This window comes from Kitasatospora sp. NPDC056800, from assembly GCF_042789775.1.
Taxonomy (GTDB): Bacteria; Actinomycetota; Actinomycetes; order Streptomycetales; family Streptomycetaceae; genus Kitasatospora.
Genome location: NZ_JBHUAL010000005.1, coordinates 1 through 97,828, shown reverse-complemented (window position 1 = coordinate 97,828; position 97,828 = coordinate 1). Strand labels below are relative to the sequence as shown.

At 67.5% G+C, this 97,828-nt stretch carries 90 protein-coding genes and 3 pseudogenes; 38 read left to right on the top strand and 55 right to left on the bottom strand.

Annotated elements, in window-relative coordinates; all coding sequences use genetic code 11:
• Window positions 1–83: 83 nt before the first annotated feature.
• The gene (locus ACFRQN_RS02545) at window positions 84–1,058 is read right to left on the bottom strand and encodes a 4-hydroxy-3-methylbut-2-enyl diphosphate reductase (protein WP_049651726.1); all 975 of its coding nucleotides are present in this window, start codon (window positions 1,056–1,058) and stop codon (window positions 84–86) included.
• Window positions 1,059–1,178: 120 nt separating this feature from the next.
• Between ACFRQN_RS02545 and ACFRQN_RS02540 the strand changes: the two genes are divergently transcribed.
• The 4 genes from ACFRQN_RS02540 (at window position 1,179) to ACFRQN_RS02525 (ending at window position 4,872) form a co-directional block, all read left to right on the top strand.
• The gene (locus ACFRQN_RS02540) at window positions 1,179–2,555 is read left to right on the top strand and encodes an APC family permease (RefSeq protein WP_380737666.1); all 1,377 of its coding nucleotides are present in this window, start codon (window positions 1,179–1,181) and stop codon (window positions 2,553–2,555) included.
• 99 nt (window positions 2,556–2,654) lie between these two features.
• Window positions 2,655–3,869 carry an exodeoxyribonuclease VII large subunit gene (gene xseA, locus ACFRQN_RS02535; protein ID WP_049651724.1) on the top strand — a complete coding sequence of 405 codons (1,215 nt, stop codon included), beginning with the start codon at window positions 2,655–2,657 and terminating at the stop codon, window positions 3,867–3,869.
• 32 nt (window positions 3,870–3,901) lie between these two features.
• On the top strand, window positions 3,902–4,159 hold the full coding sequence (locus ACFRQN_RS02530; protein WP_049651723.1) for an exodeoxyribonuclease VII small subunit: 258 nt from the start codon (window positions 3,902–3,904) through the stop codon (window positions 4,157–4,159).
• Between the two features lie 110 nt (window positions 4,160–4,269).
• Window positions 4,270–4,872, top strand: a complete 603-nt coding sequence (locus ACFRQN_RS02525) for a malonic semialdehyde reductase (RefSeq protein WP_380737664.1) — start codon at window positions 4,270–4,272, stop codon at window positions 4,870–4,872.
• Window positions 4,873–4,977: 105 nt separating this feature from the next.
• On the opposite strand, the gene ACFRQN_RS02520 is transcribed toward ACFRQN_RS02525, so the two are convergent.
• Entirely contained in the window at window positions 4,978–5,514 is a 537-nt protein-coding gene (locus ACFRQN_RS02520) for a DUF4245 domain-containing protein (protein ID WP_369808295.1), read from the bottom strand.
• A 215-nt stretch (window positions 5,515–5,729) separates the two neighbouring features.
• Between ACFRQN_RS02520 and glpX the strand changes: the two genes are divergently transcribed.
• The gene (gene glpX / locus ACFRQN_RS02515; protein ID WP_049651720.1) at window positions 5,730–6,770 is read left to right on the top strand and encodes a class II fructose-bisphosphatase; all 1,041 of its coding nucleotides are present in this window, start codon (window positions 5,730–5,732) and stop codon (window positions 6,768–6,770) included.
• A 131-nt stretch (window positions 6,771–6,901) separates the two neighbouring features.
• On the opposite strand, the gene ACFRQN_RS02510 is transcribed toward glpX, so the two are convergent.
• Both ACFRQN_RS02510 and ACFRQN_RS02505 read right to left on the bottom strand, forming a co-directional pair.
• Window positions 6,902–7,279, bottom strand: coding sequence for a WhiB family transcriptional regulator (locus ACFRQN_RS02510; RefSeq protein WP_049651731.1), 378 nt, complete (start codon window positions 7,277–7,279; stop codon window positions 6,902–6,904).
• Window positions 7,280–7,595: 316 nt separating this feature from the next.
• Window positions 7,596–8,366: a DUF1707 domain-containing protein gene (locus ACFRQN_RS02505; protein WP_380737662.1), complete on the bottom strand. Its 771-nt coding sequence runs from the start codon at window positions 8,364–8,366 to the stop codon at window positions 7,596–7,598.
• Between the two features lie 146 nt (window positions 8,367–8,512).
• On the opposite strand from ACFRQN_RS02505, the gene ACFRQN_RS02500 reads away from it, so the two are divergent.
• The gene (locus ACFRQN_RS02500; protein ID WP_049651719.1) at window positions 8,513–10,180 is read left to right on the top strand and encodes a fumarate hydratase; all 1,668 of its coding nucleotides are present in this window, start codon (window positions 8,513–8,515) and stop codon (window positions 10,178–10,180) included.
• Between the two features lie 104 nt (window positions 10,181–10,284).
• Here ACFRQN_RS02500 and ACFRQN_RS02495 read toward each other — a convergent pair whose 3' ends face one another.
• Window positions 10,285–11,043: a GntR family transcriptional regulator gene (locus ACFRQN_RS02495; protein ID WP_049651716.1), complete on the bottom strand. Its 759-nt coding sequence runs from the start codon at window positions 11,041–11,043 to the stop codon at window positions 10,285–10,287.
• Between the two features lie 137 nt (window positions 11,044–11,180).
• Here ACFRQN_RS02495 and ACFRQN_RS02490 point away from each other — a divergent pair, with 137 nt between their 5' ends.
• Window positions 11,181–11,384 carry a hypothetical protein gene (locus ACFRQN_RS02490; protein WP_049651715.1) on the top strand — a complete coding sequence of 68 codons (204 nt, stop codon included), beginning with the start codon at window positions 11,181–11,183 and terminating at the stop codon, window positions 11,382–11,384.
• 253 nt (window positions 11,385–11,637) lie between these two features.
• On the opposite strand, the gene ACFRQN_RS02485 is transcribed toward ACFRQN_RS02490, so the two are convergent.
• Window positions 11,638–11,922 carry a hypothetical protein gene (locus ACFRQN_RS02485; protein ID WP_117489375.1) on the bottom strand — a complete coding sequence of 95 codons (285 nt, stop codon included), beginning with the start codon at window positions 11,920–11,922 and terminating at the stop codon, window positions 11,638–11,640.
• Window positions 11,923–12,136: 214 nt separating this feature from the next.
• Between ACFRQN_RS02485 and ACFRQN_RS02480 the strand changes: the two genes are divergently transcribed.
• The 3 genes from ACFRQN_RS02480 to ACFRQN_RS02470 all read left to right on the top strand — a co-directional run bounded on the left by ACFRQN_RS02480 (window position 12,137) and on the right by ACFRQN_RS02470 (window position 18,330).
• Window positions 12,137–15,091, top strand: a complete 2,955-nt coding sequence (locus tag ACFRQN_RS02480; protein ID WP_380737659.1) for a BTAD domain-containing putative transcriptional regulator — start codon at window positions 12,137–12,139, stop codon at window positions 15,089–15,091.
• 573 nt (window positions 15,092–15,664) lie between these two features.
• Complete coding sequence (locus tag ACFRQN_RS02475; protein ID WP_380737674.1) at window positions 15,665–16,336, top strand: class I SAM-dependent methyltransferase; 672 nt, start codon at window positions 15,665–15,667, stop codon at window positions 16,334–16,336.
• Window positions 16,337–16,419: 83 nt separating this feature from the next.
• Window positions 16,420–18,330, top strand: coding sequence for an ATP-binding SpoIIE family protein phosphatase (locus ACFRQN_RS02470; RefSeq protein WP_117489373.1), 1,911 nt, complete (start codon window positions 16,420–16,422; stop codon window positions 18,328–18,330).
• 51 nt (window positions 18,331–18,381) lie between these two features.
• Here ACFRQN_RS02470 and ACFRQN_RS02465 read toward each other — a convergent pair whose 3' ends face one another.
• Entirely contained in the window at window positions 18,382–20,565 is a 2,184-nt protein-coding gene (locus ACFRQN_RS02465) for an MMPL family transporter (protein WP_380737657.1), read from the bottom strand.
• Window positions 20,566–20,689: 124 nt separating this feature from the next.
• Here ACFRQN_RS02465 and ACFRQN_RS02460 point away from each other — a divergent pair, with 124 nt between their 5' ends.
• The gene (locus ACFRQN_RS02460) at window positions 20,690–21,349 is read left to right on the top strand and encodes a TetR/AcrR family transcriptional regulator (protein ID WP_380737655.1); all 660 of its coding nucleotides are present in this window, start codon (window positions 20,690–20,692) and stop codon (window positions 21,347–21,349) included.
• A gap of 13 nt (window positions 21,350–21,362) precedes the next feature.
• On the opposite strand, the gene ACFRQN_RS02455 is transcribed toward ACFRQN_RS02460, so the two are convergent.
• Window positions 21,363–22,313 (bottom strand): LysR substrate-binding domain-containing protein, encoded by a 951-nt coding sequence (locus ACFRQN_RS02455; RefSeq protein WP_380737653.1) that lies wholly within the window; start codon window positions 22,311–22,313, stop codon window positions 21,363–21,365.
• A gap of 191 nt (window positions 22,314–22,504) precedes the next feature.
• Here ACFRQN_RS02455 and ACFRQN_RS02450 point away from each other — a divergent pair.
• Window positions 22,505–22,639 (top strand): annotated as a pseudogene (locus tag ACFRQN_RS02450) (redoxin domain-containing protein); the annotation flags it as partial.
• Between the two features lie 38 nt (window positions 22,640–22,677).
• Window positions 22,678–24,258, top strand: a complete 1,581-nt coding sequence (locus tag ACFRQN_RS02445) for a recombinase family protein (protein ID WP_380737651.1) — start codon at window positions 22,678–22,680, stop codon at window positions 24,256–24,258.
• A 757-nt stretch (window positions 24,259–25,015) separates the two neighbouring features.
• Here ACFRQN_RS02445 and ACFRQN_RS02440 read toward each other — a convergent pair.
• The 4 genes from ACFRQN_RS02440 to ACFRQN_RS02425 form a co-directional block, all read right to left on the bottom strand.
• Entirely contained in the window at window positions 25,016–25,468 is a 453-nt protein-coding gene (locus ACFRQN_RS02440) for a hypothetical protein (RefSeq protein ID WP_380737672.1), read from the bottom strand.
• A gap of 35 nt (window positions 25,469–25,503) precedes the next feature.
• Window positions 25,504–26,097, bottom strand: coding sequence for a hypothetical protein (locus ACFRQN_RS02435; protein WP_380737649.1), 594 nt, complete (start codon window positions 26,095–26,097; stop codon window positions 25,504–25,506).
• Window positions 26,098–26,216: 119 nt separating this feature from the next.
• A complete protein-coding gene (locus tag ACFRQN_RS02430; RefSeq protein ID WP_380737647.1) occupies window positions 26,217–26,582 on the bottom strand; it encodes a hypothetical protein in 366 nt (121 codons plus the stop codon).
• A complete protein-coding gene (locus ACFRQN_RS02425; protein ID WP_380737645.1) occupies window positions 26,579–26,848 on the bottom strand; it encodes a hypothetical protein in 270 nt (89 codons plus the stop codon). The genes ACFRQN_RS02430 and ACFRQN_RS02425 overlap by 4 nt, the downstream gene beginning before the upstream one ends.
• Window positions 26,849–27,603: 755 nt before the next feature.
• Between ACFRQN_RS02425 and ACFRQN_RS02420 the strand changes: the two genes are divergently transcribed.
• On the top strand, window positions 27,604–27,966 hold the full coding sequence (locus tag ACFRQN_RS02420; protein ID WP_380737670.1) for an HNH endonuclease: 363 nt from the start codon (window positions 27,604–27,606) through the stop codon (window positions 27,964–27,966).
• A 6-nt stretch (window positions 27,967–27,972) separates the two neighbouring features.
• On the opposite strand, the gene ACFRQN_RS02415 is transcribed toward ACFRQN_RS02420, so the two are convergent.
• On the bottom strand, window positions 27,973–28,200 hold the full coding sequence (locus tag ACFRQN_RS02415; protein ID WP_380737643.1) for a hypothetical protein: 228 nt from the start codon (window positions 28,198–28,200) through the stop codon (window positions 27,973–27,975).
• A 1,301-nt stretch (window positions 28,201–29,501) separates the two neighbouring features.
• Between ACFRQN_RS02415 and ACFRQN_RS02410 the strand changes: the two genes are divergently transcribed.
• Window positions 29,502–29,921, top strand: a complete 420-nt coding sequence (locus tag ACFRQN_RS02410) for a phage terminase small subunit P27 family (RefSeq protein WP_380737641.1) — start codon at window positions 29,502–29,504, stop codon at window positions 29,919–29,921.
• Between the two features lie 192 nt (window positions 29,922–30,113).
• Here ACFRQN_RS02410 and ACFRQN_RS02405 read toward each other — a convergent pair whose 3' ends face one another.
• Entirely contained in the window at window positions 30,114–30,341 is a 228-nt protein-coding gene (locus ACFRQN_RS02405) for a DUF397 domain-containing protein (protein WP_380737639.1), read from the bottom strand.
• A 19-nt stretch (window positions 30,342–30,360) separates the two neighbouring features.
• Entirely contained in the window at window positions 30,361–31,230 is an 870-nt protein-coding gene (locus ACFRQN_RS02400) for a helix-turn-helix domain-containing protein (RefSeq protein WP_380737637.1), read from the bottom strand.
• Window positions 31,231–31,485: 255 nt separating this feature from the next.
• Here ACFRQN_RS02400 and ACFRQN_RS02395 point away from each other — a divergent pair, with 255 nt between their 5' ends.
• The 14 genes from ACFRQN_RS02395 (at window position 31,486) to ACFRQN_RS02330 (ending at window position 48,576) form a co-directional block, all read left to right on the top strand.
• Window positions 31,486–32,007 carry an ATP-binding protein gene (locus ACFRQN_RS02395; protein ID WP_380737635.1) on the top strand — a complete coding sequence of 174 codons (522 nt, stop codon included), beginning with the start codon at window positions 31,486–31,488 and terminating at the stop codon, window positions 32,005–32,007.
• 399 nt (window positions 32,008–32,406) lie between these two features.
• Window positions 32,407–32,817, top strand: coding sequence for a hypothetical protein (locus tag ACFRQN_RS02390; protein WP_380737633.1), 411 nt, complete (start codon window positions 32,407–32,409; stop codon window positions 32,815–32,817).
• A gap of 260 nt (window positions 32,818–33,077) precedes the next feature.
• Window positions 33,078–34,733, top strand: coding sequence for a terminase large subunit (locus tag ACFRQN_RS02385; protein WP_380737631.1), 1,656 nt, complete (start codon window positions 33,078–33,080; stop codon window positions 34,731–34,733).
• Window positions 34,699–36,186 carry a phage portal protein gene (locus ACFRQN_RS02380; protein WP_380737629.1) on the top strand — a complete coding sequence of 496 codons (1,488 nt, stop codon included), beginning with the start codon at window positions 34,699–34,701 and terminating at the stop codon, window positions 36,184–36,186. The genes ACFRQN_RS02385 and ACFRQN_RS02380 overlap by 35 nt, the downstream gene beginning before the upstream one ends.
• Complete coding sequence (locus ACFRQN_RS02375; RefSeq protein ID WP_380737627.1) at window positions 36,167–36,808, top strand: HK97 family phage prohead protease; 642 nt, start codon at window positions 36,167–36,169, stop codon at window positions 36,806–36,808. The genes ACFRQN_RS02380 and ACFRQN_RS02375 overlap by 20 nt, the downstream gene beginning before the upstream one ends.
• Complete coding sequence (locus tag ACFRQN_RS02370) at window positions 36,805–38,019, top strand: phage major capsid protein (protein WP_380737625.1); 1,215 nt, start codon at window positions 36,805–36,807, stop codon at window positions 38,017–38,019. The genes ACFRQN_RS02375 and ACFRQN_RS02370 overlap by 4 nt, the downstream gene beginning before the upstream one ends.
• Window positions 38,020–38,287: 268 nt before the next feature.
• Window positions 38,288–39,019, top strand: coding sequence for a hypothetical protein (locus tag ACFRQN_RS02365; protein ID WP_380737623.1), 732 nt, complete (start codon window positions 38,288–38,290; stop codon window positions 39,017–39,019).
• Window positions 39,007–39,438: a hypothetical protein gene (locus tag ACFRQN_RS02360; RefSeq protein ID WP_380737621.1), complete on the top strand. Its 432-nt coding sequence runs from the start codon at window positions 39,007–39,009 to the stop codon at window positions 39,436–39,438. Before ACFRQN_RS02365 ends, ACFRQN_RS02360 begins: the two co-directional genes overlap by 13 nt.
• 207 nt (window positions 39,439–39,645) lie before the next feature.
• The gene (locus tag ACFRQN_RS02355) at window positions 39,646–40,632 is read left to right on the top strand and encodes a phage tail tube protein (protein ID WP_380737619.1); all 987 of its coding nucleotides are present in this window, start codon (window positions 39,646–39,648) and stop codon (window positions 40,630–40,632) included.
• Entirely contained in the window at window positions 40,633–41,052 is a 420-nt protein-coding gene (locus ACFRQN_RS02350; protein ID WP_380737617.1) for a hypothetical protein, read from the top strand.
• Window positions 41,053–41,101: 49 nt separating this feature from the next.
• Window positions 41,102–41,362 (top strand): hypothetical protein, encoded by a 261-nt coding sequence (locus tag ACFRQN_RS02345; protein WP_380737615.1) that lies wholly within the window; start codon window positions 41,102–41,104, stop codon window positions 41,360–41,362.
• Window positions 41,363–41,562: 200 nt separating this feature from the next.
• Entirely contained in the window at window positions 41,563–44,322 is a 2,760-nt protein-coding gene (locus ACFRQN_RS02340) for a phage tail tape measure protein (protein WP_380737613.1), read from the top strand.
• Window positions 44,319–47,453, top strand: coding sequence for a hypothetical protein (locus ACFRQN_RS02335; protein ID WP_380737611.1), 3,135 nt, complete (start codon window positions 44,319–44,321; stop codon window positions 47,451–47,453). Before ACFRQN_RS02340 ends, ACFRQN_RS02335 begins: the two co-directional genes overlap by 4 nt.
• Window positions 47,454–47,847: 394 nt before the next feature.
• A complete protein-coding gene (locus tag ACFRQN_RS02330) occupies window positions 47,848–48,576 on the top strand; it encodes a peptidoglycan-binding protein (RefSeq protein WP_380737609.1) in 729 nt (242 codons plus the stop codon).
• Window positions 48,577–48,958: 382 nt separating this feature from the next.
• Here the strand turns inward: ACFRQN_RS02330 and ACFRQN_RS02325 are convergent, their stop codons facing one another.
• From ACFRQN_RS02325 to ACFRQN_RS02310, 4 genes are all read right to left on the bottom strand, one after another.
• Window positions 48,959–49,417: a histone-like nucleoid-structuring protein Lsr2 gene (locus ACFRQN_RS02325; RefSeq protein ID WP_380737607.1), complete on the bottom strand. Its 459-nt coding sequence runs from the start codon at window positions 49,415–49,417 to the stop codon at window positions 48,959–48,961.
• 42 nt (window positions 49,418–49,459) lie between these two features.
• The gene (locus ACFRQN_RS02320) at window positions 49,460–49,930 is read right to left on the bottom strand and encodes a hypothetical protein (protein ID WP_380737605.1); all 471 of its coding nucleotides are present in this window, start codon (window positions 49,928–49,930) and stop codon (window positions 49,460–49,462) included.
• Between the two features lie 502 nt (window positions 49,931–50,432).
• A complete protein-coding gene (locus tag ACFRQN_RS02315; protein WP_380737603.1) occupies window positions 50,433–51,689 on the bottom strand; it encodes a DNA cytosine methyltransferase in 1,257 nt (418 codons plus the stop codon).
• A gap of 88 nt (window positions 51,690–51,777) precedes the next feature.
• Window positions 51,778–53,070 carry a DUF3987 domain-containing protein gene (locus tag ACFRQN_RS02310; protein ID WP_380737600.1) on the bottom strand — a complete coding sequence of 431 codons (1,293 nt, stop codon included), beginning with the start codon at window positions 53,068–53,070 and terminating at the stop codon, window positions 51,778–51,780.
• Window positions 53,071–53,364: 294 nt separating this feature from the next.
• On the opposite strand from ACFRQN_RS02310, the gene ACFRQN_RS02305 reads away from it, so the two are divergent.
• The gene (locus ACFRQN_RS02305; RefSeq protein ID WP_380737599.1) at window positions 53,365–53,823 is read left to right on the top strand and encodes a hypothetical protein; all 459 of its coding nucleotides are present in this window, start codon (window positions 53,365–53,367) and stop codon (window positions 53,821–53,823) included.
• 1,091 nt (window positions 53,824–54,914) lie between these two features.
• Here the strand turns inward: ACFRQN_RS02305 and ACFRQN_RS02300 are convergent.
• The 16 genes and pseudogenes from ACFRQN_RS02300 to ACFRQN_RS02225 form a co-directional block, all read right to left on the bottom strand.
• Window positions 54,915–55,718 (bottom strand): hypothetical protein, encoded by an 804-nt coding sequence (locus ACFRQN_RS02300; protein WP_380737597.1) that lies wholly within the window; start codon window positions 55,716–55,718, stop codon window positions 54,915–54,917.
• A gap of 192 nt (window positions 55,719–55,910) precedes the next feature.
• Complete coding sequence (locus tag ACFRQN_RS02295; RefSeq protein WP_380737595.1) at window positions 55,911–56,090, bottom strand: hypothetical protein; 180 nt, start codon at window positions 56,088–56,090, stop codon at window positions 55,911–55,913.
• On the bottom strand, window positions 56,077–56,343 hold the full coding sequence (locus ACFRQN_RS02290; RefSeq protein WP_380737593.1) for a hypothetical protein: 267 nt from the start codon (window positions 56,341–56,343) through the stop codon (window positions 56,077–56,079). The genes ACFRQN_RS02295 and ACFRQN_RS02290 overlap by 14 nt, the downstream gene beginning before the upstream one ends.
• Complete coding sequence (locus ACFRQN_RS02285; protein WP_380737591.1) at window positions 56,343–56,981, bottom strand: toprim domain-containing protein; 639 nt, start codon at window positions 56,979–56,981, stop codon at window positions 56,343–56,345. Before ACFRQN_RS02285 ends, ACFRQN_RS02290 begins: the two co-directional genes overlap by 1 nt.
• A gap of 49 nt (window positions 56,982–57,030) precedes the next feature.
• A pseudogene (locus ACFRQN_RS02280) lies at window positions 57,031–57,225 on the bottom strand (CHC2 zinc finger domain-containing protein); the annotation flags it as partial.
• A 22-nt stretch (window positions 57,226–57,247) separates the two neighbouring features.
• Window positions 57,248–57,436, bottom strand: coding sequence for a hypothetical protein (locus tag ACFRQN_RS02275; protein ID WP_380737590.1), 189 nt, complete (start codon window positions 57,434–57,436; stop codon window positions 57,248–57,250).
• Window positions 57,437–57,574: 138 nt separating this feature from the next.
• The gene (locus tag ACFRQN_RS02270) at window positions 57,575–57,958 is read right to left on the bottom strand and encodes a hypothetical protein (protein WP_380737588.1); all 384 of its coding nucleotides are present in this window, start codon (window positions 57,956–57,958) and stop codon (window positions 57,575–57,577) included.
• Window positions 57,958–58,167: a hypothetical protein gene (locus ACFRQN_RS02265; RefSeq protein WP_380737586.1), complete on the bottom strand. Its 210-nt coding sequence runs from the start codon at window positions 58,165–58,167 to the stop codon at window positions 57,958–57,960. The genes ACFRQN_RS02270 and ACFRQN_RS02265 overlap by 1 nt, the downstream gene beginning before the upstream one ends.
• The gene (locus ACFRQN_RS02260) at window positions 58,160–58,921 is read right to left on the bottom strand and encodes a DnaB-like helicase C-terminal domain-containing protein (RefSeq protein WP_380737668.1); all 762 of its coding nucleotides are present in this window, start codon (window positions 58,919–58,921) and stop codon (window positions 58,160–58,162) included. The genes ACFRQN_RS02265 and ACFRQN_RS02260 overlap by 8 nt, the downstream gene beginning before the upstream one ends.
• A gap of 94 nt (window positions 58,922–59,015) precedes the next feature.
• The gene (locus ACFRQN_RS02255; RefSeq protein ID WP_380737584.1) at window positions 59,016–59,564 is read right to left on the bottom strand and encodes a hypothetical protein; all 549 of its coding nucleotides are present in this window, start codon (window positions 59,562–59,564) and stop codon (window positions 59,016–59,018) included.
• A pseudogene (locus ACFRQN_RS02250) lies at window positions 59,531–60,235 on the bottom strand (PD-(D/E)XK nuclease family protein); the annotation flags it as partial. The gene ACFRQN_RS02255 and the pseudogene ACFRQN_RS02250, both read right to left, overlap by 34 nt.
• An 87-nt stretch (window positions 60,236–60,322) precedes the next feature.
• Window positions 60,323–60,562, bottom strand: a complete 240-nt coding sequence (locus ACFRQN_RS02245; protein WP_380737582.1) for a hypothetical protein — start codon at window positions 60,560–60,562, stop codon at window positions 60,323–60,325.
• 268 nt (window positions 60,563–60,830) lie between these two features.
• On the bottom strand, window positions 60,831–61,235 hold the full coding sequence (locus ACFRQN_RS02240) for a hypothetical protein (protein WP_380737580.1): 405 nt from the start codon (window positions 61,233–61,235) through the stop codon (window positions 60,831–60,833).
• Between the two features lie 434 nt (window positions 61,236–61,669).
• On the bottom strand, window positions 61,670–62,227 hold the full coding sequence (locus ACFRQN_RS02235; RefSeq protein WP_380737578.1) for a hypothetical protein: 558 nt from the start codon (window positions 62,225–62,227) through the stop codon (window positions 61,670–61,672).
• A 468-nt stretch (window positions 62,228–62,695) separates the two neighbouring features.
• Window positions 62,696–62,962: a hypothetical protein gene (locus ACFRQN_RS02230; RefSeq protein WP_380737576.1), complete on the bottom strand. Its 267-nt coding sequence runs from the start codon at window positions 62,960–62,962 to the stop codon at window positions 62,696–62,698.
• 4 nt (window positions 62,963–62,966) lie between these two features.
• The gene (locus ACFRQN_RS02225; protein WP_380737574.1) at window positions 62,967–63,164 is read right to left on the bottom strand and encodes a hypothetical protein; all 198 of its coding nucleotides are present in this window, start codon (window positions 63,162–63,164) and stop codon (window positions 62,967–62,969) included.
• A gap of 207 nt (window positions 63,165–63,371) precedes the next feature.
• Between ACFRQN_RS02225 and ACFRQN_RS02220 the strand changes: the two genes are divergently transcribed.
• The gene (locus ACFRQN_RS02220; protein WP_380737572.1) at window positions 63,372–63,923 is read left to right on the top strand and encodes a peroxiredoxin; all 552 of its coding nucleotides are present in this window, start codon (window positions 63,372–63,374) and stop codon (window positions 63,921–63,923) included.
• A gap of 3 nt (window positions 63,924–63,926) precedes the next feature.
• On the top strand, window positions 63,927–64,469 hold the full coding sequence (locus ACFRQN_RS02215) for an alkyl hydroperoxide reductase (protein WP_049659817.1): 543 nt from the start codon (window positions 63,927–63,929) through the stop codon (window positions 64,467–64,469).
• Between the two features lie 98 nt (window positions 64,470–64,567).
• Here the strand turns inward: ACFRQN_RS02215 and ACFRQN_RS02210 are convergent, their stop codons facing one another.
• The 4 genes from ACFRQN_RS02210 to ACFRQN_RS02195 form a co-directional block, all read right to left on the bottom strand.
• Window positions 64,568–66,121 (bottom strand): AI-2E family transporter, encoded by a 1,554-nt coding sequence (locus ACFRQN_RS02210; RefSeq protein WP_074001324.1) that lies wholly within the window; start codon window positions 66,119–66,121, stop codon window positions 64,568–64,570.
• 493 nt (window positions 66,122–66,614) lie between these two features.
• A complete protein-coding gene (locus ACFRQN_RS02205) occupies window positions 66,615–67,373 on the bottom strand; it encodes a transglycosylase SLT domain-containing protein (RefSeq protein WP_181970664.1) in 759 nt (252 codons plus the stop codon).
• A 431-nt stretch (window positions 67,374–67,804) separates the two neighbouring features.
• On the bottom strand, window positions 67,805–69,139 hold the full coding sequence (locus ACFRQN_RS02200; protein WP_049657856.1) for a PhoH family protein: 1,335 nt from the start codon (window positions 69,137–69,139) through the stop codon (window positions 67,805–67,807).
• A gap of 353 nt (window positions 69,140–69,492) precedes the next feature.
• On the bottom strand, window positions 69,493–70,287 hold the full coding sequence (locus ACFRQN_RS02195; protein WP_181970663.1) for an isoprenyl transferase: 795 nt from the start codon (window positions 70,285–70,287) through the stop codon (window positions 69,493–69,495).
• A gap of 421 nt (window positions 70,288–70,708) precedes the next feature.
• On the opposite strand from ACFRQN_RS02195, the gene ACFRQN_RS02190 reads away from it, so the two are divergent.
• The gene (locus tag ACFRQN_RS02190; RefSeq protein WP_380737570.1) at window positions 70,709–72,322 is read left to right on the top strand and encodes a chitinase; all 1,614 of its coding nucleotides are present in this window, start codon (window positions 70,709–70,711) and stop codon (window positions 72,320–72,322) included.
• 242 nt (window positions 72,323–72,564) lie between these two features.
• Here ACFRQN_RS02190 and ACFRQN_RS02185 read toward each other — a convergent pair whose 3' ends face one another.
• Window positions 72,565–73,284, bottom strand: coding sequence for a prepilin peptidase (locus ACFRQN_RS02185; RefSeq protein WP_380737568.1), 720 nt, complete (start codon window positions 73,282–73,284; stop codon window positions 72,565–72,567).
• 258 nt (window positions 73,285–73,542) lie between these two features.
• Between ACFRQN_RS02185 and ACFRQN_RS02180 the strand changes: the two genes are divergently transcribed.
• Entirely contained in the window at window positions 73,543–74,757 is a 1,215-nt protein-coding gene (locus ACFRQN_RS02180; protein WP_074001322.1) for a pyridoxal phosphate-dependent aminotransferase, read from the top strand.
• Between the two features lie 191 nt (window positions 74,758–74,948).
• Here ACFRQN_RS02180 and ACFRQN_RS02175 read toward each other — a convergent pair whose 3' ends face one another.
• Window positions 74,949–76,775 (bottom strand): phosphoenolpyruvate carboxykinase (GTP), encoded by a 1,827-nt coding sequence (locus ACFRQN_RS02175; RefSeq protein WP_049659026.1) that lies wholly within the window; start codon window positions 76,773–76,775, stop codon window positions 74,949–74,951.
• A 284-nt stretch (window positions 76,776–77,059) separates the two neighbouring features.
• Here ACFRQN_RS02175 and ACFRQN_RS02170 point away from each other — a divergent pair, with 284 nt between their 5' ends.
• Window positions 77,060–77,734 carry a hemolysin III family protein gene (locus tag ACFRQN_RS02170; RefSeq protein ID WP_049659028.1) on the top strand — a complete coding sequence of 225 codons (675 nt, stop codon included), beginning with the start codon at window positions 77,060–77,062 and terminating at the stop codon, window positions 77,732–77,734.
• 90 nt (window positions 77,735–77,824) lie between these two features.
• Here the strand turns inward: ACFRQN_RS02170 and ACFRQN_RS02165 are convergent, their stop codons facing one another.
• From ACFRQN_RS02165 to ACFRQN_RS02155, 3 genes are all read right to left on the bottom strand, one after another.
• The gene (locus ACFRQN_RS02165; RefSeq protein ID WP_074001321.1) at window positions 77,825–78,466 is read right to left on the bottom strand and encodes a hypothetical protein; all 642 of its coding nucleotides are present in this window, start codon (window positions 78,464–78,466) and stop codon (window positions 77,825–77,827) included.
• Between the two features lie 283 nt (window positions 78,467–78,749).
• Window positions 78,750–79,670, bottom strand: a complete 921-nt coding sequence (locus ACFRQN_RS02160; protein WP_380737566.1) for a hypothetical protein — start codon at window positions 79,668–79,670, stop codon at window positions 78,750–78,752.
• Between the two features lie 8 nt (window positions 79,671–79,678).
• A complete protein-coding gene (locus tag ACFRQN_RS02155; protein WP_380737564.1) occupies window positions 79,679–80,413 on the bottom strand; it encodes a papain-like cysteine protease family protein in 735 nt (244 codons plus the stop codon).
• Window positions 80,414–80,698: 285 nt separating this feature from the next.
• Between ACFRQN_RS02155 and ACFRQN_RS02150 the strand changes: the two genes are divergently transcribed.
• A complete protein-coding gene (locus tag ACFRQN_RS02150; RefSeq protein ID WP_049658495.1) occupies window positions 80,699–81,631 on the top strand; it encodes a hypothetical protein in 933 nt (310 codons plus the stop codon).
• A 12-nt stretch (window positions 81,632–81,643) separates the two neighbouring features.
• On the opposite strand, the gene ACFRQN_RS02145 is transcribed toward ACFRQN_RS02150, so the two are convergent.
• Both ACFRQN_RS02145 and ACFRQN_RS02140 read right to left on the bottom strand, forming a co-directional pair.
• The gene (locus tag ACFRQN_RS02145; RefSeq protein ID WP_380737563.1) at window positions 81,644–82,276 is read right to left on the bottom strand and encodes a hypothetical protein; all 633 of its coding nucleotides are present in this window, start codon (window positions 82,274–82,276) and stop codon (window positions 81,644–81,646) included.
• Window positions 82,273–84,024: an alpha/beta hydrolase gene (locus ACFRQN_RS02140; RefSeq protein ID WP_380737561.1), complete on the bottom strand. Its 1,752-nt coding sequence runs from the start codon at window positions 84,022–84,024 to the stop codon at window positions 82,273–82,275. The genes ACFRQN_RS02145 and ACFRQN_RS02140 overlap by 4 nt, the downstream gene beginning before the upstream one ends.
• 107 nt (window positions 84,025–84,131) lie before the next feature.
• Between ACFRQN_RS02140 and ACFRQN_RS02135 the strand changes: the two genes are divergently transcribed.
• Window positions 84,132–84,461, top strand: a complete 330-nt coding sequence (locus tag ACFRQN_RS02135) for a hypothetical protein (RefSeq protein WP_380737559.1) — start codon at window positions 84,132–84,134, stop codon at window positions 84,459–84,461.
• A 5-nt stretch (window positions 84,462–84,466) separates the two neighbouring features.
• Here ACFRQN_RS02135 and ACFRQN_RS02130 read toward each other — a convergent pair whose 3' ends face one another.
• The 9 genes from ACFRQN_RS02130 to lanKC all read right to left on the bottom strand — a co-directional run bounded on the left by ACFRQN_RS02130 (window position 84,467) and on the right by lanKC (window position 96,918).
• Window positions 84,467–85,327 carry a GNAT family N-acetyltransferase gene (locus tag ACFRQN_RS02130; protein ID WP_380737557.1) on the bottom strand — a complete coding sequence of 287 codons (861 nt, stop codon included), beginning with the start codon at window positions 85,325–85,327 and terminating at the stop codon, window positions 84,467–84,469.
• A gap of 110 nt (window positions 85,328–85,437) precedes the next feature.
• Complete coding sequence (locus tag ACFRQN_RS02125; protein ID WP_380737555.1) at window positions 85,438–87,480, bottom strand: thioredoxin domain-containing protein; 2,043 nt, start codon at window positions 87,478–87,480, stop codon at window positions 85,438–85,440.
• Window positions 87,481–87,520: 40 nt separating this feature from the next.
• Window positions 87,521–88,348, bottom strand: a complete 828-nt coding sequence (locus ACFRQN_RS02120) for an ABC transporter ATP-binding protein (RefSeq protein ID WP_380737553.1) — start codon at window positions 88,346–88,348, stop codon at window positions 87,521–87,523.
• Between the two features lie 35 nt (window positions 88,349–88,383).
• On the bottom strand, window positions 88,384–90,513 hold the full coding sequence (locus ACFRQN_RS02115) for a prolyl oligopeptidase family serine peptidase (protein ID WP_380737551.1): 2,130 nt from the start codon (window positions 90,511–90,513) through the stop codon (window positions 88,384–88,386).
• Window positions 90,506–91,780: an MFS transporter gene (locus ACFRQN_RS02110; protein ID WP_380737549.1), complete on the bottom strand. Its 1,275-nt coding sequence runs from the start codon at window positions 91,778–91,780 to the stop codon at window positions 90,506–90,508. The genes ACFRQN_RS02115 and ACFRQN_RS02110 overlap by 8 nt, the downstream gene beginning before the upstream one ends.
• Window positions 91,777–93,726, bottom strand: a complete 1,950-nt coding sequence (locus ACFRQN_RS02105; protein WP_147409157.1) for an FtsX-like permease family protein — start codon at window positions 93,724–93,726, stop codon at window positions 91,777–91,779. Before ACFRQN_RS02105 ends, ACFRQN_RS02110 begins: the two co-directional genes overlap by 4 nt.
• Window positions 93,727–94,117: 391 nt before the next feature.
• Window positions 94,118–94,207 carry a class III lanthipeptide gene (locus ACFRQN_RS02100; protein ID WP_198959315.1) on the bottom strand — a complete coding sequence of 30 codons (90 nt, stop codon included), beginning with the start codon at window positions 94,205–94,207 and terminating at the stop codon, window positions 94,118–94,120.
• Between the two features lie 51 nt (window positions 94,208–94,258).
• On the bottom strand, window positions 94,259–94,348 hold the full coding sequence (locus tag ACFRQN_RS02095; RefSeq protein WP_220450056.1) for a class III lanthipeptide: 90 nt from the start codon (window positions 94,346–94,348) through the stop codon (window positions 94,259–94,261).
• Window positions 94,349–94,350: 2 nt separating this feature from the next.
• Complete coding sequence (lanKC, locus tag ACFRQN_RS02090; RefSeq protein WP_380737547.1) at window positions 94,351–96,918, bottom strand: class III lanthionine synthetase LanKC; 2,568 nt, start codon at window positions 96,916–96,918, stop codon at window positions 94,351–94,353.
• 214 nt (window positions 96,919–97,132) lie between these two features.
• Between lanKC and ACFRQN_RS02085 the strand changes: the two genes are divergently transcribed.
• Window positions 97,133–97,780, top strand: coding sequence for a response regulator transcription factor (locus ACFRQN_RS02085; protein ID WP_049659617.1), 648 nt, complete (start codon window positions 97,133–97,135; stop codon window positions 97,778–97,780).
• Window positions 97,781–97,828 lie beyond the last annotated feature (48 nt).

The following is a 97,828-nucleotide window of genomic DNA, read 5'->3' as shown; positions in this document are numbered from 1 at the left end:
TGTGGGGGTTGTGTTTTTTTCATTCCCCCCCCCGCGCGCGCGCCCCCCCCCCCGGGGGGGGGGGCGGGCCCTTCCGGGTGGGGTCAGAGCTTGCCAGCCGCCTCGGCGCGCAGGTCACGGCGCAGTTCCTTGGGCAGCGAGAAGGTCAGGTGCTCCTCGGCGGTCTTGACCGTCTCGACCGTGTCGTAACCGCGCGTGGCCAGGAACTCCAGCACGCCGTCGACCAGGATCTCCGGCACCGAGGCGCCGCTGGTCAGGCCGACCGTGGTGACGCCCTCCAGCCACTCCTCGCGGATCTCCTCGGCGAAGTCCACCAGGTGGGCGGCCTTGGCGCCGTACTCCAGGCCGACCTCGACCAGGCGGACGGAGTTGGAGGAGTTCTTGGAGCCGACCACGATCAGCAGGTCGGTCTCCGGGGCCAGCTGCTTGACCGCGACCTGGCGGTTCTGGGTGGCGTAGCAGATGTCGTCGCTGGGCGGGCTGACCAGCCCCGGGAAGCGCTTCTTCAGCTCGCCGACGGTGGCCATGGTCTCGTCCACGGACAGGGTGGTCTGGGACAGCCAGACGACCTTGGACTCGTCCCGGACCTGCACGTTGGCGACGTCCTCGGCACCGTCCACCAGGTGGATCCGGTCCGGGGCCTCGCCCATGGTGCCGATGACCTCCTCGTGGCCCTCGTGGCCCACCAGCAGGATGTCGAAGCCCTCGTCGGCGAAGCGCACGGCCTCCTTGTGCACCTTGGTGACCAGCGGGCAGGTCGCGTCGATGGTGGCCAGCCGGCCGGCCCGCGCCTCGTCGTGGACGGCCGGGGCGACGCCGTGCGCCGAGAAGACGACGATCGAGCCCTCGGGCACCTCCTCCGTCTCGTCGACGAAGATCGCGCCCTTCTTCTCCAGGGTCTGCACCACGTACTTGTTGTGGACGATCTGCTTGCGGACGTAGATGGGCGCCCCGTACTGCTCCAGGGCCTTCTCCACGGCGATCACGGCGCGGTCGACTCCCGCGCAGTAGCCCCGGGGGGCGGCGAGCAGGACACGGCGCTGCGCGGTCTTGGACATGGCTCCATCGTACGGGCGGCCGCGAGCGGCGCCCGCCCGCCGGGCCCCCGGCGCGAAGCCGCGCCGACGGCGGACACATTCCGTGCAGACCCGGTCAACAGCGCTCAAAATATGGTGTCTATGAGCTCTGTGAGCGAGCAGGTGACGCCGAGCGGCCTGCGCCGCAGCCTGGGCGTCCGCGATCTGATGGTCTACGGACTGCTGTTCATCGCCCCGATGGCCCCGGTCGGCGTCTTCGGCGTGCTGGACGCCAAGAGCCACGGCGCCGTCGCCACGGTGTACCTGGCCGCGACGGTGGCGATGGGCTTCACCGCCTTCTCGTACGCCCAGATGGTGCGCGCGGTGCCGCAGACCGGCTCGGTGTTCGCCTACGCCCGGGCCGGGCTGGGCGAGGGGCCGGGCTTCATCGCCGGGTGGATGGCGATGCTCGACTACCTCCTGATCCCCGCCGTGGCCTACCTGTTCTCCGGGATCGCGCTGAACTCCCTGGTCCCGGACGTCTCGCGCTGGGTCTGGACGGCGCTCGCGGTGGTGGTGACCACCGCGCTCAACCTGGTCGGGGTGCGGACGGCGGCGGTGGTCGGCCTCGCGGTGCTCGCGATGGAGATCGCGGTGCTGGCGGTGTTCGTGGCCGCGGCCGTGGTGGCGCTGGCCCAGGGCGGGGCCCAGCGCGGCTGGGACACCCCGTTCACCGCCGTCGGGGCCTTCTCGATGACCGCGGTGGTCTCCGCGGTGTCCGTCGCGGTGCTCTCCTACCTGGGCTTCGACGCCATCGCCACCTTCGTGGAGGAGGCGGTCGGCGCCTCGGCGGCGGTGGCCCGGGCGGTGCTCTGGTGCCTGGCGCTGGCCGGGGTGCTGTTCGTCGCCCAGACCTACCTGGCGGCGCTGCTGGAGCCGCTGGGCCCGCAGCAGCTGGCCGCCGACCCGGCGGCGCAGGGCTCGGCCTTCTACGACACCGTGGAGAGCGGCGTCGGGCACTGGCTGCACGTGCTGGTGGCGGCCAGCAAGGCGATCGGCGCGGCCTTCGCGGCCCTGGCCGGGCAGGCCGCGGCCGGGCGGCTGGTCTTCGCAATGGGCCGGGAGGGCCGACTGCCGCGACTGCTCGGCTCCGTCGACCCGGGCAGCGCGGTGCCGCGCCGGGCACTGCTGGCGGCCGCGGTGATCACGATGGCGGCGGCGGTCTGGGCGGCCGACCGGGACGACGGGCTGGACCAGCTCACCTCGGTGGTCAACGTGGGCGCGCTGACCGCCTTCGCGCTGCTGCACGCCTCGGTGATCGGCTGGTACGCGGTGCGGCACGGCTCGCGGCGGTGGCTGCGGCACGTGGTCGTCCCGGCGCTGGGGATCGCGGTGATCGGGGCGGTGGTGTACGAGGCCTCGACCACCGCGCAGATCGTCGGGCTGGTCTGGCTGGCGGTCGGCCTGGTGGTGCTCGCCGTCCAGGGCGCCGCCCGCGGCGGGGCCGACGGGCGCCGGCCGCCCCGGCTTCCCCGGTGACCGCCGTCGGGCCGCGCGGGGCCGGGCGCGGCCTCGGCCGGGCCGGCCCGCGACGACGCGGTCTCGGCCGTGTCGGCCCGCGCCGCTAGCCTCGTACGCATGGCCAACACCAGCTCCCCCGAAGCGCCGCTCCCGGTCGGCAAGGTCTCCGCGCTGATCGGCGGCTGGGTCGACCGGCTCGGCGCGGTCTGGGTGGAGGGGCAGATCACCCAGCTCAGCCGGCGCCCCGGCGCGGGCGTGGTGTTCCTGACCCTGCGCGACCCGCAGGCCGACGTGTCGCTCACGGTGACCTGCTTCCGCTCGGTGTTCGACCAGGTCGCGGAGGTGGTGCAGGAGGGCGCGCGGGTCGTCGTGCACGCCAAGCCGGAGTGGTACGCGGCGCGCGGGCAGCTGTCGCTGCGTGCCTCGGAGATCCGCCCGGTGGGCCTCGGCGAGCTGCTGGCCCGGCTGGAGCAGCTGAAGCGGCGGCTCGCCGGGGAGGGCCTGTTCGCGGCCGAGCGCAAGCGGCCGCTGCCGTTCCTGCCGCAGTGCGTCGGGCTGGTCACCGGGCGCGACTCGGCCGCCGAGCGCGACGTGCTGGAGAACGCCCGGCGGCGCTGGCCGGCCGTCCGCTTCGAGGTGCGCAACGTCCCGGTGCAGGGGGTCAGCGCGGTGGAGCGGGTGAGCGCGGCGGTGCGGGAGCTGGACGAGCACCCCGAGGTGGACGTGATCATCGTGGCCCGCGGCGGCGGCAGCGTGGAGGACCTGCTGCCGTTCTCGGACGAGGGGCTGGTGCGGCTGGTCGCGGCCGCCCGTACGCCGGTGGTGAGCGCGATCGGGCACGAGCCCGACCAGCCGCTGCTGGACTTCGTGGCCGACCTGCGCGCCTCCACCCCGACCGATGCGGCCAAACGGGTGGTTCCGGACGTCGGCGAGGAACTGGCCAAGGTCCGTCAGCTGCGCGACCGCGCCCGCCGGCACGTGCTGTCCCGGGTCGACCGCGAGCAGCACGGACTGGACGGGGTGCGCAGCCGCCCGGCGCTGGCCGCCCCGCACCGGATGCTGGACGGGCGCGGGCAGGAGGTGGACGGCCTGCTGGAGCGGGCCCGGCGCACCCTGCGGCACCGGCTGGACCACGCGCAGAGCGACCTCGGCCACACCCTGGCCCGGGTGGTGGCGCTCTCCCCGGCGGCCACCCTGGAGCGCGGCTACGCGGTGCTCCAGCGGGCGGACGGCACGGTGGTGACCGACCCGGCGCAGGTCGCGCCCGGCGAGGGGCTGCATGCCCGGGTGGCGGGCGGCGGCTTCGACGTCACGGCGGCCGACGCGGGCTGACGCTGTCACCCGCACCCCCTACGCTGGCACGCATGGCAGAGCAGCAGGAGCAGCAGGACGCGGCGGCGCCGAACCCGGACGACGCGCTGGGCTACGAGCACGCCCGGGACGCGCTGCTGGACGTCGTCCGGCAGCTGGAGAACGGCGGGACGTCGCTGGAGGAGTCGCTGGCCCTGTGGGAGCGCGGCGAGCAGCTGGCGAAGGTGTGCCAGCGCTGGCTGGACGGCGCCCGGGCCCGGCTGGACGCCGCCCTGGCCGCCGAGGAGGGCGCGGGCCCGGGCGGGGAGTGAGGCAGGTCACATTCGCTTGGGGAATCGTTGAAACTTCACCTATGTTGGATGAAGTGACCGGCTGCGGCCGATCATACCGACGAACCCCCTTTCGCATGAGGTGCAGAAGCATGACCACCGACGCCCTGGTACTCGACGCCGCCGCCCAGGACCTGCTGTTCCGCGAGGCCCGCACCGCGAACACCTTCACCGACGAGCCGGTCACCGAGGAGCAGGTCCAGGCCATCTACGAGCTGGTCAAGTACGGCCCGACCGCCTTCAACCAGCAGCCGCTGCGCGTCGTCCTGGTCCGCTCGGCCGAGGGCCGCGAGCGCCTCGTCCAGCACCTCGCGGACGGCAACAAGGCCAAGACCGCCGCCGCCCCGCTGGTCGCCGTCCTCGCCGCGGACAACGAGTTCCACGAGGAGCTGCCGACCCAGTTCCCGCACTTCCCGCAGGCCAAGGACGTCTTCTTCTCGGAGCGCAGCGTCCGTGAGCAGTCCGCCAAGCTGAACGGCGCCCTGCAGGCCGCGTACTTCATCATCGGCGTGCGCGCCGCCGGCCTGGCCGCCGGCCCGATGACCGGCTATGACGCCGAGGGCATCAACAAGGAGTTCTTCGGCGACGGCGAGCACTCGGTGCTGGCCGTGGTCAACATCGGCAAGCCGGGCGACGACGCCTGGTTCCCGCGTTCGCCGCGCCTGGCCTACGACGAGGTCGTCACCACCGTCTGATCCGCCCCGCGCGCAAGGGCCCCGCACCGGTTCGTCCGGTGCGGGGCCCTTCGGCGTCGTCCAGGGTGCTCCGGCGCGTGCCGGGCGGGGTGGAACGGGGGCGGGCTACTTGAGCGCCTGCGCCAGTTCGGTCAGCTCCTCGTAGGAGGCGGTGCCGGTGAGCAGGGTGGTCCCGGGGCCGGTCTGCACGGTCAGCGCGCGGGCCTTCTCGCCCTGCACGCGCTCCCAGGCGCGGCCGGCCACCTCGGCGGTGCCGTCCGGCTTGGCGCCCGTCACGTAGGCGGCCAGCAGGGAGTCGCGCGGCACGTCGCTCTGCTCGACCGCCGCGTACTGGCCGGAGGGGGTCACGAAGCCCAGGTGCCAGGCGTTGCCCCTGCCGTTGTTCTGGTCGGCCGGCTTGTAGCTGACCGAGGTGGCCCGCCACTTGTCGGACAGCCCCTCCGGGGAGAGCACCGGGTACGGCGCCGCACGCCTGGCGGTGGAGGTCTCCACCTTGTACGCGACCTCGTGCACCGGGTCGCCGTTGGCGTCGTGCGGGAGGAACAGGTACCCGATCCAGACGACGAAACCGACCACCAGCATCGACAGGACCATGTCCCGTACGGTCTGCCGACCCCTCATGCCCTTGTTGTCTGCTGCCACCCCCACATGGTGACTCATCCACATCCCGGGGCGGTCACCAGGGGTATTCACGTCCGGGTGAAACGGGATGAACAGGCGTTTTCCGCCACAGAGCAGCGACCCGCGCCACAGACAGTCATCTCGTGGGCAGATACGATCGCAATACCCTCACCACGGCGTTCGACCTGGCAGTAGTCGGGCGCTCACTGGTCGTCGCGTACAGAGAGGTAACGACGATGTCCACGCAGTACCCGCACCAGCTTCCCAGTGCCCTGGAGGTCGCGCCCGAGGCTCCGGACCGGAACCTCGCGCTCGAACTCGTCCGGGTCACCGAGGCGGCCGCGATGGCCGCCGGCCGGTGGGTCGGCCGGGGTGACAAGAACGGCGCGGACGGCGCCGCCGTGAAGGCGATGCGCACCCTCGTCTCGACCGTCTCGATGAACGGCGTCGTCGTCATCGGCGAGGGCGAGAAGGACGAAGCCCCGATGCTCTACAACGGCGAACGGGTCGGCGACGGCACCGGCGCCGAGTGCGACGTCGCGGTCGACCCGGTGGACGGCACCACGCTGACCGCCAAGGGCATGAACAACGCGGTGGCCGTGCTGGCCGTCGCCGACCGCGGCACCATGTTCGACCCCAGCGCCGTGTTCTACATGGACAAGCTGGTGGCCGGACCGGAGGCGGCCGAGTTCGTCGACATCACCGCCCCGGCGGCGGTCAACATCCGCCGGGTCGCCAAGGCCAAGGGCAGCGCCGTCGAGGACGTCACCGTCGTGGTGCTCGACCGCCCGCGCCACGACGGCCTGGTCCGGGAGATCCGCGAGGCGGGCGCCCGGATCAAGTTCATCTCGGACGGCGACGTGGCCGGCGCCATCATGGCCGCCCGCGAGGGCACCGGCGTCGACCTGCTGATGGGCGTCGGCGGCACCCCGGAGGGCATCATCGCGGCCTGCGCGATGAAGTGCATGGGCGGCGTGATCCAGGGCCGGCTGTGGCCCAAGGACGACGCCGAGCGGCAGAAGGCCCTGGACGCCGGCCACGACCTGGACCGGGTGCTCACCACGGACGACCTGGTCAGCGGCGAGAACGTGTTCTTCGTCGCCACCGGCATCACCGACGGCGAGCTGCTGCGCGGCGTGCACTACCGCTCGGAGACCGCCACCACCAGCTCGCTGGTGATGCGCTCCAAGAGCGGCACCATCCGCGAGATCAACTCCACCCACAAGCTCTCGAAGCTGCGGGCGTACAGCGCGATCGACTTCGACCGCGCCAACTGAGCCCGGTAGGCGGTAGCCCGACGGACCGGGCTACCGCCTGCCGGGCCCCACGGCGACGCGCTTCGCGGCCCCGGCGGAATCCCCCTCCCCCGGGGCCGCGGCGCACCGTCCTCCCGCTCTCGGGCCCGCCCTCACCCGGCTATCCGGCGCCGACCGGCCGCCGTCACCCGGGCCGCCTCGCGCAGCTCCGCGTCCCGGCGGCGGCGCCGGGCCAGCACCACCCGCCGCTCGGCGGCCGTCAGCCCGCCCCAGACCCCGTACGGCTCCGGCTGGGCCAGCGCGTGCTCGCGGCACTCCAGCAGCACCGGGCAGCGGGCGCAGACCTGCTTGGCCTGCTCCTCGCGCGACAGCCGGGCCGCCGTCGGCTCCTTGGAGGGCGCGAAGAACAGCCCCACCTCGTCCCGCCGACACGCGGCACCGGTGTGCCAGGGATTGTCCTCGCCCGCGGGGGAACCCGCCGGGCCACCCGGGGGCTGCGGCTGCGGCCGGACGCCGGGGCGGCGCTCCAGGACCTGCGCGGCGGCGACTGGCGAGGTGGTGCGGGACTCGATCGGATGCAGCACGGCCGTACTCCTGACGAGGCTCTCGGACACGGGGACCCCTCGCTCCCCCGCCGGCTGCGAGCCCCCGCTGTCCAACCCCGGCACGGCCGCTCGGCCGCCTCCGGTGCGCAGCCGTCCAAGAAGCGATGTGCGGAAGGAACTACCCCGCTCGGCCGCGATTCATGCACACTGCACGCAATCGACTACGCAGAGCACTGGCCGCAACGCCGAGTGCCCGGCCGGTAGTTGGCTCCCGGCCGGGCACTGTGCAGGTCAACGGCGGTCAGTCGGTGCCGAGTTGACGGCGCACCCACTCCTTCAGCTTCTTGCCGCGGCGCGGCTTGGCCTCGCAACCGCCGAACAGCGCAAGGCCCTTGACCCGGACAACCGGAGCGTACGGGTCCGCCGCGGTCTGCTCGCGGACGTCGAAACCGCCGAAGATGCCGATGCCGGACCCCTGGAGGCTCACGTTCTCCGGGACCCGGATCTGGACCCCGCCGAAGATCGCCGTCACCGTGATCTCCACCTCGGGGGACTCGAACACGGCGTCGCTCAGGTCGATGTCCACGCCACCGAACGCGGTGAAGGCGCTCAGGTGCGAGCCCACCCGCCAGCGGCCCTTGCGGGACGCGCCGCCGAAGATCGCCACCACCGTCGGGGCCTCCTGGCGCGCCGGCTGCTGCGGCGGCGGCCCCTGCGGGGCGCTCAACGGCTGCTTCTCGAAGGACAGCGGGCGGGCCGGCAGGTCCCGGGTCAGCGGCGCGAGGTCGCCGAAGGTCTTCGAGGCGTACGCGGCCTCGATCCGCTCGGCGTGCTCGTCCGCGTCCAGGCGCCCCTCGGCGTAGGCGTCGCGCAGCAGCTCCGCGACCTTCTCGCGGTCGGCGTCGGAGACGCGCAGCTCCGCCTCCGCGGCCGGCGCGTGCGGCCGCGCCGCGGCCCCGGCCTCGGGCCTGAGTTCGGGTCTGCTCTCTGACTTGGGTTCGGGTTTGGTCATCGGTACGGGCACCGGCACCGGCGGCTGCCCCGAATCGTCGTGCGACGGCGAGTTGTCCACGGGGTCAGCCTAGTCGCTCGCACTCCTGCGCGAGTGAGCCCGGTCACGCAAGGCTGCCCTGTCCGCATGCCGACTTCCGGCGGGTCCTACCCTGGATGGTGCTTCGCCGACGCAGCCGCACCACTGGACCCCTAAGGACCGCCCCGATGGCTCCCACGCCAGACTTCGAGTACAGCGACCTGCTCCCCCTGGGCGCTGACCCGACCCCGTACCGCAAGCTCACCTCCGAGGGCGTCTCCACCTTCGAGGCCGGCGGTCGCACCTTCCTCCAGGTCGAGCCCGAGGCGCTGCGGCTGCTGACGGCCGAGGCGATGCACGACATCTCGCACTACCTGCGCCCCGCCCACCTCGCCCAGCTGCGCCGCATCCTGGACGACCCGGAGGCCAGCCCCAACGACCGCTTCGTCGCGCTCGACCTGCTGAAGAACGTCAACATCTCGGCCGGCGGCATCCTCCCGATGTGCCAGGACACCGGCACCGCGATCGTCATGGGCAAGCGCGGCCAGAACGTGCTGACCTCCGGCGGCGACGACTCCGCCATCGCGCGCGGCGTGTACGACGCCTACACCAAGCTCAACCTGCGGTACTCCCAGATGGCCCCGGTGACCATGTGGGACGAGAAGAACACCGGCAACAACCTGCCGGCCCAGATCGAGCTGTACGCCACCGACGGCGACGCGTACAAGTTCCTGTTCATGGCCAAGGGCGGCGGCTCCGCCAACAAGTCGTACCTGTACCAGGAGACCAAGGCCATCCTGAACGAGGCGAGCATGCTCTCGTTCCTGGAGCAGAAGATCCGCTCGCTGGGCACCGCGGCCTGCCCGCCGTACCACCTGGCCATCGTGATCGGCGGCACCAGCGCCGAGTTCGCGCTGAAGACCGCCAAGTACGCCTCGGCGCACTACCTGGACAACCTGCCGACCTCGGGCGACGCCAAGACCGGCCACGGCTTCCGCGACCTGGAGCTGGAGGCCAAGGTCACCGAGCTGACCCAGAAGATCGGCATCGGCGCCCAGTTCGGCGGCAAGTACTTCTGCCACGACGTGCGCGTGGTCCGCCTGCCCCGCCACGGCGCCTCGCTGCCGGTCGCGATGGCGGTCTCCTGCTCCGCCGACCGCCAGGCGCTCGGCAAGATCACCGCCGAGGGCGTCTTCCTGGAGCAGCTGGAGACCGACCCGGCGAAGTACCTGCCGGACACCACCGACGAGCACCTGGACGACGACGTGGTGCGCGTCGACCTCGACCAGCCGATGTCCGCGATCCGCGCCGAACTCTCCAAGTACCCGGTGAAGACCCGGCTCTCGCTCACCGGCACCCTGGTGGTCGCCCGCGACATCGCCCACGCCAAGATCAAGGAGCGCCTGGACGCCGGCCAGGGCATGCCCAAGTACCTCCAGGACCACCCGGTCTACTACGCGGGCCCGGCCAAGACCCCCGAGGGCTACGCCTCCGGCTCCTTCGGCCCCACCACGGCCGGCCGGATGGACTCCTACGTCGACCAGTTCCAGGCGGCCGGCGGCTCGATGGTCATGCTCGCCAAGGGCAACCGCAGCAAGCAGGTCACCGACGCCTGCGCCCAGCACGGCGGCTTCTACCTCGGCTCGATCGGCGGCCCGGCCGCCCGCCTCGCCCAGGACTGCATCAAGAAGGTCGAGGTGCTGGAGTACGCCGAGCTCGGCATGGAGGCGGTCTGGCGCATCGAGGTCGAGGACTTCCCGGCCTTCATCGTCGTCGACGACAAGGGCAACGACTTCTTCCGCGAGACCACCGAGGGCCCGCTGATCACCAGCCTGCGCGTCCGCTCCAAGGAGTAACCCCGCGCGCGGCAGCACCCCGCACGCCCCCGAACCGCCCCGGCCGCCCCGCGCCCGGGGCGGTGGCGTTCCCGGCGCCGCCCCCGCGCTCCTGCCGGCGGCGCTCAGGCGTCGAAGTCGTACTCCAGGACGTAGGAGGCGGCGTCCAGGATCATCTCGTTGAGCTCGACGACCTGGCCCTCGTCGGCGAAGGCGGTGCGGCAGATCAGGATGACCGGGGTGCCGGCGGACAGCTCCAGGCGGGCGGACTCGTCGGCGCCGGGCATCCGGGAGCGGACCTCCTCGCGGAAGTGCACGGGCTTGGCGCCGATCTCGGCGAGCCGGGCGTAGGTGCCGCCGGGGCCGGTGTCCTCGCGGGTGATGGCGGTGCCGGAGACCAGCACGGCGGGCAGGTAGGAGGTCGAGAGCAGCACCGGCTTGCCGTCCAGGACGAAGCGGCGGTGCCGCACGCACATCGGAGCGCCCGGGTCGACCCCGAGCACCCGGGCCACGTGCTCGGGCGCGCCCCGCTCGGTGACGGACACCTGGTCGACCACCAGGCTGCGGTTGTCGATGTCCGCCGACCATATCGACCGGCCGGACCCCCACTGCCCCTGCGCCAGCCGCTGGATGCCGCGCCGGCGCAGCGGCCGGAAGTCCCGGACGAACACCCCGGCGCCGCGCCGGGCCTCGGCGATGCCCTCGCTCTGCAGCACGCCCAGCGCCTGGCGGGCGGTCATCCGGGCCACACCGTACTCGTCCATGAGGTCGTTCTCGCCGGGCAGGCGGTCGCCCGCGCGGTACCGGCCGGTGTCGATGGCCTCCTTCAGCGCTTCGGCGATCCGCTGGTACTTGGGCTGCTTGTCGCCATTGCTGCCGGTCATCGCCGCTCCCTCTGCCTGGGACAAATCGTAGGCGTGCCCGCGGTCGCCGGTAAGGAGATACGACCGTTGACATCTCTAGAGATATTAGCTTCTCTAGAGATGCTGGCCAGTCGCCGACCAGAGCGAGGAGCAGCACGGTGAGCACCCGACAGCGCAACGCCCCGGCCTACCGGCCCCACGTGGGTGAACTCGTCCTCGACCGGAGGACCGGACGCACCGGCATCTACATGGACACCATCGGCGGCGAGCACTACCTGCGCCCCGAGGGCGGCGGCCGGGAATGGGCCGCGGAACCGCACCACGTCGCCCCCGCGCCCGAGACCCGCGATTCGGCTGATTGAGATCGGCATCGGGAATTGCGGAAAAATCCACGCAAACCACAACAATCAGGACCAGGCAATCCCCCTGGTGAATCCGGAATTCCGGAACGCGCGGCGCCCGACGCCGGGCACGTTACGGATAACGCCGGTCACCATGCGTGCACCATGGGCGGGAATCGGCCACCGCGATGCACCCGCACACGAATTGGCGCGCGCATAACCAACAGCGCCCCCGCGCCCGGACGGGGGCACGGGGGCGCACGGTCGGAACGGCTTACGGGTGGCCGCCGACGAGGGTCTCCGGCTCGTACGGGCCGCCCGGCTTGCCACCGGCCCGGTGGTCGGGCTCCTCGATGTACTGGCCCTCGTCACCGAAGGCGGCGTTCTCGAACGCGTCCTTCTCCGCGTCGGTCGGCGCCGTGTACTCGGTCGGGTTCGAGGACGCGGTCACCGCGCCCTCCACAGCCTTGCCCGCCTCCACAGCGGCGGCCGGGGCCTCGGTCTTCGCCGCGTTCTCGGGCGTGGACGGCGCCGGGGTCTCGCTCTGGTCGTTGGCCATTGGGAGGCCGCCTTTCGGTCATCAATTGTCTTCAGCCCGACCTCTGTGGCACGGGCGCGCGGACAGTATCGTAGGGTTGATTAAATGTCCGATAAACATCGTGCGGCTTGCGGCACCGTCCGGCAGAGTCGGGCGTCCGCCTAAGCTGAACCACCGCGGCGGACCGCCGAGCGCCCTTTCACGGAATCGACACCACAGGCCATCGGGGGACTTCATGGAGTTTCTGGAGACGCCGCAGAACCCTGCGCTGCGCTTCCAAGTCCTCGGTCCGGTCCAGGCCTGGCTCGACGGGAAACCCCTGTCCCTCGGATCCCCCCAGCAACAAGCCGTTCTGACCACGCTCCTGCTGCACTCCGGACGCCCGGTCACCACCCAGGACCTCGTGAACGCGCTCTGGGGCGAGCGGCCCCCGGCCCAGGCGGTGGCGGCGCTGCGCACGTACGTCTCCCGCCTGCGCTCCGTCATCGAGCCCCGGCGCGAGGTGCGCCGGCCCGCCGAGCTGCTGGTCTCGGTCGCCGACGGCTACGCGCTGCGCATCCCGGGCGAGGCCCTCGACCTGACGGTCTTCGAGCGGCTCGCCGGCGAGGCCGCGGCCGCCCGGACCACCGGCGACAAGCGCGAGGCACACCGTCTCCTGGTGCGGGCGCTGGACCTGTTCAGCGGCCGTCCGCTCACCGGCATCCCGGGCCCCTACGCCGACGCCCAGCGGCTCCGGCTGGCCGAACGCCAGGTGGCCGCCGCGGAGGAGCTGTGCGCCGCCGCGCTCGACATCGGCCTGCACGCCGAGATCGTCGGCGAGCTCAACAACCTGACGGCCGAGCACCCGCTGCGCGAGCGGCTGCGCGAACTGCTGATGCTGGCGCTGTACCGCTGCGGCCGCCAGGCCGAGGCGCTCGGTGTCTACACCGACACCCGCAAGCTGCTGATCGAGGAGCTCGGAGTCGAACCCGGCGCGGGGCTGTCCGCGATGCACACCCGCATCCTCGCCGCCGATCCCGACCTGGCCCCTCCCGCGGTGTCCGCTCCGGCCGCCCGCGAGGAGGGTCCGGCCGCGCCTCCGGCCCAACTCCCGGCGGACGTCTCGGACTTCAGCGGTCGCACCGAGCTGGTGGGCGACCTCTCGACGGTCCTGATGAACGCCACCGGCCAGGCCGTGGTGGTGACCTCGCTGGCCGGGATCGGCGGGGTCGGCAAGACCACCCTCGCCGTGCACGTCGCCCACCGCGTCCGCGCCGAGTTCCCGGACGGGCAGCTGTACGTCGACCTGCGCGGAGCCGGTGCCTCGCCCGCCGACCCGGTGGGCGTCCTGGGCGACTTCCTGCACGCGCTCGGCGTCACCGAGAGCCCCGACTCGCTGGAGCAGCGCGCCGCCCTCTACCGCTCGCTGCTCGCCAGCCGGCGGATGCTGATCCTGCTGGACAACGCGCGCGACGCCGACCAGATCCGACCGCTCATCCCCGGGGTCTCCGGCTGCGCGGTGCTCGCCACCAGCCGGTCCCGGCTGGCCGGCATCCCCGGCGCCCAGCTGTTCGACGTCGAGGAGCTGACCCCGCAGGAGGCGCTGGCGCTGTTCTCGGCCATCGTCGGGGAGCAGCGGGTCGCCGCCGAGCCGGAGGCGGCCATGGCGGTCGTCACCGCCTGCGGCTTCCTGCCGCTGGCGGTCCGCATCGCCGCCGCCCGGCTGGCCAGCCGGCCGCGGTGGAGCGTCTCCGACCTGGCCAGTCGGTTAGCCGACCAGCGCCGTCGCCTGGACGAGCTCCAGCTCGGCAACCTCGCCGTCGAGACCACCATCGGGCTCGGGTACGGACAGCTGTCCGTACCCGAGGCCCGCGCCTTTCGGCTGCTCGCCCTGATCGACTCCCCCGACATCCCGCTGGCGTCCGCCGCCGCGCTGCTCGGGGTGGACGAGTACACCGCCGAGGACCTCGCCGAGGCGCTGGTCGAGGCGAACATGCTGGAGTGCTTCACGCCCGGCCGCTACCGGTACCACGACCTGCTCCGGCTCTACGCCCAGCGGCAGAACGAGCGGATCGGCGACACCGAGGAGCAGGAGCGCGCCGTCCGACGGCTGCTCGACCTGCTGATCCCGACCCTCCGCACCGCGACCCAGCTCATCGAGCCGGACGATCCGCTGCCCGAGCTGCTCACCACCCCCGTCTCGGCCGGGATCGGCCTGCCGACCAGCGGCTCCGCCCAGGACTGGCTCCGGACCGAGGGCGCCCTGCTGCTCAGCGCCGCGGCCGCGGCGGCGGACGGCCCCCGCGCCTCACGGCACGCGGCGATGGACCTGATGATCCTGTTGTACGGTCTCGGCCCGGACCCCACCCACGGCCCTCAGGGGCGGCAGATCCTGGAGACCATCGGCGGCGAGGCGGAGCGCTGCGGCGACCGCGCCGCGCTCGCCCGGGTCCACGTCGCCCTCGGCACCCTGCAGTCCGTCACCAGCGACTTCCAGGGGTCCGAGCAGTCCTTCCGCCGGAGCCTGGAGCACCAGGCCCCGGACGAGCCGACCTTCCTGCTGCTGGCCACCGCCAACATGCTGGGCGTGATCCTGAACCTCGGCAACCGGCCGGCCGAGGCCCTGCAGTTCCTCGAACAGGCCCGTGCCACCAGCCGGGCCGTGGCCGCGCCGATCCTGGAGGCCCGGGTCGTCAGCAACATGGCCCGGGTGCAGCACCGGCTCGGCATGACCGAGACGGCGATCCGGTCGGCCGGCGAGGGCGTCGCCGCCGCGCGGCAGTCCAACAGCGGCCCGCTGCTCGCCCAGACCCTCTACCAGCTGGGCGTGGTGCTCGCCGGCGGCGAGGCCGTCCCGCACCTGCGGGAGGCGCACCGGCTCTACCGGTCGCAGCAGAACCCCCTCTGGGAGGGCTTCACCCTGGCCCGCTTGGCCTCCGCCCTGCTCGTCGCCGACCAGCACGCCGAGGCGGCCTCGGCCGCCGGCGAGTCACTGGCGCTCGGGCAGGAGATGGACTCCGCCTACTGCCAGGGCCTGGCGAACGCCGCACTGGGCGAGGCCCTGTTGGCGCTCGCCCAGCCGGCTCGTGGACTCGCCTGCCTCCAAGAGGCCCATGCGATCTTCACACGGCTCGGTGTGCCTGAGGCCTCCCCCGTGGCGGACCTCATCTCCCAGCAGCACACCGAGCCCTTCTCTCCCCCCGCGCCGTAAGGCTTCCGCTCCCCCACGGACAACCTCCCCCGTTCCGCGCGTCGGCGCCCCCGCAGCCCCCCGGCTGCGGGAGCGCCCTCAACGCTTCCCCGGCGCTGGACTCCACTGTGCACCGCGCCGATTGACGTTCGATAAACGTCCGATAGTCAGCCCGCGGATGGACAAAACCGCAGGTCATCGACCTTCCCCGGGCGCATCGTCCGGCGTGCGGGGCCGCGCGCACAACCCCGTCCGCACCCTCGTGCTTCCGCAACCCGGGCCACAACGGCCCAAGCACGGCGAGTTGGCCGGAAACGGACCCCATGGCGCAGTGATCACGCATATTCTCAGATGCCAGTACGCACACGAGTGTCGGCCGGAAACGCGTCGGGGTGCAGTCCGTCCGTGTGGTGCGGAGAGCGTGACGTACCGCCACCGGCAGCGGCCCCCGGGGCCGCGGAGGAGCCACCGGAGGCCACGGGTGGAAGGGTGCCTCGCAACGTGACGACCGGACAGATATCCGACCCGTTCCCCGTCGGCGAGGACGCCGGCGACGACGAGCCCGAGGTACGGCGGCGGCGGGCGGCCCGGGCGCTGCAGGCGGTCGCCTTCGACACCATCGGCGCCGGGTACGGCGAGGCCTTCCCGGCCAAGGACGGCCAGCTGGCCTGCGGCCGTCGGCTGGTCGCCGAGCTCGAACCGGGCGCCCGGGTGCTGGACGTCGGCTGCGGCACCGGTGACCCGACCGTCCGCCAGCTGGCCGCGGCCGGTCTGCGGGTGACCGGCGCGGACCTCTCCGACGGGATGCTGACGCTGGCCCGGCGGACCGTCTTCCCGGGCGGGTTTGCGCCAGTGTTCCATCGGATCGACCTGTACGATCTGGCCACCGAGCGGGCGGACCGGGTCTGGAACGCCCCCGACCTGGGGTCGGAGGGCCGGGGCCGCTTCGCCGCGATCACCGCGTTCTTCTCGCTGATCCTGCTGCCGCAGGACGAGATCCCGACCGTGCTGGGGCAGCTGCGCGAACTCCTGCGGCCGGCCGGACTGCTGGCGCTCGGTATGGTCGAGGCGGACCTGGATCACGTTCCGCTTCCGTTCCTTGGCAGAGAGCTGCGGATCAGTGGGTATCTGAGGGAGGATCTGGAGCGGGTTCTGGTCTCGGCCGGCTTCGCCGTCGAGGAGTGCTCGGGGCATCCGTACGCACCGGCCAGTACCTCGCTGCCGCCGGAGGAACAGCTGTTCCTGTGCTGTCGACGCGTCGGCTGATCGAACCGGGACAGGACCGGCCGCACCCGTGGCCGACGCAACAGAACAGCTCACCGACCACACCGAATCCAGGACAGGCAGCCGTGCGCGACCAGCTCAAGACCGAGGCGGAGCAGCCGCCCGCCGTCCCGGGCCAGCGCCGCCAGGTCCCGGCCGCGACAGCGGGCCCGACACCGCCGGCCCCGGGCCTGACGGCGGCCCCGGTCCCGGCCCCGGCAGCGGCCCCGGCCGCCGCGCGACGGACGGGCGCACGACCGGAGCGCACCGAGATGGCGGACCGCCTGGCGTACCTCGACTCGGCGACCCGGCGGATCAACAGCGCCCTCGACCTCGCCGCGACACTGCGCAACATCGGCCGGGTGCTGGTCCCGACGCTCGCCGACGCCGCCGTCATCCACCTGCGCGACCCGCTGCCCAACGTCGAACGCGAACCCGGGTTCCCGGAGGAGCTGCGGATACACCACAGCACCGGCACCCGGATCGGCCGCCGCGGCCGCCCGAGCGGCATGGACGACCGGCGCCGCTCCCGCTACGGCGCCCGCTCGACCGCCGACGGCGGCCCGGCCACCCCGGTGACCCGCGGCGGGGCGCTCGCCCACGCCCTGCTGAGCCGCCGCCCCGCCGACCCCGCCGTCCTCGGCACCCCCTCCGCCGAGCGCGCCGAGACGCTGCTGCGCGAGCTGTACGGCACCCGCGGGGTGGCCCGGCTGGCCGCCGGCACCTCCGTCCTCGCCCTGCCGCTGCGCGGCCGCAAGGCCGTGCTCGGGCTGCTGATACTGATCCGCCGCCCTCCCGAACGCACCGGCCGCCCGGTCTTCGACGCCGCGGACACCGCGACCGCGGCGCACCTCGCCACCCAGGCCGGGCTGGCCGTGGACACCGCGCTGCGCTACGCCCGCGAGTGGGAGATCGCCAACGAGCTCCAGCGCAGCATGCTGCCGCTGCGCCTGCCGCAGTCGCACGGCGTCCGGATCGCCCAGCGCTACCTGCCCGGCGAGCGCGGCGCGCAGGTCGGCGGGGACTGGTACGACGCCGTCCCGCTGCCCGGCAACCGGGTCGCCCTGATCGTCGGCGACGTGATGGGCCACTCGCTCACCTCGGCCGCCATCATGGGCCAGCTGCGCACCAGCGCCCAGACCCTGGCCGCCCTCGACCTGCCGCCGCACGAGGTGCTCTACCACCTGGACGAGCAGGCCCAGCGGCTCGGCCGCGAACAGCACCTGGCCACCTGCGTCTACGCGGTGTACGACCCGATCGCCAACCGGGTGGTGATGGCCAACGCCGGGCACGTCCCGCCGGTGCTGGTCCGCCCGGACGGCACCGCCGAGCTGGTCGAGCTGGACTCCGGGGCGCCGATCGGCGTCGGCGGGGTGGACTTCAACTCCGTCGAACTGCCCGCGCCGCCCGGCTCGGCGCTGCTGCTGTTCACCGACGGCCTGGTGGAGACCCGCACCCGCCCGATCAGCGACGGCCTGGAGGTGCTGCGCGCCCGGATCGCCGCCGCCCGCTGGCAGTCCCCCGAGCAGCTGTGCCAGGAGGCGCTGCGGATCCTGCCGCCCGGCGACCGGGGCGACGACATCGCGCTGCTCGGCGCCTGCTTCGACGGCATCCCGGCCGGGGACGTCGCGCACTGGTACCTCCAGCCGCGCAACGAGACGCCGGGCCGGGCCCGCCGGCTGGCCGCGCACACGCTGCGCCGCTGGGGGCTGGACGAGCTCAGCGAGGCGACCGAGCTGATGGTCAGCGAGCTGGTGACCAACGCCGTCCAGCACGCGACCCGGCCGGTCACCCTGAGCCTGGTGCGCACCACCCGGCTGCGCTGCGAGGTCGGCGACGACAGCCCGCTGCTGCCGCGCCCGCGCCGCACCGGGCCGGAGGACGAACGCGGGCGCGGGCTGCAGATAGTCGCCCGGTGCGCGGACCGCTGGGGCGCGACCAGGCTGGGCACCGGCAAGGTGGTCTGGTTCGAGCAGCGGCTGCCCGTCCAGACCTGACGGCGCCCGGCGGGAACGGGTCCCGCCGGACGCCCGGACTGCCCCCGGGTCTCAGACCCGGGCGGGCTCCCGCGCCGGCCCCTTCTCCAGCTCGGCGATCAGCTGCTCGCCCTCCATGTCGACCTTCGGCACGACCTTCTCCAGCCGCTTCGGGAACCACCAGGCGGCCCGGCCGAACAGCGCCATCGCGGCCGGCACCAGCGCCATCCGCACCACGAAGGCGTCCACCAGCACGCCCACCGCGAGGGCGAAGCCGATCGGCTGGACGATCGGGTCGTGGCCGAAGACGAACGAGCCGAACACCGCCACCATGATCAGCGCGGCCGCCGTGACCACCCGGGCCCCGTTCTTCACCCCGCCGACGACCGCCTCGCGCGGCGCCGCCCCGTGGACGTGCTGCTCCTTCATCCCGGAGACCAGGAACAGCTCGTAGTCCATCGCCAGTCCGAACAGCACGCCGATCAGCAGGATCGGCACGAAGCTCACCACCGGCCCGACCTTGGGCACGTCGATCAGCCCGTCCAGCCAGCCCCACTGGTAGACCGCGACCACCGCGCCGAGCGAGGCGGTGATGCTGAGCAGGAAGCCGGCCACCGCCTTGAGCGGGACGAGCACCGAGCGGAACGCCAGCGCCAGCAGCACCAGCGCGATCCCGACGATCACCGCGAGGAACGGCGGCAGCGCCTGGCCGAGCTTGGTGGAGACGTCGATGTTGGCGGCCGTGGTGCCGGTGACGGCGATGTCCGCGCCGGTCGCCGCCCTGAGCTCCGCCTTCTGGCCGCGGATCTCGTTGACCAGCGCCTTGGTGTCCTCGTGGTCCGGGCCGGTCCGCGGGATGACGGTCACCAGCGCGGTGCCGCTCGCCTGGTCGACGGTCGGCGGCAGCAGCGTCGCCACGCCGTCGAGGGTCTGGAGCTTCGCGGCCACGCCCTGCACCGCCTGCTCGGGCCGCGGCGCGCCGTGGGCGTCCACCACGACCACCAGCGGCGCGTTGAAGCCCGGCCCGAAGCCCTCGCCCACCAGGTCGTACGCCTTGCGCGCGTCCGTCCCGGCGGCCTGCGAACCGCCGCTCGGCAGGCCGAGGTTCAGGCTCGCGGCGGGCACCGCCAGGGCGCCCAGTCCGGCCAGCCCGACCAGCAGGACGGGCAGCGGGCGGCGGACCACGAAGCGGCCCCAGCGCTCTCCCAGGGTGGTGCGGCCGTTGGTGGCCAGGGCCCGCTTCCAGACCGGCAGCCGGTCGATGGCCCGGCCGGTGAAGCCCAGCACGGCGGGCAGCAGCGTGATCGCGACCAGGACGGCCACCACGACGGCCGCGGAGGCGGCCAGGCCCATCACGGTGAGGAAGGGGACGCCCGCGACGGAGAGCCCGGCGAGCGCGACGACCACGGTCAGACCGGCGAAGACGACGGCGCTGCCGGCGGTCGCGGTGGCCCGGGCGGCGGACTCCTCCGGCACCAGGCCCTCGTCCAGGTGGCGGCGGTACCGGAAGAGGATGAACAGCGCGTAGTCGATGCCGACCGCGAGGCCGACCATCAGGGCCAGCACCGGCGCGGTGGTGATGATCTCGAAGGAGCCGGTGAGCGCCAGCAGGCCGGCCATCGTCACGCCGACGCCGACCAGCGCGGTCAGCAGCGGCAGCCCGGCGGCGACCAGCGTGCCGAGGGTGACCACCAGGACCACCCCGGCCACCGCCAGGCCGATCGCCTCGCTGGCGCCCTCGATCTGGGCCATGGTGTTGTAGGCGTCGCCGCCGAAGGCCACCTCCAGGCCGGCCGCGCGGGCCGGCTCGGCGGCGGCCTTCACGGCCTCGCGCTGCCCGTCGGTGACGTCGGCGAGCTTGTGGTCGAAGGAGACCAGGGCGATCGCGACCTTCCCGTCCGGCGAGAGCGCGCCGGTGGCGTACGGGTCGGGCACCGCGGCCACGCCCGGCACCTGGGCCATCCGGGCGACGGCCTCGCCGACCGCCCGGCCCGCCTCGGGCGTCCCGATGCCGCCGGGGGCGCCGGCGGCGAAGACGACCTGCGCGGAGCCGTGGCCCTGCGCCGGGAAGGTGTCCTTGATCCGGTCCAGGGTGGCCTGCGCCTCGGTGCCCGGGACCTTGAACTCGTCGGTGGTCTTGCCGGCGAAGGCGCCCGCGGCCCCGCCGACGGCGATGAGCAGGGCGATCCAGACGGCGACGACGGCCCGCCGTCGCCGGAAGCAGAAGCGGCCCAGTCGGTACAGGTACGTGGCCATCGGCGGTCCCTCGGGTCGGTCAGGGCAGGTCGCGTCCCACCGTAGACCGAACTTTGTCAGGTGACAAAGTTGACCGACAAGATCGTGCGACGCAGTTGCCCGACCATGGCGCTACCCTGGCGGGATGGCACACGTCCCCGCCTCCGAACGCCGACCGCAACTGGTCCAGGCCGCCATCGACCTGATGACCAGGGAGGGGATCGCGGCCGGCAGCACCCGCGCGATCGCGGCCGAGCTGGGCGTGGCGCAGGCGACGGTGCACTACACCTTCGGCACCAAGAAGGACCTCTACCGGGCGATCGTCGAGCGGCTGACCTCCGACTTCGTCGGCGAGGTGCGCGCCGCCTCCCCGGGCGACGGCGCGTTCGGCGAGCAGGTCCGCACCCTGGTGCAGGCGCTCTGGGAGGCCGCCACCGGCGAGCACGGGCACTGCGTGCTGCTGAGCGAGTTCGGGGCGCTGGCGCTGCGCGACCCGGACATGCGGGAGATCATGCTGGAGATGCAGCACGACATCGAGGGCACCGCCGTCGAGATGCTCGACGCCCTCGCGGCCGCCCACGGCCTGACCCTGGCACTGCCCGCCCGCCGGATCGCCGTCCACTTCCTCGGCGGCTTCGACGGCCTGACGGCCCGCCACCTGACCCTGCGCAACCCCGGCGACCGGCCCGCCCCGGACACCCTGGAGGCGCTGGAGCTGCTGGTCGCCACGACGGTCGGGCTCTGCCTGGGCACCCCGGCCGCCCGCCCCGAGCCGGGCTGGCACGGGGACCAGGACGGGCTCTGAGCCGGGACTGGCCCTAGGACACGATCCGGACCGGCAGCTCGACCAGCACCTCGCGCAGCGCGGCCGCGAAGCGCTCGTACTCGGCGCTGCGGGCCGAGCCCGGCCGGACGGCCAGCCCGATCCGGCGGCCGGGCGCCGGGGCGGCGAAGCGGACGGCGGCCAGCCGGTCGGTGCGCCCGGCCTCGACGTCCAGCGCGGTGGCGGGCAGCAGGGTCACCCCGAGGCCGCCGGCGACCAGCTGGACCAGGGTGGACAGGCCGGCCGCCCGGGTGGTCGAGCCCGCCGGGTCGGCGCCGACCTCGCGGCAGATGTCGAGCGCCTGGTCGCGCAGGCAGTGGCCCTCCTCCAGCAGCAGGACCTCCAGGTCGAGCAGCACGTCGCGCGGCACGTCGATCCGACCGGCGAGCGGGTGGGCGGGCGGGGTGAGCAGGACGAAGTCCTCGTCGAACAGCGGGATGTCCCTGGTCGGCGAGGTCCCGCCGGCCGGCAGCGCGAGCAGCAGGACGTCCAGCCGCCCGGCGGCCAGGCCCTCCAGCAGCGAGGGGGTGCGCTCCTCGTGGACGTGCGGCTCCAGGTCCGGGAAGCGGTCGCGGACCAGCCGCAGCACGGTGGGCAGCAGGTACGGCGCGACGGTCGGGATGACGCCCAGGTGCAGCGGCCCGGTGAACGGGCGGCGGGCGGCCTCGACCTCCTCGGTGAGGGCCTGCAGCGAGGCGAGCACCCGGCGGGCGTGCTGGTGCACGCGCTCCCCCAATGGGGTGACAATCACCTTGCGCGTCGTACGCTCGACCAGTTGCGCGCCCAGCGACTCCTCCAGCGCCGCGACCGCCCCGGACAGCGCGGGCTGGCTGGTCCCGGTGGCGGCGGCGGCCTCCCGGAAGTGCCGGTGCTCGGCCACCGCGACGAAGGCCCGCAGCTGGGCGACGGTCGGGGTGCGCGGGCTGCGGACTGTGGCGCTCGCCACAGTCGGGTCGGCCTTCGTGCCGCCGTTCCTGCGGGAACCCGGCCGCGACGTGGGGGATTCGTTACTGATAACAATCTCCGATCAGACACATCCAGTGTAGCTATTTCCCTGATCAGTCCACGATGTGGAACTGTGAGCGGTGTCCGGATTCCGGACAAAGCTCCCCTCATCTCACTTCAGGAGAAGCGAACGTGCTCACGATCGGTGACAAGTTCCCCGAGTTCGACCTCAAGGCCTGTGTCGACCTGGATGCCGCGAGCGCCTTCGCCGACATCAACCACAAGTCCTACGAGGGCAAGTGGAAGGTCGTCTTCTTCTGGCCGAAGACGACTGGAACACCCACCGTCTGAGAAGGGTAGTTGCAATGGCTCTCACCTGGACCGATACACTGTCTGTCCACCAGTCCACCAGGGGAGAGGCGGGGGGCGGCGTGCTGAACGTTGCTGGCTACACGCGGTTGTCGGACGACGGAGAGCTAGGGGACGGCCGGGACGGACGCCAAGGCGTCTTGAGGCAGGGAGAGGACATCACCGGGCTTAGCCGCGCCCGTGAGTGGCACCTGACGAAGATTTACGAAGACAACGACACTTCCGCCTACAAGCGACGTGTAAAGCGTAAGGCGTTTGAGCAGCTTCTGACGGATCTTCAATCCGGCGCTCTTGATGGCATAGTGGCGTACAACATTGACCGTGTGGCACGTCAGCCGCGTGACCTTGAGCGGCTTATTGACATTTATGAGACTAGCCGCCGAAAACTGGTCTTCGCCACATGCACTCAAGACTTTGATCTCTCGGACCCCGATGGCCGATTTAACGCCCGGCTCTATGTCTCGGTGGCGAACAAGTATTCTGCGGACATTTCCCGTCGGGCCGCGCGAAAGAATCTCGATTCTGCCCGCAAGGGAAAAGTTCATGCCGGCCGCCGTGCTTTCGGATGGAAAGATGACGGCAAAACGCTTGATGAATTTGAATCGGGCCTTCTGAGGCAGGCCCGTGAAGATATCCGAAACGGAAAACTCATTGGCACGATCCGTGCGGAGTGGATTGCCGCCGGAGTGAAGCCGTCTGAGACGGCCCGATCCGGAGATAAGCAACGCCCGATCTCTCACTCAACAGTCGAGCACCGAATTATAAATCCCCGAATCTGCGGCTACCGGGTGTATATCCCGCAAGCCGAGCGGGAGAAGTCCGGTAAGCGCTTTTGGGCCCCTGATCACATTATGCTTGATGATAAGGGGAACAAGGTTACGGGGGATTGGGAAACTGACTGCTCAGTTGAAGAGTGGGAAGAAATCGTAGAAATCCTTAAAAGCCGAAAGGCGAAAAAGGCTTCTGGCGCACCACACGACACCGCAGCCAAACGACTTCTTTCCGGCGTCTGTCGGTGCCCTCACTGCGGTACGGGGATGCGGCCCAACCCATATACCCCCGGTACCACCGCCGCCGAAAAGTACGGTTTCCGCTATCAATGCCGTACCGTCGATGGGGGATGCGGCAAGGTTTCACGCGTTGGTCCCCCGATTGATGAACTGGTTGAAAGTGCTTTTCTTAAGCAAGTTGAGCGCCAGGTCGGAGATGCGCAGGCAAAGCACACCGCAGAAGATGCGGAAATCTCCAAGGCGCAAGCCGCGCTCAACCGGATTGAGGAAGACAAGGCCGTCTATCGCGAATCGCGAGACACTGGCGAAATGTCGGCAAAGGAATTCGTCCTAGCCATCAAGTCCCTTGAGGCCCAGGAAGCAAAGCATCTTGCAAAGCTTCGGGAACTTCGGGCGCAAGTAAAACTGAAAACTGCCAGCCTGCCGGCTGTTCTAAAGCAGTGGAGCAGGTTCACGATGGACCAAAAGCGCGCTCACCTACTGGAAGTGGTTGAAGCCGTCATTGTCCATCCTGCCGGCCGGGGGAAGCGATTTGATCCGGCCCTGATCGAAATCATCTGGCGCTAGAGTCGCCCCCGCGAAAGCGGGGGCTTTCTCGCTTAGCGACTAGTCCCCATGATCGCATCAAGCGCTCTCGCCATTCCTCGGAGGGTTCCGGGGCCTTTGCCAATTCACGTGCCAACCATTCCTCTCTTGTTATGATGGCAGTCTCTCCTTGATTTATTAGTGCCTCCTTTGCCTCTCTTGCGGGTAATCGCATCACCCGGCTTTGCCGGCCTGGTCACCCCGCGCCGTTGCGACGTGCTTCCTGTATGCTGGCCACGTTCCGGTTTCCGCCAGGACACAGAGGGCCCCCGAGACGCACGTACCGGGGGCCCTCTGCCTTGCCTTGGGCTAGTCGTCGTCCTGGCGCTCCTGGCCCTTGAGGCTGGCGAGCCAGGCCCGTTCCTCTCGCCGGCGGACTAGCCGCCGCCACCTACGGCGGTCCGGTGTCCGGGCGTTCATGTCGTGACTCGGGCAGCACGGCCAGGGCGCCCCTGCCTGGCTCCACCCCCGGGGCCGAAGCATGACGCCCGCACGGCGCCGGCGGGCCCTCACGGGACTGCGGGTGAGCTTCAAAACAGCGGCTCCATTTCCATTACCCGGGCAGGCTCCTTGAGCCGGTATTCCCAGTCTTTGAACGGGCAGTTGCGCTTGGGGCGGGTCTCGATTTCCAGCCCGTACCGTTCCCGGACTTCCCGCAGACGCCTAGTGCCGTTATTGCTGCCTCCGATGGCTGAACAGATTTCTGTAGTGCTTACCCATTCCTTGGACCGGAGTAGTTCTAGGATGCGCTCCTGAGGGCCGGGGTATTTGCGGGTAGTCGCCAATCCACCTCCTCTGTTTCGTGGAATATGTGGGTGGGAATGCCGGCCTTTATGGCCTTGGTGACGCAATCCATGGTGCCCCGGCTATTTGGGCGCATAAAGGCCAGGCAGAGATCGACACCCGATGCGACCATGGCAGAGTTTCGCATCGGCCCGGCTTGTAGCCCGTTCACGGTCCAGTTTGCAGCGAACGTTTCAGAGGCAACTTGGTCATGCCAGGTGCGGATTGAATGCAATCTGACCCAATCTCGGGCCCACAAGTCGGCCCCCGTTGCACAACCACCCTCGACTACGGTAAATCTGCCAATAGGGTAGTCCTGACTGTAGGCCATTCTCCGAAATTCACGCCAGAGGCTTTCGAGGATGTTGTAAATGGTCTGGTAGTTCTCCCACCGCCGTGAGCCAGTCACCAGTATTCGCACGTCCGGCTTTACGGGCAGATCGATTACCACAGTGCTTCCTGTTCCATGTCGGGATGGTTGGCGGCGGTTTCTCGGTCAATGGCCATAATGGCGCCACGGAAGCGGGCACCGATCCTGACTAGGGTCACGTTTGACGCGTCAGTAAAGAGCATGTCCATATGGGTAAGCTGCCGGCCGGGGGTCTTCACTTTCGAAAACCTGCCGAGTAGCGACGGGTCAAACATTGCCTTGTCTGGGGGCCGTTCGCCTTCTCCGGCCTCAAGGGGTTCTAGTAGGTCGTCGCACGCCCCCCAGAGGGCCGCCAGGTTGACTATTCCGGTAGGACAATGAACAGGGCCGACACGTCCCGTCTGGTCTTTCCCGGACGCTGGTATTCCTTCGAGCTGGGGGGCGAAATGTAGAGCATCCCCGCTGTGATAGGTGAACATCCCCCGGCCACGGCCGTCCGGCGCGTCCATTGGCGCACGCGATTTCGGAACAACGTCCTTTCGCGCCGATGCCTCGATTGCCTTTGCCGCTTCATGGCTAACCCAAACCTCTCTGCGCGTTGTAGGGCCGGATTCCAGTTCTGCCCAGTCCTGGCCGATGGTGTAGCAGTCGGTTGCCGTGAATTCCACGCGTCCGGGCATAAAAATAGCCCTCACATACGGAGGGCTAGACCTGGCGGGCAAAAAGCATAGGGCATTGTGCAGGGCGCGCGCGATATCCTCAGAATCGCCTACGGCGGTAAAACCGGTCACGCGTAATAGTGGGAATCATATCCGTCCTGTAGTTCCCTGCCGGCCCTCCGGAGAAACGCGGCTACTTCCTCCTTGGTGCGCTCCGGCTCATCGTTCCATTCCGGAACGTCCCCGTATTCCTTCGGTACAAGGCTGTTCAGGTGGTCCACGTAGGGCGCCCACTGTGCGAAACCCTCCTGTGCGATATTGGGACCGCCGTTCGGGTCACCGACCCCCGTAAAGCCGTTATCGAGTGCGGCATTAATGGCGCCTAGCGTGCAGTGACACCCTTCGGTGTCCTTATAGACGCCCTTGGCAAGGCCGTCCCTTTCAATGATCTCAGCAGCCTTCTCGAAGATGTTCGGGTAAAGGCGCAACGTCATGCAATCTTCCTTTCGTCCATGATGGCATAAACCGGGCGGTTCCCCTTGCGCTCCTTGAGCGCCCATTCGTAACCCTGGCTGGACTCCTCCTGAGAAAGGGCAAGGGCCGCCTTGAAAACCGCCGCTTCGATATCCCCGCCGTCGTAGGCAACCCGCACAATGGCCCGGAGGGCAAGGGAGTGAAGTCGGGGCATGTGCCGGTACGGCTTAAGGGCCATCTTGGCGCGCCGAACGGCAACTTCCTGCATAAAGTCCAACTCAGACATTATTTCCCCTCCTGGCCTGTTTTTGGGCGCAAAAAAGCCCCGCCGAAACGGGGCCCTTTCACGGTAAAGCCTTACCGGGCGCCTATGCGCACTTCGATTCCTCTAGGCGCCATAAAGGCGCCTTCTGCACGGCAACGCCGGCAAACCTCCACTACCTAGTTACGTTGGCCTCCGGTCCCTGCCGGGGTTCTTCTCGAACAGTGGAGCGAACTTAGCATACGGACCCATCCGTATGTCAACGGTTTGTGTCAGGCGCCTTCCCGCCGTCGTCAACCCCCTTGCTGCGTAGGGCCGTTGGGGGCCTCCTCCTGGTGGCGCCTGCCCATGCGGCCCGTATGGCGGGGCCGGCAACCAGACAGGCGTCTAGGCCGTACGGGGCGGGGTCGGGGTCGCTGTCCTCTGCCTGCCCCCACCACAACCAGGGGGGCGGCTTCCTGCCTCTCATGCGCGCCAGGCTAGGGCCTCCGGCCCGGTCGTTGGGCCAGAATCCGACCCTTGGCCCCGAAAGGGCCAAGTAAGGTCGGCGTGTGACCCACGTCACATCAGTGACGTGCCAAGTATTCGGGCCAGGACAGGTCTTCTATTAGTGAGAGGGAAGGGAGAGCCGCTTAGGCGGCTCTCCTGTAAAGGGCCGCCTAAGCGGCCCGTCCCTAGCTACGGGCCCTTCCGGGGCCCGCCTAAGGCTCATATAGCGGGGCCCTTGGCGGGCCCCGCATAATGGGCCCCTCTCGAAAGGGGCCCCATTGCCTAAGATAATGTGCAGGCGGTGTTTCCGCCTGCATAATCTAGGGAGCGCATATTGCGTTAAGTGCGCTCCCATTATGGCGCGCCCATCAAAGGGGCGCGCATATAAGACCAAGGATCGACATTCACGGGGATACGATAATGAATGGCTGACTAACGTTAAGGCCGCTATCGCAAAGCGGCCATACTGCCTGTGGTGCATGACCAAGGGCGACAAGGACAACCCCCTTACAGGGGACCACATCATCCCGGTAAGCCGTGGCGGTACCAATGAGCCACGGAACATCCGTGTCCTGTGCCGGCGGTGCAACTCACGCCGGGGCAACCGTACAAACGCCAAGGGGCCCCTTGCGGGGCCCCCGGTCCGCCCTTAGGGCGGACTACCGGCTAGCCTTGATCCTTGCCGCTTCTGCTGCGGCTCGGGTCTCCTCTGCGGCCTCTGCGGCCTCAATCAGCCTGGCCGCCTTGATACGGGCTTCCTCGGGCGACAGCATCGCCCACAACGGCCGGTCCCTGTCCTTGGCTTCGGCAATCCAGCCATCCACCTGCACATGCGTTCCGATTGTGCGGATAACGCCAATGCCCATCTGCCATTCCTGCTTGGCCATAACCACTTCTCCCCTACTGCGGTAGGCATCTCCGGGTTGGTGAAACCACCGTAGCATACGGCTATTGCCGTATGTCAACCCCGACTTTCAGGCGTGCATCTGGCGCTTAAGTAAGGAGCCCGGCAATAGCAAGAGGGCCCCTTACGGGGCCTGCCTACTCTTCGTGGTGATGGTCAATCCGGCATTCGCTACACAGCGGGATATTGCAGAGGCGACAGGAGGTAACGGCCTCAATGGCCGCGTGGTGCCTGTACCTACCGAACCCGGTGCACTGCCGAGGCTCGGCCCTCTGTTGGGGGGCCGGCATGGGACTTACGGACGTTGCTGTGAGCCACGGGTCATCAGTCATTGCGCTGCCTCTCTGTGGCCTCTGCGGCGGCAATAAGACGGGCCGCCAGGTCCCTTGCACCAAGGGCCGTAAGCTCCACACGCAACGGCCTATCTCGATCCTCTCGGCTTTTTACCAAGCCGGGAACCACGACCGTGTCAAGACTGCCTGTGGCACTGATACCGGCCTCGGGCTGACCGAGGCTAGCCAGATACTCGCGCTTGTTCGCCATGGCTGCACACTAGCCGACCGTACATCACCTATGCATAGCTTTCGCATAATCACTCACCATGCATATGTGTCGCATAATCATGCATGCATCATTCATGCATAGTATGCAGCCCCGAATATGCAGGAAGGGGGTAGGGGGGTGTAAAACTCTATCCCTTCCTTAGGAACCCCCCCGTTCCTTCCCCCCGTGCCTCGCGTGCGGAGAAACCAAAATTGGGCACTGCATAGAACTGCTGCAAAGTGCGCATATTCATACATTCCGCGGTGCATATTCATGCCTGCATATTCATGCGTTTATGCATGGCTGCGGAATATGCATGGGCCCTTTCGGGCTTGTTGCGGTCGGGCCCGTTATGGCTTCCTCCTTTTCAACATCTTAATAAGGTGGTACGGCCAGCCCAATAGCGAAACCAGCCACACCCCAATAATTACTGCGACGACAAGAGGGCGGGGGGAGATATCGAATACCGGATCTTGCGATTCTTCCACATCCTTAACCGTTTCCCTCAAAGTGAAGCCAATGCTTCGCGCCGATAGGACGGCCATACCGAGGCAAAGCCAAACGATGATGCTGAGGACATAGATCATCTGCGTTCGCGTCACGACCAGATGCTAGCCCGTTCGACCTTTCGCATTCCGGGAAACTTGAAAAGTACTACAGGCGTTTGACAGAGAGAGGCGGTGAATGGTATTGGGCGGTGTTGGTTCGGGACGGGCGCCTAAGCCTGCCTCTGTTAAACGCTTGACCGGTAACCCCGGCAATCGGCCTATTCCTGATGCGCCGGTTGCTTCCGGCGACTTTCCTTCCCCGCCGGATTGGCTTGATGATATCGCCCTGGCGGAATGGAATAGGCTTGCTCCCATTCTTGACGGGATGGGGATTATCACCCCGGCGGACCGGGTTGCGATTGCCGCATATTGCCAGGCGTATTCGCTTTATGTGAATGCGACTCGGGATTTGTCGGCCAACGGCTTTAGTGCTGAGGGCCGGCAAGGTTCCGTTGTGAAAAATCCGGCGCTGCAAGCGCAAATTGCGGCGCAAGATCAGATGGCCAAGTGGGGCGGGAAGCTGGGTCTTACCCCGGCTGACCGTGCCCGCCTGGCCGTCGCCCCCGGCGACGATGCCGGCCCGGATGCTGACGTCCTCCGGCTTCTCAGTTAAGCGGAGACTCATAAGGTCCGGGAACGCCGAGAGGGCCCCCGAAAGGGGCCCTCTCGGTAGTCGACGGCCAGGGCGTCAACGTCGTTACGGTAGCGGCCCTGTTAGACCTCTGGGGAGCCGCCAGGCGGCGGACATGGAACAACCCCCGGCGCGTCCGCCGGGGGCTTCCTTGGGGCCCTCAAGGCCCCCATGTCAGGCAGTCAGGTAGTCCAACTCCCCATCCTTCGCGCCCGACAGCATGGCCGCGATTTCGGCCCGCGTGAATAGCAGGGCCGGCCCCTCCGGATCGCGGCTGTTACGCATTGCAACATCACCGCTCGCGAGCTTTGCGAACTCGACGCAGTTACCGTTGTTGCCCGACGCCTTAGTCTTGCGCCACGTCCCGGCAACGTCCGTGGCCGCGTTCTTAATGTGCCGCATTTCCTCTTCCTGCTCTCTGTTACAGATTGTTGGCGTGATCCAAGATTAGAGCTATTGAATCATTGCGCGGCAGAGCGGCATTCTCCATTAGCGACTTGAATTGCTTGGAGTAATCCTGCACCTTGTCTTGACGTTCCACCCACCGGGTATCTGTCAGGCCTTCAATGTAAACGATATCGGGCTCCCAGGTTTCCCGGAACGAGAGAATCATATACGGGCCGAACAGGCCACCGTGTGCGGGTGATCCTTCCGGAAGAACCTGAATAGACAGGTTCGGCAGGGCTTCCGAAAGCTCAATTAGGTACAACAATTGGGCTTTCATTACTGCCGGTCCGCCAATGTTGTGACGGAAAGCGGACTCTGAAATGATTACCGAGAGCCTGAGCGGATTGTCCTTTGTGAGGACCTGTTGACGCTTCGCCTTGATCGCTAGGCGGTCTTCAAATTCTGCATCACTGAGCCACGGCGTTGCAGCTCGATTGGCCTCCGAGTGTTCCCGGATTTGTAGCAGGCCGGGAATCAATCCGGTTTCCAGGTTGAACGCTTCATGCGCATCGCCCTCATACCCGCAGTAGTCAGCATAGTCAGCACTGACGATGTTCCGAACGTCCGCTTCCCAACCTTCAACGTTGCTGCGTTGCCTCAGGTCTTCGAGATATACCCGGTGGTTTTTCTCCGGGTTGTAGTAGTCAAGCATGCGGGCGAAATCTGCGTCGCTAATCCCAATCTTGCCGCTTTCAATCCGGCTCAGCTTGCTTACAGTGAAACCGAATTTCTCAAGTACGGCGTTCCATTCGGATTCCTTACCGGGTAGAGCCAACCGAAGCGTTCGCAACGCCGACCCCAGCCGCACCTGTCGCGCCGTAGGTTGCTCCGCCCTCCGGGCCATCCTGTCCCCACTCCTCTGTGACTCTGTGCGGCATGCCGGCCGCCATGCCGTCGGCACTACCAGTTTGCCCCACTTACTGTCAGCCGGATAGCGACTTTTTCACCCAATCTAGGGCATACTCCCAAACTTTCTGCGTGCAAGCTTGCACGCAGAGGTTATGGCGTGCAAGCTTGCACGCACAGCGCCTAGACCCCCATCCCCGGCGGCCCTGGCGTTTGGCGTCCATGCCGGCAACGCGTTGGGGGTGTCCTAGCTATGCCCGAAATCGACGGTATCTCGGCCCTGCAAGACGGTAAAGCTTCCCGTACCTGGAAGATCTTTTTCCGGGTCGATTGCGAGATGGATTACACGTTCACCCCGGCCCCCGACGAAGAACTCAAGGTGGTCAAACAGGCCCGTCACTGGGTTCGGGAGTACGCGCAGGAATGGGGTATCCCCAAGTCCGTTCGCGAGGATGCCGAACTTCTCACCAGTGAACTCGTAACCAATGTTTCCCGCTACGGAAACGGCGGGAACAGGCTCGGGGTTGACTTCCTGGGCAGTGATCTCCTGGTTGAGATCAGTTGCCGTACGGGTGTGTTCGTCATTTGTGTGTGGGATGCGGCGTTTCACGTCATGCCCAAGAAACGCCCCTTGACCATTGACGCGGAAACCCTGGAACAGACAGGCAGGGGAATGCATCTCATCGAGGCATTGGCCCATCGTCACGGCATTTACGTTGAGGACAATTTCCGAAAGGGAGTGTGGGTCGGATGGGACCTGTTGGCTATCAGATAACGTTCTACGATCAGGCCGGCTTACCGCGTGGAACCTTCGGAACCAAAACCCCCGAAAGGGCAATTGATATTGCCTGGCGGGTGATTGATTCCAATGCCGGCCTTGACGATTCCGAACGTCGCGCGCTTCACGTCTGGTCGCGTCTGTCCAAAATCAGGCGAACCAGGAGCATGGCCCGCCGTCTTGAGGCCGGCGAGGATGTGACCATGCGGATTCGCGCCGGAGGCGGAAGGGTGACCTTCCGAATCTCCCCGAATTTTCTACCGACTTCCGCATAGGCGGAATCAAGCTGAGGTCCCCGCTAGTCCCCCCGCGTGCGGGTAGACCTCCGATGGGCCCCTGGCAAGTGGGGAAGCGGCCAGGGGCCCACTCGTTCCTAAGGCGGTGTCAATGTCCCCCATGGACGGACTCCAGCAATGCATGGAGTGCACAAATCTGGTTCCCATTGATGAACTTCTGTTTCTTGTCCTCGGGGATGAAATCGAAATCGTCTGTCGGGACCAATGGCTCTGTTGGTGGCGTGCGGACAAGAATTCCGAGCGTCCCGCTCCGAAGGCTTCACGACCTTTGGAAGAGATTAACATGAAGTCAAGCCCATTTGCCTGTGGCGCTTGCTGGCTTGTTCTTGATTTTGAGTCCGTAGATATAGCATCCCCGCGCAACATTCTTTACGCGGCCATGTTTGAGCCGGTAGTTGTCCGGTGTAAAGACCGAACCACCTGCCACATGCGTAGATATCACCCACGCTGGTCGGAACTGTACGTCGAAATCGATAAAGAGCAAGACCATTGGGATGATGATGATGACTGATCCCGACAAGCTCAAGGACATGACTGTCATGCCCAATGGCTCCCTCAGGTGCTACAAGTTCATGAACCTGAAAGCCCTGTTGGATGACGCCCGGCAGCCCGGTACTTCCTCGGGGTACGGACACACCTACAGTCGTCGTAGCGGGATCGCTTCGGCCATGCGGGAGCACTTAGACAAGTGTGATTGCTGTACGCCGCTGTAGCGGCGCCAGGGCCCCTCCGGGGGCCCTTTGCTTTGCCCGACACGCGAGAGGGGGTTGATTGCCCTATGACCTAGCACCGTACGCGCCAACCAATCCCCCGCCCGGTTGGTGGCGTTACGATCCGGACCGCGCTAAGCGGTCCGTTGATTTTGTTGAAAAGATCCTAGTCCACACAAAGGGCCGAACGGCCCGACAACCCTTCCTCCTTTCGCCGTGGCAAAAGGCCGGCATCTTTGAGCCGCTATTCGGCACCATCCGGTATGACGACCAGCTAGACGAGTGGGTTCGTCAGTATCGAATGGGCTGGATTGAGCTAGGGCGCAAGAACGGTAAAAGTGAGATAGCAAGCGCTATTGCGCTACTAGGCCTTGTCGGGGACAGCGAGGAAAGCGCAGAGGTCTACTCCGTTGCGGCTGACAGGGATCAGGCCGCATTGGTCTTCAATACGGCCAAACGGATGGTGGAGCTTAGCCCCATTCTTTCCCGGCGCCTAGAGATTATCGATTCGCGTAAACGGATTGTCGATCGCAAGTCCAACTCCGTTTATGCGGTTCTTCCGGGTGATGCTGCCGGCGCCCTTGGCGTCAACGCCTCGATGGTCCTTATGGACGAGGTACTGACGCAGAGGGATAGGCACCTATTCGACGCCATGCGTCAGAGCTTCGGTACCCGCACACAGCCTTTGATGTTGTGCATTACCACAGCGGCCTATACCTCAGCACGCTTCGCGCTAGAGGAACACGATTACTCGGAGCGGGTTGAAAAAGACCGGACTCTAGATCCTGCCCGTTTCGTCTATCTCCGCAATCTCCCGAAAAATGCGGACTGGAGTGATGAGGGAAGTCCCGGTGATCCCGCTAATGGCGTAAAGCCCTCCGGCTGGTATTGGGCCAATCCAGCCCTTGGCGACTTCCTCAACATCTCGACTCTGCGTGATGAGTTCCGGGATGCAAAGGAGAAGCCGTCAGCCGAAAATGCGTTCCGAGTCTTCCGCCTAAATCAATGGGTTGCTCAAGCCACCCGGTGGATTGGGATGGACGCCTGGACGGCCACAGCGGGCCCTAGGATCGATCGGGAGGCCTTCCGGGGCCGCCCGTGCCTTGCTGGCCTTGATCTGGCTTCTACGGCCGATTTCACGGCGTGGGTGTTGCTGTTCCCTGGAACGGCCGATGATCCCGGCGCCCCGGGTTACACCGTTGTCCCCCGATTCTGGATTCCGCGCGCAAACCTAGAGCGGCGGGCAGAACAGCGAGACGACTTCCTAGTCTGGGAAGCCCGGGGCGCCCTTACCGTCACCGATGGTGAGACTGTCGATTATGAGCGCGTCTACTCCGATATCTCGGAGGATGCCGAAATGTACAACATCAAGCATGTTGGTTATGACCCGTGGAACGCTCTACAGATTGTGCAGCGTCTTGAAGACGGCGGCCTATCCGTAGTCAAAATCCCCCAGTCAGCTACACGGCTAAATGAGCCGTGCAAGATGCTGGAAAGTCTCATCGCTGAAAAAACGTTTCGTCACGGTGGCAACCCGGTGCTTGCATGGATGGCAAATAATGTCGAATTGGAGTTTAAGGCTGACGGTTTGATGAAGCCGAAGCGCGTTAGGGACTCCGACAAGATCGACGGCATTGCCGCCACGCTAAACGCCTTGGCTGTTTCACTCATCCCGACCGAGGATGAACCGGACGTGGAATTTATCGCATTCAACTAGCCGCCTCGGGCGGAGAAGGGAGAACCATCAAGAAGCCCGAAATTCTTACCCGCCTCCGGGCCTATACCGTTCTCCAGACCATCGGAGGCGTTCTCATCACAGGTGCCGCTTGCGCGGCCTCCTGGGCCGCCGGAGCGCTCGTTGCCGGAATCCTCTGTCTAGGTGCCGGCCTGGCTGGCGAGAGGGGCCGCTAATGGCCCTCTGGCGGCTATTTGAACGCCGATCCTCGGGGCCCACACTTACCGCCCCTACGGGCTGGAACGGTGAGCCTTTCCGAGATATCGGCGCCAAAACCTACAGTGGAAAGGCTGTAAGCCAAAAGGGAAGCCTAGCGTTCCCTGCCGTCTTCTACTGCGTAAGCCTTATTGCCGACAGTATCGCAGCGCTTCCGGTAGGCACCTTTCTTTCCGGAAAGGATGCAAACAGACCCGTCCCTGATCCGCCTTGGCTTGTCAATCCAAACCCGTACATGACTAGATACGACTTTTGGCATCGAATATCGACGTCTCTACTTATGGACGGCAATGCCTTTATAGCCACGATCCGTGACGACGGCGGTACGGTTACCGCCCTTTATCCGCTTAACCCCCGGTCGGTGGTCATTGTCCAGACACAGGACGGACGGGACGTTGTCTTTCAGCACAACGGTACGACGTACGACCGGTCACAGATACTTTGGATTCCGTACTTCACTATTGCCGGCGAACCGCGCGGCCTCTCTCCCCTCGATATCGCCCGGCAGGCTATCGGACTTGGGCTGACGGCAGAAGAATACGGGGCCAGGTTCTTTGGTCAGGGTGCCAGTATGACCGGCATCATTCAGCATCCGGGTAGCCCTACCCGGGATCAAGCGCTAATGCTGCGGGACATGTTCCGTAAGAACCATTCCGGTATTGCCAACTCTCACAGTCTCGGCATCCTGACCGGTGGGGCCACCTGGCAGAGCGTATCAATTACGCCGGAACAGAGCCAGTTTCTTGAAACGCGCCGTTTCCAAAAGTCTGAGATTGCCCTTATCTATCGGGTGCCAGCCAATCAGGTTGACCCAACAGTCACATCTAGTTGGGGCTCCGGTGTCGAGGAACAAAACAAGTGGTTTATTGACCAGACGCTAAGTCCGTGGCTGGCTCGCATTGAGCAAGCCATATCGACTTTCCTTTTGCCCGGAAACCGGTACATCAAGTTCAACCTTAATGCCAGGCTCCGCGCCAAGACGGCGGAACGCTATCAGGCTTACGCCGTGGGCGTGCAAAACGGCTTCCTTAACGCCGACCGGATTGCACAGCTAGAGGATTGGGAGCCGATCCCGGATGGCCTTGGCGCGCAGTACTACCGTCCGGCAAACCTGACACCGATTACGGCAGAGACCGTTAAGACCTCTCCGCCTCCGGCGGTATCCCCGCCGGCTACCCAACCTACAGGAAAGGAGGCGAATGCCGACACTCCCGGATAGGGAAACGCGAACAACCTCCGGTGACTTTGAGATTCGGTCATCCGAGGATAACGGCGTAACCACGATGGTCGGTTACGCGGCCAAGTTCAATACCCGTAGCCAGGACCTTGGTGGGTTTGTAGAGACTATCGCCCCCGGGGCGTTCACCCGGGCCATCGAGGAAGCGCACGACGTACGTGCGCTCATTAACCACGACGCAAGCCTAATCATCGGTCGCACGGTTGCTGGCACTCTCCGGCTTTCCCAGGATGATACCGGTCTTCGTTATGAGGTAGACCTACCGGACACTACAGCGGGCCGGGACCTGGCCGAGTCTCTACGTCGGGGCGATATCTCACAGTCGAGTTTTGGTTTCCGTGTTCTCGATGCCGATTGGTCACTGGATACCGATGGTCGAGACCTCCGGACTATCCGGGACCTGGCCCTTTTCGACGTTTCACCGGTCACGTACCCGGCGTATTTGGATACGAATTCCGGCCTTGCCCAGCGCGACCTAGAGCGGGCCCGTGCCAGGCGACTTGCCGACTATCGCGACTTTCGGTCCCGCCAACGCGAGATTCAACACGCCATTGATGCCGACCGGCTCACCATTCTTTCGCTTACCGTAAAGGGGATTTCTTGAGTTTTGTTGCTCTCGCTCAGCGCGCCATTGACGCCCGCGCCCGTCTTTTCGAGGAATACAAGAGCGTCCTTGATGACGCGACGCTGACTGATGCGGACCGGCGTGCCCGCCTTGAGAAGCTGGATACCGCCCTTGAGGAGCGGGGCGCCGAGATTGCCGACTACACGGCCAAGGCGACGGCCGAGGCGGAGACTAAGCGGGCCGCCGAGAAGTGGGGAGTCCTTACCCCCAATGCGCCGACTGGTGAGCCGTCCACGGACGTGCGCTCTCTGCTTATCGACGTTGCCCGGGGTGACCTCCGGGATGCCCTTATTGTGCCGGAGACTCGCGCTCCGGGTGCCAATGTGCAGCCTCAGGCCGGCAAGACCACCGACCCGGCTTTCGCCGGTAATACTACGGCGATTCAGTTTATTGCCCAGGTTCTCGAATCGCTCCGTGAGCGTTCCCCGTTTATGTCGCTGGTGTCTACTTTCAACACCGCCACGGGTGAGGTTATCCGCTACCCGGTAAAGAACGCTCGGCCTCTGCCGACTGACATTGCCGTCCTTGCTGAGGGCGACAAGATCCCGTTCACTAAGGGCGGCTTTACCACCAAGGACCTTGGCGCCAAGAAGTACGGCGTTGGCACTCAGCTTTCTACTGAGCTTATCAACGACAGTGAGGTAGACATTACCGGCATTGTCGCCACCGACACCGGGGAGGCCCTGGCGGACCGACTTACCGCCGATATGCTGGCCAAGTTGCAGGCCGCCGTACCGGCTGGCAAGAAGGTCACTCAGGGCACCGGCCTTGGCCCGGTTACCTATGACAACCTCATTGACGTACAGCACAAGATCCGCACCGGTTATCGCCGAAATGCCGCCTGGCTTTTCGGTGATCTCCAGCTTGCGGAACTTCGCAAGATTAAGGACACCCAGGGTAATCCGATTTGGAACCCTTCTTATGTGGCCGGTGTCCCGGATCTTCTTCTGGGCAAGCCTTATGCGGTTGACGCCACTATTGCCGCCAAGGCGGGTACTGCCAATACCGATCTGATTTGGTACGGAGATTTCAGTCAGTTCAAGGTCCGCCAGGTTAAGGGCATCAACGTTTCCCGTTCCGATGAGTACGCGTGGGATTCCGACATGGTTTCTTGGAAGCTGACTTGGCGCGGTGATGGTGACCTTATGGACCTTGAGTCTGTCGCCGTTCTGCGATCGGCCGCTAGCTAAGGGGCGTTAATGAATATCGCCCTTACCGGCCAGCTAATCGGCATTGTGGGTGGGGTTCTCAACCCCACCCCGGGGACCGTTCTTGATGTGCCGGACGATGTTGCGGCCCGGCATATCGAGTTGGGCAACGCCGTGCCGGCGGACGCCCCATTTGATGAGGCCGCAACCTCCGAGACTGACACCGGGACCGAGCCGCCCCGCCCCCGGCGAGGGCGGCCCCCCAAGGCCCCCGTGAATTAATTAATTAATTAACTGACCAGGGAGGTACATGCGTCTACGTGTGGGCCGCACGGCCGCGCTCCGGGTGGACTTTGGGGACGACGACGACGGCGGCCAGGCCGCCGCCGTCCGCCTCCTCATCTACTCGGGCCATGAGGCCGGATACGGCAGCCCCGATCCCGTGGCAGATCTGCCGGCGGTCGGAGACGGCCGTCTATTTCATGCCGACTGGACACCTACCGCCCTAGGCCCCTACACGGGCATTTGGGCGGCCTCTGCCGGCGCCTACCGGCGCTTCTACTTCGAGGTTACGGAAGCGCCGATCGTGGCCGTTACCGAGATACGGGCTTTCGATGAATCCTTGGCCGATATCGTCCGCTTTCCAACGCCAACCCTAGTCGGCGTCCGGGACGCCGTAGAGCAGGAATTTGAACGCATCACGGACCGCTCTTTCGTTATCCGGGCCCGCCGGGGGTTCTTCATAGACCCCGCGCGCGAGGAAAATGACACCCGCCGGATTCTCGACAATCCGGACGGCAGCGTGACCATCGAGTACGGCCTATATCCCCCGCCGCCGGACGTTCGACGGGCCGCACTACTACGAATACGGGATGTTCTCCTGTCGGACAACTCCGCTATTCCAGATCGGGCCGTATCGTTTCAGGTTAGTGAGATGGGCACTTATCAACTGGCTACCGCCGGACGGGCCGGATACGAAACCGGCGTGCCGGAAGTTGATGCCACCCTGGCCCGGTACACGATGGATTGGTGGCTGATATGACCGTCCATGCATTGGCCGTCAAGCGCGGCTTGATCGACCATCTCATGGTGGCTCCGGGCCTCTCCGCTTTTCAGGTTTCATGGTCTTTTCCCCGGAACCCTGGCCGCTATTGGGTCATGGTCGGAAAGATTGATTGGCAGGATAGCCATTGGGTTACCAACCGGCAGACGGAAACCGTGTACGACATTCACACGGTTGTCTCTGTGGCGGTTCCCGGGGCGGATGCCGAAAAGGTCGAATCGTCGGCCCTACAGGCTGCGGAGGCTATCCGGCTTTCGCTGGTGTCTGATCCCTCCGTAGGCGGCATCGCCATTTCCAGTGTCTTTGTTCCGGATCGTCTCATCTCCTGGCCTACGCCTGACGGACATGAAGCACAGTGGGAAGGCACCGTGAGGATTACCGCCAGGGACAGCCGCTAAGGCTCCTTTGGGGGCCTGAGAAGCACTAGGAGGGAAACCCGTGCGCGTTATCTATACCGGCCCCCTGGGGGCCGTTCTCATCCCGTCGCTAGGCCTTGAGGCCGAAAGCGGCGGCCCGCCGGTCGACGTGCCGGCATCGATCGGAAATGAACTAGTCGCCAGGGGCGATTGGGTCAAGGCCACTACTGCGAAGAACAGCGAGGATTAATGGCATCAGTTTTTGACTCCTATATCGGTGTCGTCGATGAGGTAACCTACGGCACTGCGGTGCCGGTGACCCGTTTTTACGAACTGTCCAAGGAATCCGTTTCCGGCAAATATGAGCGCATTGAGTCCGGCGCTATGACAGTTGGTCAGCGCGTTATGCGCGCGGACCGATTCGCCCCTAACGCCAAGGGTGCAGACGGTTCCGTGGAACTTGAAGTACTCGACAAGAGTTTCGCCTTCTGGCTCAAGCACATGCTTGGCAACGTGGCTTCTGGCACAAAGGATGCGGACGGTTTCACCACCTATACGGGCACTATTGCCGACCTGTCCGGCAAGAGTTTCACCATGGAAATTGGCCGCGCCGACGCTGCCGGCGGCCTTAACCAGTTCGTCTATCCTGGCGGCAAGGTTTCCGGTTGGGAACTTTCCAATCAGGTTGACGGCGTTCTATCTCTCTCTGTCGATGCGGTATTCGCCAAGGAAACTGTTCGGACCGGTTCCCCAGTAACCCCGACCTATCCGGCCGGAGCAAAGCTTTTCACCTATCTCGGCGGAACCGTCTCCGTCGATAATGCAACGCTTGCCGTATCGGATGTATCGGTAAAGGGCGATAATGGGCTCAAGGACGACAGGTGGGCGATTGGCGTTGGTCGTCGCGAACCGCGCGAACAGTCCGCGCGAAAGCTGGAATTCTCCTTTAAGGGCGATTTCGACAGCATGACGGCATACAACAAGGCCTCTGCGGCCCTGGCCTCCGGCGCACTCGGAAATATCGTTCTGACGTGGGTTGGAGTCGCCCCCGATCCTGCCAAGCCGACCATCGTTCCGAGCATTACGGTAACCATGCCCAACGGTCGATTTGACTCCGCTACTCCGAACATTGAGGCCGGCAAGCTTCCCGACCTTGCCATTTCCGGTGTTGCTCTCAACGGGACGGGCAATGATGCCATCACTGTTGCCTATAAGACGCTTGATACGGCGGCCTAGTTGGCGGGCCGCAACAATACCGCTTTCCGCCTTGAGGGCTTTACCGCCTTCCGTGATGAACTGAGGGCGGCGGCCTCCGACCTTCCCCGCGTTGTTGAGCAGACGGATAGGGCCCTGGCGGAGCACACCATTGAGTCGGCCCGGAAAATGGCGGCCAGCCAGGGCAAGATGCCGGCCAAGGCCGCCGAATCATTGCGGGCCGAGAAGGGCCGCCGGGGCATCAAGATCCGCTACGGCGGGGATCGCTGGCCCTACGCCATGGGCGCCGAATTTGGTTCCTTCGCCTATCACCAGTTTCGCGGCTTCCGTTCAAACGGCTACTTCGTCTTCCAAGCCAAGTTCGTTGTTGAGCGCTACGAGCAGGCCGACACCTACTATCGCGCGCTAAGCAACGCCCTTTCCGAAGCCTTCCCCCGTTAGGAGATTAATGCATATTTCTTTCGACCCTAAGTCCCTCACCCTCGGGGACATGGTTCTTTTCAAGGACAAGACCGGCATTTCTGTGCAGGATGCTTTCAAGCCCGTCCCGGTGCTTGACGACGACGGCCAGGCCGTCAAGGACGACAAGGGCCGACCGGTCCGCCGGACCGACCTTGACCCGCTTTCACTGGTCACCCTGGTTTGGCTCATCGGCCGTAAGAACGATCCCGATTTCACCTTTGAGGCGGCCCTAGATGTGCCCGCCGTTGAGCTTGAGGTCAGCCTGCCGGAGGCCGACCCAAAAGAGTAAATGAGCTGCAACAATATGCGGCTTTCTGCCACTTCTACGGCATGACTTACCAGGAACTAATGGAAATGCCCTTGGATGCCTACACGGCATACACCGAGTATATGAAGGGGGCGACTACAGGACGGAGATAATTGGGTCGTGACCGTAGCCAGGAACTAGCAATTGTTGTTACGGGAGACGCGTCCGGCGCCGTCCGCGCAATGACGCAGGTGGCGGATGCAACCGGCCGTGCCGTTGATGCCGTTATCGAGAGTGCCACTCAGGGCACTACCGATCTGACGCAGACGGTAACCGGTCGTCTCCGAGATTCCCGGGGGCGTTTCGTATCTGCCGGAGAGGCCCTAGGAGATGCTGCCGGCGATGCTATTGCCGAGTCGACCGAGCAGGCAACGGAGGCCCTAGGACAGGGCATAGAGGGACGCCTGAGGGACGCCCGGGGCCGCTTTACTGCGGCCGGTGAAACGGTCGGTGAGGCGGGCGGCCAGGCTGTCACGGACGCCGTAGAGAATGCCGCGCAGACCGTAGGGGAGGGCCTTGGCGGAGGCCTAAGAGACGCGCGGGGTCGGTTTGCTGCGGCCGGTCGGGACGTGGGTGAGGAGGGCGGCCAGGCCGTCGCGGACGGCGTGGAAGCCGGGGCCCAAGACCTGGCCGCCGGCGTCGAAGGTGAAATGCGGGACGCGCGGGGCCGGTTTGTTTCCCAGGGAAAGGCCGCTGGCGAGGAAGGCGGCCAGAGCCTTTCTCAGGGTCTCCTTTCCAAGGGCGCCATCATGGTTGCCGGCGTTGCCGCCATTGCCCTTAAGGCCGGTGAAGCCCTGGCCGATGGCCTCAGCAAGGCCATGGACCAGGAAAAGGGCATTAGCAAGCTCCAAGCCCAGTTGGGGACCACGCCTCAGATGGCCCAGGAGTTCGGCAACATTGCCGGGCGCCTGTACGGCCAGGCCTACGGCGAATCAGTCGGTGACGCGACCAACGCCGTTAAGGAGGTTTGGCAATCCGGGCTACTGCCGGCAGATGCCACCAGCGCGGAGATTGAGAAAATTAGCGGCAGCGCCATGGCGCTTGCAGAAACGTTTGACCAGGATGTCAAGGGGACTGCGAATGCCGCCGCGCAGATGGTTAGAACGGGTCTGGCGAAGAACGGCCAGGAAGCCCTAGATATTCTGACCAAGGGGTTTCAGCAGGGAAACGATAAAGCCGATGACCTCCTTGACACAATGGTGGAGTACGGCACCCAGTTTCGAAATGTCGGCATTGATGGCTCTCAGGCCATGGGCCTTATTTCTCAGGGCCTTAAGGCGGGTGCGCGTGATGCCGATGTTGTCGCGGACACTATCAAGGAATTCAGCATTGAGGCCGTCGCGGGGTCGGACAAGATCCGGGGCGGCTATGAAAAGGTAGGCCTTAATGCCGACCGAATGTTTGCCGCTATCGGCAAGGGTGGCGCAAGTGCTAATGATGCCCTGGCTCAGACTTTTGATGCCCTCCGCAAAATCGAAGATCCGATTAAGCGGAATGCCGTTGCTACGGAGCTTTTCGGAACTAAAGCTGAGGATATGGGGGCCGCGCTTTATGCCCTTGATCCGCGTACCGCAACACAGGCTATGGGCGATTTTGCCGGCGCGGCCGGCAAGCTCGGTGACACGCTTCACGACAACTCGTCTACGCGCATTGAGCAATTCAAGCGGGGGCTAGAGCAAGGCTTTGTCAACTTTATCGGCGGGTCGGTTCTACCCGTTTTGGAGCGTTTCGGCAACGTCATTGTCAGCACTTTTGGCCCGGTATTCAGTGCGGCTATTGACACCGTACGCCTTTTTTTTGGCACTTTCACCGGCGAGGGTGCCAGTACTGACCTCTCGTCCGGGTGGATAAACAAGGTCATCGAGGCCGGGGCAACTGCCCGAAACATATACGACAATGTCACGTCCTCTGTCCGTTCTTTCATATCCACGCTCACCGCAGAGGGCGGCCCGGTATCGGGCACCATAGAGGTAATGCGCGGAGCGTTCGACCGCTTTTCCGCCGTCATACGAGATCAGGTCATCCCTTGGGCCGAGGCTCTTTGGCCGAAGATCGCTCCCGTTATCGAGAATTTGAAGAATACCGTCTATGTCGGCTTCGAATACATCCATGCAGTTTTCGCAACAACCATTGCGGTTATCGAGGCGATTTGGTCGCGCTGGGGTGACAACATACTTCGTGTGGCCACCGCTTTTGTTGGCCAGGTAATGGGCGTTATAGGCGGATTCCTCGATATTGTCCGTGGCCTTTGGGAAATGGCCATCGGCCTTTTGACCGGAGATTGGGACCGATTCTGGAAGGGCGTAACCGATATAGCCGCCGGAATCGGTCGGGTAGTCGTTTCAACCGTAAAGGGAACGTGGGATATGGTCTACGGCGCCTTTAAGGGGCCAATTGACAGTATGACTAATACGTTCGATTCTGCCATGAATTGGCTGAAAAATGGGTGGCAAAATGTCAAGGACTGGTTTTCCCGAAACCTGTCGTTCGACTTTGGCGGAATGTGGGACGGAATATTCAACGCCTTCAAGGCGGCCGTAAACAAGGTGATCCGGGGCTGGAATGGCCTTGAGTTCACCATTGGTGGCGGAAGCGTTTTCGGTGTCGATATTCCGTCGTTTACTCTGGGCACTCCGAAAATCCCGCTTCTTGCTGCCGGTGGAAACGTGCTCGGCTCAGGTGCGGCCATTATCGGTGAGGCGGGGCCAGAACTTCTACAGTTGCCGACCGGTGCCCGGGTGACGCCTCTCACGGGGTCACAGCGGGGCCTTTCCGGCGCCTCTGAGCCTCAGGCGCCCACCGTGATTGTGAACGTCTCTGTGGCTGGCTCTGTGGCCACGGAACGCGACTTGGCGCGGTCGATTGCGGCCAGCGTCCGTGACGAGATTATCCGCATTGGCAACAGGAACGGAGGCAGGACCGGTTTCGGTCTGCAAGCATGACAAGTCGTCTGAGTTTTGAAACAGAAATCGCCTTCGAGTCAACGATTAACGAAACGCCGGCATGGAAGCCGGTAACCCGGTGGGTTAAGGGATGGGAGAGTAAGCGCGGGCGGTCGTTCGCGCTTGACAACTTCGAGACTGGACAGGCAACTGTAACCCTGGATAACGCGGATGACCGGTTCTCTCCGGCCCCGTTCCTGAAGATATCCAATCCGACCAACAACCTGTTCCCCAGCGAGAAGCCCGGGGATAAGGAAAGCATCCCCGGGGCGCCCTATTTTCCGGTGTCTCTGCTCAAGACGTATGGCAGTGTTGCCGTAACCGTGAGCGCGTTTCCAGATCTCACGTCCGGTTGCGCCAGGGTCGCGATGCCGGCCCTGGCGGCATGGACCGATATTCTGTCCTTCCCGGAAGTTCCGGTGATTGACGGCACGGAACAGCAATTTGCCATTCAGCTACAGCAGGCCGATTGGTCACAGCCCGAATTTACCATCGGCCTGTTCGTGCAATACATGAATAGCCAAAACGTATCCATCGGCTATGCCCACGGCACCACCCCCGTAAAGATCACCTACAACTCGACTCAGTCTCTCATTTTTAAGAACGTGGCACCGGTCGGCGCCGTCAAGGCTTCTTATCGTCTGGTGTCTCGGGCCGCCAATCCGGCAGGGGCAATCCTCATCACTTCGGCCCATGCGTATAATGCGGCGCCCTACATTGGCGAACCGGATTGGTATTTCAGTCAGGAAAAGACCACCATTGTTCCTAACCGGCGGCTACGGATTCACTCGGTCATAGGTAACAACGTGTTCCCTCGATGGGCGACTAGCCCCATGGTCGATGGGTGGTGGCAGCAAGGCTTTGATGGGACGGGTAGTCAGGGATCGCTTACCAAAATTCCCCCTGCCGAAAAGTGGGAGTTTCCGCGTGGACCTTCCGGGGAAACATGGTGGGATTTGGGTTTTCGGACCACATCCCGGGGCGAACCCTCCCCGGGGATTGGCACTCAGGTAGTGCGCTTTTCCTATCGCAAGTCTCGGGCTGATGCTGTTCCCGGTACCTCCTTGAAGATCGGCGCAAATTCGATCTACACCCAAACCGCCCCGGTACCATTCGCGAATTATGCTTTCTCCGGGTGGGTCAAGTGGACTGACGAGAACGGGCACACTGTGCCGGCGTCCGGAACCCCCTTGGTGCTGACGGCATGGGCCGTCGATCAAGTTAATCCATCAAACACGTGGACTCTGGGAACGCTCACTCTGACGCCTACGGCGGAGTTTGCTCGGTTCGCTTTGAGTGGCACGATGCCTTGGGGCATGGTCGCGCCGCAAATGAAGTTGACGTTTAACGCCCGTCAGGATTCCGACCGGTCAACGATCGCCGGAGATTTTGGGATCGATATCTCGGGACTCCAGTGCGCGCGGACTGATAGCGGATACAAGGCTGTGCCGTTTCGCTTTGGCGATGGGGCCGAACCCGTTTACTCGGGATTCATTGACAGCATCCGGGCAGACAACAATTGGACGTTCGGTGCCAACGATGTACGCATGGAATGCTCGGATGACCTGAGAATCTTTTCCGACACGTCATGGAATACGCCCTATCAAGCGGTGATCGGCAGAAACCAAAATGTCATCGCACATTTTCCCCTCACTGACCCCGTTGAGTCATACCCGCTGGTCGGTGAAGCAAGCGGGTACATTGATCCTAGCTCTCAGGCTATTTGGTTTCCGTATCGACAGATCACCTATGCCATTCCCGGATTCGTGAATGGCACTCAGAACGGAACGTGCATGTCCTTTGGCCCGGACAGTAGCGGCTATGGCACGGTCATTGACATTACGGACCCTGCCCTACGGGATTTGGGAACGCAGAACAAGGACCGAGCCAAGGGGCGTATTGACAAGGGATACGGTACGGACTTTTGGGTCAAACTTTCATCCGCTACCATCGTGCGTCCGACAAGCGGAATTTTGCACTACACCGTTTTGTCTCTAGGCAATACGGTGCAGATTGGTGTAGCCCTCTCGCCAACCAATGATTGCCTTTTCGCCAACACGGGTACCGAAGGGTCAACGTACCTTCTCATGCCCATGGGCTATCTTCTCGATAATCAGCCGCATTTCCTGTCCGTCTCGGTCGGCCCTGCCGACAATGCCACCGGAAAGCGTGCGGTAACCCTCAATGCCGACAACTGGGCATATAGGAAAACCTACGTCAGTCAGCAGTCTGGCTACCCGTGGACGGAGCGGAGCACCATTGCCGGCCACTACAACGACGGCACGCGCTTCCAATATCAGTTCACTGGCCAACTTTCCTGTCTGACCATCTACGACACCGGTGCGGAGGATGTGACAGCTAAATGGACAGTCGGGAGGAACAATCCGAACCAGCTTGGAACCGCGCGGACAACATTCCTGACGGGAATGGTTCACCCTCGATATGACGTGGCGAATTGGCGATGGGGTGCCGGCCAAAGTCCGGCAAATTTCGGTCCACTTGATTTCAGCGGAATCAACGCCCTGTCGGCCGTACAGGACGTGACTCAAGACTGTCAAAGCGCGTTCTTTGCGACGCGTGAGGGGCGAATTGGGTATTTGGAGAAGGGGACAGTTGACGCTTTGATGGACTACGGTTCGAGCGTCCCCGGAAATGAGATGACGTTTTATGCCAATCGGGGGGAGGGTCCGGAACCTGGCTATACGCTGGACTACGACCTGTCCCGGGTATACAACGTCGTCACATTCTCTCGCAAGGGAGGAATCTCTAAAACGTCTGCCAGTGCGGCATCCGTGCAGCAGTTTGGGCGTCGCACCTACAGGCGTGAACTCAAGGTGATTGACGATTCCTGGGTGATCAGTTGCTCACGCCAGTTCCTCAAGCGTTGGGCTAATCCGATTCCGCGCCTTAGTGCACTTCAATGGAATCTCGCCAGCAACGATACTGTTGCCGCCAAAATCCTGTCCCTCGACTTGATCGGGCGGGTAGTCATCAGAGAGGACGATCCCGCGTTTCCCGGTGGCATGGTTTATCGCAATGCCTATCGGGTGGAAAGTATTTCTCATCGTGTGGCCGTGAATGGTGAGTCTGTGGAATGGCTTACCACCATGGACACGACGGCCGTCAAGTAAAGGGGGGTTGTGGAGTATTGGAGTACGGCTATCAGTCTTGCCGGCCTGGCGGTCGGTTTAGGTGTTGCGTTCGTCCGGTTCCGGTCTGAGACGGATAACGAGTCGGCCCGGCTGTGGCGCGAAAATGCCGAGGCAGAGAAGGCGCGGGCGGATCGGTTAGAGGGGACCATCCGGGACCTGACGGCCCGGGTTGAACGTCTGGAGACGGAAAACGCGCTTCTCCGTTCCCTGGTGAGCGGGGCCCTACGCGGGCCCGTACAGCCCGTAGAGACGCGCAAGGCTCCGGCTGTCCAGTCGGAGGACAACGGCCCCGCCTAGGGGCCCTACAGGCACGCAAGCCCCCGGCATGTCGCCGGGGGCTTTCCCATGACCGAACAAAAGAGGAGAGGGACTTATGAGTCTTGACAGCATGCTGGCCGAGTGCCGTAAGTGGATTAGCCAGGGCTACAAGGAGGGCCGCAATAACGACACCACGTTTGGCCGATGGTACGGCCTCAACAATGAGCCGTGGTGCGACATGTGGATTAGCTATTGCGCGTCCGCCTCTGGCAATGCCGACGTGATCGGCCGGTTCGCTTATTGCCCGTCGCACGTCAATTGGTTTAAGCAGCGCGGACAGTGGTCCGAATATCCGCGCGTCGGCGCCATTGTTTTCTATGACTGGGATGGCGATGGTGTCGCCGATCACGTCGGCATTGTGGAGTCTTTTACCGACACCACGATTACCGCCCTTGAGGGCAATACGTCGTCCGGCAATGCCGGCTCCCAGAGCAACGGTGACGGTTGTTATCGGCGTGTCCGGCCGCGCAAGGTTCGCCAGGTTCTTGGTTATGGCTATCCGGCTTACTCGGGTAATTCCACTCCGGCGCCCAAGCCTCCGACTCCGCCCGCCGGCGTCCCGGCTTGGCCTGGCCGGTATCTCAAGCTCACCCGCCCGTATATGACCGGTGAGGATGTGCGGACTTTTCAGGCGCGCCTTAAGGCCCGTACTTGGCAGATTGACGCCGATGGGGCTTTTGGTCCGGCGTCCGATTCCATCACCCGCCAGTTTCAGGCACGACACGGCCTAGAGGTAGATGGTGTGGTTGGCCCGAATACGTGGGCGGAGGCCTGGCGGGGATAAACAGAAAGGCCACCGGCGATTATCGATTATCACGACCAGAGAGGATCAGTTTGATTAGCTTCATCTCCCGTAATGCCGTCCGGCTTTATGCCGTTGCCGCCGCGCTCCTGGCGCTTGGCGCGCATTACCTTCCGTCCCTGCCGGTTGGTCTTGTCCTGGCCGCCGTGGCGGCCGTCCTGGGCCTCTCCGTGGACTCCGTGACTGTGCCTGTTGGCCGGCACCGGGCTGCGGTGCGGGAGGCCCTGCACACGCCTCCGCCCCTGCCGGACGGCCCGGCGGCCGGAGGCACCCCGGGGAGTAATTAATTAATTAACTAATTGCGCGCGAGCGCGCAGAAAGGGCCCCCGCCAAGGCGGGGGCCCTTCTGTCGTTTCCGGGCTGATCAGGAGATGTCGTCTACGCTGATTTGGTGGGCCAGGGCGTATGCGTTCTTGACGTCGCCCGGAACCCGTCCCCGGTCCGGCACGTCCAGCTTTTCAGCCTTCGCCCAAGCCCGAACGGCACTGGCGGTGTGAACGCTACCGGCGCCACCACGCTTACGGCCCCGACCGGGCCGGTTGCCCTGGCCGCTCTTGCGGCCCGCCACGGTGGCGGCGGCAATCTGCGTCTGTCCCGGAATCTGCGTCGGGTCGGGTTCGTCCTCAACGATGGTGCCGGCAGCGATGTACGGCGCCAGAAACGCCCGGAGCGCGTTGGCGCCAAGCTTGCCCTCTCGGGCAAGGTCAATCTTGAAGTTGACGCCGTCAAGGCCGAACTGCACCGTATCGGCCTGATCCTCCGTGAGGATTTCCTTCGTGCGGTCGTCCCGAATGGTACGGGTTTCCTGCTTGATGATTGCCATGTGTTCTCCTCCTGGTGACTGACTCTGACTCTTTAGCCTTGATTAGGCGTCAAGGGCGTAAAGGTCTTCCATGAAGCTGTCAACCATGCTGTTCCAGAAGTCGAACGCCGGCGTGTCCTCCTCCTGGGCGTTCAGCATGGCGAGCCAGTTGGCCTCAGCCGCCGCAAGGTCAACAACGCCGTACTTTTTGCAGAGGGCAACTTCCGCCTTTTCGCGCTTGGCCTTGGCGGCGGCGGCCTCCTGGGCGGCCTTGGCGTCCGCCTCTGCCTTGGCCGCACGCTCCTCCGGGGACAGGCCGTCGTCCTCCTGGCCGTCGCCCTCCGCCTCCGTGTCGTCCTGCTCGACCAGTTCGTCAATCTCCTCCTGCACGTCTTCCGCGCAGTTCGGGCAGAGGGTCATGCCGTCCGGCAGACCCTCCGACAGGTCGAGTTCCTCGGTGCCGGCGAACCGCTTCGCAATGGCGAGCTTGACGCGCACGCACCCGCCAGCGGGGATTTCGTCGGCGTGCGCCACGCTCGGACGGCTCTTTTCAAAGAAGGCCACTAGACTCCCTTTCCGTGTCCCGTTTCCTAGGGACTGTATCCGTTGCGGGTTTATCCCGTCAACCCGGTTTTGTGTTATCCATTCGCCCAAGCCAACTTCAACGAACGGACTACACGGTTCGCAAATCTGTGCGATGCCTCCGGGCTCCCGATTGGGAGTCCAGGGGAAGCCCAAAACGGCCAATCTGCCGGCCTCCGGGCAGTGCCAGGCGTTGCCCGCACTGTGTATCTTGCCTCGGTCGTCCTGTCTGAGCAGTAGCCCAGATCGGCAAATCCGATTTATGACCATAACCCTTGATCCGTTTCCGCCAGGAAGGGTCTTTGGGTAGGACCGTGATCGCTCCCCCGACGCCGTGCGGGTTCGTCGCGTCTCGGTCTTACGAGAAGGACACTAGCATACGGTGCATGTCGTATGTCAAGCGTTGCTGATGCCGGCAATGCGAAAAGGGGCCCCGCCTAAGCGGGGCCCCTGGTCACTCTTGCCACTCGGCTAGAGGATGGAACTTGCCGGCTACTGACCAGCCAACGATTTCCCCTGTCGCTACCGCCCGGATCGGCTTACCGCCCTCCGGGCGGGCAGGTCCGCGCATCAGGGTTGTCCATGTCGCCTCTAGTCGATCCTCGGGCGGTACAGGCAGAGCGAGCGCGGCGGCCAAGACGTGTACACCGAAGCGCGGCGGGACAGCGTTGCCTACCTGCTGCGACTGGTCACCACCACGCCAGGGGTAGTCATTGGGGAAGGTTTGCAGTACACCCGCTTCGGAGATGGTCAAGCGGCCTGGCTCATGCATGTTGCCGTTAGGGTACCGAACCGTATTGCGCGAGACTTTTCCGGTGACAGTAAACGCGGGCTGTCGATGCGTACGAACGCCCCTTGCCTGAGGATTGCCGCCGCTTCCATAATTCGACACAATCTCGAATGGCGACACTCGTTCTTCCGGTCCACGCTCCGGCCCTAGAACGTGCTCCATGGGAACCCAAGGGGCCATGTGCCTAGTGTCTAGCGTGTGGTCGTCGGGACCGCCCTCAATCGGCTTGTGCGGATTGAATGAATGGTGCGTCGGGGCCGGAACGGGAGGCGTGCCGTATTTGGCAAGTCGCGCAATCAACACTGCACGTTGGCGGCTTTGGGGCACGCCGTAGGTTTCGGTCCGCAGCGTCTTTACCTCCGCAACCGCATACCTGACTCGGGTTCCATTCCTTCCGGGCAAGCCCTTTTCCAAGGCGATTTTATAGGCCTCCCAAATGGGCGCCACCTGGGGGACTTGCTCCAACACAATCACATCGAACGGTCGACCGTTCCGCCTGTCACTGTCGAGTGCCTTTATCGCATAGCGGAGCGGTTCCAAAACCAGCGCAGTCCGGGGGTCGCCGGCCGCACTGTTCAATTGCCCGTCAATCTCTTTTTCGCTTGCGCCATTGACCAAGGCGTCTATGAGGCCTTGTACGGTCTTCAAGGACTTTCGACCCGCACCGTTGCCGGCTATTGAATATGTCTGGCAGGGGGGTCCGCCTGCAAGAATGTTGAGGTCCCCTGGAAGTTCCTCGAATCGGCTTCTACGTACAGCGCTAACGTCAGCGTGCCAGGTTTTGAGACCTGCACTATAGCGCGTGGCGCACGCGTCACCATCCCACTCGATTCCGAGTGAGCGCACACCCAAAAGGTGTGCGGCAACATCGATTCCCCCGGGGCCGGCAAACAAGTCCAAAATGTAAGGATTCTCGATCATACCCCTCCGTGTCTCAGCTTTCGCCGGATTGCGCATGTTGTTGATTAAGGAAAAGGCGGCCCCGCATTCACGCGGGGCCGCCGTCTCCCTACAGGGCGCCGTCGCCGTTCACTGCGTCGGGCAGATAGTAGATTGTGGCCGGCCGCCCGGCGCCCTCCTTGTGCCCCTTCTTTTGAGATGCGCCAAGCGATTCAAGAAGGGCCTTGATTTCAGCGGAGGGGGTATTGGGGCCAAGCCTCTCCCTGATCTGCATAAGCGTGAGTCCCTGGTTAACCTTCCCCAAGGTCCGAAGGGTGGCCCCCAGGAGGGACGCTTTACTGTTGCCGCTTGTTGAAACTTGCTGCCCGATACCCTGAGTGGACACCACGTATTCGATGCTGGCAAGGGTGTATTCGCAGATTGCGTTTGCGGCCTCAAGGTCCTTGACGCCGATTTCTTTTCGGCCGTCTGCCAGCGCATAGAGTGCGGCAAGTCGGAGCGTATAGGGGCGCCGGCGTGCCGTGAACTCTTCCATCATTTCGCTGTCATCTTCAATGTCTGCGCCAGCCTTGACGTACAGCACATCAGCCCAGTAATCATCCGCCTCCGCAGTGCGGTAGATGATCATATCCTTTCGGGCCTTGAGAAGGTTTTCCCTCAGCTTCCCTACTTCGCGTTCCAGCTTTTCGCGGTCCAGGAGGCCGCGCCCGCCGCGCGGCAAGTCCTTGGACTGTGTGACGTTGAAGATTTGAAAGCGGTTGTAGGTACCGCCGCCCAACTCCCCTTCCGAGAATCGATCCCGGAATTCCTTGGGGGTGATGTGCGCCAGGATGGCGATATGCGGCCTAGTGGCCACCAAGGGGTCTTTCTTGACCTTTGATGAAAGGTCGTCTCCATCCCACGCCTGGCGAATGGTTGCGGCAAGCGAGCCGATGGCTGCGGAATTTGCCATAACCTTGCCGTATTCACTGGAGAACACCCATCGGCTTTCGTGGCCGATGTACGGGGCCGCCGAAATGAGTTCTCCGCCTTCCTCGGCTTCCTCGGTGGCATCACGAACTTCGGCGATAAGTCCAGGGCCGGAGGTCAAGTCGCGAATCGTGTTGGTCTTGAACCAAGCCGCATTGAGAATGTCAAGTGCCGCCTTGGCGGAATTTGTTGCCGTACCCTTTTTGCCGGTGTTCGATCGGCCGATAAGGAGGCAGAAGATCAGGACCGGGTGGTCTTCAAGGTCGGTAATCCAGACGCGGGGTCGGGGGCCCAGGAAGGCACTTACTCCCGTCATGAGTGATCCGAGGATGCCGATGGGGTCACCCTCGCTACTGGGTTCCAGAAGCCGAACGATCCGGCCAAGGGTGCCGTGATAAACCTTCGGGTCCGGTGTGGGGGCCTTGAGCTGCACGTCGTGTTCTCTCCTGTTTCCGCCAGGGCCCCGGGGGCGGTCGCCCCGGGGGAATAATTAATTAATTAAATAACCTCCCCACCCGCCGGCGGATTAGTTAATTAATTAATTACTTCACTCTAGCGTCTGACGCGCCCTCAGGCAAACGCCCTGGTCATATGCGGCGATTTCCGACATATTGGACACCACCACTAACTGATCATGTCGAATGGGCGTGCGATAGTCGCAAGCCCATCACATACGCACACTTCCGTATGCTATGCTCCGGCTACATCCTTCGACAGGAGAAGCACTATGCGCAAGGAACTGTCCCTTAAGACCGGTGCAACGGTTGACCTACTGGCGCGCCTTGAAGAGGCCGCCGACTCGTTGCGCATGTTCATGGAGCCGGACAACGATATGGTTGACGTTGCCTCCGAGCACCGGGCGGCTAGCCGCGCTTTCCTTAACGCCAACGTCTATGTTCAGATTCTCGAAGCACTGGAAACCGCCAAGGCCGGCACGGTCGTTGACTACGGCCCTATCACGTTCAAAGCAACGGCACAGAAAGATACGTGGGATGTCACTGGCATGCCGGATGGCACGTGGACGCTCTCCAAGCGCTTCTTTCGGTCCGACGCTTCCACGGTGGCCCCGCCGGAGGGCAAGGGCCTGTTGCATCTGTACGAAAGCGGCGGGTCCTATGTGACCTCAGCAGTCGGAAAGACTCAGGCTAAGGCCTGGCTGGAGAAGTACCGGAGTGAATCGAAGTAGCCTGGACCGCAAGGCCCCCGCCCCAACGGGCGGGGGCCTTTTTTCATTCCGCCGGGGGCGGGGGCGGAGGCGGGGCCGGCAGGTTCGGTTCAACGGCCTGATGTACGGCATCAAGACTGTTGAAACACTCGCTCACCGGAATTGAGTAGCTGATGTTACAGATGTTGCACCGGTAGAAAATTGCCTGTTCCTCAACGATGGCCATTAGGACTGCTCCTTTTCGTTCTTCCAATAGCTGTATGCCAGGGCGAGAGTTCCACCTAGCAGAGTGAGGCCTATTACGGCCTGAATGGCGGTGGAGACGGCCACGTGAAAGATTGCGCTTATGATTGCAATCTCAATGAAGAGTAGGCCGCCTACACAGAAGATGGCTCCGGTAAGGGCTAGGCCTGTCAGTAGCCAGATAATCCAGGGCTTTGGGGTTTCGTTCATTCGCTACTCCGTGTATCGCGCTTGGTTGTTGGATATGGCTTGCCGGCTTCCGGGGCCGGTGTGCTCCTGGCCGCGCTTAAGGCGGTTGGTGTTCATGGAGTCGCGCAACTTCTCAACGGCCCGACTGTGGCGCTTGGACCACGTGGCCAGGGACGCGCCGGAGGCCTCTGCGGCCTCTGTCGGCCCGTAGGCCCATCCGTCGCACAGAACGGCCCTGGCGGCCTCTGGGAGCCTTTCCCATGCGGCCCTGGCGTCTAGTACGGCGTCCACGTGGCCCATGCCGTCACGGCCCTTCTGGGCGCCCCGTGACCAGTCGGGCAGTAGGGCGCCGGAGCGCACTTGCTGGCCCCATTCATCGGCCGGCAGGAACATTGAGCCTAGGATTACTTCTACCTCCGTTGCGGAGTAGAGATATTCGGCGCTGCCGTGCAGGGCCCGACCGCGTTCCTTTCCGCAATACTCGGTTGCGAATCGCCGGAGGCTCACAGCGACCGAGCCGTTTACGTTGTCGGCCTTGGCGAAGGAAGCCGACTTCTCGACCAGCTTTAGGGACAGTTCGCCGTAAAGGTCGTCTGCGTCAATTCCGGGCCAGTCTCGGGCAAAGGACCGGCTGACGCTTCGAGCCAGGGGCAGGAACTCTGTGGGGTCAAACGTGATGGTCAACTAGCCTTCCGAAGGGTTCCGCCGGAGTAGAGAACCCCGTCGTAGGTGAAACTGCCGTCTCCGGCAATCATGTGAATCTCAGGGTCAACGCGCCGGCCATTGACACGAAGAACACCAAAGGCCATTTGCCAGTTTGCGTATCCGGTGGAAAGGTAAGAAACCTTCCTCAGGTCGGATATGTGGCCGAGTTCCATTCCGATTCGTGGACGCATTCGTCCACCCCAGCCGTGTGAGGTTTGGACGATGCCGGCACGGTGCGTGTGGCCACAGGCCACATTGATTCCGTACTTGACGGCCGCCGAATAGGCCGTGGCCCCTGCCGTCTGGCTAAGGGTGATTTCCTTGTTGTCTCCATGAGTGGTCACCCACCCATGGGCAACCCGGTGGATACTGTCGCGCTGCTCAATCCCGAACGCGTCAAAGTCCAGGAGTCGCGAGTATTCCCATTCGGGCATGTCCGCGACGGCCGGAGCGTACTTCCACAGGTAGTCGGAAATCCGCCGATCGTGGTTTCCCAGGTGCATGCCCTTGTACCCGGAGTAGTTGGAGAACCAGAGATCAAGGATGCGCCTGCCGGCTTCCCGCTCCGCCCGCACACCTCCGGCAAACTCGGCAATGGTCCCCTTGGACCATCGGGACGGGGCGTCAAGGTTGAGGAAATCCCCGGTGTGAACTACGCCGGCAAAGTCTCCCTCTCGAATCAGGTTGCCGATGTTGGCTACGGCCGGGCCATGATGTTCCGGAACGTGCGTATCCGGGATGAGTAGGACCGTGTGTGGACTGTCGCTAATCTGCTTCAAGCGGGAATTCCTCCTTAACGGCCTGGCCATCTGCGATCTGCCAGACCTCAACGTTTTCTCGGCCGTACCGGGCGTAGAGCTGTGAAACCGACCGGCGCATTTCCGGCTTTGTGTCGTAGATCCGTGGACCACAGATTCGCTTGGGGCGGTTGGCCCCGGGAACGTCTACACGGGCAACCCACACATCAAGGCTCATGCCGCTTCCTCACCGAGGAGCGCGACCAGGGCGACGGCCTCATAACTGGTGATCTGATCGTCATCGAGTTCTAGGCCGTCGTGACGGATTTCGGCACGAAAGCCGCCCGCATCGGACTTGTAGAAATAGACCTGATAGCTTCCAATGGAAACCGTTTCGCCGTTAGAGTATGCCATTGACGTCCCTCCCTGTTGACTTCTTTACGGCCTCGATGTAGACCCGTTCGGCAAACTTGATTGCCTTTGCCGGATTGAGAAAGAACCCGATATGGTGGGTCATGACTCCGGCGGTGTTGAATTCCGATGCGGTGATGTATACGGCGTCGGGATCGTAGGTGGACTCTGCCACCGTGATTACGTCCAACCCCGAGGATTCGTCACACGTGAAGTCTTCTGCCGGCGTGCCGGCGGGTGTCTGTCGCTTTCGCATTAAACTCCTACTAGTTCCCTCAGTGCCTCATAGCCGTTCTCCATGACGAAAGAATTCACGTCGTGGCCCTTTGGCATGAGGATGATTCGCGCTCCTGGCAACTTCTCCGCAAGCGGTGTCGCGAACTTGTCCAATCCGGTTCCGTCGTCGTCATTGTCCGCAAAAATGTAGATGGTTTGGTATCCCCGGAATAGGCGGGTAAAAGCGGGTTTCCAGCTAGTTGCGCCCGGGGCGCCTACGGTCGGGATGCCTGCCAGGTGTGCCGTCATGGTGTCTATCTCGCCCTCAGCTATCGCAATGAACGGCTGCGGCCGGAACATGTCGGCGGTATTGAACAGTCGGTGTTCATTTCCCGGGGGATTCAGGTACCGGTTTTTGTGGACGGCCTTACAGTCGTGATCTGCCAGGCACCGGAATTTGACGCCTACAACACCGTACGGGGCGGCATAGGGAATGGCGAGCATCCCGGCATAGGACTCATGTCCCGGCAACGGGTCGCCGACGGCGCCGAGTCGAAAGAATCGAGCGCTGTCCGTCGCCCGGCTGCCAAACCGTTTCTCCAAGAACCTGGCGGCGCCGGCGTCCTTGCTTAGCGTCTTTTCGTACCGGGCGGTACTCTGCTCCAAGAACTCTTTCACAGAATTCGACGGCACTACCGAAATCGCGTATCCCCTCTCTCCACATGACTAGCGCAAACGAGTCGCCTCCGAAATCGCAGGTGTGACACTTGAAAACGTTGGCCTCAAAGCTGACGCTTGCCGATGCGGATCGGTCCGGATGGAAGGGACACCGGACGCCCTGCCACCGGCGCCCGGTGTCCCCTACCTCTGCCCCGTAGTGGGCCAGTAGTGCCCCTATGGGCGGCTTGTCTGCGGCTTCCATCGGCCTAGCCTCCTAGGGCCTGTTAGGCGGCTTCTGGCTGGCTTGCGCTGCGGTACTCGGTCGGGGTGTCGTCGTCGCCCTGGTGGCGGCCGAGCATGGCCAGGGCGTGACGCTCCCACTCGTCGTAGGCGTCCTGAGCGGACGTGTTGCCGGCGTGCTTGGCCGCCCGCTTGGTGCGCCGGTTGGTGTTGCCGTTGTATCGAGGGGACATGTTTACTCCTCCGTGTACTCAAAAGAAATGTTGCCGTGGATCAGGATTAGGGGGTCTACCCCGATCCCAGTGTTTTCCCGAACTTCCTGGATAAAGTGTTCCAGTACGGAAAGTGGGGTTTCGTCTCCCTGCCCATAGCTAGTCTTCTGGATTTCGATCTTGCGAATGACACGTGCCATTTTCACACTCCTCTAGTCGCTTCATGATCCGGATTCCTTGCTCATTGGACATGACGAATACGCCGTAGCGCATGTGCTTGCCCTTGAGTTTCAGCATTACTGCCGACCAGCGAGCCCCCGCACGCTTACGCTGTTCCTCGGCATCCGCAACAAATCTGCCAAGCTGAGCAACGGCTACGTTCTTGACCTGAATAACCCAGTAGGGAATTTCGTCGATATCGCCTAGGTCATTGGCGCCATTGATGCCGCCAAAGCGTTTGGCTTTCGGATAAACCGGGGAGAGAACTTCAACCGCTTCTATCTCTCCCCGGTATCCTTTACTCTTGCTCGCCCTGCCGTTCATCAGTCGTCAAACTCGGAATCGTCGGCGCCGGCGGCCAGGACGGCAAGAACCGCCCGGAGGATCTGGGCCGAAACGGCCCGATCGATAGCCGCCGCCGTCTCGGCATCGAGATTCCACGTCTCGGTTCCGTCAGCGTGCTTGATAATCTTCGGAACCTCCTCACCGTTAATCACGATGCTGCCGCCCTCGATGCCCATGCTGTCAATCAATTCTCATCCTCTCCATATCCGCTTGAAGCGGAATAAACCAGTTACCGCTAGGATCGGCCTTGCCGCCACGGTTTTTGACAATTGAGACGTTGATCATCAGGTCCCCAAAATCAAGGGAACCCGACCGGTGAAGCGTCAAGATGACTTCCGGAATCTTGCTGATCTTCCCCAGGAGTGCAGACATTGGCGCGGGGGTGATTCCGTCGTCATACGTTCCGGTGAGATGGTGCAATGCGACAACTGCGGCGCCCGTCTTGCGCCCTAGCTCATGGAGATAATCAATGATCTCCCCATATTTGCTGTTGTCGTCGCCGGCGTCCGTCCACACGTTTTTGATGTTGTCCACAATGATGAGTTGCGGCCAGCATCCGTAAAGATATCCGAATGCTTGCACATCAAGATCGAGATTATCGAGGGTCGGTGACGCGTCGAAATTCCAGCGCAGATAATCCAAGTTGTTTATCTGCGTGTCATAGTGGACGCTCTTGCCAGCGTCCATGTCCCGCTCTACGGCCCAAACGGGCGTGTCCGTGAGCATGGCGGCCAAGCGCACATATTGCGTGAACGCGTCGCTGTCGGCGCTGAAATAGAGCGTCGGCACCTCCGCCCTGGTCGCAATGGTGGTCACCAAGGCAGACTTTCCTACGCCGGGACCGGCGGCTATCAGAGTGAGCTGTCCGCGCCGAATATGGCAACCCGCTTTTTCCAGTTGCCGGAAAGCCGCCGGTAGCGGCTCACCGGCCTTCCCTCCCAAATGTCGGGCCTGTACGAGTGTGAGCAATAATCCCCCTGTTTTTGGGCACAAAAAAGGGCCGCCGAAACGGCCCGCATCATTTGGGGATTACGCCCTATCCATTGACCTTGGCGAAGCGCGCACACTCGGCAGTCTTGAAGTTGCTCGGGCAGTCAAACCCGAACCAAGGCTTACCAGTCTTCTGGCTAATGCCGCTCACGTAGTTCTTTTCACCGTGCCGGCACACGGTCACAAGGTCATGGGTTGCCGGCGGCCCCTGTGGCGCCTGCTGCTGCCCACCCTGCGGCGGGGCCTGGCGGTTGCTGTAGCCGCCCTGAGCCTGCCCCTGGCGGTTGTATCCACCCTGGCCGCCCTGGCCGCCCTGAGGGCCGTTCTGCGGCATCACGGTGGCCGGCATCTCGCGGCGGATAAGCTCAACAGCCGTGAACTGATTGTGGGCGTCAGCAACCTTGCTGTAAAGGTCGGTTTGCTGGGCCTCATCCAGGAGCGCGAAAGCGTGCTCCGGGTCGGTGCCACGAATGGAAATCCATGGGGCATCCTGAGCGGGGCCAGCCTTAAGCGTGATGGTAATGCCGGACGTGTATTCAACGTCAGTCAAATCATGCCTCTCTATGTTGCGGAACAGTATTTCCAGACCGAGCATATCCGGCAGTGCGAACCGGGGTTCGGCAAGTAGACTTCCGACGCAATTCCCTTGTCAAGGGATTTGAACCACGCGGTAAGTCGCTCCCGCGTGAACGTCTCAAGCTTCTTTGCCGGCACATACTTGCCGTCTTTGAGCATAAAAAAAGACCCCGATACGGGGCCCGCTACTTCATATGCCTCTAGTACGGCCAGACGGTACATGCCTAGCTGCAAATCCCAATCCGGCATCTTGCTGCCGGTCTTCACGTCAACGATTTCTAGCCTGCCATCCGGCCACTCCCTTACCTGATCTATGTACCCGACTACCTCTGTACCGTCAAGATCAATGGCGAACGGTAGCTCAATCGCCAGATCATAATCCGGGGTTTCCCAGATGGACCATTCAGCGCTGAGCGCATCCGCCATATAGAAATCGACCTGATCATAGCCGCGCTCTCGCCGGCGTTGCAGGTCAGTTTCCCCCTTGACACGAATATTTCCGGTCAGCCACCTGTTTAGGTCCGGCTCATCGCGAAGCATGCGCCGATAATGTTTCTCCCAAACGTTGGCGTAGATTTCCCGCAATGCCGGCCCGTCAAGGCTTCTGCCGGATCGTTCCCACGCTTCGATCGTTTCATGTACCGCAAGCCCCTGCAAGGTCCAGCCGGCAGGAGTCTGCGGAACACGACTGACTCTCTCAAGTTGATAGCGCTCCGAGCAACCGGAATATCCGAGAAGCTGTGAAACGCTTCTGTGTCCCCCTACGGCCCGCCCTCCTTACATTCCAGTCCACTCATAGTAGAGTCGCCCATCATCGGAAACCGTCTCCACATCAGGTTCGCCAAACGTTTTGGTCAGACGGTCAATCTCGCCATTGACCCTATACCAGTCGGGGTTTTCCGAAATCGCAAGGTAGGTGCGGCCCCGGGCGGGGATCGTTCCTACCTCGATACCACAAACCATGTCAACGGTGACCGGCCGAATAGTGTGCACCTGCGATTCTTCGATCTGTTCCAAGGAAACCCCCGTGTGCTGGTGGGTAGGAAGTGCCCTATTGCTGTTGCTCCTGCCCTGCCCGGGTGTTCGAAGCGTGTTCGAACCCGAAGCTGTTCGATCCTAAACAAGCCCTTAAGTGCAGGTCAAGAGCTATTAATCACGGAGCGTGCGCAGGTTACACCTCCCCACCGACAAGACGTCTGGGCGGACGAAAGGTTGCGCTCCGGAGACAGAAAAATGGGGCTAGGTTCACGGACAACCTAGCCCCAAAGCGGTCTAAACGGACATACTACTCAAACAGCCATCGATTGTCGCCGGCGTCCCGACGCAGCCAATAGAATCCGTATTCCGGATCGTAGGCACAAATGTAGCTACCTGACTTCTCGCGGAATCTCTCGGCCGCTTCCGCCCGCGCATTGGAGATTTCCTTGCCGGCCTCTTGCTCGGCCAGGGCGCGCAAGGCTGTAGCTTCCTTTTCTCCGCCATGCTCAGACTTGAAATTCTCCGGCAGAAAGCCGGTCATGTTCACGTCTGCATTAACGGTCGCGGAATTCTTGCGCAAGGCCGAGGCGACAGTTTGCTTGTGAACGCCGAGAAAATCGGCGGCTTCCTGGTAGGACCTCTTTTGCCTGCCGTCTTTTTCGTAAACGGCTCCCCAGACCTGTTCAAACGTAACCTTGGACTTAGGTGGCATCGGTCCGACCCCGCTATTCCTGGCGTAAATGACAACTGTGGTTATGCACTTCCGCTCTCCCCTGCTACGTGCTACAGGCACCATAGCATACGGGATGTGTCGTATGTCAACGCCGTTCGGCGGACTCTCGCCACGCGCGGATCAGGAGGAGGCGGGGCCACCACGCTAGGCAGGTGGCATACGTAGGGTCAAGATCACCCCGAGGATTCCGCCACGCACGGGGGGTGATCAAGCCAGGTCCAGCCACCTGGCGGGGGGCAATGTGGGACGTATGTGGACATGACACACGGTCCGACTTCACAGCCGGACCGTGTGGGTTTCATGAACCAGTCATCGCACGCACGTTCGACCGACGTTGCCGGCAACGGGCGGCCCTCGGGGCCCATCAAGCCCCCGGAAGTAATTAATTAAGTAACTAACCCCCGGGGGTCGAACTACTGCCCGTGCAGGCTCCACACGAGCGCCCGCGCCCTGTCCATGCTGATGCCAAAGTGGTTGGCCACCTGAGGCAGGCTCATCCCGTGAATCTCGGCCCTCAGGCGTTTCCGCTTGTCCGGTGCCGGAATCTCAACTTCCTTTTTAGGCGCGCGGGGCCGCTTCGGGGGAGGAACCTTCTTGCCGGCCCGGATGGCGGCGTTTCGTTGCTTCATCGCCTGTCCGCCCCGGCCAAGGATCAACGGCCTAACGTCCTTTACGCTGAAACCGAAGTGGCGCATCTTCTTGTTCACGGTGGCCGGATCGACGCCGTAAACCCCCGCAACATCCTTTACGGTTTTCCCGTCCGCAAGATGGCCCCTCAGTTCTTCCTCTGTCACTGCGGCCCATCTAGCCCGTGCGGACATTCCGGCTGTAGCGGCTTCCGCCGGCGCGGGTTCGCGATTCACCTTCTCCGAATTGCCGCCCACAGGCGGGCGAAAATCCGAAGCCTTAATTCCCCATCGGCTCATCTGTCGATAGAGAACATCGGGCTTCATTCCGAATACTGCTGCCACCTGATGATACTTAAGCCCTGCACGCAGCAAGTTGATGGTTTCTTGCCTTGTCGGCTTCTTGCTGTTCCCCGCCTCTCCGGCCCCAAGACTAGCCATGCCGAGGCGTTCCCGGAGGCCGCATGGCCGTGCCGGCCTCATGCAGGTGATAGAGAATGGTGGTGTGATGGACATTGTGTTCTGCGGCAAGCCCGGTGGACGTTGCCCCGGCCTCATACTGCTTTTTCAGTTGAGGTCTGATCTTGGTAAGTCGCGACTTGGCCAATGGCCCTCCCCAATCAACCTACAGGCATGCCTGTTAAGGCCAATCGCCTAATGGTTTTTGCGCCAAGTTGAGCCTAGGACTGCGCCGCAAAGCGTGCAAGCCTGCACACGTTCGATTTGACAGGGGAACGCCGGGCCCATTAGTGGCTGGCATGCAAAAGCGGCCCACCCCGGAAGGGTGGGCCGCCAATGGAGAACAAACGCGCCTTAGCGCGACGTAGCCCAGATAAGGACACACAGGGCCGCAACGATGCTCAGCAAAATGGGAACCGCGTGCTTGGACATAAAGTTATCCGGCTCGGGAATGTTCAAATTACCTCGAACGGCCGGATATACGTAGCTGGAGTATTCTTCATCAGTCACGGCCGAAGCAAAATCCGGCGGGCGGAGAAGCCTCAAGCGCCGTTCAACTTCCTCCGGCTCAAGGCCGCGCAGTTCGGCTGTCAGCCGCGCAACTTCCCTGGGGGCGTCCACCGGGCTACCTCCTCTGCCTCCGTGCGACCCTCAGGCAGGCCGCCAGGGCCACGATACCGATGCCCACGACCGCCGGGATGCCGGCGTTCATGCACCCGGTGTTCTCGCCGTCCCCACGCGGCCCGCCGGGGGGCGCGTGCTTGCCCTTGGGCTTGCTGTCGGCCTTGTCCTTGGCGTCCTGGTACTCCCCGTACTCAGACATGCCTGTCCCTCCGCAGAGTGTGCAGGGTTGCACAGTGCGTGAGTGACGGTACGCCTACAGCGCGTTCCCGTGCAAGCCTGCACGGCCTGATAAGAACCTCCGATCAGTTCGAGTCGGATCGCCTATTTCCCTGATCAGTCCACGATGTGGAACTCTAGAGCCGTCCGCAATCCGGACAAACCTTCCCACCCTTACAGGAGAAGCGACGTGCTCACGATCGGTGACAAGTTCCCGGCCTACAGCCTCAAGGGCGTTGAAGGTCCCTCGGCTGACAAGCTGGAGTTCAAGGACTACACTTCGGAGGACAAGAAGGGTTGGCGAGTCGTCTTCTTCTGGCCGATGGACTTCACCTTCGTCTGCCCGACCGAGATCGCCGCGTTCGGCAAGCTGAACGACGAGTTCGCCGACCGCGACGCCCAGATCCTCGGCGTCTCCGGCGACTCCGAGTTCGTGCACCACGCCTGGCGCAAGGACCACAAGGACCTGCGCGACCTGCCCTTCCCGATGCTGGCCGACATCAAGCACGAGCTGATGCGCGCCTGCGGCGTCGAGGGCGAGGACGGCACCGCCCAGCGCGCCGTCTTCATCGTCGACCCGAACAACGAGATCCAGTTCGTCATGGTCACCGCCGGCTCCGTCGGCCGTAACCCCAAGGAGGTCCTGCGGGTGCTGGACGCCCTGCAGACCGACGAGCTGTGCCCGTGCAACTGGAACAAGGGCGAGGACACCCTCGACGCCCAGGCCCTGCTGGCGGGCTGACCCATGGCTCTCGACGACCTGAAGGCCGCCCTCCCGGACTACGCCAAGGACCTCAAGCTCAACCTGGGCTCGGTCATCGGCAACTCCGACCTCCCCGCCCAGCAGCTCTGGGGCACCGTGCTGTCCTGCGCGATGGCCACCCGCAGCCCCGGCCTGCTGCGCGAGCTGGAGCCCGAGGCCAAGGCCAACCTCTCCCCGGAGGCGTACACCGCCGCCAAGGGCGCGGCCGCGATCATGGGGATGAACAACGTCTACTACCGGACGCTGCACCTGCTCTCCGACAAGGAGTACAGCACGATGCGGGCCGGTCTGCGGATGAACATCATCGGCACCCCGGGCGTCGAGAAGGTCGACTTCGAGCTCTGGTGCTTCGCGGTCTCGGCCATCAACGGCTGCGGCCAGTGCCTCGACTCGCACGAGGCCGTGCTGCGCAAGGCCGGCGTCGAGCGCGAGGTCGTCCAGGCCTCGATGAAGATCGCCGCCGTCCTCCAGGCCGTGGCCGGCGTCCTCGACTCCGAGGCCGCCCTGGCGGACGTCACCGCCTGACGCACCCCGGCACCCCGACGGGCCCCTCCCGGACACCATGTCCGCGAGGGGCCCGTCGTCGTTCTCCCGCGCCGGTCGCCCCCCGGCACGGCGGGGGGTCAGTCGGTGGCGGGCGCGGCCGACGGGGCGGGGTGGGCGGCCGCGGTGCGCTCGGCGGCGGGTTCAGCCGTGCGCCCCGCCGTGCGCTCGGCGGCCTCACGGGCGGCTTCGAGCGCGGTGAAGACGGCCTGGCCGGCCTCGTTGCGACGGCGCAGGTGGGCGACCACGGTGTTGGTGACGGCGATCAGCGGGACGGCGACCACCGCGCCGCCGATGCCGCCGATGATGCCGCCGGCCGCGACGCCGAGCACGACGCCGAGCGGGTGGACCCGGACGGCCCGGCCGAGGATCAGCGGCTGGAGGATGTGGCTCTCCACCTGCATCACCGCGACCAGCACCACCAGCACCATCAGCGCCGTCCACGGCCCCTGGGTGACCAGCGCGATCAGCACCGCCACGGTGCCGGTGATCAGCGCGCCGACCAGCGGGACGAAGGCGCCCAGGAAGATGATCACGGCCAGCGGCAGCGCCAGCGGCACGCCCAGCAGGTCGACGCCGATGCCGATGCAGAGCGCGTCGATGAAGGCCACGCAGACCGTGCCGCGCACGTAGGCGGTGAGCGTCGCCCAGGCCTTCGGGCCGGCCCCGGCCATGGCGAACCGGGAGTGCCGGGGCAGGCCGCGCAGCGCCCAGTTCCAGATCTTCGCGCCGTCGTAGAGGAAGAAGAAGGTGGTGAAGAAGGTCATCAGCAGCGCGGTCAGCACCTCGACGGCGATCTGCGCGCCGGTGATCGAGGCCGAGGTGAGCTGATCGGTGTTGGTGGTGATGGCCTTGGTGATCTGGTTGGCGAAGTCGGTGATCTGCTGCTGGGTCAGGTGCAGCGGCCCGGTGACCAGCCAGTCCCGCAGCTGGTTGACGCCGGTCTTCACCTGGGTGGTGACGTCCGAGAGGTTGGTCGACACCTGCCAGACGACGAACCAGCCGACCAGCCCGATCCCGGCCAGACCGCTGAGGAAGACCCCGCCGGCCGCCAGCGAGCGCGGCACGCCGTGTCGGCGCAGCCAGGAGACCGAGGGCTCCAGCAGCGCGGTGATCAGCAGCGAGGCCAGCACCGAGAAGGCCACCAGCCGCAGCATGTCGACCACGTAGAAGACGACGTAGAGCGCGGCACCGAGCAGCAGCAGCCGCCAGGTCGACTCGGCGGCCACCCGCAGGCCCCACGGCACCGCCTCGGCGGGCGTGGCCGGGCGGCCGGGGTGGTACTCCCGCCCGAGCCCGACGTGCGCGGCCGGGGCGGCCGGGGCCGGTTGGGCCACCGGAGCCGTAGGGGCCGGCGCGGCGGACGGCGGGACCGGCTCGGCCGCCGGGGCCGGGTCGGCCTGCGGCACCGGAACGGCCCGCGGGACCGGGACGGGGCCCGGCGCCTCGACGAGTGCCGGGACGTGCCCGTCCACGAGCGCCGGCACCGGCCCTTCGGCCAGTGCCGGGAGTGCCGGTTCGTGCGGGTCGGCCGCCATCGCGGCACGCCGGCGCCGTTCGATCACGGCGGCCGCGCTCGCCACCACGGCCATGCCCTTGGCCACGGCCTTGAAGGCCTTTCCGCCCCGCGCCATCCTCGCTACCACCGCTCCCCTGCCGAACCCGCCGTGTCCGGCGGTACGCCGCGGGTCCTGCCGCGGCCGTCAGGGATGACGCTACCCGCCGGAGGAGCGGCGAGTCCGGTCGCCGGTCCGTTCGACTCGAACCGTCCATCCCGATGAACCGGACAAAACGCAAGGTTCCATACGGTTTCGGACACGGTTCACCGGGGAGGAGTCGGGACGAGACCCCGGAGCCCAGCCGCCGAGGTCGCCCCACGGCCAACCGCCGGCGGACCGGCCGGTGCGGGGAGCAACCAGGACCCCTCCCCGCGCCCCGCGTCCGCAACCGGGGCCGCACCGCCCGAGGGCGCACTGGTCAGCGCCGCCCGGGCGGCGCGGTCCGCCCCCTCGCCGCGAACCGGAGAACAGCCGAACCGGAGAACGCCACGGCCCCCGGTCGCTCGCCCGAGGAGGGCGAACGGCCGGGGGCCGGGTGGAACCGCGCCGCCGGAGCGGCAGCCGTTTCCTAGTACCAGTTGTGCGCCTGCCAGAACGACCACGCACCGCAGGGGCTGCCGTAGCGGGAGTTCATGTAGCCGACGCCCCACTTGATCTGGGTGGCCGGGTTGGTGCGCCAGTCGGCACCGGCCGAGGCCATCTTGGTGCCGGGCAGCGCCTGGACCAGACCGTAGGCACCGGAGCTCTTGTTGGTCGCGGTGTAGTCCCAGCCGCTCTCGCGCTTCACGATCTGGCTGAAGCACTGGAACTGCGCGTCGTTGCCGACGATCTGCCGGGCCAGGTCCTGGACCGAGCCGGGGCTGACCGAGACGGGCGGCGCGCTGTCCTCCACCGCGCTCATCGCGGAGCGGGACTTGGAACGGTTCGCGGCGGCCTCGTCGGCCTTGCGCTTGTCGTCCGCGGCCTTGGCGGCCTTCTCCGCGTCGGCCTTGGCCTGGGCGTCGGCCTTCGCCTGGGCGTCCGCGGCGGCCTGCTGGCGCGCGGCCTCCTCGGCGGCCTTCTGCTCCGCGGCGGCCTTGGCGGCGGCGTCGGCGGAGGCCTGCTGGGCGGATGCCTGCTGGCCGATGTTGTCACTGATGGTCTGCGCCTGGGCGCCAGAGGGGACTTCGGCAAGCAGGGTCGCGCCCGCGACGTCGACCGTCTGCGTCGTCTTGCCCTCGCTGCCCGAGGCCATGCCCACGACGGCACCGACAGCGGTGACGGCGGTGGCGGAGGCCACAGCGACTCCCCGGACCGAGATCCGAGTCACATGGATTCCTTCCAGCATCGCCCACGCGTGACCGTACGGGCGCAACATGCCCCTTGACACTGACCTCCGCACGGTGCACTGGTCACGGGAGGTGCTGGCCCGGCGTCCGGCCGAGGTGAGTCGACCAGGCGTTGGAATCGGGCGGCGTACGGCTCAACGTTCTTCAATTGTGCGTCCACCGACCGGAGTTGGTGGACCTTCCGGGGCCTGACCTCCGGTGGCCGGAAGCCCTGCCGCGCCGTACGCGGGGCCTGACAGAACCCTCACCATGCCGCACCGGGTACGGTCGACGCAATTCCCGCCCGCGTGGCGCATGTCACATTCACCGCACGGCAGTTCCCCGGACGGAAAGCACTCGATGTGATGAAACGGACGGGGCCCGCTCCCTCAGGAGCGGGCCCCCGGCCATGAGTTGACCGTATTGTCCGACTATGCCCTCGGAGGGCGGATCACGGGTGGATGTCCTCCAGCATCTCCGTGACCAGCGCCGCGATCGGCGAACGCTCCGAGCGGGTGAGCGTGATGTGGGCGAAGAGCGGATGACCCTTCAGCTTCTCCACCACCGCCACCACGCCGTCGTAGCGGCCCACCCGGAGGTTGTCCCGCTGCGCCACGTCGTGGGTGAGCACCACCCGCGAGCCCTGGCCGATCCGGGACAGCACCGTCAGCAGGACGTTCCGCTCCAGCGACTGCGCCTCGTCCACGATCACGAAGGCGTCGTGCAGCGAGCGCCCCCGGATGTGGGTCAGCGGCAGCACCTCCAGCATCCCGCGGGAGATGACCTCCTCGATCACGTCCGGGGTGGTGACGGCGGAGAGGGTGTCGAAGACCGCCTGCGCCCAGGGGCCCATCTTCTCCGCCTCGGAACCGGGCAGGTAGCCCAGCTCCTGCCCGCCGACCGCGTACAGCGGCCGGAAGACCATCACCTTGCGGTGCTGCCTCCGCTCCAGCACCGCTTCCAGCCCCGCGCACAGCGCCAGCGCCGACTTCCCGGTGCCGGCCCGGCCGCCCATCGAGACGATCCCGATCTCCGGGTCGAGCAGCAGGTCCAGCGCCACCCGCTGCTCGGCGCTGCGCCCGCGCAGCCCGAACGCCTCGCGCTCCCCGCGCACCAGCCGCACCCGGCCGTCGCCGGTGACCCGGCCGAGCGCGCGGCCGCGCTCCGAGGTCAGCACCAGACCGGTGTGGACCGGCAGCTCGGCGGCACCGTCGACGTCCACCCCCGCGTCGTGGCCGACCGAGAAGAGCGCGTCCACCTGATCGGCCGGGACGTGCAGCTCGGTCATGCCCGTCCAGCCCGAGGTGATCGCCAGCTCGGCCCGGTACTCCTCCGCGAGCAGGCCCACCGAACTGGCCTTGATCCGCAGCGGCAGGTCCTTGGACACGACGGTGACGTCGTAGCCCTCGGCCTGGAGGTTGCGGGCGACCGCGAGGATCCGGGTGTCCGCCTCACCGCCGCCGGCCCGGTAGCCGACCGGCAGTATCGACACGTCGGAGTGGTTGAGCTCGACCCGGATGGTGCCGCCGAGCTCGCCGACCGGGATCGGCTCGTCGAGCCGGCCGTGCCGGATGCGGTAGTCGTCGAGCAGCCGCAGCGCCTGGCGGGCGAAGTAGCCCAGCTCCGGGTGGTGCCGCTTGGCCTCCAGCTCGGTGACGACCACCACCGGGAGGACGACCTCGTGCTCCTCGAAGCGGGTCATGGCGAGCGGGTCCGCCAGGAGCACGCTGGTGTCGAGAACGTACGTGCGCCGGTCTGGTGTCCGGCGGCTCTTGGAACTGACCACTAGGCCTCCAGAGCGGATGACCCTGCGTCATCCGCGGCAAGCCGGCCCCCGCTGCCCCGGTGGCCTCGGGACCGGACTGACTGGAGTATTCCCAGGCGGGGAACGGTGCATTCGCGCCCCCGGCGAACTGACGGATCATTGCCGGTGAACGTTTGGCCTCGCCCGGGCGCCGGGTAGGCCATGCCTACGGCGGTCATTTCCTCCGGACGGCCGGACCTGGGACGACGGCCCCCCGGACACGGGGTCACCGCCCCCGAGGGCGCGGGGCACCGCCCCCGAGGGCGCGGGGCACCGGCCCCGGGAACGCGGGGCACCGGCCCGGGGACGCCGGGCCGAAACCGGCCGATCCGGGACTACAGCCCCAGCCGCCGGTGGCGCTGCTCGTAGGCGCGCAGCGCGCGCAGGAAGTCGACCTTGCGGAAGGCCGGCCAGTACGCCTCGCAGAAGTAGAACTCGCTGTGCGCGCTCTGCCAGAGCAGGAAGCCGGACAGCCGCTGCTCGCCCGAGGTGCGGATGATCAGGTCCGGGTCGGGCTGGTTGCGGGTGTACAGGTGCTCGGCGATGTGCTCGACGGTCAGGACCTCGGCCAGTTCCTCGATCGAGGTGCCGCGTCCGGCCTGCTCCTGGAGCAGCGAGCGGACGGCGTCGGCGATCTCGTGCCGACCGCCGTAGCCGACCGCGACGTTGACCGTTATCCCGTCGATGTCGGCGGTCTGGTCGGCGGCCCGCTTGAGCACGTCGGCGGTGTGCTGGGGCAGCAGGTCCAGCGCGCCGACCGGGTTGACCCGCCAGCGGCGGGCGGCGGCCAGGCCGGTGACGGCGTCCTCGATGATGCCGAGCAGCGGGACGAGCTCGTCGGCCGGGCGGTCCAGGTTGTCGGTGGAGAGCATCCAGAGGGTGACGACCTTGACGTGGGTCTCGTCGCACCAGCCGAGGAACTCGCTGATCTTGTCGGCGCCGCGCTGGTGGCCGTACGCGGTGGAGCCGCCCGCCGCCTTGGCCCAGCGGCGGTTGCCGTCCAGGATCACGCCGATGTGGCGCGGGGTGCTCGCGAGGTGGACCTCGACCCGTCGCCCGTAGAGCCCGTACATCCCGCCGAGCAGGGTGCGCAGCCCCGGCGTCCGTTCGGCGACATCGCGCAGACCCATGTTTCCCGGCCCCTCCGTGCTCGTTGCAACTGGTGCGTCTCCGCCCCCGGCGCAGCCTACTCCGGCGCGCAGGTGCACAGTAAAGCCGCAGGTAGCGGTCTGGTCACGGTCCTGTACGAAGTCTGTCCCGACGGGCGTGTCGGGGGTCCTCCGGACGGGTGGCGGGGCCTCCGCGGGGCCTCCGCGGGGTCGTTGCGGGGCCTCCGGGGCGCGGACACGGAACGGTCTCCGAATCCTTAACGGAACCGTAAGCCGTTCTTCCGATGCTTGACGACCAGCAATGGTCTAGTCCAGCTTTTGATCCGGGACGGAACGATCCTCCTGCTCCGCCCCGCAGGCTCACTTCGGACCTCCCCTCCCCCACACGCGGCCGCCGCGCCCCCCACCGCGGCGGCCGCTCCTCCCCCAGGAGCGTCACCCCATGGCCCGTACGCTGAACCAGCCTTCGCACAAGCGCCGGCGCAGCCCCCTCCCGGCCGTCGCGGCCGGCGCCACCGCCCTCGCCCTGGCCGGCGGCGGCCTCGCCCTCTTCGCCGGCGGCGCCAGCGCGGCGGTCGGCAACCTGGTCGCCAACGGCGGCTTCGACGGCGGGCTCGGCGGCTGGACCTGCACCGGCGCCGCGACCACGGTGTCCTCCCCGGTCCACTCCGGCACCGGCGCGCTCCAGGCCACCCCGGGCGCCGGCGACACCGCCGAGTGCGCCCAGACCATCAGCGTGCTGCCCAACACCAGCTACACGCTGAGCGCGTGGGTCCAGGGCCCGTACGTCTACCTCGGCGCGCGCGGCACCGGCGGCACCGACCCGTCCGCGTGGTCGAACCAGAACAGCTGGAACCAGCTGTCCACCACCTTCACCACCGGGGCGAACGCCACCAGCGTCACCGTCTACCTGCACGGCTGGTACGGCCAGAGCGCCTACCTCGCCGACGACGTCGCACTGGTCGGCCCCGGCGGCACCGGCACCCCGTCGCCGACCGCGACCCCCACGCCGACCCCGACGCCGACGGCCACCGCCTCCCCCACGGCCACCGCGACGCCCACCCAGACGGCGACCCCGACCCCCACCGGGACGCCCACCCAGACCCCGACGGCGACCCCCACCGCCACGCCGACCAGCACCACCCCGCCGGTCACCGGCCTGCCCGCCCACGCGGTCACCGGCTACTGGCAGAACTTCGACAACGGCTCGACCGCGCAGCGGCTGAGCGACGTCCAGAGCGCGTACGACATCATCGCGGTGTCCTTCGCCGACGCCGTGCCGACCAGGACCGGCGCGATCAGCTTCACCCTGGACCCGGGCCTGTCCAAGGCCCTCGGCGGCTACACCGACGCCCAGTTCCGCGCCGACGTCAAGGCCAAGCAGGCGGCCGGCAAGAAGGTCATCCTCTCCATCGGCGGCCAGAACGGCGCGATCACCGTCGGGGACGCCACCGCCGGCGCCAACTTCACCAACAGCGCCTACGCGATCATCAAGGACTACGGCTTCGACGGCATCGACGTCGACCTGGAGAACGGCGTCCAGGCCGGCCCGCTCGGCGACGCGCTGCACGCCCTGCAGGCCAAGGTCGGCCCCGGCTTCGTCCTGACCATGGCCCCCGAGACCATCGGGATGTACAACACCTCCGGCGCCTACTTCCAGCTGGCGCTGAAGACCAAGGACATCCTCACCGTCGTCAACACCCAGTTCTACAACTCGGGCGGCATGAACGGCTGCGACGGCAAGGTCTACAACCAGGGCACCATCGACTTCATCACCGCGCAGGTCTGCACCCAGATCCAGGGCGGCCTGCGGCCGGACCAGGTGGGCATCGGCGTCCCGGCCTCCAGCCGGGCGGCGGGCGGCGGCTACGTCTCGCCGACCGTGGTGAACAACGCGCTGGACTGCCTGGCCACCGGTAACAACTGCGGCAGCTTCGTGCCGCCGGCCAAGTGGCCGACCATCCGCGGCGCGATGACCTGGTCGACCAACTGGGACGCCAACAACGGCAACGCGTTCTCCAACACGGTCGGCCCGTTCGTCCACAAGATGCCGTGACGGCCGGGAGGCCGTGACCCCCTAGAGCCCAACTCCCCCGGCGCGCCGCTCCTTGAGGGTGGGGCCTGCGCGTCGGCGGCGGGGCCCGTCGTACCGACCGGTACGGCGGGCCCTTCCGTTTCCCCTGTCCCCTCTATTAGGGACGGGGTCCGGAAGGGGCGGTGGCGGGGTCCTCCGGGGGCCGGGAGCGGGGTGGACCGGAGGCCGGGGCGGCTCCCGGTCGTCGCCTGGTACGGCTCCGCTCACCGCGCCAGGACCGCGGTGAGCGCGCCGAGCAGCAGGAACGGGCCGACCGGGAGGTCGAGCCCGCGCACCGGGCGGCGGCGGGCCAGCGCGGCGGCGGCCCGCAGGGTGCCCCACAGCCCGGCGAGCACCATCGCGGCGAACAGCCCGCCGAGCGCCACCGACCAGCCGAACCAGCCGAGCAGCCCGCCCAGGGCGAGCCCGAGCGGGGAGTCCCCGGGGCCCAACGCGCCCAGCCAGACGGCCAGTTCGAGGACGCCCCCGACCGCCAGCGCGACCAGCAGGCAGCGCAGCAGCGCACCCGGGTCCCGCTCGGCCTGCGCCGCGACCAGCAGCAGCGCCGCCACCCCGCCGAGCAGCGGCACGGTCAGCCCGTACGGCAGCCGGCGCACCCGCGCGTCGACGAAGCCGAGCGCCACGCCGAGCGCCGCCGCCCAGCCCAGGGCCAGGGTCACCACCACCAGGCGGTCCGCCGCGTACGCCACCGCGACGGCGACCGCCGCCGCGACCGCCTCCACCGTCCAGGGGCCGGCGCCCAGCCGCTCCCGGCAGCCCGGGCAGCGCCCGGTCGGCGGCAGCAGCCGCAGCGCGCGCCCGCAGGACGGGCAGGCCTCGCACCAGGGCTCGCCCTCCGGCACCGCGAACCGGGCGATCCGCCCGCGCAGCGGCGGAGCCGCCAGGAGACCGACCAGCACCGCCGCGACCACGACCGGGACCACCGGCGCACCCCCTCCTCGACCGACACGACCGACACGACCGGCCACATCCTCCCGCGCCGGGCGTGTGCCGTCCGTCTCGTTCCACGGAACGGCGCGGCGGCGCTCCTCGCATACAGGAGCATTCCGGACATTCGACTGCCGGTTCACAAGGCCGCCCGCCGCCCCCGCCTGCCGATCCAAGGGGGCCGTTCCGACCCTCCGAAGCACCCCCGCGGAGACCCGCCGCACGGCCCCTCCGTACCCCTAAAGTAGGCGGACATGCAGGTCATCCAGTCCAGCAAGCTCGCCAATGTCTGCTACGACATCCGCGGACCGGTACTCGACGAGGCGATGCGGCTGGAGGAACAGGGCCACCGCATCCTCAAGCTCAACACCGGCAACCCGGCCACCTTCGGTTTCGAGGCGCCCCCGGAGATCCTCCAGGACATCCTGCGCAACCTCGCCACCGCGCACGGCTACGGCGACTCCAAGGGCCTGCTCTCCGCCCGCCGCGCGGTGGTCATGCACTACGAGGACCGCGGGCTGCACGGCCTCTCCGTCGACGACGTCTTCCTCGGCAACGGCGTCTCCGAACTGATCCAGCTGGCCATGACCGCGCTGCTGGACGACGGCGACGAGGTGCTCGTCCCGGCCCCGGACTACCCGCTGTGGACCGCCTCGGTCTCGCTGGCCGGCGGCACCGCCGTGCACTACCGCTGCGACGAGCAGTCCGAGTGGTACCCGGACCTCGCCGACATCGAGGCCAAGGTCACCGACCGCACCAGGGCCATCGTGGTGATCAACCCGAACAACCCGACCGGCGCGGTCTACCCGCGCGAGGTGCTGGAGGGCATCGCCGAGATCGCCCGCCGGCACGACCTGGTGGTCTACGCGGACGAGATCTACGACAAGATCCTCTACGACGACGCCGAGCACGTCCCGCTGGCCACCCTGGCCCCGGACCTCTTCTGCGTCACCTTCAACGGGCTGTCCAAGGCGTACCGGGTCGCGGGCTTCCGCTCCGGCTGGATGGTGCTGTCCGGCGACCGGCACCGGGCCCGCAGCTACATCGAGGGCCTGACCGTGCTCGCCTCGATGCGGCTCTGCGCCAACATGCCCGCCCAGCACGCGGTGGCCGCCGCGCTCGGCGGGCGGCAGTCGATCCGCGACCTGGTGCTGCCCGGCGGCCGGCTGCACGCCTCGCGCGACGCCGCGTACAAGCTGCTCAACGACATCCCCGGGGTCAGCTGCGTCAAGCCCAAGGGCGCGCTGTACGCCTTCCCCCGGCTGGACCCCAAGGTCCACAAGATCAAGGACGACGCCCGGATGGTGCTCGACCTGCTGCGCTCCCAGCGCATCCTGCTGGTCCAGGGCACCGGCTTCAACTGGCCCGAGCCGGACCACTTCCGGCTGGTCACGCTGCCCCGGCCGGAGGAGATCACCGACGCGGTGACCCGGATCGGCGACTTCCTGAGCGGCTACGTCCAGCCGTAGCCACCGGGCTCGACGACACCCGGGACGGCTCCCGGGACGGCTCCCGGAAAAACACTACGGCCGGAGTTCCGGCCCGGGCGATCTCCTTGGTCGGGGGAAAATCGCCCGGCGGAACTCCGGCCGTCCTGCCGCTCGGCGGGACGCGCGGTTCGTGCCGCGCGCCCCGCCGCTACCGCGGCTGAGGCTCAGGCTCAGCCGAGGCGCGCGACGAGGTTCCGGTACTCGTCCCACAGCTCCTTCGGGGTGTGGTCGCCGAAGGTCTCCAGGTGGGCCGGCACGAGCGCGGCCTCCTGGCGCCAGATGTCGGCGTCCACGGTGAAGAGCAGGTCGAGGTCCTCCTTGGAGAGGTCCAGGTCGCCGAGGTCGAAGCCCTCGACGGTCGGCAGCACGCCGATCGGGGTCTCGACGCCCTCGCCGGTGCCCTCCAGGCGCTCGACGATCCACTTGAGTACGCGGCTGTTCTCGCCGTAGCCGGGCCAGACGAACTTGCCCTCGGCGTCCTTGCGGAACCAGTTGACGTAGTAGATCTTCGGCAGCTTGGCGGCGTCCGCCTGGGCGCCGACCTTCAGCCAGTGGGCGAAGTAGTCGCCCATGTTGTAGCCGCAGAACGGCAGCATCGCGAACGGGTCGCGGCGCAGCTCGCCGACGGTGCCCTCGGCGGCGGCGGTCTTCTCGGAGGCGATGTTGGCGCCCAGGAAGACGCCGTGCTGCCAGTCGAAGGACTCGGTCACCAGCGGGACGGCGGTGGCGCGGCGGCCGCCGAACAGGATCGCCGAGATCGGCACGCCCGCCTGGTCCTCCCACTCCGGGGCGATGGTCGGGCACTGCGCGGCCGGGACGGCGAAGCGGGCGTTCGGGTGGGCGGCCGGGGTGCCGGACTCGGGGGTCCAGTCGTTGCCGCGCCAGTCGGTCAGGTGCGCCGGGGGCTCGTCGGTGAGGCCCTCCCACCACACGTCGCCGTCGTCGGTGAGGGCGACGTTGGTGAAGACGGTGTTGCCCCAGAGCGTCTCGATGGCGTTGGCGTTGGTGTCCACGCCGGTGCCGGGGGCGACGCCGAAGAAGCCGGCCTCGGGGTTGATGGCGTACAGGCGGCCGTCGGCGCCGAAACGCATCCAGGCGATGTCGTCGCCGATCGTCTCGACCTTCCAGCCCGGGACGGTCGGCTGGAGCATGGCCAGGTTGGTCTTGCCGCAGGCCGAGGGGAAGGCCGCCGCGACGTACTTGACCTCGCCGCTCGGCGGGGTGAGCTTCAGGATGAGCATGTGCTCGGCCAGCCAGCCCTCGTCGCGGGCCATGGTCGAGGCGATGCGCAGCGCGTAGCACTTCTTGCCGAGCAGGGCGTTGCCGCCGTAGCCCGAACCGAAGGACCAGATCTCCTTGGTCTCCGGGAAGTGCGAGATGAACTTGGTGCTGTTGCACGGCCACGGCACGTCCGCCTGGCCCTCGGCGAGCGGGGCGCCGACGGTGTGCACGGCCTTGACGAAGTCGCCGTCCTCGCCGAGCTGGTCCAGCACGGCCTGACCCATGCGGGTCATCACGCGCATCGAGACGGCGACGTAGGCGGAGTCGGTGATCTCGACGCCGTACGCGGCCAGCGGGGAACCGACCGGGCCCATCGAGAAGGGCACGACGTACATCGTGCGGCCCTTCATCGCGCCGCGGAAGAGGCCCTGCTCGCCCTGGAAGATCTCCCGCATCTCGGCGGGGGCCTTCCAGTGGTTGGTCGGTCCGGCGTCCTTCTCCTGCTCGGAGCAGATGAAGGTGCGGTCCTCCACGCGCGCCACGTCGGACGGGTCCGAGGCGGCGTAGTAGGAGTTGGGGCGCTTCTCCTCGTTGAGCTTCTTGAAGGTGCCCTGCGCCACCAGCAGGTCCGCGAGGCGCTGGTACTCCTCGTCGGAACCGTCGCACCACTCGATGCGGTCCGGCTGGGTGAGCTCGGCGATCTCGCTCACCCAAGCGAGCAGCTGCTTGTGGCGGGTGGGCGCGGATGCGCTGAGAGCAGAGATCTCGTACGACACGATCGCTCCGTTTCACGCCATCTCGGCGTGGAGATGGCGTCGCGGGGGTCTGAGGGTGCTTGCAGCGTAGCTCCGGACTCAAGGCCGGAACGCGGCGAAGCGTCGAAATTGACGCACCCTTTACTACAGCCAGTATGATTACTCATCGGTAACATGTCGACCGACCCCGCGACGGAGTGCGCGGCGCCACACTCCAAATACTCCAAAACGTCTAAGAGTGACGATCGCCACTTCCTACGCGTGAGTAACCTACGGAGCCGTAGGTAGCGGGTAGCATGCTGCGCATGACTGCTGCTGCGCTCGCGGAGAGTGCACTCACGGAGAGCAAGCCGAAGTGGCGCGGCTGGCTGCACGCCGGAATGTTCCCCGCCACGGTGGCCGCCGGGATCGTGCTGATCTGCCTGGCCGACTCCACGCCCGCCAAGATCGCCTGCGCGATCTACTCGGTCAGCGCCTGGCTGCTGTTCGGGGTCAGCGCGGTGTACCACCGCTTCAACTGGGGGCCGCGCGGGGACGCCGTACTGCGCCGGCTGGACCACGCGAACATCTTCCTGATCATCGCGGGCACCTACACGCCGTTCACCATGCTGCTGCTCAAGGGCGCCGACCAGCAGGTCCTGCTCTGGGTGGCCTGGGGCGGCGCGCTGGCCGGGATCGCGTTCCGGGTGTTCTGGGTCGGCGCGCCGCGCTGGCTGTACACACCGGTGTACCTCGCGCTGGGCTGGGCCGCCGCCTTCTTCCTGCCGGACTTCCTGCGCGCCGGCGGGGTCGCCGTCCTGGTGCTGATGATCGTCGGCGGGGTGCTCTACAGCATCGGCGGCGTGGTGTACGGGCTCAAGCGGCCCAACCCCTCACCGCGCTGGTTCGGGTTCCACGAGGTGTTCCACGCCTTCACCCTGGGGGCGTTCATCGTCCAGTACGTCGGCGTCTCGCTGGTGGCCTACAGCACCACCGGGTGAACACCGGTGCCGTACGGCATGACCGGGTGAACACCGGTGCCGTACGCCACGGCCGGTCGGCCACCGGTGGCGTACGGCCCGGTCGGGTGATCACTGGTGGCGTACGGCACGGCCGGTCGATCCCGGCGCACCCCTGCGGGCGGTCGAACGGTCCACGGACCGGACGGCCGCCCGTTCCGCCGTCCAGGGCCGCTCGTACGGGGCCCGGAGCTGCGGGCGGCGCGGGTAGGCCGCGTGGTCGGCCGCGCCGGCCTCCGGCTGCGGGCCCGGATCCTGCAGCGGCCCGTGCGCGTGGTGCTGCTCGCCGTACCCGTGGTGCTGCTGCCCGCCGTGCGCGTGGTGCTGCTCCCCGTGCGACTCCCGGTGGGGCTCGCGCGGAGGCCAGGCCGGCGCCGGGAGCGCCTCGGGCTCGGGCCACCGCACCGCGCCGACCGCACGGCCCCGCGCCTGCCGGGCGTCCAGCGCCTCGCGGGCCCGGCGGCAGCGCTCGCAGTGCGCGGCGTCCGGGATGCCGCGGCGCGGACGGTGCCGCACCGGGGCCGGGCCGCCGCGCATCGCGCGCCAGCGGCGGGCGACGTAGACCATCAGCAGCAGGGTCTCCACCCCGGCGACCGCCAGGACCAGTGGGGCACCCTTGATCAGATAGGCCGCCACCACGGCCAGAGCAGAGCCCACCACCACCGCCGAGCCCCACACCTGGGAGCTCATCTGCTTGTCGTCCGCGTCGGCCACCTCGGTCCCCTTTCCCGGTGCCGGGCTCGTGGTCGGCTCCCGCCGCCCCACCTCTTCTCCGCTCTCGGCACGCGTCGGCCAGCACTGACCGATTGCCACATCGTATCTACCGTCAGTCATGGCCAACCGCCCCCAGGCGGCGAACGACAGATCAACGTTGCGTCAATTCCTTGTGCGGAAGCAGCACTTCCAGGACACATCACGGAACGTGACCACGGCAAGGCGCCCGGCCGGGAGAACCCGGCCGAGCGCCTCGGTGAACCTCTCGCGACCCTGCCCGCCGTCAGCCGCGGCGGACGCCCCTCCGCCGCAGCACGGCACCCGCGCCCACCAGGGCGGTGGCACCCAGGGCGGCCGCCGCCGTCACGGCCGGCAGTGCCGAACCGCCGCCCGCGGGTCGCGGTGCGACCGCGAGTTGCGGGCCCTCCCCGGGCTGCGGTGCCGTCCCGGACCGCGGCGCGGCCGCGAGTTCCGGCGCGGCGTCCGCCTCGTAGCCGCCGCCCTTGCCCGCCCGGTCGTACGCCGAGCCGGGCAGCTTGTCCCCGTACCGCTGGTGCACCAGCTGCTGGTACGCGGCCAGCGTGACCCCGCCCGCGCCCACCGAGCGCCGGGCCTCGTCGTCCAGCGGCAGCACCCGGCCGTCACGCAGCACGTACCAGGCGTTGACCTGCGGCTCGCGGAAGGCGGTGCCACCGCCGCTGCCCGCCGCCTTCGCCGCGTAGTCGCTCTCGTCACCGCCCGAGGCGATGTTCACCACCTTCCAGCCGCCGCCCTGCCGGACGGTCCAGACCGAGGCGCTCTGCCCGTCCGCCGCGACCACCTTGCTGGCGGTGAACTCCGACGTCGCCACCGGTGCGCCGGGGGTACCGGCCACGAAACCGGGGTCCAGGACGTACACCGGCACGGTGTCGCCGACCAGCCGCGGCGCGGCCTCGCCCGCCGCCCGGGCCTCCTCGGCGGCGCCGATGGTCAGCTGCCGGGTCGGCGGGACACCCTTGCGGGCGAAGAAGTGGCCGACCTTGTCGAGGACGGCCGGGTCCTGGACCGCGCCGCGGGCCTGCGCCAGCTCGGCGGCGGGCACCGGGGCCGGGGCGGACGGGGAGTCCGCGTGCGCGGCCGGGGCGAGCGCCAGCGCGAGGCCGGCGGCGAGCAGGGCGGTGGCGGTCGCGGTGGCGGCCCGACGGCGGTTCTTGGTCTCGGTCATGGCCGCCCTCACGCGCCGATCCGGTACAGGGAGTGGGTCCACGAGAACGTGTTGTTGTTCACGTAGTACCCGTAGTCCGCCCAGTTGTAGCGGTAGTTGGAGGGCCACGGATCGCCCCAGTAGACCCAGTTGCTCGACGTGTCGTAGCCGTACAGGACGTGCATGTGGCCGCCGCCCGAACTCCACTGGATGCGCGTCTCGATCGGGCGGTCCGCGTTCACCTCGGACTGCACGGTGCCGTAGTTCAGGTACCCGTTGACGTACGAGCCCGGGTTGATGCCGACCCAGTTCAGCCCGTTCTGCACGTCGCCCAGCGTGGCCTGGCTGTTGGGGCAGCTGGAGTTGGCGGAGCGGCCGAACGCGGCGTTGCAGAACTGGTTCTGGCTGTAGTTGTAGCCGAACCAGGTGGCGATGGTGTTCCCGCTCGCCGCCCAGCACCAGTTGGTCTGCTGTTGCTGCTGCATGGTGATGTTGAGCTTCTTGAAGGTGCCGGCCAGGTCGGCCGTGCTGCCGGGCGCGGCGGCCTGGCGGACCTGGTGCGCGGCCCGGTCCTGGGCCTGCGTCTGGGTCTGCGTCTGGGCCTGGGTCCGGTCCTGGTACGGGGCCTGGGTCTGGTACGGGGCCGGCTGCCCGGCCGGGGCGGCGATCGCGGGCGCCGCCACCGCGGCGGTGAGCGCCGGGCCCAGCACGCCGAGGGCGAGCAGCGAGACCGCGCGGCGCAGCCGTATTCGTGGAACTGGCATGGCGGGAAAGCCTCCTTGCGCGAGTGGAGCGAGGTGCTGTGTGGGGGCGCGGTCCGGATCGCGCCCCGAGCATCGCGCCTCGTCAGGGACAGGTCAACGGCCGTCCGCGGGGCCCGGACCGAGGTGTGAACGGGCGGACGCGGCTGTGAACGGCGCCCGGAGAACCACCGCGCAGCAGGCCCGGACCGGTGACAAACCACCGCACCGATGTGAATATTCACGGTCAAACGCCGCTCCGTCCCGAGCCGCCCGCACGCCGGTCCGCCCGTCCCCCAGGAGGCCGCCATCCACAAGAGCGACCCAGCCGACCTCGCCGCCGCCCTGCGCACCGGCCCCTTCCACCTCGCCCTGCGCACCGCGATCTCCGCCCGGGGCCTCGCCCTCCACCGCATCCGCCGCCACCTCGCCCTGCGCGGCGTCACCGTCGGCCTCACCAGCCTCAGTTACTGGCAGCAGGGCCGCCGCCGCCCCGAACGCACCGAGTCACTGCGCGCCGTCGCCGCCCTGGAAGAGGTCCTCGACCTGCCCGAACACTCCCTCACCCGGCTGCTCGGCCCCCGCCGCGCCGCCGGCCCCGCCCCCGCCGGCCCGCCCGTCCGCCCCTACCGCGACCTCATCTCCCCCGCCGTCGCCGTCGACGACCTGCTCGCCACCCTCGCCGGCCCGCGCGACACCGGACTGCACACCATCACCCACATCGAACGCATCCGCGTCGGCCCCGACCGCCAACTCGCCCGCCGCGACTCCCAGCACGCCCTGCGCGCCCACCGCGACGGCATCGACCGCTACCTCGCCCTCTACCAGGGCGACCCGGGCAGCGACATCACCCGCGTCGGCGTCCGCGCCGAGGAGAACTGCCGCCCCGGCCGCATCCGCCGCGACCAGGCCCACCACCTGCTCGCCGCCGAACTCCTCCTCGACCGCCGCCTACGCGCCGGCGACACCCACCTGCTCGGCTACGGCTTCGACGACGCCCCCTCCCCCGACCCCAGCTGCGAATACGTCCGCGGCTTCAACTCCGGCGCCGGCCAGTACGTCCTCCAGGTCACCTTCCACCCCGCCGCCCTCCCCGTCCGCTGCCACCGCTTCGCACTGCACTCGCCGGGCGCCGCCCCGTACGAGACCGAGGAACTCACCCTCGACGGGCACCACTGCGTCCACCTGGTGGCGACGGCGGTACGGCCGTGCCTCCTGGGGATCCGGTGGGACTGGGAGTGAGGGGCGTGGGGGTCAGTGCGACCAGTACGGGTCGTCGACGGGGTCGACGACCACGTAGCCCGCGGCGTCGTGCGGCGTCCGGCCCAGCGGGGACATCGGCGCGTACGCACGGGCGGGCTGGTACAGCACGCCGAAGACCTCCGCCTCGAAGGTCACCGTGTAGGAGGAGGAGTCCTCGGACCCGACCGCGTTGACGGCCAACGAGGTCTCACCGCCGACGGTCCCCGCCCCCAACAGGCGCGGGTACTTCGCCGAGTTGTCCGCCCGGACGACGTTCGGGCTCCCGAGTGCCCGCCACGCCGGGGTCACCTGTTCCATCAGGAGCGGCAGCTTCGCCCGCGAGACCACCGTCCGCACACGGACGATCCCGGTGACGTTCGTTTCCAGACTCGACTCGTGGTCCCAGTGGTCCGACCGCCTGTACAGGTCGACGTCGGCGCCCGCATAGCTGAGCGGCGGCGAGACCGCCCCCATGGTCGCGCGCAGGGCGGCGTCGATCCGGCCCTTCGCCTCACCCGGGCTCAGCAGAACCATCCGCTCCCTCAGGGCCAACGGTCCGTATCCGTTGGCGGACGCCACCAGGACGACGGCCGGAACGGCGAGGAGCGCGGTGACGAATCCGGTCACCTTCCAACGGGTCTTCATCGTCCCTCGGTCAGGTGGACGTCGTCGGTCCGGCCCGCGACGATCGAGCCGATGTTGCCCAGCGAGGGGCCGCCGGTCTCCGGGGCCAGGTACTTGGTGTGCATCCCGAAGTCCACGACGCTCCCCGACTTACTCCAACCGTCGACGGTGAAGCGCTTGGCCCCGAAGGACTCGCTCGCCGGGTCCCTCCCGTACCAGAGGTCGTGCGGATCGGCCCCGGCCACGCCCTTGAAGGGCCAGGGCACCGCCTGGTTCGCCGCCGAGGGGATCTGGGTGACCGGGTCGTTGCCGGCCGCGCCCGCCCACACGTGGCCGGCGGGCATCCCCAGGTCCGCGGCGTGCTTCACTCCGACGCCGGGGCTGCCGATGATCACCACGTCGTCCGGCAGCGTGAGGTTCCCCTGGTGGGAGGCCTCCTTCGTGGCCAGCCCGACGAGGAGCGAGCCGTAGCTGTGCCCGATCGAGGTGATGTGCGGACACTGGCCGCTCGCGTTGGTCGCCCGGAGCCCGGTGACGAACCTCGCGTAGTCGGGCGCGCCCTTGGCCGCCTGTGCGGGCGTGGCCGCTCCGACGCCGATGTCCGGCGGGTCGTAGCCGAGCCACACGATGGAGGCCGCCGATCCACCGGGCTTGACCTTCTTGTTGGCCTCCCGCCAGACGTTCAGCGCGTTCTCCGCCTCATTGGTGCCGGGCGTGGTCCCCGGCGTCGCCTTGCCGAGCGAATCGGGAGTGGTGGTGATCCCGGGCACGTAGGAGGAGATGTCGGTGGCGGTGTCGGGGTTCCCGAAGGAGAGGATCGCCCGGCCCTGGCCCTCGGCCCCGATGCCGATCAGGTAGGAGTGCGGCCGACCGTCCTTCGCCTGGTCGTCCTGGGCGAGGCGTTCCTGGATGGGCTGGAGCTTCTTGAACTCCGCCTCTTCTTCCTTCGTCCGCTGCTTGCCCTTGAGCTCGCTCAGCCGCTTGTCCAGGTAGCTCCGGTTGACCTGGTCCCGCACGTCCGCCGGGATCCCGTCCAGGTTCCCGACCTTCTCCGGGTGGTGGTCGATGAACCACTGCCGGCCCGCCGGGTCGAGGCCGTTCCACCAGCTGTTGACCTCGGTGGGCGGCGCTCCCGCGGCCGCCATGTCCCTCAGGTACGGGGCGCCCGACTCGTTCGCCGTCCGCTGGTCGGCCTCGGCGACCGCGAGGGTCAGGCCCGACTTGCTGGTGGCGTGCTGGGTGAAGCCCCTGAGCAGCCCGGCGAGGGTCTGGTCGGCCGTGCCGGCCTCGGTGAGGGCGGCGGTGATCCGCTTGGCGATCTCCTCGGCCGCCGCCTTCTGCTTGGTCTCCCAGTTCGCGTCCACCGGGCCGGTGGGCGCGGGCCAGCTCACCGTGCCGTTGTCGCTGACGGTCAGGCCCTTGGCACCGGCGTCGACGACGGCCTGCCGGAGTTTCGACTGGGCGAGTCCGAAGAGGTCGGCGTAGTCCCGCAGGGTCTGGCCGAGTGCGGCCAGTTCGGTTTCGGCGGCGTGCAGTTGGGTGGTCGTGCCGTCCAGTGAGGGGATCGCGGCGTCGGCTGCCGGCCCGCTCCAGCCCGACCCGTGGACCCGGTCGGTGGTGCCGCGCTTCCAGTCGGCGGTGTGCTGCGCGAACGCCTTGTGGAGCGCGTCGTACGCGTCGCCGGCCGCGTGGAGATCCCCCGGTCTGGCGTTCTTCAGGCTCGCGAAGTCGAGTCGGCCCGCGCCGGCCCGCTGATCCGGATCAGCCATGAGTGCTCCCCCCGATACTCACCGCTACCATAACCCACGTCTGCCACAGCGGCATTGGGGGAAGAGCGATGGGTGACGGCAAGGGATTCACTGTCAAACCAGGCGAGTTGACCGCCGCCGGGAACAACGCGCTGGCAGTGGCCGGGAAGGTTCCGGAGGAGACGGCGAAGCTCGCGGAGCCGGGCGACAAGGCGGCCGGGGGGCTGGCGGGGTGGCAGAGCGGGGCGGCGTTGCAGGGGTGCGGCACCGCCTGGAAGTCGCTGCTGGACGGGCTCGCCGGCGACATGAAGTCGGCCGGCGGCAACCTTCTCACCTGCGCGCAGACGTACCTCAGCGCCGACCGGCTGCCCGCGCCCGCCACCGCGGCGGCCGCCACCGATCCCTTCGGCACGAAGGTGGCCGGGGTGGCGGGCGTGCATCTGACCAGGGACGCGTAACTCCGTTACCGGGGCCGGAAGTCCACGATCTGGGAGCCCTCCACCGGCAGGTAGCCGATCTGCTGGTAGATGGAGTTGCTGGTCGGGTTGGCGAGGTCGGTGTAGAGCAGGACCTCGGTGGCGCCGCGGGCGAGGAGGTGGGCCGAGACGGCGGCGGTGACGGCGGTGCCGTAGCCGTGGCCGCGGCTCTCGGCGGGGGTGTAGACCGGGCCGATGCGGGACATGCCGGCGAGCACCGGGCTGCTGCCGGCCAGGGCGACCGGGCGGCCGCCGTCCTCCCACAGGTGCAGGCAGCCGTTCGCGGTCCGCTCGTCCACCGCCCTTGGGACGTCGGGGAGTCCGACCTCGACCTCGGCCAGGAACTCCTGGTACCAGCGGATCGCCAGTTCGCGGTCGGCCGGTTCGGCCAGCCGGTGGCGGCCTGCGGGCGGGCGCGGTGGGTCGGTCAACTCGCCGAGCCGGTAGAGCCGTTCGTCGACGCACACGGACTGTTCGGTGCCGGTGGCCGCCGTCCAAGCGGCGGCGAAGGCGCGGACCGCTTCGGCTCCCCCGCCGACCCCGGCCACCGTGGTGAAGCCGGCTCCGGCGGCGGCCAGGCCGGTCGCCAGTTCGGCGGCCGCGGCCGGCGGCATGAAGGAGAGCCGGGGGGCGAACGGCGGCGTCTGGAGGAAGGCGCCCGCGACCGGACCTCCCTGCTCGGCCCGCCACCAGCCGAAGACCGGCGGCTCGCCGAACACCGTCAGGCCGGACTCGGCCAGCCGGTGCGCGATGGTGAGCAGGACGGTGTTCTCGGCGGGGCGAGCGGCCAGGAAGGCGCCCGCCCGGTCGCGGAACTCGTCGAGGGAGGTGCTGAAAGTCCAGGTCATGGCTCATGGTGGCCCCGGCCGGACCCCGCTCGCCAACGATTATCCGACCGCCGTCGAACCCCTGCCCGCCCCCACCCTCGACGGCTTGCCCGCCCCCGCCGGGACGCCCGCTACTCGACCGCCACGCCCAGCTTCCCGGCCAGTTCCGCCGGATCGGTGGTCGGGGCGTCGCAGGCGAAGTGCCGGCAGACGTACGCCGCGGGGGCGCCGCCGACCAGCGGCCGGTCGGCCAGCAGCGGCACCTCGGGCTCCCCGGGCGCGCCGACCGCGACCACCGCTCCCGGCGCCGTCCCGAGCAGCGCGGCCCGTCGCAGCGCCGCGGTGGCCGGGTCGCCGTCCGGGCCGACCACGGCGACCTCGCGCGGCCCGTCGAGCAGCGCCTCGGCGACGGCGAGGCCCCAGCCGATGAACCGCGGTGCCCGGCCGGCGAGGGCGCCGACCACGCCGAGGGCCCGTTCGGCGGCCGTGCGGTGCCGGTCGGAGCCGGTGTACGCGGCGTACGTGAGCAGGGCGCCGGCGGCGGCCGTCCAGCCGGACGGGGTGGCGTTGTCGGTCGGGTCCTGCGGGCGGCGGATCAGCTCCTCGGCGTCGTCGGCGGTGTCGTAGAGCGCGCCGGAGGCCTCGTCGGTGAAGTGCTTGAGCACGGTGTCGAGCAGGCCGCCCGCCAGCTGGAGCCAGGAGGCGTCGCCGGTGACGGCGTACAGCGCGAGGAAGCCCTCGGCGGTGTCCGCGTAGTCCTCCAGCACGCCGGCGTTGGCACCGGCCCGGCCGTCCCGGGAGGTGCGCAGCAGCCGGCCGTCGGGGGTGAGGTGGACGGCGAGCAGCAGGTCGGCGGCGCGTTCGGCGGCCTCGACCAGGTCGGGGCGGTCCAGCAGCGCGCCGGTCTCGGCGAGCGCGGCGACGGCCAGGCCGTTCCAGGCGGCGACCACCTTGTCGTCGCGGGCCGGGGCGGGGCGGGCCGCCCGGGCCTCGGCCAGCCGCGCCCGGATCGTCTCGTACTCGGCGAAGTCCTCGGGGTCGGCGAGGAGTTGGAGCACCGAGGTGCCGTGTTCGAAGGTGCCCCCGGCGGTGACGGTGAACAGCCGGGCGGCGGTGGCCGCGTCGGCGGGGCCGAGCAGGTCGACCAGCTGGCCGGGCTCCCACACGTAGTACGCGCCCTCGGCGGACTGCCCGGTCTCCTCGTCCAGGCTGTCGGCGTCCAGGGCGGAGGCGAACGCACCCTCGGGCGTGCGGAGTTCGCGCAGCAGGAAGTCCGCCGTGGAGAGCGCGACCCGGCGGGCCAGGGCCGATCCGGTGGCCCGCCACAGGTGCAGGTAGGCGCGCAGCAGCAGGGCGTTGTCGTACAGCATCTTCTCGAAGTGCGGCACCACCCAGCCGGCGTCCACCGCGTACCGGGCGAAGCCGCCGCCGAGCTGGTCGTGGATGCCGCCGCGGGCCATCGCCTCACCGGTGCGGACGGCCATCTCCAGGGCCGCCTCCGAGCCGGTCCGGGCGTGGTGGCGCAGCAGGAACTCCAGCACCATGGCCGGCGGGAACTTCGGCGCGCCGCCGAAGCCGCCACGGCTCTGGTCGAAGTCCCGGCTGAGGGCCACCAGCGCCTGGTGCAGATCCGCCTCGCCGGGCGGGTTGTGGGCACCGGCCGAGTACACGGCGGCCCGCTGGGCGAGGTCGGCCCGGATCCGTCCGGCGACCTCGCCGACCTCCTCCCGCCGGTCCCGCCAGGCGGCCTCCACACCCTCCAGCACCTGCCGGAAGGACGGCATCCCGTGCCGGGGCTGCGGCGGGAAGTAGGTGCCGAAGTAGAACGGCTCCTTGTCGGGCGTGAGGAACACCGTCATCGGCCACCCGCCCTGCCCGGTCGCGGCCTGCACCGCCTCCATGTACACGGCGTCGACGTCCGGCCGCTCCTCCCGGTCCACCTTGACCGGGACGAACCGCTCATTGAGGTACTCGGCGAGCCCGGCGTCCTCGAAGCTCTCGTGAGCCATGACATGACACCAGTGACAGGCGGCGTAACCGACCGACAGCAGAACGGGCACACCGCGGCGCCGCGCCTCCTCGAAGGCCTCCGGCGCCCAGGGCCACCAGTCCACGGGGTTGTCGGCGTGCTGGAGCAGGTACGGCGAGGTCGCGTCCGCGAGACGGTTCGGCATGCCCCCATCCTCGCGCATCCGGCGGTCGGCGCGCGGCAGGTCAGGCCGGTCCGGACCAGTAGCTGATGCCGAGGTTGGCGTCGAAGGTGCGCATCCGCCCGAGCACCTGGTCGGGGGTCGGGCCGAGGAGTTCGTCGACGATGCGGCCGTCGGCGAGGAAGATGACGCGGTCGGCGTACGAGGCCGCCACCGGGTCGTGGGTGACCATCACGACGGTCTGGCCGAGTTCCCGGACGCACCGGCGCAGCAGCGCGAGGATCTCGGCGGCGGAGCGGGAGTCCAGGTTGCCGGTCGGTTCGTCGGCGAAGACGATCCGGGGCCGGCCGGCCAGCGCCCGGACGCAGGCGACGCGCTGCTGCTGGCCGCCGGAGAGCTGGGCCGGGCGGTGGCCGAGCCGGGCGCCGAGGCCGGCCGCCTCGACCAGGGTGTCCAGCCACTGCCGGTCGGGGGTGCGGCCGGCCAGCGTCAGCGGCAGGGCGATGTTCTCCGACACCGTCAGGGTGGGGATCAGGTGGAAGGCCTGGAAGACGAAGCCCACGTGGTCGCGGCGGAGCCTGGTCAGCTGGCCGTCGCTCAGCCGGGTGAGGTCCGTGTCGCCGATCCGGGCGGCGCCCGAGGTGCAGGACTCCAGTCCGGCGAGGCACTGGAGCAGGGTGGACTTGCCGGAGCCGGACGGGCCCATGATCGCCGCGAACTCCCCCTCCCGGAAGGACACCGAGACCCGCTCCAGTGCCACCACCCGGGCGTCGCCCGACCCGTGCACCTTGGTCAGGTCGACGGCCGACGCGGCGGCCGGGGCGTGGTTCGCGGCGGCCCGGGGGCCTCCGGGACGGGACGGGCCTCCCGCGAGGGACTGGGGCTCGGTCATCGGTGGTGCTCTCCTCGGTTGGACACGGGCTGAGGTCAGGACTGCGGTCTGGGCCGGGGGCCGGGCGGACCGGCGGGCAGGTCGGCGGGTGGCAGCAGGCCGGTGCCGGCGGCCAGCAGGGCGAGGGAGCGGACCGCGAGCTCCCGTCCGGCCGCGGCCGGGCGGCCCTGGTGGCCGCCGCTGTCGTGGTGGTCGAGCAGGACCGGCGCCGCCCCGGTGGAGGCCCGTCCGAGCGCCGCGCAGAGCTTCCAGGCGTGCCAGGGCGGCACCCGCGCGTCGTTCGCCCCGGTGGCGAGCAGCACCGCCGGGTAGGCCGTCCCGGGCACCACCCGGTGGTACGGGGAGTAGTCGAGCAGCGCCCGCAGCGCCCGCGGGTCGGCCGGATCGCCGTACTCCTCCGCCCAGAGCCGGCCGAGGCCGCCGACCTGGTAGCGGGCCAGGTCGGTGAGCGGGGCCACGCACACCGCGGCGGACAGCAGACCGGGCTCCCGGGTGAGCGCGGCGGCGACCACCAGCGCCCCGTTGCTGGCGGCCAGTGCGCCTAGGCCGCCCGCCGGGGCCTCGCCGTGTTCGACCAGCATCGCGGCGGCGGCCCGGAAGTCGTCCACGGTGGCGCTCTTGCCGGGGCCCCGGCCGGCGGCCGCCCAGGCGGGGCCGAGCTCGCCGCCGCCGCGCGCGTGCACCCAGGCGATCCGGCCGCCGGCCCGCAGCCAGGCCTCCATGGCCGGGTCCCAGGAGGGTTCCAGCGGGAGGCCGAAGCCCCCGTAGACGGTGAGCAGGGTGGGCGCGGGGCGGCCGCGGTCCCGCGGCCCGGGGTCGCAGACCGTCACCGGGACGGGCGCGCCGTCCCGGCCGACGGCGGTGAGGGTGCGCAGCGCGGCGCGGCGCTCGGGAGGTTCGACCGGGCCGGAGCCGTCCAGGCTCCTGGTCCAGGTGCCGTACCGGGGGTCGTCGGCGAGCAGCCAGACCGACCCGCCGACCCGCCCGTGCCGGTCGTACGGGGTGGCGCCGAGGCGCAGCCGGGCGGGCCAGTGCAGTGCGGTGGCGCCGTCGCCAGGTGCCTCAACCGGCGCCCCGCCGGGTTCCCCACCCGGTATACCGCCCGGCGCCCCGCCCGGCCGGTGCAGGTCGAGCCGGTGGGTGGTCCCCAGCCGGCGGAGCAGCGCCAGGCCGGGCCTCCGGCCGGGGCCGAGCACCCGCAGGGCGGTGACCGGGCCCGCCTGTACTTCACCGGCGGCGGGCGGTTCACCTACGGCGAGCGGCGCGACCACGGCGGGCCGCCCAGTGGCGCCCCGGGCCAGCTCGTCCAGGTCCAGCGCGAGCAGCTCGTCGGCGGCGAGGAAGCAGACCGTCTCGTTCAGGTCCAGGGCGGTGACCCGCCGCCCGTCGAGGTCGAGCGGCTGCCAGTCGGGCACCGCCCGGCCGGTCCACCGGGTGGCCCACCAGCGCGCCGGGCCGGACGGCTGCGGGCGGGTGCGCAGCAGCAGGTTCCCGCCGGGACCGCCGTGGAGGGTGAGCCGGACCGGGCCGGGCACCGGCAGGGCGAGCCGGCGGGCCGGGCCGCCGTCCGGGTGGCGGGCCGCCAGGGTGTGCTCGGTGCGGGTGCCGGCGGTGTACACCAGCGCCTCGCCGGTGAAGGCGAGGGTGGCGTACGGGGCCGCGTCGGGCAGGTGGTGGGGCCGGTCGCCCGGGCGGGTGGGGAGCAGGTGCAGGCCGCCGTTCTCGGCTCCGTCCCGGTGCAGTTGGACGGCGATGAACCGGCCGTGCGGCTCGGGCTGCCAGCCGGCGATCCGGTCGCCGGGGCCGACGACGCCCTCGGTGGGCGTCCGGCGGGTGCCGTCGGGGTTCCGGACGGTCAGGACGTCGCCGTCCGGGCCGCGTTCGTGGCGGAAGAGCAGGCCGCCGGCCTCGGCGGGCGGGGTGGGCGTCCGGTCGGGCGCCTCCCGTTCCACCCGGTCGAGCAGGGTGGCCCAGGCGGGCTCGTCGGAGCGCTGCGGGCGGGCGGCCAGCAGGCGCCGCTGCTCGGCGAGCCAGGCCCGGGTGCGCGGGGTATCCGCCTCCTCCAGCCAGCGGTACGGGTCCGCCGGCGTGAGGTGCGGGTCCGCCGGCGCGGGGTTCGGCGCCGCCGGCCCGGGGGGCGCGGCCCGGTGGGCGAGGTCAGCCATGGACGGCCTCCGCGGGGTTGTCGTTCCGTCGTTCCGGGGCACCCCCGGCCCCGGTCGGACCGGCGGCGGGCCCACCACCGGTCCGGCCCGCGGTGGCGGCCAGCCCGACCGCGGCGAGGACCACCACGACCACGGCCGCGCCGGCCACCGTGCCGGTCAGTCCGAACGCGTGGGCGCACAGGCCCGCGAGGGTCGGCCCGGCGGGCGCGACCAGTTGGGCGAGGAAGCCGATGCCGCTGTGCACCCGGCCCTGCAGACCCGGCGGGGTCACCTCCATCTGGGTGACCGCGATCAGCACGGTGACCACCGGCCCGGCGGCCGCGGCGAGGGCCAGCGGAAGGACCGCCGCCCAGTGCCCCTGGGCCAGGGTGAAGCCGGGCAGGGCGAGCGCGACCACGGCCGTGCCGAGGGCGATGCCCCGGGCGGGCGGCAGCCGCCGGGCCAGCGCCGGTGCGAGCAGCGATCCGGCCAGCCCGCCGGTGCCCAGGGCCGCGGTCAGCACCCCGATGTGCACGGCGCCCCCGCCCGAGGCCACCACCACGATCAGCAGCCCGTTGAACACCAGGTTGAGCACGGCCGCGTTGACCACCGCGTAGCGCAGGAAGGGCACCCGCCAGATGAACCGGACGCCTTCGGCCAGCGCGGCCCGGACGCCGGGCGCGGCCGGCTCGTCCCCGGGACGCTCCCGCCTCCCCTTCGGCAGCAGTGCCACGCAGCAGACGGCCGCCAGGTAGCTGCCGGCGTCGACGGCGAACACCCAGGACGGGTGGACGGCCAGCAGCGCACCGCCGGCCACCGGGCCGGCCATCGCCGCGACGGCCGTCCTGCTCTGCAGCAGGCCGACCGCGCGGGGAAGGTGCTCGGGCCGCACGAAGCACCGCACCACCACGTTCTCGACGGGTGCCAGGGTGCTGCCCACCGCGCCGAGCAGCAGGGCGGCGATCAGCACCGCCCACAGCGGCGGCATGCCGCCGGAGGCCGACAGGGCCAGCGCGGCCAGGACGAGTGCGCCGGCCGCGTTGCCGGTCAGCAGCACCGTCCGCCGCTCGCGGCGGTCGGCGAGGACGCCGGCCGGCAGCCGGGCCAGCAGCACCCCGACGGAGAGCGCCGTACCGGCCAGTCCGGCCTGCCGGATGTCACCGCCGGCCCGCAGCGCGACCACCGGGAGGGCGATCACCGAGGCGGCGGTGCCCAGGGCCGAGGCGGACTCGCCGCCGTAGAGCAGCCAGAACGACCGCCCCAGCCCTCCGGCGGCCGCCGCGCTCACGCCGACCCCGTCGCGAACTGTCGCCGGATGCCGCGCAGCGGACGGGCCGCCAGCGCCGCCGGGACGGCGGTGGCGACCAGCACCCCGACCAGGACGCCGACCGTCCACGGCACGTCCAGGGCGGGCAGCGCCCCCTGCCCGACGGCCCGGGCCAGCGGCACCAGGCAGATCCCGGCCGTCGCCACCGCCAGGACCGTCCCGACCAGCGCCGAGGCCAGCACCTCGTACACCACGCAGCGCAGCAGCTGCCCGCGGCCGAGGCCGAGGGCCCGCAGGTGGGCGCGCTGGGAACGGCGGTCCCGCTGGGCGATGGCGCAGGTGTTGGCGAGGGCGAGCAGCGCGTACCCGCCCACCACGGCGACGATCAGCCGGGAGGCCATGTCGTCCTGCACGTTGCGCGGCCGCAGGTGGGCCAGGTAGTCGGCCCGCGTGGCGAGCCGCTGGCCGGGCCGGAGCTCCCAGGCGCCCGGGTCACCGCGGAGCAGCACCCGGTCGGCGTACGGGGCCGGGGTGTGTTCGAGGGCGAGGTCGGCGGGGAGGACGTACGAGGGGAAGGCCAGGTCCCGCTGGTAGACGGCGACGAGCCGCAGCTGCGCCTGCTGTCCGTCGGCGAGCGTGAAGGTGACGTCCTGGCCGAGCTTCCAGTGGCGCGCGGTGGCCTCGGTGCTGCCCGCGGCGAACGTTCCGGGAGCCAACTCGTCCAGCCGGCCCTGCTGTTCGCCGAGGTCCAGGGCGCTCCGCAGGGCCGCCCCGTCGACGCCCCAGGCGCGGGTGGGCTTGGGCTTGTCGTCGTAGAAGCTGGGCGGCGCGGTCACCTTGGTCGCGATCGGCGCGACGGCCGTCCCGCCGGGCAGGCCGGCGGGCCGGGCGGGCAGCTGGTGGCCCGGCTCGGCCGTCACCACCGCGTCGGCCCGCAGCGCCTGCTCGGTCTGCTGCTGCACGGCGGCCCCGATGGTGGCTCCCGAACCGAGCAGGCAGACCACGGTGCCGACGGCCAGCAGGACGGGCACCGCGATCGCGGCCGTCCGGGCGGGCGCGGCCCGCAGCCCCGCGGCGGCGATCCGGCCGGCCTTGCGGTCGAGCAGCAGCAGCACCGCGCAGCAGGGGCCGACGAGCAGCGGCACGAACCAGGGCGCGAGCACCGCGAGCGTGGGGATGACGGCCGTGGCCAGGCCCATCACCAGCGCGCCCTGGAGCACCGGCGGCAGGTCCATCACGACCATCAGGGCCACGAGCGGCCCGCAGAGCATCAGGACCATGGCGATGCCCGCCACCAGCCGGCCGACGTTGCGGCGGGGCGGGGCCAGGGCCAGCGACTGGTCCTTGAGGAGGTCGATCGGCTGGACCCGGCCGGCCGCCAGCACGCTGGCCAGCGCGGCCAGCACCGCGACCGCGCAGGTGCCGAGGCAGGCGCCGACCGCGATCGCCCAGGTCTGCCCGGCGGAGGGCAGGTCGACCGCGGCGGGGAACAGCTCGCGCTCGATCAGCAGGCGCCGGCCGAACCCGGCCACCGGGACCGTCCCGGCCACCGCGGCGACGGCGGAGGGGGCCAGCGCGACCAGCGCGACGTCCGCGACGACCAGGGCCCGCAGCCGGCCGGCCGTCACCCCGAGGGCGCGCAGCACGGCGAACTGCCCGAGCCGCTGGTTGGTCCAGAGCGCGACCGTCGACCCCGTCACCAGCACCGCCGACATCAGCAGCATCGTCAGCAGCAGGCCCAGCAGGTTCTGCGCGTCCTTGGCCGCCGCCGCGGCGGACGAACCCTCCGGGTAGGACGGGCCGCTGACCGCCGCGAGCAGCAGCAGGCAGGCGCCCACGCCGGTGGCGGTGAGCGCGCAGGCGACCGCGACACCTATGACCCGCCCCGGGTACGCCCGTACCTCGGCGACGCACAGTCGCAGCGCGCCGAGCGGTCCGCTCGGACGGGTAGTCGGTTCTGATGCCACGGCCACGGTTAACTCACCCCAAAACGGTAAACAGAATGCAGAGCCGGGGAAGGCCGCATGTGCCGCGGCCTTCCCCTCTCTGTCACCCGGTACTGCCGGACCCAGGGGGTCAGCAGCTGAACACGCTGTACGAGCTGAACGGGGCGTCGACGACGATCTCCTCGTCGAGCTCCTGAAGCGCCAGAATGTCGGCCATCACAATCACCTCCTCCTCACCGTCTCGCCGGAACGCGGCACCGGGCCACAGGGGTCAGCAGTTGAACGCGCTGTACGAACTGAACGGGGCGTCGACGACGATCTCCTCGTCGAGCTCCTGAAGCGCCAGGATGTCGGCCATCACAATCACCTCCTCCTCACCGCCTCGCCGGTACACGGCACCGGGCTGCCGGGATCAGCAGCTCCAGTAGCTGAGCGAGCTGAACGGGGCGTCGACGACGATCTCCTCGTCGAGCTCCTGAAGCGCCAGAATGTCGGCCATCACAATCACCTCCTCCTCACCGCCTCGCCGGAACGCGGCACCGGGCCACGGACATCAGCAGCTGAACGCACTGACCGAGCTGAACGGGGCGTCGACGACGATCTCCTCGTCGAGCTCCTGAAGCGCCAGGATGTTGGCCATCACAGTCACCTCCCCTCGTCGTCTCGCCGGGACGGGATACCGGGCTCGGCCCGCTCCGGCGTCCACCCGTGGACGGGGTGGGCGCCGGGGAGCAGGCACTGCCCGGGGCTCTTGGCGGCGGCCAGCGCCAGCAGGGCGCCGGCGGAGCCGGTGGCCAGGTCGGTGGAGAGCCGGATCAGCTGGTCCCCGTGCAGGACGCTGCCGTCCTGATGAGGGGCCAGGTGGAGGTCCACCAGCCGGAGTTGCTCCTCCGCCTCGGCCCGCCAGCGCGGCAGGCGGGCGGCGACCTGGAACAGGGTGTAGGCGAGCCCGGCGCGGCCGTTGAACAGCCCGCCCTGGACGACCACGCGGACCGCGCCGGCCCGGGCCGCGGCCTCCAGCACCCGCTCGGCGTCGAGGGCTTCGGCCTGCGCGGCGGGCAGGGCCAGGACGGCGAGCGCCACTCCGGCCGAGCCCTCCGCCAGGTACGGCAGCAGCCGGCCCGAGCTGTACGTCTGCAGCATGTCGTCGACCAGCCGGCCGTGCCGCAGGTCGCAGCGGACGGCGCGTTCGGCGGCCTCGGCCCAGGCCGTGTCGCCGGTGAGGCGGGCGCAGCGGGCGAACAGCACCGCCGGTCCGGACCAGCCGCGCAGCAGACCCGGGCGGTCCAGCAGCCCGGCCTCGCCGATCCGCCCGGCGGCCTTGGCGGCCAGGGCGAGCGCCTCGTCCGTCGCTCCGGCCTCCAGCAGCAGCTGGGCGACGCCCGTCAGGCCGCCGTACAGGCCGAGCGAGGAGGGCGGCGGGCCGGCCAGCAGCCGGTCCACCACGTTCGCGGCGTCCGGATGCCCGAGCCGGTGGAACAGCCAGCCGGCTCCGGCCAGCCCGTCGTACAGCCCGACGGGCGTGTCCGCGGGGGCGCGCCGCACGGCGGCGGCGAGCCAGTCCAGCTGTTCCCCGCCCGGTGCGGCCCCGGCCAGGTGCCGGGCGAGGAGCACGCCGGAGGAACCGTACGCCAGCCCGAGCGCGCCGCCGGGCCGCAGCCCGGCCACGTCGCCGGGGTGGAGGCGGTCCTCCCGCTCCGGGGTCGCCGCCGCGTCGATGCCGCGCAGCAGGGCCGCGGCGGTGAGCTCCGCCCGGGCGCCGGCCGCGGGCCGGGCCCCGAGGTGGGGGCGCAGTGCCGGGGAGAGGGCGAGCCGCCCCGTCATCCGTTCGGCGAAGCCGGCGGGCACCGTCGGGAAGCACTCCGCGACGAGGTCCAGCAGCCCGCCGACGACGGCCGGGTTGCGCCTGGTGAGCGTGGTCAGCGCGACGAAGGCGGCGAGCTGGCAGCAGCCGAGCGCGAACAGGTCGGCCTCGCGGGCGTCGGTGATCTCCGGGTCGGTGAAGCCGGGTGCCCCGAGGGTGCGTCGGCGCGGGGTGTCCAGCGGCGTCGAGAGTTCGAAGTCGATCAGGGCGACGGTGCCGTCCGGACGGATCATGATGTTGCGGTGGTGGAGGTCCCCGAAGGCCACCCCCTCCCGGTGCAGCGCCGCGACGCACTCCTCGACCAGCGCGAGCCGGGTGACCGCGAGCCCCGCGAAGTCGGCCAGCTCCCGGGCGTCCGGCCGGTGTCGGGTGAGCGGGTACTCCCGGCCCAGCCAGGCGCTGAAGGACTCGCCGGGGATGTACTCCATCACCAGGTAGTGGTGCTCCCAGCTGGTGAAGTACTCGTACAGCTCCGGCACGAACGGCAGGTGGCCGAGCCGCTCCAGGGCGTCCCGCTCGACCAGCAGCCGGGTCACCGCGTCCGTCTCCGAGGCGTCCAGCCCGGCGTGCGGGCGGGCCTCCTTGATGACGACCTGTCGGCCGCCCTCGTCCTCGGCGAGGTAGACCCCGCCGGCGTTGGAGAAGTGCAGCGCCTTGACCACCCGGTAGCGGCCGAGGCCGGCTCCCGCGTCGTCGGCGGCCGCGGCGATCCGCGCGGCCAGGAAGTCCGGGGTGGGGGCCCACTCCGGGACGGTGAAGCGCGGGCGCCGGGCGTCCGGCACCAGCCGGCCGTCCGGGTCCTTCACCGCGGGCACCCTGGTGCCGTCCGGCAGCTCGCACCACATCAGGGCGAAGCCCCCGTAGCGCACCGACACCGGGCCCTGGTTCCACCGCAGGTCGGACAGGACGTACGGGCCGGGGCGGCCGCCCAGCGCCTCGTCCAGCTCGGCGAGGACGGTCTCCAGCTCCTCGGCCGTCCTCGGGTAGACGGTGACGACCTTGCCGCTGGCGGACCGGTCGGCGTACTTGGCGTTCGTCACCGCGACCACCAGCCGGCTGCGCAGGTACTTCCAGGGCAGCCCGAGCCGGCGGCAGACCCGCCAGGCCGTCTCGATCGTCTCCTCGGCGGATTCGGGCGTGGCGCTGACGTGGACCTTCCAGCCCTGTTCCGGCAGCTGCGGGGCGCCGGAAGGCGCCAGCACCTCCCACACACCCTGGGTGCGGCCGCGCCAGCCCTCGGGCAGCGCGCCCCCGCCCGGTGTGAACCGGGAGGCCCGGTCGTCACACCGCTCCAGGGCGTCGTACCACACCGGGTCGGCTATCGCATACGACTCGTATTTCGCGTCCACTTCGCCGTCCGCCCCCTTTCGAATATCCGCTGAACCGAATTCCGGTTTCCGCCGGAACCTTCGAAGCTCCGACTCCCCGTTCCGACAGGAACCATCCTTCCCGGACTCCCCGTCATGTGACAACGGTGTTAAGCGGAAACTGAATCCGGCGCATACCAGGCGGAATCCCGGCCTTCACTTCGGGGGCGCCGAAAGCCCGTGCGATCATGACGCCATGAAGACGCGTGTCGTGATCGCCGACGACCAGGCGAGCGTCCGCCAGGGGTTCCGGCACATCCTGGCGGCCCAGCCCGACATGGAGGTCGTGGCCGAGGCCGCGGACGGCCTGGAGGCCCTGGAGGCCGTCCGCACCCTGCGGCCGGACGTCCTGCTGGTCGACATCCGGATGCCGGAGCTGGACGGGCTGGAGGTCACCCGCCGGCTGGCCGGCATCACCCCGGAGGTGAAGGTCGTGGTGGTGACCACCTTCGACCTCGACGAGTACGTGCACACCGCGCTGCGCAACGGCGCCTGCGGCTTCCTGCTCAAGCACTCGGGGCCCGCGCTGCTCGCCGAGGCGATCCGCTCGGCGGTGGTCGGCGACTCGCTGATCAGCCCGCAGATCACCACCCGCCTGCTGCACCGCTTCACCGGCCCGCGCCGGGTCGACCGCTCCCCCGTCGAGCCGCTGACCAGCCGCGAGGAGGAGATCGCCGTCCTGGTCGCCGAGGGGCTGACCAACTCCGACATCGGCGCCGAGCTGTTCATCTCGCTGAGCACCGTCAAGACCCACCTGGCCAACCTCCAGCGCAAGTTGAAGGCCCGCAACCGGGTGGGCATCGCCACCTGGGCCTGGGAGTCGGGCCTGACCGAGCGCGGCTGAGCGGGCCCGCCCGGTCAGCCGGCGCCGGCCGCACCGGCCGCTGATGGC

Excerpts from the sequence above, each read along its gene's own strand:
- ACFRQN_RS02545 (WP_049651726.1), bottom strand. The coding sequence starts at position 1,058 with ATGTCCAAGACCGCGCAGCGCCGTGTCCTGCTCGCCGCCCCCCGGGGC.
- ACFRQN_RS02540 (WP_380737666.1), top strand. The coding sequence starts at position 1,179 with ATGAGCTCTGTGAGCGAGCAGGTGACGCCGAGCGGCCTGCGCCGCAGC.
- xseA (WP_049651724.1), top strand. The coding sequence starts at position 2,655 with ATGGCCAACACCAGCTCCCCCGAAGCGCCGCTCCCGGTCGGCAAGGTC.
- ACFRQN_RS02530 (WP_049651723.1), top strand. The coding sequence starts at position 3,902 with ATGGCAGAGCAGCAGGAGCAGCAGGACGCGGCGGCGCCGAACCCGGAC.
- ACFRQN_RS02525 (WP_380737664.1), top strand. The coding sequence starts at position 4,270 with ATGACCACCGACGCCCTGGTACTCGACGCCGCCGCCCAGGACCTGCTG.
- glpX (WP_049651720.1), top strand. The coding sequence starts at position 5,730 with ATGTCCACGCAGTACCCGCACCAGCTTCCCAGTGCCCTGGAGGTCGCG.
- ACFRQN_RS02500 (WP_049651719.1), top strand. The coding sequence starts at position 8,513 with ATGGCTCCCACGCCAGACTTCGAGTACAGCGACCTGCTCCCCCTGGGC.
- ACFRQN_RS02495 (WP_049651716.1), bottom strand. The coding sequence starts at position 11,043 with ATGACCGGCAGCAATGGCGACAAGCAGCCCAAGTACCAGCGGATCGCC.
- ACFRQN_RS02485 (WP_117489375.1), bottom strand. The coding sequence starts at position 11,922 with ATGGCCAACGACCAGAGCGAGACCCCGGCGCCGTCCACGCCCGAGAAC.
- ACFRQN_RS02480 (WP_380737659.1), top strand. The coding sequence starts at position 12,137 with ATGGAGTTTCTGGAGACGCCGCAGAACCCTGCGCTGCGCTTCCAAGTC.
- ACFRQN_RS02465 (WP_380737657.1), bottom strand. The coding sequence starts at position 20,565 with ATGGCCACGTACCTGTACCGACTGGGCCGCTTCTGCTTCCGGCGACGG.
- ACFRQN_RS02460 (WP_380737655.1), top strand. The coding sequence starts at position 20,690 with ATGGCACACGTCCCCGCCTCCGAACGCCGACCGCAACTGGTCCAGGCC.
- ACFRQN_RS02445 (WP_380737651.1), top strand. The coding sequence starts at position 22,678 with ATGGCTCTCACCTGGACCGATACACTGTCTGTCCACCAGTCCACCAGG.
- ACFRQN_RS02430 (WP_380737647.1), bottom strand. The coding sequence starts at position 26,582 with ATGACGTTGCGCCTTTACCCGAACATCTTCGAGAAGGCTGCTGAGATC.
- ACFRQN_RS02425 (WP_380737645.1), bottom strand. The coding sequence starts at position 26,848 with ATGTCTGAGTTGGACTTTATGCAGGAAGTTGCCGTTCGGCGCGCCAAG.
- ACFRQN_RS02420 (WP_380737670.1), top strand. The coding sequence starts at position 27,604 with ATGTGCAGGCGGTGTTTCCGCCTGCATAATCTAGGGAGCGCATATTGC.
- ACFRQN_RS02415 (WP_380737643.1), bottom strand. The coding sequence starts at position 28,200 with ATGGCCAAGCAGGAATGGCAGATGGGCATTGGCGTTATCCGCACAATC.
- ACFRQN_RS02405 (WP_380737639.1), bottom strand. The coding sequence starts at position 30,341 with ATGCGGCACATTAAGAACGCGGCCACGGACGTTGCCGGGACGTGGCGC.
- ACFRQN_RS02400 (WP_380737637.1), bottom strand. The coding sequence starts at position 31,230 with ATGGCCCGGAGGGCGGAGCAACCTACGGCGCGACAGGTGCGGCTGGGG.
- ACFRQN_RS02395 (WP_380737635.1), top strand. The coding sequence starts at position 31,486 with ATGCCCGAAATCGACGGTATCTCGGCCCTGCAAGACGGTAAAGCTTCC.
- ACFRQN_RS02390 (WP_380737633.1), top strand. The coding sequence starts at position 32,407 with ATGGACGGACTCCAGCAATGCATGGAGTGCACAAATCTGGTTCCCATT.
- ACFRQN_RS02380 (WP_380737629.1), top strand. The coding sequence starts at position 34,699 with ATGAACCGGACGTGGAATTTATCGCATTCAACTAGCCGCCTCGGGCGG.
- ACFRQN_RS02375 (WP_380737627.1), top strand. The coding sequence starts at position 36,167 with ATGCCGACACTCCCGGATAGGGAAACGCGAACAACCTCCGGTGACTTT.
- ACFRQN_RS02365 (WP_380737623.1), top strand. The coding sequence starts at position 38,288 with ATGCGTCTACGTGTGGGCCGCACGGCCGCGCTCCGGGTGGACTTTGGG.
- ACFRQN_RS02355 (WP_380737619.1), top strand. The coding sequence starts at position 39,646 with ATGGCATCAGTTTTTGACTCCTATATCGGTGTCGTCGATGAGGTAACC.
- ACFRQN_RS02345 (WP_380737615.1), top strand. The coding sequence starts at position 41,102 with ATGGTTCTTTTCAAGGACAAGACCGGCATTTCTGTGCAGGATGCTTTC.
- ACFRQN_RS02340 (WP_380737613.1), top strand. The coding sequence starts at position 41,563 with ATGACGCAGGTGGCGGATGCAACCGGCCGTGCCGTTGATGCCGTTATC.
- ACFRQN_RS02335 (WP_380737611.1), top strand. The coding sequence starts at position 44,319 with ATGACAAGTCGTCTGAGTTTTGAAACAGAAATCGCCTTCGAGTCAACG.
- ACFRQN_RS02330 (WP_380737609.1), top strand. The coding sequence starts at position 47,848 with ATGAGTCTTGACAGCATGCTGGCCGAGTGCCGTAAGTGGATTAGCCAG.
- ACFRQN_RS02325 (WP_380737607.1), bottom strand. The coding sequence starts at position 49,417 with ATGGCAATCATCAAGCAGGAAACCCGTACCATTCGGGACGACCGCACG.
- ACFRQN_RS02315 (WP_380737603.1), bottom strand. The coding sequence starts at position 51,689 with ATGATCGAGAATCCTTACATTTTGGACTTGTTTGCCGGCCCCGGGGGA.
- ACFRQN_RS02305 (WP_380737599.1), top strand. The coding sequence starts at position 53,365 with ATGCGCAAGGAACTGTCCCTTAAGACCGGTGCAACGGTTGACCTACTG.
- ACFRQN_RS02295 (WP_380737595.1), bottom strand. The coding sequence starts at position 56,090 with ATGGCATACTCTAACGGCGAAACGGTTTCCATTGGAAGCTATCAGGTC.
- ACFRQN_RS02290 (WP_380737593.1), bottom strand. The coding sequence starts at position 56,343 with ATGCGAAAGCGACAGACACCCGCCGGCACGCCGGCAGAAGACTTCACG.
- ACFRQN_RS02275 (WP_380737590.1), bottom strand. The coding sequence starts at position 57,436 with ATGTCCCCTCGATACAACGGCAACACCAACCGGCGCACCAAGCGGGCG.
- ACFRQN_RS02270 (WP_380737588.1), bottom strand. The coding sequence starts at position 57,958 with ATGAACGGCAGGGCGAGCAAGAGTAAAGGATACCGGGGAGAGATAGAA.
- ACFRQN_RS02255 (WP_380737584.1), bottom strand. The coding sequence starts at position 59,564 with ATGCTCGGTCTGGAAATACTGTTCCGCAACATAGAGAGGCATGATTTG.
- ACFRQN_RS02240 (WP_380737580.1), bottom strand. The coding sequence starts at position 61,235 with ATGCCACCTAAGTCCAAGGTTACGTTTGAACAGGTCTGGGGAGCCGTT.
- ACFRQN_RS02225 (WP_380737574.1), bottom strand. The coding sequence starts at position 63,164 with ATGTCTGAGTACGGGGAGTACCAGGACGCCAAGGACAAGGCCGACAGC.
- ACFRQN_RS02215 (WP_049659817.1), top strand. The coding sequence starts at position 63,927 with ATGGCTCTCGACGACCTGAAGGCCGCCCTCCCGGACTACGCCAAGGAC.
- ACFRQN_RS02210 (WP_074001324.1), bottom strand. The coding sequence starts at position 66,121 with ATGGCGCGGGGCGGAAAGGCCTTCAAGGCCGTGGCCAAGGGCATGGCC.
- ACFRQN_RS02205 (WP_181970664.1), bottom strand. The coding sequence starts at position 67,373 with ATGCTGGAAGGAATCCATGTGACTCGGATCTCGGTCCGGGGAGTCGCT.
- ACFRQN_RS02195 (WP_181970663.1), bottom strand. The coding sequence starts at position 70,287 with ATGGGTCTGCGCGATGTCGCCGAACGGACGCCGGGGCTGCGCACCCTG.
- ACFRQN_RS02190 (WP_380737570.1), top strand. The coding sequence starts at position 70,709 with ATGGCCCGTACGCTGAACCAGCCTTCGCACAAGCGCCGGCGCAGCCCC.
- ACFRQN_RS02180 (WP_074001322.1), top strand. The coding sequence starts at position 73,543 with ATGCAGGTCATCCAGTCCAGCAAGCTCGCCAATGTCTGCTACGACATC.
- ACFRQN_RS02170 (WP_049659028.1), top strand. The coding sequence starts at position 77,060 with ATGACTGCTGCTGCGCTCGCGGAGAGTGCACTCACGGAGAGCAAGCCG.
- ACFRQN_RS02160 (WP_380737566.1), bottom strand. The coding sequence starts at position 79,670 with ATGACCGAGACCAAGAACCGCCGTCGGGCCGCCACCGCGACCGCCACC.
- ACFRQN_RS02155 (WP_380737564.1), bottom strand. The coding sequence starts at position 80,413 with ATGCCAGTTCCACGAATACGGCTGCGCCGCGCGGTCTCGCTGCTCGCC.
- ACFRQN_RS02145 (WP_380737563.1), bottom strand. The coding sequence starts at position 82,276 with ATGAAGACCCGTTGGAAGGTGACCGGATTCGTCACCGCGCTCCTCGCC.
- ACFRQN_RS02140 (WP_380737561.1), bottom strand. The coding sequence starts at position 84,024 with ATGGCTGATCCGGATCAGCGGGCCGGCGCGGGCCGACTCGACTTCGCG.
- ACFRQN_RS02130 (WP_380737557.1), bottom strand. The coding sequence starts at position 85,327 with ATGACCTGGACTTTCAGCACCTCCCTCGACGAGTTCCGCGACCGGGCG.
- ACFRQN_RS02125 (WP_380737555.1), bottom strand. The coding sequence starts at position 87,480 with ATGCCGAACCGTCTCGCGGACGCGACCTCGCCGTACCTGCTCCAGCAC.
- ACFRQN_RS02120 (WP_380737553.1), bottom strand. The coding sequence starts at position 88,348 with ATGACCGAGCCCCAGTCCCTCGCGGGAGGCCCGTCCCGTCCCGGAGGC.
- ACFRQN_RS02115 (WP_380737551.1), bottom strand. The coding sequence starts at position 90,513 with ATGGCTGACCTCGCCCACCGGGCCGCGCCCCCCGGGCCGGCGGCGCCG.
- ACFRQN_RS02085 (WP_049659617.1), top strand. The coding sequence starts at position 97,133 with ATGAAGACGCGTGTCGTGATCGCCGACGACCAGGCGAGCGTCCGCCAG.